The sequence below is a fragment of the Balneola sp. genome (assembly GCA_002694685.1).
Lineage (GTDB): Bacteria > Bacteroidota > Rhodothermia > Balneolales > Balneolaceae > Gracilimonas.
In genome coordinates this window covers 244444-359786 of record NZMW01000004.1, presented here as the reverse complement: position 1 = coordinate 359786, position 115343 = coordinate 244444, and the positions used below count along the sequence as shown (strand labels likewise).

Here is a 115343-nt window from a genome sequence, read left to right as displayed (position 1 = left end):
CTATTTCAAATCCCTGGTCCTTTAATTTCTTTTCCACATCTTTAAAAAGCTGCTCCTTATCGCTATTCGTCATTTCGAAAATATTTGATGTATTAGTCTTTTTTAGAAGTGTAAGAGGGGATCAAAACTGAAACCACCAAGCATAATAAAGCCAAAGATCCCATCCACTGATATTGGTTTTTATAGTCGGCATATTCCTGGCTGGCAAACTCTCCTTTTTCAAGATCATCCATTCGGGCTAAAAAACCATCGATCCCGTCATTTCCACGCTCTATAGAGTAATACTCTCCTTCAGCTTGATTGGCTATACTTCTAAGGGTTTGAGTCTGCAGCTTCGTGGTTACAACACGGCCTTCATTATCTCGCTTATATCCAATCAGTTCATCCGAACCTTCTTCGTATAGTGGTATTGTCGTTCCTTCAGTAGTACCAACACCCAGCGTATAAACTGAAATGCCCTCATTCACCAAATTGTTTAGTGCTTCCTCGTAAGACTGACCATGATCTTCTCCGTCAGATATAATCAAAAGAACCTTGGCTGCTTCCGTCGCATTTTCATCAAGTGCCTGAAAAGCTTCCAAACCAGTTTCCATAGCTGATTTAAAATCTGTCGCCGAGCTTGGCATCTGATCAGTATCTGCAATATCCAGGAATAATCTAAGGGCAGAATAGTCGAGCGTCATAGGACTTTGGAGATACGCTTCCCCGGTAAAAACAATTAAACCAACACGATCACCCTTTAGTCGCTCTATCAATCTATTGATCTCAAACTTAGCTTTCTCCAATCTGCTGGGGCGAACATCTTCAGCATTCATACTTGCTGAAAGATCCAAGGCAACCAGCATATCAATACCCTGTCGCTTTACTTCCCGAACTTCGGTTCCAATTTTTGGCCCGGCTAATGAAACAATCAGGAAGAACAAACCTGATAGTATAAATACAGTTTTTAAACTGTTCCCCAAAGACCAATATCCGTTCCTAAGAGCAGAAAAGAGTTCTTTCCCAAAATATTGCTCTTTTAAACTTCTGGCTCTATTTGATCTCCACCAAGCAAGTGCAATACCTGCAGGTATCAAAGCAAGAAACCACAAAAATAAAGACTGTTCCCAGATCATAGAATAAAGTATTTATGAAGCCTTAAGATAGAAATTTAAGATTCCTTCTTGCAGTAATAAATTTAAAAATAATTACCTTTTTAAAGCCTGTGTAATTACCTCAACTACTTTCTCCATCTCATTATCTCTTAGTTCCGGGAAAATTGGAATAGATAAAGCCTGCTTGCTGGCGCAGTGAGAAACAGGACAATCCTTAGGTTCATATCCCAAATAAGCAAAGCACTCCTGCTCATGCAGTGGAATTGGATAGTACACAGAGTGTCCGATATTATGATTGGAAAGTGCTTTTGCTACAGCCTCTCTTCTGCTTGTCCTAATAGTGTACTGATGATAGATATGCCTTCCGTCTGTACCTTCCGACCCTGTAGTTTCGCTGGGAAGGATAACTTTCGTGTCCTCCAAGTTACAATCATTGCCACCCATAGCTTGACAGGTTCCTGCGCAATTACCAAGATCACCAACCACACCCGCTTCCGTAAAAAGCCTCTTGTACTGACTTGCTATTTCTTTTCTCCGATCAGACCAATCATCTAGATACTTAAGCTTCACAGATAGCACAGCAGCCTGAATGGCATCTAAACGACTGTTTATGCCTACTAAACTATGATGATATTTGGGTTTTGCTCCATGTAATCGAAGAATGTCCAATTCTTTAGCTCGCTTCTCATCCTTTACAGTAACTAAGCCTGCATCACCGAATGCACCCAGATTTTTACTTGGAAAAAAACTAAAACATCCAAAATCACCAATGCTACCAGCCCGTTGTCCCTTATATTCAGCACCAATAGCCTGGGCAGCATCTTCGATCACTTTTAATCCATACTCTTTAGCGATAGCCATTATTGGATCCATATCAGCCATTTGTCCATACAAATGAACCGGTATTATGGCTTTTATTTTTTCAGGATCGGGATTCAACTTTTTGTAAACAGGATGCTCTCCCTCCATAAATCTTTTAATTTGAACCGGATCCAGATTAAAAGAGTCTTTTTCAATATCAAGAAAAACGGGAATTCCACCTAACCGAGAAATAGCTCCGGCCGTGGCAAAGAAGGTAAATGGACTGGTTAACACGTAATCTCCAGGCTGCAGGTCAATGGCCATCAAGGCTAACAAAAGGGCATCAGATCCGGATGCACATCCATATGTATAGTTTGCTTTACAGTAAGCCCCGACTTTCTCTTCAAAATCTTTAACCTGATCACCCATAATAAAATACTGGCTCTCAAGCACTTCATCTATCGCTTCTTTTATTTCAGGCTTAATAGACTCGTACTGCCGATTTAAATCAAGTAAGGGTATAGACATAATCTCTTTAACTATAAAAATTCACTTCAAAAAAGAATGATTGATTAAAATTACTTTGAAGCATTATAAATTTGTTCAATAATACTAACCACTTTCATCCCTTCAAAAGCATTTGCTGTTGCTTCGCTTTTACCATTCAGAGTTTCAAGTACATTCTCTATAACATAATGATGATTGGCAGCACTACCTTTAAAAGGACCATAGTCATTAGGGGGATTGGTTTCCTCTAAAACCGGCATTTCATAATCTTCAATGTGGCAGTACTCAACTTCATTCATATACTGTCCACCTACCTTAAAGCTTCCTTTCGTTCCAACAACGGTGATACTGCTCTCCATATTCTTATCCCAACACGAAGTAGAGTAATTCATGCTGCCGATCCCTCCTTCCACAAACTCGAATTGTGCAAAACCTGAATCATCAAAATCTTTAAGGTCGGGGTGTGTAAAGTTTTTTATGACGGACTTAGGCTTTTTGATATCACCAAAAACCCAATACATTAAATCTACAAAGTGACTGAACTGTGTATATAATGCCCCGCCGTCCATGTCTTTAGTACCTCTCCAGGTAGTATTACCGTAGTACCTTTCATCCCGGTTCCAGTAACAATTAACCTGAACCATCAGCACGTCGCCAATGAGCTTTTTATCTATAATTCCTTTCATCCATACAGAAGGTGGGCTATATCTGTTTTGTTTTACAACAAAAACCCTTTTCCCGGAAGCTTCCTGAGCTCCAATAACTTCAAGACAAGCCTCTTTAGTTATACCCATTGGTTTTTCGATAACAACATGATAACCGGCATTCAATAATTGAGTAGCATATTTAGTGTGAAGGCCGTTGGGAGTCGCTATACAGACAACATCACTGCTATGAGCATCATTTTCTAAAAAGTTCTCAATAGAAGAATGCTTCTTTGCAGTAATATCAAGATCTGCCGCCCCGTCTAGTTGCTGCTCATCTATATCAACTATAGATATCAAAGAACTATACTCATATTCATGGATAATTTTTGAATGGCGCTTTCCAATCCGTCCAAAACCAATAACCGAAAAATTTATGTTACGCATAAAATATTTGAGGAATTTGTGAGTTCAAAGGTACAGAAATTGATCTTTCTATTCTATTAAAGCAAGTACTGAATTTTGATCCTAAATTATCAAATTAGACCTTTACTTGTACTCTCAAAACAGATGGTGTTTACTTCCTATTTTTGTTCATAGTACTTGATTTTGCTTTTTTTATTGTTACTCTTTCGATGAAAACCCTTATTATTCAGACTTGTTAACTATTTTCTTTTTTTAAAAAAATATTCCATGATTAAGCGTCTAGCGAGTTTTATTCTGTTTGTTCTTATATCCGTATCGATACAGGCACAAGACTTCGGTATCGACTTTGAAAACATTCGTGTAAATGACTTAAGCGATCAGCAAATCTCTCAGCTTTATGAGCGAATGCAGGATCGTGGGCTCTCGATTTCTGAAGTCGAAACTCTTGCTCTGGCGCGAGGGATGAATCCGGCAGAAGTAAGTAAACTCAGATCCAGAATAAACCAAGTACGATCTTCTACATCTGAAAGCATTGGAACGGGTGCTTCAAGGCAAGGTCGTATGAGAGTTGAAAAGCCAGGTGACTCTTCATTAAGATCTTCAGGTTTCCAGCCTGATACTATGGACGTACTTCTTGATTCTGCAGAAAAAGATACTTCCAACATTTTTGGTTCAGACATTTTTTCAAATCCAAGAATTACTTTTGAACCCTCTCTAAACATCCCTACCCCAAAAAATTATACGCTAGGACCAGGGGATGAGCTTTTTATTGATATTTGGGGTGCAACAGAAACGACCTATCAACTAATGATTAGTCCGGAAGGTTCTATTCAAATAAGTAATATTGGACCAGTCTTTTTAAATGGACTTACAATAGAAGAAGCAAGGGAAAGACTTTTAGCTAAGCTTTCAAATATCTATTCCGGTTTATCAGGAAATAATAAAACTACCTTTATGCAAATTACTTTAGGAGATGTAAGAAGCATAAAAGTGAGTATAGTAGGTGAAGTAGCAGCCCCTGGCACTTATTCCTTAAGTTCTCTTTCTTCGGTTTTTAATGCCTTGTATGCTTCCGGAGGCCCTAATAATGATGGTACCTATAGGGCTATTAAAGTTCTTAGAGATGGGAAAGTATTTAGAACCGTAGATCTTTACGATTTTCTTATATCCGGTAATCTTGCGGATAATATTATTTTGAAAGATCAGGATATCATAAAGATAGATCCATATGTAAATAGAATTACCCTAAAAGGCGAAACGAAAAATATTGGCAAGTTTGAGACAATTGAAGGTGAGACTTTCAATGATTTGTTAGAGTATGCCGGAGGTTTCAATCAATTTGCTTACAAAAAAAGAATAAAACTTGAACGTAAAACAGATACCGAAAGAAAGATTGTTGATATTCCCTTTCCAGATAATGGGAATACTGTTTTACAATCAGGAGATATCATTACTGTTGGCCGGATTTTAGATCGCTTTGCAAATAAAGTGGAAATAAAAGGACCTGTTTTCAGACCCGGTGAATATCAGCTTGAAGAAAACCCCACCCTTTCTCAACTCATAGAAAATGCTGAAGGACTAATGGGTGATGCCTTCATGGAACGGGCGGTTATTTTCCGTACACAGAAAGATTACAGCATTGAAGCTATTCCGGTCAATTTAAATAAACTAATGGCAGACACTTCAGCAGCATCAGTTGAGCTTATCAAAGATGATGTCGTGCAGATTTCATCTATTTTTGATTTACGCGAATTCAGAACCATTAAGATCAGTGGGTCTGTACTTAATCCCGGAACGTATAAGTTTGTTGAAAATAGTTCACTTAAAGACCTGATTTATCAGGCTAATGGCTTTAAAGAAGAAGCAGCCCCTCACAATATCGAAATTGCCCGTCGGGTACCTGACACAAAGTCAAGGGAGATGAATAATAGAATTGCAGAAATAATTACTGTAAATATCGAAAATGGGCTTGAATATTCTGAAGAATTAGAAGAGATAGAGCTGCATCCATTTGATCAGGTTTTTGTTCGAAAATCTCCTTCTTATGAAGTTCAAAAAACCGTTCAGATTAAAGGTGAAGTCATGTACCCCGGTGAATACGCAATAAGTACACGCGACTTTAGGCTAAGCGACCTTGTAGAGAATAGTGGTGGCCCTACTGACTTTGCTTATATAGAAGGTGCTTCATTAACCAGAAACTACGAGGAAGATCTCGAAGACTTAGATATCAATCTTGAAGATTCGGTAACTACTCAGGAAACAAACTCACTGTCCCAAGTTGGAATTCAGCTTAAAGAAGCAATAAACGCGCCTAATTCGGAATATGACTTACTATTACAACCCGGGGATGTGATAAACATCCCCAAAAGGCTACAGACGGTACAAATTCGAGGTGAAGTACTCTACCCAATTAATGCCCGATATGAAGATCGTAAGTCTTTTCGTAAGTATGTAAGTGCAGCTGGTGGCTTTACGGAACAAGCTAATACAAAGAAAGGATATATAGTTTATGCTAATGGTGAAGTGGACAGAACCAAGAAGTTCCTTTTCTTTAAATCTTATCCTAAAGTGAAACCTGGCTCCGTTTTAATTATTCCTCCAAAAGAAGAGAAGCAAAAGCTAAGCACTGCAGAACGTATTACAGTATTATCGACTATTGTTTCTTTGGCTGCAATAGTAACAAATACCATCTTCCAAATTCGAAGGAATTAGTAGCCACCAAGTCATTCAGTACCAAGTGAATGCGAAGATGCGGGATCTCCTTATCCTATGTTAGAAGTTTTTTTAAAAAAAAAGGTCACTGATCGGCAGGGAGATAGCTAAAGACGATCTTTGACTGCGATAAAGGAGTTAAAGAAACTGACTTCTTCACCTTCTTTTTGAACCTTGATTTATAGGATTATTTGAATTTCTTGATTACTACCAATCAATCCTGTTAATCCTTTAATCAGTTAAATCATGGTTCAAAGTATCTTTGTTATACTTAGAGGCCTGGCGTCGAGATTGCCGCGTCGTTATTCATCCCAATCCTGCATTCAACAATACAGGCTCCTCGCAAAGACGGGCTTTTTGAAACATCCCTTTGCGAGGCACACCAAGCCTACCATCAAATTATCAACTTACCAGCCGACGTAATCTCACTAATTCACGCTCTCATTCCCAAAAGCCTTGTTCTTATACTTGATAGCCATGGCATCGAGATTGCCGCGTCGTTAGCAATTCCAACCCTACATTCAATAATACAGGCTCCTCGCAAAGGCGGGCTTTTGTGAAACATCCCTTTGCGAGGCACACCAGGCTTACCATCAAATAACCAACTTACCAGCCGACGCAATCTCACTAATACACTCTCTCATTCTCCAAAGTATCGTTGTTATTACTTGGTAGCCATGGCGTTGAGATTGCCATTTCGTCAGTAATCCAAACCTACTTTCAACAATACAGGCTCCTCGCAAAGGCGGGCTTTTGTGAAACATCCCTTTGCGAGGCAGGCCAATCCTACAATCAAATTACCAACTTACCAGCCGAAGCAATCTCACTAATTCACCCTCTCTTTCTCAAAAGCTTCGTTGTTATACTTGGTAGCCATGGTGTCGAGATTGCCACGTCGTTATTCATCCCAATCCTGCATTCGACAACTTACTCTCCTCGCAAATGTTGACTTTTTAAAACTCCTAAACCAAAAACTTCACCATTCAATGTTGAATGTTCAGGGTTCAACATTCATAATATTCATCAGTCTGTTCCAAACAAATCCCGAGTGTACACCTTGTCCTTAACATCCCGGATCTCTTCTACCATCCGGTTGGCAATAATTACTTCTGAAATCTCCTTAAACTCATCCAGATCTTTAATAACCCGAGAATGATAAAATTCTTCCTGTTCCAAGTAGGGTTCATAAACCACAACTTCAATTCCTTTCGCCTTTATACGCTTCATGATTCCCTGAATCGCACTTTGTCTGAAATTGTCAGACCCCTGTTTCATAACCAGTCTGTAAACCCCAACTATTTTAGGGTCATTCTTCCAAATTTGGCGGGCTATAAAATCCTTTCGGGTAGAGTTAGCATCCACTATAGCCCTAATTAAGTTATTAGGTACGTCATGAAAGTTTGCTAAAAGCTGCTTAGTATCTTTAGGTAAACAATAACCTCCATATCCGAAAGATGGATTATTGTAATGATCTCCTATTCTTGGGTCAAGCCCTACCCCTTCGATCACCTGCTTTGAACTCATATTGTGTGATTCGCAATAAGAATCAAGCTCATTGAAATAAGCAACCCTCATAGCCAGATAGGTATTTGAAAACAGCTTAATAGCCTCAGCCTCGGTGTTATCGGTAAAAAGAACAGGGATGTTATCAGCATTCTCCTTTGCACCCTCAATTAATAAATTGGCAAAAACCCTGGCTCTTTCTGACTGTTCTCCCACTACTATTCGGGATGGATATAAATTATCATGCAGAGCTTTCCCCTCTCTGAGAAATTCTGGCGAAAATATCAGGTTATCAATCCCAAATTTCTCTTTAATTTCTTTCACATAACCCACCGGAATAGTTGATTTGATAACCATAGTAGCATCAGGGTTGATCTTATTCACATCCCGAATAACTGCTTCTACAGATCTGGTATTGAATTCATTGGTTTCCGGATCATAGTCTGTGGGAGTGGCGATAATCACATACTCGGCACCTTTATAAGCCTCCTCTTTATCAAGTGTAGCTTTAAGTTGCAGACTCTCTTCCTTAAGAAATTTTTCAATATCCCGATCGGTAATAGGCGATATACCATTATTGATCAGATTAACTTTTTCTTCGAGTATATCAAGGGCTACCACTTCATGATTTTGTGATAACAATACAGCAAGTGAAAGGCCAACATATCCGGTTCCGGCAACAGCAATCTTCATGTTCAATATTTTTCTGATTTATAATAAGGCCACAAATATAGAAGTTTTATGACTTTCAAACTTATACTAAAGTTGATAATGTGAGTGGTACTTAAAACGGCCGATAATAAGTTTTTTGGGTTTTAATATCGTCACATTCTCTAATTTTGATTTTAACTTCTTTTATCTTTGAGATAGATATAGCTCAAAATACCAAATTGCTACATATTCTTGACACTACCTCTCACCCTATCTTGTCCCATTATCAGCTCTTGGAGTTATTCCACGTTCATTATCTTATAAAAGAAATAATCATTCAACCAACCTTGAGGGTTGAAAGGCTGAACCCCTTCTCTTGTTTACTGGAAGAAAGTCGTCTCTACTCAACTATTTGTCATCCCCGAGTGAATGCGAGATCCGGATGAACCGGTGTCGTTGTTTATATCAGTTGTCATAAAAGGGAGATTGCTTCGTCGTTGTTCATCCCCTACCAATATTCAGTAACGCAAACTCCTCGCAAAGGTATCCATCTGCGAGCAATACAATGAGTAAAACAAATACATTGCGTGGCAGTCTCGGGGTAACGAGACGTTGCTCAACATCCTAATTCAATTCAGGGAGGTTGCTGCGTCGTTGTTTATCCCGACCAATATTCAGCAATGCAGGCTTTTAGTAGAGTAGAAAAGGAATTTAACGGATATTTAAAGCGTAGAAAAACCCAAAACCTTACCACTAATACCTTACACCTTTTTCAAGCTAACATATCCTCGGCTTCTTCCTTCTTTCTATTAACCCCGTTTTTAAAGCCAGAATAGGTAGGCACGAAGTTATAGATGGCTTCTTTGATAAGCTCTTTGTTTCCGCTTTCTGCTACTTTCTTGAGCTGATTCAATCGTTGCTCCAGATTGTCTAAAACTCCATGCTTACGGGCCATAAAGATTTTCTCATGACGAGTCATATCTGTTCCTTCTTCAGCAGTAAGTAACTCTTCAAATAGTTTTTCCCCGGGGCGAATACCAGTATGCTTAATCTTAACATCCAAATCAGGTTCAAGACCGCTAAGTTTTATGAGGTCTCTAGCCATTTTTTCAATATTAACAGGGTCGCCCATATCCAACACATAGACTGCACCATTATTGTTAAGAGCGCCAGCCTGTAATACCAGCTGAGAGGCTTCAGGGATGGTCATGAAGTAACGCACCATATCCGGGTGAGTAACCGTCACAGGACCGCCTTTTTGGATTTGATCTTTAAAAATTGGAATCACACTACCACGACTACCCAATACATTACCAAAACGTACCGATACAAAAATCTCGCCGTTCTTAGCCTGACTTGAGCCCCATTCCACAATATGCTCTGCAATACGCTTGCTTGCGCCCATCACAGATGTTGGGTTCACAGCTTTATCCGTAGAAATGTTTACAAAATGAGATATATGGTGCTCAACGGAAAGATTAATCAAATTACGTGTTCCCATCACATTATTAAAAATAGCCTGGGATGGGTTTTCTTCCATCAGAGGAACATGTTTATGGGCTGCAGCGTGGAATACTACTTCAGGTTTCTCATTCTCGAAAATTTTGCTCAATGTCGTTAGGTCTCGCACATCACAAATACGGATGCAGTATTTTAGGTCCGGAATTTCATTATTAATCTCACGTACCAATTGATGAATACTGTTTTCCCCTCTCCCCAAAAGTATTACATGTTTGGGATTAAACCTTGAAATCTGACGTACAATTTCTGAGCCAATAGAACCACCCGCACCGGTAACCAAGACTCGTTTGTTTTGTATATATGAACGAATTTCCTGTGTTTCAAGCTGTATAGGCTTGCGACGAAGTAAATCCTCCACATCAACATTCCGTATCTGACTAATAGAGACTTTTCCGCTCAACAGGTCATACATTGCAGGAATAATACGATAGCTTGCATCCGTCTGTCTCGATTTCTCAACTATCCTCCGTATTACTTCTCCCGATTCAGAAGGCATCGAAATAATAATCTCGTCAATATTCATCCGGCGAACAATATTCGGAATATCAAAAATAGTTCCTTTGACCGGTATACCCATAAATTTTTGGTTCCGCTTTGAAAGGTCATCATCCACAAAAGCCACCGGCTGCATTTGGGCATCTTTATTTTTGAGCATTTCCTTCGCAACCATCGTACCACTTTCCCCCGCACCGGCAATTAGAATCCGGCGAGTATCACCGTTATTCTTAATCCGTGGGATTCGATACTTAATAAAAAAGCGGGTGCCGGCCCGGAGAGAAGTAAGGGCAAGAATAGATAAAAAGAACTCAATGATAGGTATAGATAATGGAACATTGATTACAGACCTTCCCAACAACACAATCATGGTATATGGAATCGTCAGAATGGATACCATAGCCACAATGTGAAAAATATCATTGAAACCGGTATTTCTCCATGACTGTCGGTAGCTGCCCATATAATAAATGAGCGCGGTTTTAACTATGAAAAGAATTCCGGTAGCTTGAAGTGCTGAAATAAAGAATCCATTTAGGTCTCCATCCAGGCGCAATAAAAAAGCCAGAAGTGTGATCCCGGTCCAAATGGCTAAATCTGCAACCCCTTTGAAAAAGCTCTTGTGCTCGAATATTTTATTTTTCATCATCCATTGTTGTATTCAACTCTTCTACCCTCAAGAGCCGTAATAATACAAATAATATTATAAAAAAGAATTAACGAGTTTTAACCCGTTGATTTTAAGAAGTTACAAGACTACTGAAGTCTATAATAATAGACTCCTATCTGTAATTAAAAAGTATTGATCTGACTAGTTTTCAATTCACCTAAACACTTCTCGGTATACGATACTTATAAAAAATAAAAGATTTTACCCCTACATATATAAGGCTTAAAATGAGTAAAACTGAAATGGCATAAATGACCCAATATTCAGAACTCAAACTGTATAGACCTAATATTATTGAAAATTGCAATAGACTATAGATGGCAGATACTACTAAATGAGGTACTCTTACTTCATTTGCTAAATACTGATATAAGTGTGTCCGGTGAGCTTCGAAAATATTCTCTTTCTTTATCAGTCTATGAAAAATAGTAAGTACTGAATCAATTCCATAGACACTGAAGAATAATATAAATTCCCACCGGCCTGTTGAAAGGATAAGGGTTGAAACAAGGTAAGCCATGATTAGCCCCATTGTTAAGCTTCCGACATCCCCTGCAAAGGCTAACGCATTCTTACGCACATTAAACCATCCAAAGATCAGCAGTGATAATCCTATTGTATATATCAGTGAAAGCTGAATCTCGGGAATGGAATCTTTGAATAGATATACTCCTATTAAAATAGCTACAGCATATAACACCGAAATTCCATTGATCCCATCCATAAAATTAAAGGTATTTAGCCATCCTGTGATCAAGATAAATGCAATACCGGCATAGAAAAGAGGCAGTGCTAACAATCCCATTTCCACCAGTACTAACAGCACTCCCAGGGATTGGATAATTAAACGGGGTAGTTGCGATAAAGAATAGCGGTCATCCAGAAATCCTATGATTCCCATTAACAGTACAGCTGATACAAAGTACCAATCCGTTTGTTCAAACAGGAATGCCCATAACAATACCGCAATTGGAAATATAATACCACCGCCCCTTACCGTAGGTTTTTTATGTGAACTTCGCTCGTTGGGTTTGTCAATAATCCCCATTTTTTTTGCGAGAATTATATATCCAACCATCACCCCGGAAAACATAATAAATAAATAGAGATAGCTCATCATGACTCAAAACTTTTAAGGGTTTTGATCATCCCTTCTTTCGCTGAAACGGGCATTCGTTCTATTCCAAGTTCCTTATTTAGCTTTTCATTAGAAACGAGGTAATTTTCGGTGAGCTTTTCTAAACGCTCATCATTTAAGGGAAGAGGAAGTACATTGCCGACTTTTGCAATCATTTGAATGAGAGGTTTGGGGACATTCCAAATTTGTGCTCTTTTATTGCTTACTTCTGCAATGATGGAAACCAATTCTGTGGTTGAAAGTGCCCCATCATCTGCAACGTTGTAAACACCGGAAGATACTTTCCCTTCCAGGATCTCTTTAATCACAAAACATAAATTCTCTATGGATAGAAAAGACCGGAAGTTATCATAAGAACCTAAGGGCCAGGGTATCCCCTTACTGATAATGCTATGAAGTAAATTTAGATTTCCTTTATTTCCCGGCCCATGAATCATGCAGGGCCTTAGAATAACTACTGTTCTATCATCCGGTAAGTTATCTAGTATATATTGTTCTGCTTTTAGCTTTGAACGACCATAGGCTGTAACAGGATCAGCACCATGATCTTCGGTCAGCTCTCCATGTACTTCATCTGCAACGGCTTTAACCGAGCTTATAAAGATAAAAGTTTGAGCTTTTTCATCATCAAGAAATCGATCATAAAGTTTTTTTGTAAGCTCATAATTCACTGTAAAGTATTCAGAGTCATCCGAAATATTTTTTAGATCGTGAGCTTTACCGGCTAAGTGAATGTAATGTTGTGCCTCAATTATTTTATCCCAGAAATCATCATAACTCAATGATTCGATCTTATGATCTGAAGTTAATGATTGTGCTCGGTCTAATCTAAGTACTGAATAATTCTCTGTTAATTCAGGTAGTAAGTTAGCACCGACAAATCCAGTTGACCCAGTAATCAGTATATCATTCATTAATCTTCCCGATAACTTTTCAGAATATATTCTGCCATTTCATTCATGATAGAGCTTCTGGCGAACTTATTTATAAAACCATTCCTGTCTACTGCATCTTTTGGCAATACATTACTTTTTAGAGCTTCGGCTAATTCATTCTCATTACAAGGCTCAAACAATAATAAGCCTTCAACATTTTCTCTTAGAAATTCTTTAGCATATCCACCAACTCCTGCAATCATTGGTTTTCCGGTAGCTGCATATTCAAAGATCTTCGATGGCAATACTTTTTTAAACGCATCATAATCATTCAGATGCAAAAATAGATAATCTGTTTCTTTGTAGTAGTTTAGCAGATTGTCTCTGTTAACAGGGTCGATTAATTCGACATTCGTAATTTTACGTACATTTAGCTCTTTTTCTAACAAATGACGAGTTCCACCATCACCAATAATCCTGAAAACATAATCAGTGTCTTTGAGAAGATTAGCAGTTTGCGGAATGATTTTATGCAACCCCTGTCCATCACCGATATTTCCAGCATAAGTGATAATACGTTTTCCTTTAGATTCTGTATTATTTGAAAAATCATTCATTAAGAATACTTCATCAATTCCATTCGGATAAAATGATATTTGGGAATCAAATTTGTCAAAGAAATCACGAAAACCCTCTGAGACAATGTTGATTCGGTCCGCTTTATTAAAGGTATATTTTTCAATAAAGCTTAGAAATATATCTAAAGGATAATTGATAAGCGGATTCTTAATAATTTCCTGCATGTTTTCACGAAAAAGATCCCTCATATCTAAAAAGAGAGGAGCCTTTTTATTCGAACTAACGCGTGCTCCTAAGAATGCAGTAAACAACCTTGAAGATGATGCAATAACCAAGTCATACTCTTTATCCTTAACTTGCTTTCGGGCACTAATGTAATATGCTTTAAAAGAATTGATCTGATCAAAAAAACCACTTTTATGTTCCGGCAATTCGCTTCTATATACATGAATATTCGAAGCGTATTTTTCAAACTCTGAAGCATCTGCCTGGTATGTAGAATACCTGTTGGGCATCGTAGTTACTACATCAAGGTGATCCTCTTTTTTAAGGTGTTTTGAAAATGCTTCAGCTAATGCCGTATTTCTAAATGAGCCGGCGCAAAGATCCGGTTCAAAATAAAATGTTAGTAATAATATTCTCATTCTTTAATTGTTGTTTTTAATACCCCTTTAAATTCTATTCTAATTTTATAAGCTATTACCTTTTTATTAAAACCTAAGCAAAAGGCATATTTTTCTTTTCTCACATATTTAAAATTATCAAAGCTTAAAATATGGTTATTTAGTCTGAAAATCCCTTCTTCTGTTTGTTCAGGTTCGATATCTGGATGAAGGTGTAAAAAAGCCAGTCCCTCTGCTTTATCTCCTTCAATTCGATCTATGATTTGAATCTTATTTTCCTGAACCTGCCATTCCCGAATATGTCCTATACCCATTCTATCATACCCAGTATGACTTGCCATCAACATTAATTCTGACTCTTCCAGGATAAAAGGCTTTGCCCTCCTCCCTACTCTGAATCCACCCCATACGTCGGTCTGCTCTTTACTGTTAATCATTACAGTATTATGTGAGGCAGTCCCCCTTTCATCTTCCCGAATTTGGTTTTTTTCATAGGTTGAAATTCCGCGATCTACTATGACAGGCTTCCCTTGATGATATAATACAAAAGACAGTGTATCTGAATGGGCATGTGCGGGCTGGTATGTTGGGCCTACTTGCCCAATATCTGCCACTACTTCAAAATTTCCGGCTACAAACTTTCGAAAACCGGATTCTTTAAGATGAACTTTTTCAGGTAAGAAACCCAACTGCTCTGCATAGTTTAAGATTACTTTGGGTTCAAGAGCTTGTCCTCCGGTGCTGTCATTGAGCATTGGAATGTCTCCATTGCTGAACATTATTGTATGAAGCCAATTAACCATTTCTTGTATCGCTTCCTTTAATTGCTCCTCTACAACCTGAAGCTCATGTTTATTGTTGATGAGTAGATTGTATCCATCCAGTGCCCGTTGTAACAATATCAGATGATACATTGGGGACAGTTCAAAATGAGCGCCGTCTTCCAGTACTTGTTCTTCCAGTTCGGATTTTAGAATTTTTCGAGTGAGTCGATTCAATTTTTCATCTTGAAAAAATATTGCTCCAAATAGCAACGAAAATCCATTTTCCAACAGGTGATTTCCCAGCAAATGATATTCCAGTTTTTTGGTCAATACCTGATATTGTGCATATAATGAATCAACAATTTCCTGTGGATATCGATCATGTTTGGAAAGGAACTTGATCCAGTTAATAGTTCTTAGTGAAACGGGATAGGGCTCCAATCCTTCCGGGCGGTTTTGCAGATCTTGGAGAAAGGATTCAATCAGTTCTTCCCCTGTTTCCCAATCCATTTCAGGTTGATGGAGATAGTCAAAATAGTTCAGATGGTATACCCAGAGTTTACCATGGCCTACATAATTCCAGTTTATTTCTTCTTTGAAGGTCTGATCTAAATTGAGGAACTGGAAATGATTATCTCCAAGATAGTGAGTGTATTGATCAGGGAATGGGGCGAGTTTTAGTTTTTGAAAGGTTGATGGCTTTACCTCTTCTGGATACTTTATAGGAAAGAACCTGTTCCGTAGTCTATACCACACCTGATACCGTATTTGTATCGGCTTGAGGTGCTTAAGGGTGTGATAGTATCGAGAGAGTTTTTTGAGCATAGTTGTGTTTAATGACGGCTCAATGATAAGGATTTTTTTTTTTTTCAACTTTCTCCCAATTTCTTCCCAACCCTTTTTTTGTCATTTCGACCGGAGTGAATACGGAGCGGAGAAATCTACGGAGTTTGATTATGCCTCCCAAACAGTGGCATACTCCTTAGATTTCTCGGCTCCGTTTGCCGCTCCCGTTTCACGGGATTGCAAAGCTACGCTCAAAATGACAAAAAAGGGGAAATGAGCTAACTCAACAACTCAATGATGTGCTTCACAATCCTGCCAGAAGTCTTTCCATCCCAAAGCTCCGGTATTGCCCCTTTTTTCCACTCACCGGCGAAGAGTTTTTCAAGGGCAGGCTGGATGGATTTAGGGTTTACGCCGAGTATTTCATTGGTGCCGATATCTACCGTTTCGGGGCGTTCGGTACTATTGCGAAGGGTCATACAGGGAATTCCCATTACCGTGGTTTCTTCGGTAATGCCGCCGGAGTCTGTAATAACCGCCTTTGATCGCTCTACCAAATAATTGAATTCCAAATAGCCCAATGGTTCGATCATATGCAATCGCTCATAGGAAATGCCCAGATTCTTCAAAATTTTAGCGGTTCTGGGGTGGACCGGAAATACCAAGGGTAGATCTTGCGTATTGGCAATGATCTCATCCATCAGGGATTTCAGAATTTCTTCCTCATCCACATTGGAGGGGCGATGTAAAGTCATTACGATGTAATTACCTTCTTTCAGCCCAACTTCGTCCCAAACAGGAGGTTTTTGAAATCTTGGGCGGTGTTTCAGCAATGTATCAATCATGGTATTTCCCACGAAGAAAATGCGCTCGTCCCCGACTCCACTTTTCTTCAGATTTGCATTGGCTACATCTGAAGTCGTAAAAAAATAATTCGTTACAGCATCAGTCGCCAAACGATTGATCTCCTCCGGCATTTTCCAGTCACCGGAACGAATTCCGCCCTCCACATGAGCAACAGGAATATGCATTTTTTGAGCGGTAATGGCACAAGCCATCGTTGAAGTTACATCTCCAACCACCAAACAAAGATCGGATGGCTTATCCATTAGCAATTTTTCATAGCCGGTCATAATGGCTGCCGTTTGCTCGGCTTGGGTTCCACCACCGGCTCCGAGATTTTCATCCGGGGCCGGTATGCCGAGTTGTTCAAAGAAGGACCCGCTCATGTTTTTGTCGTAATGCTGACCGGTGTGAACCAGCCTGAAGTCTATATCTGTACCCTGTTTTTGCTCTTTCTTGATGGCGTCAATGATGGGAGCAATTTTCATGAAATTTGGTCTTGCTCCGGCGATTAGGTCTATGTAGATAGCTTTTGGCATTAGCTTTTAACTTTTTGAATGAATTGGTTTAATTGTTTTTGGAGGGTGTGCAGTTTCTCAACTTCTCCTTCTAATCTATTATTTGAGATATAACCAATTTCATTAGCAATAATCAATTGTGTTTCTACCTCAAAAGCAGAGCCCATTACTATTTCTAAGTATCGAACAAACTCAATCTCAGAATTTCGGGACGAACCTTCAGCAATGTTTGATGCTACAGATACTGCAGCCCTTTGGATTTGATTACTAAGAGCAAACTTCTCCTTATCAGGAAATGATTCGGTTAATGTATAGATGTCCTTAGACAATTGAATTGCCCGTTTCCATACCTCGTATTTTCTGAAGTTTCTCATTTTTTTGGCTTTTAGCTGTTGGCCTTTTTGCTAAAAGCCAACAGCTAACAGTTACGCTCCCTAAATCCTCACCGGCTTACCTTGCTTCAAACTCTCAATAGCCGCAAAGGTTGCCTTCGTTGTATTCACAATTTCATCAAATGGAATTAGTGGCTCTCCGCCTTCTTTCCAGCGTTTGGTTAGGAGCTCGAATTGCTTGTGGTGGCCTTTGTCTTGTTTGGTTTTGAGGATCTTACTGGTAAAGCCGCCTCCGAAACCGTAGCCGTCCAGACGGCGAAAGTTGTCGAGGATGAGGTTGTTGCCCTGGTAGTACACTTCCACCCGTTCTTTGGAGTAAGATTTGTTGCCGTTGGCAAAGTAGTTGATCACGCCGAGCGACCCGTTTTCGTATTTCAGGTGGATGGAGGCGTTATCGGTGTTTTCTTTGGGATCGGTGCCCATGGCCTGCATGCTGACTTCCATCACTTTGGAGCCGGTCAGGTAGGTGATCAGATCTACATAGTGACAGGCTTCGCCGACAATGCGTCCCCCACCGGATTCCAAATCGTGAACCCATACATCCGGTGGAATATGTCCGGCATTCATGGTAGCGATGACATTCATGGGGCCCGGTCGTTCACCAATCAATGCTCTCATTTTCTCGGCATGGGGTGAGAAACGGCGGTTGAAACCAACCGTCACCGTACTTCCTGTTTCTTCCACTGAGGAAATGATCTCATCCAGCTCTTCCGGTTTCAGTGCCAGCGGTTTTTCTACAAACACCTGCTTTCCGGCTCTCAAGGATTGAATCGTCATTCCGGCGTGCAGGTTGTGTTGAGTAGTTATAACCACCCCATCCACTTCCTCATCACTTAACACTGCATCCAAATCCGTAGTGCTGTTTGGTATCTTATATTTTTTGGCAAGAGTGGTAGAAGAAAGACCACCAGAACTCACGACATATTTCATGGAAGCTCCAACCTTATCCAATGCTGGCAAAATCATCGCTTGCGTAAAGTTTCCAGCCCCCACGATCGCAATCGTGCCTTTTGAAGATTTATAACTCGGACTCGAAATCGAAATCGTTCGCCGTTGTATGTTGGATGTTCCTTGTTCGATGTTCGAACCCGGGTATTCTAAAATAGAAGCTATGCTATTCCCTCTCCCCATATCCCCATAGATCTCCAAATAATCTTCCAATTTCACCCTTTCGGTGATCAGGGATTGTACATCCAGGCTGCCGTTTCGTATGGCTTCCAGTATGGCTTCAAAATTTCGCTTTTCGGTCCAACGTACAAAAGGCAGTGGGTAATCATTTCCGCGCTGCTCGTACTCTTCATCATAGCGGCCGGGTCCATAGGAACAGCTTACCTGGAAACTCAGCTCTTTCTCATAAAAATCTGCCCGGTCGATGTCCAGGCCCACAACACCTACCAGCACAATTCGCCCGCGCTTGCGACTCATATTGGCGGACTGCTTGATCACATCATTGGATTTGGTACTAGCGGTAATGATCACCGCATCCGCTCCTACCTGACCGGTAAATTCTTCCATGAAGCGAACCGGGTCTTGCTTGCCGGAATTGACGGCGGTGATGCCATAACTTTCTGCCCGTTTCAGCTTATCTTCATCGAGATCAAACCCAACTACCTTGCAACCGTTAGCTTTGAGAAGCTGGGCTGTAATGAGTCCGATAAGTCCCAAGCCGATTACAGCTACCGTTTCACCCAACGTAGGCTGAACCAAGCGAATACCCTGTAAACCGATAGCGCCAACTACAGTAAAGGAGGCTTCTTCATACGAAACGCCTTCTGGGATCTTAGCCACCAGGTTTTTGGGGACCGCTACATACTCAGCATGATTGCCGTTGGATACCACCCGGTCTCCGGGACTGAATTCCGTTACGCCTTTTCCCACTTCAACCACCTCACCGGCCTGACTGTAGCCTAACGGCAAGGGCGTTCCCAACTTACGAAATACCGCCTCCAACGTGGGTTGGATACCATCGGTTTTCATTTTATCAATTACTTGTTTGACTTTCTCAGGCTGTGATCGTGCTTTATCTAACAGATTGGCCTGTCCAAAGCTGACCAGCATTTTTTCTGTTCCCAGGGAAACAAGGGTGCGGTGGGTTTTGATGAGCACTTTACCGGAACCGACTCGGGGTACAGGTACTTCTTCTAAAATAGTGTCGCCGGATTTGAGGTCTTGGATGATTTGTTTCATTTATCTTTTTGTGACCTGTTTTAATACGTCAAAAGTTCTTTTCATTACTTCTTTATTGCCTATAGTAATCCGAATCATGTTTTCTAACCCTTCCATATGGCTTCTATTTCTAACATAAATATTCTCTCTCTTTAGCTGCATAAGAACCTGCTCTGGATTTGTAACTTCCACCAAAACAAAATTCGCCTTGCTACCATGGGCTGTTATTCCATGCTTCTTTAGATTATGTAGAAACCATTTTTTTGATTCATTGACCTTTTCTACATACGCAGTCACATATTGAGAATTATCAATAAGCACTTTACCTGCTATTTGAGCAAACATAGAGATATTCTTCCCATTTCTAATTTTATTGATATGCAATAAATTTGCACGATTAGAGACAATATATCCCAATCTTAAACCTGCTAAACCGAAAGCTTTTGAAAATGAACGAGCAACAACTATGTTTTCATAGTTTTCAACTAAAGAAACCGTAGAATGTGATTTGCCTAAAAATTCAATATATGCTTCGTCAATAATAAAAAGGGAATCTTTAAATTTTATTAATAAAGACTCTATTTCATCTATAGAAATATGATATCCAATAGGATTATTTGGATTGTTTATATAAATAAGTTTTGGAGTAAAGTCTAAGCTTTGAAATTTCGTTGATAACCCATCAATGTCTTTATCCATAGGATTAAAATAAATATTATAGATTTCAGCACCCGTGGATTCAATATATACCCTAAAATTATCATAAGAAGGAACAACAGATACTACTTTGTCGCCTGGTCCACAATAAGTTCTAGCAACCGTTTCAAGTGCTACGTCTGATCCTCCAAATACAGATATATCTAGTCTTGAAACATTTAGATAGTCACTTAATGATTCCCTAAGATCCGCAGCCTCTACATCAGGATACCATTTTATGGCACCCTCATTATTCTCTATGAAATCTATTAGTGCCTTTTTTACTATTCTATGTGATTCAACAGATTCGTTCCAATCCAGTTTTAAACTTTTGGAATTATCTTGAACCCGCCATACTTCCTGTGAGGTCACATTATAGGCTTTCAAATCCTCAATAAATTTTACAGGCTCAATCATTTAACTGGGAATATTTAACTTTTGAATTTGTTTTATTTAAGTTCTTAAAATAAATTTTTGGGTAAGTAAAGAACTTTTTAATTGACTGTCTTAATTTGAAAGGCACAATTTTTTTCCCCCTTTTAATAAGTGTGCTATTTCTTAAACCAACAAAGTATTTTTTTTCATCGGACCTTTTCACAACAGTTTTACCTGTCTTAATTTTTAGCAGCTTTGGGTTTTCTTGAAGTATTAAACCCCTTATGTCTTTGTTGTCTTTTTGATTATAAGCATTAAGGTAATATCCTATTTGCCAAGGTTTGTGTGCATCACTCCCAGCAACTAATCTTAAATCATACTTCTTTGAAATTTTTTTTATTTCATTACCATATTTTTCTGAATCCCACCCACCATTGTACAATTCGATAAATGAAGAATTGAGTAATAATTTTTCAACAGAATCATTTTGCAGAGAATATACATCAAATACACCCGATTCCTGCTTAAATGGATGTGGGATATAAAGCAAGCCATTTTGTTTCTTCACATATTCTACTAATTCTTCAAGAGAAAGATTAATTTTACATTGATCTATGAACAGACCAATTATGTGGGCACCTTTATCTGTTGTAAATTCACAACCTGAAATAATTTTGATGTTATTTTTTTCAAAAAGTCTATAAACTTTTTGTGGTATTTTAATAACATCGTGGTCAGTAAATGCCACGGCATGTATGTTTTTTAATATACACTGCTTTAATATTTGGTTATAGCTATTATACCCATCAAAAGATTTATGAGTATGAAGATGAAAATCTATATTAATCATCTAATTCAATCGATTTATAATGGGGTTCTTCTTTCCCTCGCCTGAAAGGATAAAGTCACCGGATGTATCAATATTTATCTTCATGTCTTTACCAAATCTCTTAAGCATCTTGTTTCTAAGCGTATCTAATACCTCATCTGTAATATTGGTTCCTTCAATCTTAAGTATCACTTCTTGTTCTTTTTCTTGAACAAATTGAAATGAAACAATCCCATCAAATTTGTACATCATAGTATAAAGATTCACACTAGGTATTTCCCTTCCATCATCTCCAAATAAGAAGTCATCAGATCTACCTTTAATTGATTTAATTAAAGGTAATGTTCTTCCGCATGAACATTTATTTTGATCTTCAACTACAGCTACATCTCCTGTATCATATCTTATTAAAGGCATTGCATAATTATTCAAATTGGTGGCAACAATCTTATATTCGCCTTTATCAAGACTTGAATCTTCTATTAACTCACAATATCCGTATTCTGAGTTAATATGCATGCCTTCATGTGCTTCACATTCTGTAAATACAATGGTAGCTTCTGCTTGACCATACCAGTCAAATACTTTAGTTCCAAAAACAGATTCAATTTTTTCTCGGTAATGAGGTAAAAGTGTTTCTGAAGCTGTTAATATTCCTTTGAGTCCATCTAATTTAATTTCATATTTCTCAGCCATTTTAGCCAAAATATATAACGAGGATGGGTACCCTCTTAAGAATTTAGGTTTCCAATCCTTGATCTTATCTAAATAAATTTTAGAATTTTTAGCGTTTAAATGATATGCAGAGAAGAAGAGAAAATTCCGCATTCTTTCATATTTCCATAATCCTTCATCTTCGCCTTCAGGCACATATGACCTTATGATAGCCATTTTATCACGGAACTTATATCCAGCCCATTTCCAATGACGCCAAACTATTCCTTGCTCTACAATCCATTGATTCTCACTTACATATGAAACAAATTTATCCCCGGTTGTGCCACTGGTTCTGAATTCAAGAGAAGTATCAGAGTAATTAGGATTAATCAAGTTTGACTGATTCTCTCTTGCCGTCTCCTTGGTAAGGATGGGAATTTTTTCCAAGTCATCAAGAGAATTAAAATCCGAATTAGGATCGAATCCAATTGACTGAAATAAATCTCTGTAAAATTTTATTTCATTGAATGATTTTACAAGTAGTATCTTAATTTTCTCAAATTGCAGTTTCCTAATGCTTTCTTTATCGAGATACTGTGTCTTTTTTAAAGTATCATCATAAAACCTAATACCCTTGTAGGTCAATAAAAGATCTTTTAATAAATTCATAATTTAAAACTTCGTTCTTGTATTTCTTTTTAGTTATGGTGATCAATATTATTTTTAAAGTTCAATATTTGATCATCTATTCTTTTTTGTGACTCAAGTAGTAGGTTGAAACCATTTTCAGCTAATTTATTACGCTTATCACTGGATAATGAGCTCACTTTGTTTAAAGCTTTTTTTAATCCTGATAATGATTCTTTTGGAAATTTAATACAATGCACTTCGTCTTTAAACTGATCAAATAGTGGAATATCAGAGCAAATGATTGGCGTTTTGGAGTTTAGGTAAGTATTGTAATGTATGCTACTATTTGAGTATGAATGTCTATATGGCAAAACAACAAAAGAAGCCTCACTTATCAATTTCATGAATTCTTCGTCAGAAAGGTATTTATCAATTAATTTGATACCTGAATTTTCAATCTTTTTTACTCTACTTTTCGTTTCATCAGTTATCTGTCCAGAAATAATTAAATTATACTCTGTTTGCAGATCTTTATAAGCATCAATTAATAAGTCTAAGCCTTTTGATGGTCGGTCATGACCTATAAATAGAAAAGATTTCTCTTTTTCGAGATTATTACTTGGATAATGGTGAAACCATGGGAAGTTTATTAAAGAATACATGGTTTTGATATTGAGTCTTTCAACTAAAGTAATCTGAGAGTGCTCATTATGAAATATCAGATGATCTGAGTTAATGAAGACGTAATCTCGATACTGTTCTCTCCTATCATAATGACTGGTAGCATCATGCACCACAGAAGTGATATGAATTTTTGTAAGACTGCATAACTGTATAAAATATTTATCAAGTCTAAGATTAGTAACCGGATTATTGATTATATATCGAATACCTGATTTCTTTAAAATTAAGAAAGTGGTTAGGTAAAAGAATATAAGCTCAAAATATCTTATTGGTTTCCGTAAGAACGAGTCTTTTAAAATACTATCAGTAAAAGGATAGCCTAATTCGTGAACTTTAACTTCTTTCTCATGATCAAAATCGTATTGACTATGGACAAACACAGTTACATCAAAGTGTGGACTTAACTTATCTACAAATTGTTTGGTGTATGAGCCTGCATTACCCTGTGAACCAAGATAAATGAACCCTAATTTCTTGTTAGTAGCCATTAGTTTTTTCTATATCTACTATTATAAATAGTATAAAGTATTTTGTTAGGTATAAATGTCTTCAAAAGTGAGTTAATAGTTTGTTTTGCAATAATTAATATAGTTTTAAACGAGCTGCAATATTTATAACGCAAAAGATACTCCTCCTTCAATCTATTTGGCTTATAAATTCTATCATCTGATACTCCTCCCATCTGCATATCGGCAAGTACTTTATTTGTATATTTAATTTTAACACCATAGTGAAGAGCTCTCAATATAAATTCATAATCAGCCGTAATTTTTAAATCTAAATTATATACCCCAATTTTATCAAAAACCTTCATTGGTACAAATGTAGAAGTGTGATTAATAGGCATCGTATAAAACTTATTTTCTAAACTTTTTTGATTAAACCTGACGGTATATACTATTTCACCTTTATCATTAACTTTATTCATTGCACCGCTGTAAATAATATCGTTGCGGCTATTATTTTCATTATACAACTGAATAATATCTTCTACTGCATCTGAATGAAATGAATCACCCGAATTTAATAGCCCTATCAATGTACCATTTGAGACTTCTATAGCTTTATTCATTGCATCATAAATTCCATCATCTTTTTCCGATATGAAGATTGAAATCTCTTTTTCGTATTCCTTAATAATGTCAATTGTGCTGTCCGTTGATCCACCATCAACTATAATGTATTCAATGTTCTTATATGTTTGATTTAAAACACTCTCTATAGTCTTTCTTATACCAGTTTCATCATTATATACTACGGTATAAATTGATACCAATGGTTCAGTCATAAAATTTTCTTTTCTTAAGGTTCAGAAATGTCATTACAATAAGCAATGAATACCCCATCTCCATCAAATATGGTCTTTGCAGTAGTAGGAGCAGCAAGATTAAATACTTTTCGTTGCGATATTTTAAGGTGTAATAAAATAACAATAGCAGCAAAACATAGTAAGGCCAACTTATCAAAATACCATTGTAGTAAATCGGGGTAACAAAGCTGGAGGATACATCTACTTCATTTACCTTATTGACACTTTGACCAAACATGAAAATATTAGCATCAACTCTATTTAAAAAATTTTCAATTTGCTTAGACCGGTTGTCACCAGCCAATTCTCCATTTTCTATCTCGAATCTATTAATAATAAATTCAAAATCTTTTAGATTACTATAGTTTTGGATTAAAATAATACCCAATAATGCTACTGCAATAATTTTGTAAATCGATTTCTTATTTCTTATTGAAATTCCTCCATAGTAGACAACCAAGATTATTAAGTTCGCTACACTGAATGTCAATAAACTAAGAATATTGATTGTATTTATTAGTTTATGATTTTTTTTATAACTATTGGTCAAAACTACTAACCACTGCACGAATACCAATGCTCCGGGTTCATCATATATTCCTGCAACTCTAATTATATCCCCTATTCTACTATTCGTAATAGTGAATAAATATTTATAAATATGATTGTATTCTCGACCAACATTTCTTATCACTTCTGTATGATTATTTCCCCCAAAAGCATACAAGAAATCTATTGCAGATAGAACGTATATTATTAAAATTAGTATTAATGATTTACGGAAAAAGTTTTCCGAAACGTTCTTTTTAATATAATAAACAACAAAAACTGACAATGGGAACCATAGATTTCTATTGATAAGCTGTATTTCATTTTTACCAAATGCCACAATAACAATAGATGCCAAACAGATAAAAGATAAAATTAAATAACCTTTTTTGTTTTCACCATCTAAAACTGCATAGTACGTTATCAATAGAATAGTGATTGAAAAATATACTATTATACTATTTAAAAGAAATAGATTAACATAAGTGGACCATGATATTAGTACATAAAACAGAATGAATATCTCGAAATTTAAGGCCTTACTGTATTTCACAAATGATCTATTTGTTTGCTTTTTTAATTATGCTTTCGTAAAGCCTAATATATTTACTTGCAATAATGCTGACATCATAATTTTTCAATGCTTTATTCCGGGCAGATTTAGCTAGCAAAATATTATCAGCATCATTTAGAATCCATTCAATTCCCTTAGCTAAATCAGTCGGATTGTATGGTTCAGCTAAATAACCTGTTTTTTTATGGTCTATCATATACTTAGGACCTGTAGCATTAAACGCCACTACTGGTGTACCACATGCCATCGATTCTGCGATTGTTTTTCCAAATGCTTCCATTAAGCTAGGAGCAACAAACACATCAGCGGCAGAGTATAATAATCTGAGTGAAATTGAGTCATTCAAAAAACCAAAACTGCTATATTCAAAATTTAATTTTTCCACGATATTTTGGTTTAGGTTGCCAAAAAAAATTAAATGTACTTTATGAGGGTCAAGGCTTTTTAATGAATCAATAAATTTATTAAATCCTTTGTAATAGTCTCCTGGATTTTGAGCACCTACTAGTATTAATTTTTTATTTGTATCAATTTTCAACGCCTTTTTTGAAAAGTCTCTATCAACTGGGAAAAACTCATCACAATCAATATTATTAAAAATTGATTTTACAGCTTTGTTATTAAATAATTTACTTTCATTAAGCTTTTCACTTATCCAAGGGCTTATGCCTACGGCTGTAATATTTTCAGGAATGTATTTTGATTTTCTCTTCCACACATATTTTGACAGATCATTTTCATAGGAGCTTCCAAGCTGGGGACACTGACCACATCCTGTTGTATATCGATTACAACCCATACTGTAATGACAGCCCCCGGTAAATGGCCACATATCTCGAACCGTCCACACAATGGGTTTTTTTACATGATTAAGATGTTTCATATTTACAAAACCATCATTTATCCAATGCAGATGAATAATGTCAGCTTTTTGATATAACTCATGTTTTGTAAAATCATACCCAAAGATACCAGTACTGAATATTGTTTTTTCTTTATTTCTATATAACCTTGTTGGCAGGTTATCTATTTTCCCCCTGATAGCTACTTTGATCCAGTCAATTTTACTGTTATTAATTGTTACGATAGTTGGATCATTAAATGTAACTCTTGAGTTAGTTAATATTTTTGATTGAATACCTTGATTTAGATTTAACAAGCCCTTATGTAATATATATGCACCCTTGGCAGCCCCCCCATTTAAATTACCTGCAACAAGATGAGTTACATTAATCATGAATTAAATCTAATTACTATTAATATTACTAATTTTTGATGTTTTAAACTTGGCACGCATCTTATCTATTTTTTAAAATGCTATATATCATTTTCGAATCTTTTCGAAAGATTGTCCATCCTAATAAAGTTAATATTATTAACACTGAGATAGGCATTACAAATAGCCAAATTAGTTCGCTTTGATCATTTATAACACTTACAATTAAGTGCATTATTGCAAAGCATAAAACACTTGAAAATAGTATCCTTCTATTTTCACTGAATAGTTCAAATACCGTTCTGTTAACTAGCTTTACAGCATAATGTAATTGAGGAACCGCTGTCCCTATTATTGCTAAAACTACACCATAAGCTACTCCTTCTAAACCCCAAAAAGCTCCAGTTATAACACATCCTAAATAAATAGGAGTAGTGACTAAACTAATTTTTAATGCTAATTTTGTTTTGCCTGTAGCATTAAATAAGGCACCAATTGATTTAGCTGTCGGCAAGATTAAACCCACCAGCGCCATTATTTTTATTATTGGAATAGCTCTAGACCATTGTTCACCAAGTACATTCATTACAAAACTATCAGCGGCAAAATAAATTGATAATGACATAAAAACTGAAAGTATCAGTATTCCTTTTGTAGCATTAAGGTAAGCATGCCATAACTTATCAATATCATGGTTAACCTTCGAGAATGACGAAAACAGAACTTCACCCATTACCCCGGTAATTTGATTTCCAGGTAAAACCATAAGTTGATAACTTTTATTGTAAATCCCCAGGCTGGATGAACCCAAAACTTTTCCGACAATTATTGTATCGAGATTGTTTTTTGCATACCCCAAAATATTATTCCCTAATAATGGCAAAGAGTAATTCAATAAATCTTTCATCCTAACCCAATCAAACACTTTTTTAGGTTTCCATTCCGAAAACAACCAAAGTAATAACGAATATAGTGCTGTCATCAACAATAATTTTCCTATCAAACTCCAAACACCGTATCCATTATATGCCATCACAATGCCAATGATGCCAGATAGTATTAATGCTATGATTCTCGCTAAAAATAAACTTTTAAAATTCAGTTCTTTTTTAAAGAGTGCAATTTGGACGGGAGTAGTACTACTTATAATAAAATTAAAAGCAATAAAATAAGTAATTATGGTAAGAATCGGTTCACCATAAAAATTTGCTATGAGGGGTGCTGAAAGTACAAGTAAAACAGATAACAAAATACCGATTCCAATATTGGACCAAAACATTGAGCTTTTGTCTCCCTCTGTTATTTCTTTTGTGTAAATCAAGGCAGCCCCCAGCCCACTATCTATAAATAGATTTAAAAAACCGGTAAATACCGTTACCATTGCTACTAATCCAAAATCTGATGGCATTAGTAACCTCGCCAAAACTATTCCGAATATAAGATTAATGCCTTGGGCTAAACCCTGATCCAGTGATGTCCATTTAAAACTACTTAAAGTTTTCTGCTTTAAGCTCATAACCTGTAAATCAAATCTTTTTTAAACACACTTAAAGCTTTTTTCAAATGATCTTTAATACCTGGCTTATAAATTCTATCTAGTTCCCTACATTTTTCAAATATGTTTCTACTTATTTTTTTTCTTTCAGAAGAATAAATTGATTCGATTCGATTTAATATTTGACTAGAATTTTTACGCCAATCCAATCTTTTACACGCATCTCTTCTTGCAGTTTCTTTGTGTTTTTTCAAGGTTTCAGGATTATCTATATAAGATTGAATAGCCTCGATTAGCTTTTTTTTATTAATTAAGCTTTCAGCCCAATAATACCCATCATATCGACCCAGGTACTTTGCAACGTCAACTGTTTTTCCATTAAAATTATCTTTTACAAATTCATTCATAGGTGCATTATTTGTAGTTATAACAGCTAACCCGGAACTCAATGCTTCCGGCACTGTAAGTCCAATTCCATCTAATCTTGATGGATACAAATAAACATCTCCTTGATAGAACGGAAAGGGGTCAAATGTACCTGTTATAAATTTGACCCTATTGTCAGATTCAATCAGACTCTTGAACTCATTTGGAGTTTCTTCATATCCAGACTGACTATAAAATTGGAGTTCTGCATCACCCTCTGTTTGCAAAAAAGCTTCAAGCCCGATAATTGATCCCCTTCGATCTGCATTCTTAGTAAGTTGCCATCCAGCGCTTATGACAAACTTAACTAAACCTCTTTGCTCTGTATATTCGGGTTTAAACTTCTCAATATCAGTACCCCAAGGAATATAAAATGCATTTTCATGCCAATTAAACACTGAAAAATGTTTTTCAGTGTTACATATTAAAAAATCATAAATTTCAAAAGCTGGTACGGTCTTTTGAGTATAGTAATCTATATAAGCCCCAATACAATATCCGTGTTTTTTTGCTTCAATTACTGGCTTCCAATAGCGTTGCTCATTAAAAAAAACGACATGGATTGATTTTGAGTCTAGCCATTTCAAAAAATGTCGTACGATAATATCGCCGTTATGTAAAGGAGCCCAAGTCACAGAATCATCATCCCAGTTTTTATCGCCACTCATCGTTTTACCACCACGTGCATAAATAAAAACATTTGCCCCTTGCGCCTCTAATGAGTCACGATATGATTTTGAAACATAACCTGCACCTGCCGGAAACCAATTAGTAACTATTGCAATATTAACCATTTTTGGATTCTATTTTAATATGACTTTATATATAGCAGATTTATTTGGTTTAATAATTCTGCAATACTTTAATAATTTTATCAGTAGCAGTTCCATCCCCATATGGATTGGATGCTTTACACATTGACTGATATAATTCTTGATCAGTTAATAATTTAGTTACGTTGTTAATGATTTTTTCTGAATTAGCTCCAACTAACTTTACTGTACCTGCATCTACAGCTTCAGGCCTTTCAGTGGTATCACGCATTACCAAAACAGGCTTACTCAAACCTGGAGCCTCTTCTTGGATTCCTCCAGAATCGGTTAAGACTATGGTTGAAAGTTGTAGTAATTGAACAAATGGAAGGTATTCAAGTGGCTCAATGAAGTAGATATTTGATTTATCTTGTTCAAGAAAATTTTCTCCAAAATTTTCTTGAACTGAATTCCTAACATTTGGATTCAGATGAACTGGGTATACAAAGTCAACATTTGGAAATTGACTACTCAAATATTTTATAGCTGAACAAATATTATCGAAACCTTCTCCAAAATTTTCTCTTCTATGACCAGTTATCAATACAATTTTACGCTTTCCATCTCCCCACGATTTTAATAATGCTTTGCTTATACCATTATTCATAAAGACCTGCGAAATTTCTTTAAATAAAGTTTCATTATTTTTTATTTTATTGATAACCCATTGTAAAGAGTCGATCACAGTATTACCCGTAGTAAATATATTTTCTTTTGATACGTTTTCATGTATCAGGTTTTCTTTACTCTTTTCTGTTGGTACAAAGTGAATTGAAGCTATTCTACCTGTAATTTGTCTGTTTATTTCTTCTGGCCATGGACTATATTTATCATAAGTTCTCAGTCCAGCTTCAACATGTCCAACAGGAATTCTTTCGTAATAAGCTGCTAAAGCACCAACCATAGATGTCGTGGTATCACCGTGTACTAGAACTAAATCATAACTTTGAGTTTTTAATATTTCTCTTAGACCTAACAATACTTTTGATGTTACATCATATAAATCTTGTCCATGTTCCATAATGTCCATATCATAATCAGGTTCTAAATCGAACAAATTTAACACCTGATCTAACATCTCTCGATGTTGGCCTGTTACACATAAATCACAATCAAAGTTCTTGTTATTTTTTAATTTTTTGACCAAAAGTGCCATTTTAATGGCTTCTGGTCTAGTTCCAAAAATCACCAATATCTTTTTAGACATTTCTTTCTCTTTTGTACTTTCTTTTGTTATTCGGCTTGATTTAATACATTATATCCAGCCTCTTTCAAATCCAAATCCTTCTGAAACAGCTTCACATCACTTTGCACCATGTCTTCCAGCAATCCCTGCAGATCGAACTTCGGTTCCCATCCCAGTTTTTCTTTGGCTTTGGTTGGGTCGCCGATTAGTAGTTCTACTTCGGTAGGGCGGAAATAGCGAGGGTCGACTTCGATTAAGGTGTTGCCGGTTTCGAGTTGCGGGCTGCGGGTTGTTTGCCCTGTTGCCTTTTCGTACTTGGTTTCGTCTATTGAGTCAATAATACCTTTTTCTTCAACGCCTTCGCCTTCAAATCTCAATTTGATGCCTACTTCGTTAAAGGCCGCGGTTATGAAGTCGCGTACTTTGGTGGTTACACCGGTGGCAATAACGAAATCTTCGGGTTTATCTTGTTGTAGCATGAGCCACATGGCTTCTACATAATCTTTGGCGTGGCCCCAGTCGCGCTTGGCGTCCATGTTTCCAATAAACATTTTGTCTTGCAGACCCAAGGCAATCTTAGCAGCAGCCCGAGTAATTTTACGGGTAACAAAAGTCTCGCCCCGCAATGGAGATTCATGATTAAACAAAATGCCGTTGCAAGCATACATGTCGTAAGCCTCTCGATAATTAACTGTTATCCAATAACCATATAGCTTGGCCGCAGCATACGGTGAACGAGGATAAAAAGGAGTTGTTTCTGATTGAGGTACTTCCTGAACTAATCCATACAATTCAGAAGTAGAGGCCTGATAAATGCGGGTTTTCTCGGTCATACCTAGCAACCGCACCGCTTCTAAAATCCTAAGAACTCCCAAGGCATCTACATTTGCGGTGTACTCCGGAGTATCAAAGCTTACCTGTACATGACTCTGTGCTGCCAGGTTATAAATTTCATCCGGCTGGGATTCCTGTATAATACGTGTCAGATTCAGCGAGTCGGTCATATCACCATAGTGCAGTACGAGTCGCTGATCTTTTTCATGCGGATCCTGGTAGAGGTGATCGATCCGATCAGTATTAAACTGAGAAGCTCTTCGTTTTATACCGTGAACGATGTACCCTTTATCAAGCAAGAGTTCGGCGAGGTAGGCGCCGTCTTGCCCTGTTATTCCGGTTATCAGTGCTACTTTTCCTTTACTCATTGTATTCTTTATTCAGTTAATCTCTACTTCCTTGATCGATTCAATATTTTGTAAAAACCATTTATACGTGTCTTCTATACCAGTCTTTAATCCAATCTTCGACTCCCAGCCTAACTCAGACATACGGGAAACATCCATGAGTTTTCTTGGGGTGCCGTCCGGTTTTGAAGAATCCCAATTGATATCACCTTCATGTCCCACTACTTCTTGTACGGTTTCAGCAAGTTCTTTGATGGTAAGGTCTTTTCCAGTTCCGGCGTTAATCAGGTCGTATTCCAGTTTGCCTTCATATTCCATCACAAACCGAACCGATTCAGCCAAGTCATCCACATGCAAAAATTCACGCATTGGAGAGCCACTTCCCCATAAAGGAACTGTTGCATGATCGTTTTTCTTTGCTTCATGAAACTTACGGATCATTGCAGGAAGTACGTGGGACGTTTTCAGATCAAAATTATCTCTTGGCCCATATAAATTGGTGGGCATCATAGAAATATAGTTCCTTCCATACTGCTGATTCAGAGCTTGACACAATTTAATACCTGAGATCTTAGCCACCGCATACCACTGATTCGTAGGTTCAAGTGGGCCGGTCAGTAAATACTCTTCTTTCATCGGCTGTGGAGCCATCTTGGGGTAAATACAGGAACTTCCCAAAAAGATAAGATCCTGAACATCATTTTCATGTGCCACATTGATCAAATTAGCCTCAATCATCAAATTATCATACAAAAACTGCCAGGGATATTCGTTGTTGGCCAAAATTCCGCCCACTCTTGCTGCGGCAATTATAACAACATCAGGCTTATGCTCGGCTATAAAGTCATTGGTAGCCTGTTGATTACGCAAATCAAGTTCACTGCTGGTGGCAGTTACAAAATTGGAGTACCCATTCTCTTTGAGGTTCTCCATGATCGCGGAACCTACCATGCCTCGGTGTCCGGCTATGTATATTTTTGCTTGTTTATCCATTTTCCTTACAGGAATTCAAAGTGAGTAATTTAAAATTAAAAATGAGTGCCCTGTAGTCAATTTTTGTAGCTCCTTCGGGCGTACCCTTAGGATTACTGGTTTAGGCTTTAAAAATATGATTCCCATCTTTGGCCTCAATACCTGCCATTGCATTTCGTGTATCAATTATACAATCACTCCACACAGCTAGTTCAGCATAATCAATTGTCGAATGATTAGTAGAGATCAACACTGCATCAAAACCTGACACTGTTTCTTTGTTCCAGTCTACAGTTTGCATTCCTGTGTACTCTCCATGCTCACGGGTCGGCATCACTTCAGGAATAAACGGGTCGTAATAAGAAATCTCGGCTCCCATTTTCTTCAGCAGATCAAAGATCTTGAAGGTCGGGGATTCGCGCATATCATCCACATCCGGTTTGTAGGCAAGGCCGATCACGAGGATCATGCTGCCGTTCATGGCTTTCTTGTGGGTATTGAGGGCGTGCATGGTTCGGTCCACCACGTAGGTGGGCATATTCGTGTTTACCTCTCCGGCCAGCTCAATGAAGCGGGTGTGCTTCTCAAACTCGCGGGCTTTCCAGGTGAGGTAGAACGGGTCAATGGGAATACAGTGACCGCCCAGTCCGGGCCCGGGCGTAAATTTCATGAAGCCAAAGGGCTTGGTATCAGCGGCATCCAGCACTTCGTGTACATCAATATCCATGGCTTCGTACACCACCTTCAGCTCATTCACCAGGGCAATATTCACCGAGCGGAAGATGTTTTCGGTCAGCTTTACAGCTTCCGCGGTTTTACAATCGCTTACTGGTACCGTTTGTACGATAGCGGTATCGTACATAGCCAAAGCTAAATTTAGGGCCTCTTCTCCAAGTCCACCCACCACTTTGGGGATTTTAGCCGTATTGAAATTCGGGTTACCCGGATCTTCGCGCTCAGGGCTGTAGGCCACATAAAAATCTTTTCCTGCTTTCAGCCCGGAGTTCTTCTCAAGGATGGGCATCATCAGCTCCTCAGTTGTTCCCGGCCAGGTTGTTGATTCGAGGATCACGAGCTGCCCCTTGCGTAAATATTTCGAAACGGTTTCCGTGGTCTGCTCCACATAGCTCATATCCGGCTCGCGGTGGTGGTCTAAAGGAGTAGGCACGCAAAGTAGTATAGCATCGGCTTCATCCAACCGGGAAAAATCGGTGGTGGCATCGGCCTTGTCGGAGTTGGCGAGGGTTTCCATCATCTCGGTTCCGAGGTGCTTGATGTAGGGGATGCCGTTTTTGAGGTTTTCTACTTTTTTCTCGTCTATATCATAGCCGATGACGGGCATTCCGACCTGGTGGAAGGTCCACATTAGTGGTAAACCTACGTACCCTAATCCTACAATACCTATGGTGTAGGTTTTATCGGTGATTTTATTTAAAAGATTTTCTAATTGATTCATTTAATATACTATGTGCTATTCTTTACTTATCGTTAGTTTGGTTTTGATGCTCTAACTACCTCTTCCCCGAAGATCAATATTCATTTAGTAGCAACCTTTACTTTATTATTTTCAAACCATTCATTAAATACCATCAAACCTTTACTAATTGAATAATTTGAGTTGTAGTGTAAAATTTTCCCTGCCTTCCCCACATCAGCCCAAGTCTGCTTCACATCCCCAGGCTGTTCAGGCCCAAAGGCTTTCTTTGCTGTAATCCCGGAAGCCTCTTCAATTGCTTCCACCAACTCCAGAAGCTCCACCGTTTGGTTATTACCGAGGTTTATCACTTCATAAATAGAATCATTGTAATCTATGGCAGCCATTACACCGTCAACAATATCATCAATATAAGTGTAATCCCGGCGGTTGGAACCATCTCCATACAGGGTGATCTCCTTCCCATCGCTCATAAGCTTCAGGAATTTATGAATGGCCAGATCAGGCCGCTGTCGGGGACCATAAACGGTGAAAAATCGCAGGGCTAAAAAACGTATATCATACAAGTGGCTGTACACATGTCCCAACAACTCCCCGCTCACCTTGGTACTGGCATAAGGATTGATTGGCTGTAACACCACATCTTCTTCCTTCCAGGGTACATTCGGATTCTTGCCATACACCGAGCTGGAGGAAGCAAATACAAACTGTTTAATTTCTTTTTCACGAGCCACTTCCAACATATTTTGTGTTCCAGCGACATTAACTTCCTGATAACTGATTGGGTCTTCAATGGACTGCCGTGCTCCGGCTTTGGCGGCCAGGTGTACGATCACATCAGCTTCTTTTGGAATAGCTTTATCGAGGGTTTCTTTGTCTCTTATATCTACTTCATGAAGTGTATAAGTATCATATTCCAAATGACCTTTTATATTCTCCCGCTTTATACTTTCATCGTAGAATGGATCAAAGTTATCAATATTGGTTACAGAATGACCTTCTGCAAGCAACCGATCTACCAAATGGCTACCTATGAATCCCGCGCCGCCTGTAACAACAATATTCTTTTTACTGTCTTTCATAAAATTACTTATATCCCTTCCCCAAAAACCAACAATTTAGGCTCTTCTATTTCAATTTTATCGTTTGGTTCATAAACTAAAGTCCGTATTCTTCGATCAACGAGTTTTTCCGCTTTTTCTACCAACTTCGCCAGGTATTGGGTATCAATATCTTCCCCTATAATAATTACATCAACAATAGTAGTTTCCAAGCCCCGCGCCAAATCCCCGGTCAAATATACGGCATGTACTTCCCCTAAATTCTCCACAATCTGCTCTATGATCTGATCAATGCCAAAATGCTTAAAGGCAATTTTCTGGAGCTCGTCAAACATAGGGAACTTCCGGTTTACGCGGTACATTTTTTTATTCCCTTCCTTATGCCCTTCAATCAATCCGGATTCTTCAAATCGGTTTAATTCTACCCGCACCGAGTTAGTGCTTTCATCAAACTCCTGAGCCAGTCCGCGCAGATAGGCGCTGCTGTCCGGGTTCAGGAAGAAGCGGAGTAGGAGCTTTAGCCGGGTTTTGGATTGAATTAGGGTATCGAGCATGTTTTCCCGAAAGGAATTTTAAATTCTGAATGTTAAATTTTAAATGGGTTATGGGTGGTTCTGAGCATCAAAGTCGATTGAATACTATGTATCGGTAGTACGATAAATCAGGCACCCTTGCTATACCCCATTTAAAATTCAGCATTTAACATTACGCAACTTTGTTGCGGTTTAACGAGTAATAATTTTACTCAATGATACGGAGGATATTTTACGCGATCAATAGGCATTCGAAATTTTGGATTGGAAATTATGAATGTGAATGGGTTGCGGGGTTTAATTAGGGTATACTTCGTAAATCGGTCACTCGATCTATCGATCATTCGCAAATCCATTCTTTTGTAAGCACTGTTGAAGATCCTAAACTTATTCTTGGAGATTGCTTCGTCGTTATTCATCCCAACCCTGCATTCAACAACCCAACTTCCTCGCAAAGACGGCCTTTTTAAAACTATGAAGTATAAACCACCTATCAACTCCCCAAAGCGTTCCCTTACCCTGCGGCAGTAGTGAAGGTTTTATTGTTTTAACGATGTGCCGGAGGGCAAGGGACAGGGATTGGGTTCTGTTTGAAATGGCCAGATGGACGTTGTTCTGCTTAGTTACTATTCCAGGGAGATTGCTTCGTCGTTATCCATCCCAACCCTGCATTCTGCAATCCAACTTCCTCGCAAAGACGGCTTTTTAAAAACTATGAAGCATAAACCACCTATCAACTCACCAAAGCGTTCCCTTACCCTGCGGCGGTAGTGAAGGTTTTATTGTTTTATCGATGTGCCGGAGGGCAAGGGACAGAAATTGGGTTTTGTTTGGAATGACAGATGGACGTTGTTCTGCTTAGTTACTATTCCAGGGAGATTGCTTCGTCGTTATCCATCCTAATCCTGCATTCAACAACACGAGCTCCTCGCAAAGACGGGCTTTTAATTGGAAAGACTGCATAATTAAAAACCAACCACTTTCCAGTACACAAGCGAAGCCGTTAAGGGCTCCACTTTTCTTTTGCTATATACCCAAGCCTACACATATCACGCACAGGTGACATCAACTTGTCACAAATAAAACATAAGCTTTAATTGTGAATATTAGCTCAAATACACTAAAAAATGTTAATAGTAATATTTTTTTCATTATAAATTGAAAATAAAGTGTATATAAAAACAATTACTTACATCATTTTATTTTTCAGAAATGACAGATGTGGAAAAGCCTCAAATTTTGTGGAAAAGTAATTGTTTTTTTACTTGCAGAGAGACCCAGTATTCCTCATTATTTAATAGCATTAGTGTTAAGTATAAATATATACTAATGCTAAGCCGTACTTTGACATATTGACTATTCATATTTGGATGATTTCACTTCTTTTTTCCCGGTAAAAAAATTGACCTTCCTTTTCTGAACAATATTCTGAAAAGGCATAACATTTTACTGAAACGAATACTTATGTTGCTTGAAGATTATACTTCATGATAAAAGCTGCGGATTATAATATGGGAGCTCCATGAAATACCCGAAAAGCTTTAACGCTTGCTATCCCAGTTTTGAATGGCGCAACTGTTCGATTATTGAACAAAACAAAAGATGCAGGACTTATCAATTTTTTTGCAGGTTCAGGGGCTGTAGTCTTAGGCTCCGAGCCTTAAGGCCTAAAGCCTGCAATATAAGTCACAAGTCTATCTTTAACATAAAGAAAGATCTTAAATCGCCATGGTTCATAAAGAATATCCGGATACAACTCTGTTCGGAATAGAAAAACAGAGACCACATAAATAAACCATACATAGCCATGGCTAGACGTAAGAAAAAGCGGTCGCGTAGCTTAGAGACCGCTGAATTCCGACTCAATGCCCTGCAAAATATCGATGAAAATCTCGATTTTGGAGCAGGATTTTCAACCAACAGCTACCAAACCCTGGTACAAACCGCTCAGGAGCAGCTAAATCGTTATAACGCGATGCTTTCTGACGTGGATAATCAGCGTAGCGTAGTACGTAAGTTGGAAAAGCAACTGGATGACGCTAACGAACGGGTTTTTTCCGGTATCATTACGCTTTATGGAAGAGATTCCATAGAGTATGAAATGGTAGGCGGAACCCGAAAAAGCAACATCCGTAACCGCAATATTCGACCTGTTACCCACGATCCCGAAGCATTTTCGGAAGATCCGGTAACTGAAGAAGAAAACGGTGGTATATAAAAAGAGCTTGTAAATTTCTTTACAAGCCCTCAAGTCATGCCCGGTCGCCTCTCACGCGGTCGGGCTTTTTTTATGTTCTTAAACTTCAGAAGTAAAGGTATAATTATAATTTCATGACATAAACGAATGTAATAACAGACAACCGGTTTACAAAATTATTTGTTCATTAAAACTGATGCTAAATCATTAAATAGTACTCTTTTGGGGCACTAGGAATTGCCGCTCAGCAGCATTAGAGATATTAATTAGCTAACTATCATCCTGAACCTGCCTGTTTTGGCAGTAATCGCGCACGAAGAGAATACTAAGATGCGGGATCTCCTTAATCAGCTTAGGATATCGATAGGGAGATCGCGGGTCTGAGCACGCGATTGTAGATGTCATGTAATTCGAGGACAATTTTTTAGTTAACACATCTTAGTCATCCAGAATGATTACCTATTACTTTCTTAAGGAGCTCACGACCTCTTCTGTCTTTACTGAATCGAGTTCAGCACAGGCGTCCTTCAACAAGGAGAAGGACGCTTTGATAAACTGTCTATACTTTAATTCGGTATAAATACTATTAATAGGCTCCGACAAGTCTCTCCTTGAGAAGGAGAGATTTAGAGAGGTCGGAGTATTGGGCTTGGAATATTTACGTAGCTTTGCAATTAATATTAACTCAAAAAATGCAGATCTTTTACTAAGCATTTGTGGGTACCGAAACATCACAAAATGTTGTCTCCAAATTACATAATATCTACAGCGATTACGGGTTTTATGTTTTTGTGAGCTTTTTACAGGTAACTAAATTACTAAGGAGTCCTTTCCCCTTGTTGAAAGGGAAATACAGAAAGGGGTTTGTATAGCGGGAGAAGGTGCGTTGTTCAATATCCTAATTCGATTCATGGAGATTGCTTCGTCGTTATTCACCCCAACCCTGCATTCTGCAATCCAACTTCCTCGCAAAGACGGCCTTTTTAAAACTATGAAGTATAAACCACCTATCATCTCACCAAAGCGTTCCCTTACCCTGTGGCGGTAGTGAAGGTTTTATTGTTTTATCGATGGGCCGGAGGGCAAGGGACAGGGATTGGGATTGGGTTTTGTTTGGAATGGCCAGATGGACGTTGTTCTGCTTAGTTACTATTCCAGGGAGAATGCTTCGTCCTTATCGATCCCAACCCTGTATTCAACAACACGTCTCCTCGCAAAGACGGCCTTTTTCAAATTATGAAGTATAAACCACCCATCAACTCACCAAAGCGTTCCCTTACCCTGCGGCGGTAGTAATGGTTTTATTGTTTTATCGATGTGCCGGAGGGCAAGGGACAGGGATTGGGTTCTGTTTGGAATGGCCAGATGGACGTTATTCTGCTTAGTTGCTATTCCATGGAGATTGCTTCGTCGTTATCCATCCTAACCCTGCATTCAACAACAAGAGCTCCTCGCAAAGACGGGCTTTTAATTGGAAGACTGCATAATTAAAAACCAACAGTCTTCCAGTACACAAGCGAAGCCGTTCAGGGCTTCGCTTGTGTAATTTCGTGGACCGCAGAGGCCGCACTACTAATCTTTAGAAGAAAATGGATTTGATGCCAAAAACTGACGGATGAAAATCCACCCAATAGAGGCGATGCCACTCAGCATCACAAATACTATTAGGATCATGGCTCCGCTGGTTTCATCATTCACGGGTACTTGTACTGGCTGAAGCACTTTGAACACCGGAGTTTCTTCCTGTACTTTTAGTTTGGCTTCTTCATATTGCTGAGTCAGCCCGTTATATAGGTTAAAAGCTAAATCATACTCAGAATTTAATCGTTGCTCTTCAGTTCGAGCTTTTGCTGTTAAATTACCTTGATTACTGTCTCTGAATTCCGCCAGCGCAAGTTGAGCTTTTTGAAAGCGATCTTCTGCTTTAGCTAATTGTTCTTCTATAAATTCTAAATCTCTAAGGACTTTCTCTGTACGATATTCAGTCAAGTACACAGTTAGCTCCTCGATAGTATATTTTGCAACATTTGCAGCCAGCTTAGGATCACCCATCTGAGCCTTAACTGTTACAACCCCTGATTCTTCATCAAGGCTGGCCGTGATGCGGGAACGAAGACTTCCAATTACTGCCATCTCTGATTTACTCAACTCAACTATCTCTGTTTCGTTAGTGATGCCGGCACTCGGAGGAGCTGTCTCTTCAGTCTTAAAAGCTCCAATAATCGTACCTGGCAGTCCTATGGTAAACTTCTTAATGTACCCGAGGAACCCAGGAGTTTGAATTTCTAAATAATATTGATACATAGAGGTAGTAGTATCATAATCCGAAAAATAAAATTGCTCTCTAGCCAGTTTATCTTGAAAACTCAGACTTTGTACAATTTTGGGATATAAGTCTACCCTTATCGCATTACTGGCAGAGTTGTAGGTTCCTCCTCCGCTTAAACCTATCAACCCACCATATTGTTGTAAAAGACTTGAAGCTCCACCCTGACTTTCGGTACTGTATTCCGGCATAAGAGTAGCATCACTGACATATTCCTTAGGGCTGAGCAAGGCTACCGCCACACCAAGAATCACACCTACCGCAACAAATCGGTATATAATTTTTCGGTTATCCCAAATGGTTTTGGCCAGTTCAATCAGGTCAATTTCGTCTTCTTCATATCTTTCATAGCCCTGATCTGCAGGTACAAGCCGGTATTCCTGAATTGGAAAATTCTCCGAGCTTCTTTTACCCGATTTTTTATCCCCGTTTTCGTTATTTGACTTATTCTCTTCGCTCACTTTTTCAAAATTTTGTTAAGCAACTATAATACGAAGTTTGACCTTCTATATAAAGAGGTAATTGTTGGCTAGATGTGAGATAAGAGATTTTAGTTTTGAGACTCGAGTATAACGGTTAGTTAAGAAAGAGACCTTTCTTGGAGCCGTAGTTTATATACCGAAAGGCATTGCCGCTCTGTGGCATTAGGTATTAATAATTGCAACATGTCATCCCGAACGAAGTGAATACGGAGATGCGGGATCACCTTAATCAGCTTGGGATGTCCACAAGGCAGATCGCGGATAATATATTTCCGCGATGACTGGCTTTTAATTATGAGATTGTTCGTTGTTAACCACCCTACCCTTACTTGCCTACTCGCAAAGGTATCCATCTGCGAACAATGCAATGAGTGAAACGAATACATTGCGCGGCAGTCTCGGTATAATGGCACGAACCTTGTTCAATATCCCAAACCGATTCTTGGAGATTGCTTCGTCGTTATCCAACCCAATCCTGCGTTCAGTAGTGTACTCTCCTCGCAAAGACGGCGCTTTTATGGGCGCAGGTAATTAATCAAGGAGTCCTTTCCCCTTGTTGAAGGGGAAAGACAGAAAGGGGTCTGTGTTTCAGGGCAAGTTGGCGTTCTTAAATATCCCAAGTTGATTCATCGAGAATGCCGCGTCGTCAGCCATCCCAATCCTGTGTTCAGCAATGTACTCTCCTCGCAAAAGCGGATTTTTTAAAACTATGCAGTATTAATCAAACCTAACTCCTTACCCCTTAAACCTATCTCAAACCATCGCCTTCGGTGCCTCTTCCGGTTTCTACCCATCACCATAAGGCTTGGTCGGTGTTTCGTTATCATACTCACCGAGCGTGAATTCATCTACTTGAATAGCGTCGTTTCGAGCTTTTTTGGTTTTTTTGACTAACTCACCTTCTTCTTTGGTAAGTATACCTTTCTCGACTGCAAGATCTGCAATTTCTAAATAGGGTCCTTTGAGCAGCTCTTTTGCTTTAATAGCTTTATAGAGCTTTTTTTGTCTACGATATCCGCTTCATGCAGAGTAAATGTATCGTATTCGTTCAGTCTTTTACCTCTTAAAAGTGTAAAGACTGAAAAGGTTTATTCACAACTATGGTGACCTCATAATAAGATTTTAAAAGTGATTACTTAAGATCCTTAATGTTCCAGGTCACACCTATTATTAGACCTAGATTGTTTGTTACCTGACCCGTGTCTAATGCAAGACCGGTTTTAAAAGATACATTTTGCAGGGTTAATGGATCATAGTTCATCTCCAGTAAGAAATTCCATTGTTCCAGAGCCGGGTAAAAAGTATAATCTTTTCGGTTATTGGCCGGATCTTTACTCCCCCACTCCTGCCCGAAGTTTGCTCCAGAGTAATTACCATGATGGAGAGTGTAGGTGGCCAACAAACGGTAATTTAATTGTGAACTCACATATCCCTCAATACCCATATGATGAGCTGCGATGCGATTGTTTTCTACAAAGGGCTGATAAATTTCAGAATCAGGTAAGTAAACTGAGATCTGGTGGGTTGTTAGCATAAGTGGATTACCTAAAATATTTCCATTGTACGACCATCCACTCCGATATATGCTATTGTTATAGTAGTTATCCCTTCCTCCATATTTATAACCACAATTTTCCTCTGTGCAAAAGGAAACGTCCCCCGGCTTGTCGTGCAGTCCTGCCCCGGATTGGTTTATGGTACGTATATACTCTACCAGAACACCTGTTATAAACTGTTTTTTTTGGGTTAATACTCCAATACCAAATAAGCCATCCCCTATATTTTGGAACTCCATTCCGCTGCTATCCTCAAAATAATGCTGCCAATACAACTTAAAATTCCACTTTTCTACTTCGCCTTTTAAACCAAAGTCCCATATACCTAAATGGTTACCCAAAGCATTAATTGACTCGCCACGTGGAGATGAACTACCCCCTCCTCTTGCAAAAAAAATTCTGGTATAATCAGAAATAGAAGAAGGTAACTTTCCATATTGTGGTGAATTCCCCCCCCACTGCACTGCGTGTACCATTCCACCATATGCCTGCAAGGGCCAATGATCAAAACCAGCCTGCAAGTATAAACTTTTTTGATGCAGATATACATCCGTTACATAGCGCGAATCCTCCAGCCAACCGTGCAACAGGTTTCCCCTTAATTTCAATAAGCCATTGGTAAATGGAATGGTCTCATATTCGGGCATGGATATATTCACCATAGGGATAGGGGTGGTGTTGTTACTTATCAGTAGGGAACCTGAGGAAAGGCCTTTTAAATGTTCACCAAAGGTTTGCTCTATTCTTCCTGCATCAAGCCTAAACACCCCTCCTTTTAAACGAACATATCCCTGATGAATGTACAATTCCGACTGATCTGCTCCGCGGACCAAGACTTCGGCACCATAACTGTAATCGAAGGTTTTATTATTATCCAGCACCGATTCCAATGAAAAACTCCATGCACTATTATAACGGCTGAACGAATCAAATTTACCGTTTCGGTTGGCCGTTAGCCATATCGGCTGATATCCCTTTACTGAAACTAAATTCTGGGATGATATACTCAAATCAGGCTTTTTAATTTGACCAAAAGACTGTTGACTCATAAACACTACCACCAACAGCAGCACCCACTTTATAAATTCGTGTAAGCTTGGGTATTTATTCACCTATTCCTTAATTATATAGTTTGGATTATTTGAGTAGCTAAGATAAGAATGGTATCCGAAGATCAATAATAGTTAAAGCGGATTCATCACATCTTTTTACTGCAAAACTTTCAAACTATAAGGGATTAGAGATTAACAACTGCAACTTATAATCTTTATTGAATAGATTATCACAAAGTTAAATGCCATAATCTTCCTCAAATAGAAGCTAATATCTTAGAGCCATAATTAAAACGATGGCAGAAGCCAAAATCATATTTTGAAGCGTTTTGAATATGTCAAAGAATATTGACTTATTAGAAATCTCCAGAGCTAACTATTTACTGCAGCATGTCCAAAGTAGAAAAGAAGCTGTCAGCTTAATTAAAACAGCCCACAGCTTCTTAAATTATAGACAGGTTTAAAACTCAAACCATCGCCTGCGGAGCTTCTTCCGGTTTCTTGCCATCGCCATAAGGTTTGGTCGGTGTTTCGTTATCATACTCATCGAGCGTGAATTCATCTACTTGAATAGCGTCGTTTCGAGCTTTTTCGGTTTTTTTGACTAACTCGCCTTCTTCTTTGTTAAGTACTCCTTTCTCAACTGCAAGATCTGCGATTTCTAAATAGGGTTCTTTAGGCAGCTCTTTTGCCTTAATGGCTTTATAGAGCTTCTTGAATACCGGCCAGGCTTCTTCAACCAACTTCATGGTATGTTCGTATCGGCCGACAGCAGACTCTTTATCTTCCGGAAGGTAAATTCCATCTGTCATATGATCCCGGTCTTCTCCGCGAGTTTGCATAGCTTGAGCAACCTTATGACCGAGTTTATCTGAGGGATAGGTTCCAATTGGATTCAATCTCCCCCAAACTCCGGCTAATCTAAATACCCAGCTTAATCCGGGTACCTGAATTTCTCGCAGGATCCCTTCAAAGGCTTGCTGAATTTTCCAGAAGCTATATTCCATAGCCCATTCAAAATATGGACGGTCCGCTTCTCGTCTTCCTTCCGCTTCAAATCGTTTGAGTGTTCCAGAAGCTAAATACATATAGCTTAAAATATCGGCATAGCGACCGGCTATTTTCTCTTTCATTTTGAGAGCTCCACCATATGATCCCAATGCGATATCTGAGAAGAAAGCAAAGGATGCTGATGTCCAGGCTAGTTTTCTAAAATACTTAGCTGAAGGTCCGCTTACCGGTGATGAGGCTAATCGGCCTCTTGTTAAGCTTAATAAGAAAGCTCTTGATTTATTCTTGGCAACGTGACCAATATGCTTCCAGAAGTTATCATCGAACTGTTTCACATCTTTGTTCATCAGTGCATCTATTTCATTGTATGCGTAGGGATGGCAACGAATTGCACCCTGACCGAAGATCATGAGTGTTCTAGTCAGTATGTTAGCTCCCTCAACAGTAATGGCGATTGGCATCGCAGTATAGCTGCTTGCAAAGATATTTCGGGGACCTCGGGAAATTCCTGCACCGCCTACAATATCCATTGCATCGGTCACAATTTCACGACCTAACTCAGTGAAATTATATTTTGCGATAGCTGTTACAACGGCAGGTTTTTGCCCACTATCTAGTCCACCGGTAGTATATCTTCGAGCGGCTTCCATTAAGTACGTATACCCACCGATTCGAGCCATGGGTTCTTCGATACCTTCGAATTTCCCGATGTTCAATCCAAATTGTTTACGGATCGCTGTATAAGCACCGATTGCGCGAGTTGCCATTTTAGATCCACCCACACTTTGCGCCGGTAATGAGATTCCACGTCCTACTGCCAGTGACTCCATCAGCATTCTCCAGCCATTTCCGGCTCCTTCTTTGCCACCAATGATGGCGTCAATTGGTACAATCACATCTTTTCCATCAATTGGGCAGTTGTAGAACGGAATTCCAAGAGGATCATGGCGTCTTCCTAAAGTGACTCCATCTGTATCTGAAGGAATAAGTGCACAGGTTATACCACGATTTTCTTCATCCCCAATTAGGTGATCGGGATCTTTAAGGTTGAACGCTAAGCCAATTACCGTAGAAATAGCGGCCAGTGTGATATAGCGTTTTTCGAAATTCATTTTGAGGTATAACTCTCCATCATCCCCTTTAAAAACTACACCTTCAGATCTCATGCTTCCTGCATCTGATCCTGCATTTGCTTCAGTCAGGCCAAAGCACGGCATTTCTTCTCCGCTTGCAAGTCTTGGTAAGTAGTGATCTTTTTGATCTTCAGTTCCATAATGAAGTAACAATTCTGCAGGGCCTAACGAGTTAGGTACCATTACCGTGGTGGCTAATGGCCCACACCTTGAGGCCAGCTTTGCTACAATAGCACTATGAGCAGTGGCAGAGAATTCAAGTCCGCCATACTTCTTGGGAACAATCAGTCCAAAGAACTTCTCTTTGCGCATGAACTCCCATACTTCTTCCGTAAATCCTTTTCGAACCATCACATCCCAATCGGTGACCATGCCGCAAAGCGCTTCCACCGGTCCGTCAAGAAAAGCCTGTTCTTCTTTATCCAACTCAGGGTAATCCTGGTCCAAAATTTTCTTAAAATCTGGCTTTCCTGAAAACAGTTCTCCTTCAACCCAAACATTACCAGCTTCAATAGCTGTTTGTTCTGTCTGTGATATTTTGGGAAGGAAATTCAGTGCATCCAGCAATTTCATGATCGGACCACTCAACACAACTCTTCGAATCGGTTTTATATTGAAAACCAATACCAAAGCTGTATAAGTGATATAAGCCCAAGCAGGCGCATTCAATCCGGCTAAACCTACATAACCTGCTACAGCCCATAACCACAACGGAGCTCCTGTATATCCTAATATCAGCATCAATAAAAATGCTGACCCTATCGATGCCCAAAGTGGGACCTCACTAAAAAATCCAAATAATTCCATTATTGCTTCCATGACGTTTCCTCGTTTATGATACTGTTGTTCGAACCAAGAATCCCTGAACTACCAGTTCAATAGAATCCTCTATAAATTGATCACTGTTTATTCGGCTATCCAGCCTTTTATTTAGCACAACCGATACTACACCGTGCAATTGTGCCCATATTGAATAGGCCGCAACTACTGGTTTTTCCACTTCCATAAGTCCCTGAGTTACACTTTCTTCAATTGTTTTCACTAACAATTCGTAAGCGCGCCGGGCTTTCCGAAACTTCTCTTTTGGATACCTGGCCATTGAATCAGACCGGACTTTGTATATAATTTTATACTTCTCCGGATATTCCAGGGCAAATTGAACATAGCTTTCAGTTATCGCTTTAAAGCGTTCAATACTATCAGTTTTTGGGAGCGATCTTGTTTCAATAAATTGGCTCAGATCTTCCACAGACTCTTCAATGAGTGTATGTAACAAGTGATCTTTGTTTTCGAAGTACAAATAAATGCTTGTTGCAGTCACATCTGCCTGTTTGGCAATTTTCCGCATTGATAGCGCCTTATAACCTTCCTGATAAAGTAAATGTCGGCTGATGTCTAAAATCTGATCTCTTAGTGGAACTTCTTCGCTCATTTAATTCATTTGGTTAACGGTGTTAACTTCTACAATGTAACCATTCCAAAGCGAAAATCAAGACAGATGTTTTTGGCTTTATGGCAGGGCATCTCGCAAAGGCATCCACCATCGAGCAGTACAATGAGTGAAATGAATACACTGCGTGGCAATCTCAGGATTAGGGCGCTGGTGTTGTTCGGCTTGGTTTCCATATTTAACTAGATTGCTTCGTCGTTAGCTATCCCAAATCTACATTCAAGCAACCTAGTCTCCTCGCAAAAGTGTTGCTAAAAAATGCGCCGGATTAAGCTACATCCCATCTCACCATAGAGTCCTTTCCCCTTATTCAAGGGGAAAGACAGAGAGGGTCATTGGATTCGCTCCCTAATCAACCACCGCACAATCGGACGCTTGCGCTATTTTGAGATTCAGGGAGACTACGATGCGTTGACTAGCAATAGTTTCACCGAATTATAGAATACCTAAAATCCCCCCAGCCAGGATGCGACGATACGGGTAAAATGATTTCCTTTACACAAGCGAATGGGTTTCAACCCTGAGCGGACCGGTGATTGTACAAGGAACATTATAATTTTGATCCATCCCAGCCATCGGACGACTCTTTGTCGGTTTGATAACCTATCCCTTTATCCAGTCGTCAGATGGTCATTTTTATGGAACTCAAATTTCACAAAGGCGTCCCATTACCCTGGCGCATAGTGTAGCATTCAATAAGGACGTCTTACCTAAAGTTAAAAGACAGCTTCAAAAAACTGATAGCTGCTAGATCCTAAACTTCAAATATTTGATCGTTTTCCCTTTTTCGAGGTGCATGCTTTCATAATAAGTGATAATAGAAAGCTCAGGGTCATTTGGGCGATTTTTATGGACATTGGCTTCGTCATCTAACAGCTCTAAATTTTCTTGCTCGATGATCTCTTTCGTGTATTCATAGAGCACATCACTATCTGTTTTTAGATTTATGATTGCTCCAGGCTTCATTACCTTTCGATACACTTTTAAGAATTTAGGAGCAGTAAGCCTTTTCCTCTCTTTCTTTATATATGGATCTGAAAAAACGATCCATGCTTCATCGACTTCATTCTTTCCAAAAAACTGGTCTAAGTGGTCGATATAACAACGAAGGTATCGGACATTTTCCAGATTGTTATCCAGGGCTTCCTTTGCTCCTACCCATAATCGATTTCCTTTAATATCTAAGCCGACGTAGTTTTTCTCGGGGTGAAGTTGAGCAAGTCCAACCGAATATTCTCCTTTGCCACAGGCTAACTCCAAAACTATTTGGTTCTCGTTTTCAAAAATCTCGGAATTCCATTTTCCTTTTGGAGCGGGATTCCCTTCGTCGAAGTCTGTGTAGACCAGTGTATTATTAAGCTTGGGCAGCTCTTCCATACGTTCTTCTTTTACCTTGGGCATAAATTAAGGAGACAGTCTTTTAATGTTCCACTTATCAGCAACAAGCTCATATTTTATTCGATCATGGAGCCGACTTCTTCTTCCCTGCCAAAACTCTATAGCTTCCGGAGTCACCTTGTACCCACCCCAGCTTTCTGGTTTGGGAACATTTCCTTCTTCATATTTCTCCTCGAGTTCGGCAAACTTCTTTTCCAAAAAAGCTCTGTTGGGCACTTCTGCACTTTGATTAGATGCTAACGCTCCCAGTTGGCTTTTATAAGGGCGCTGACTAAAGTAAGCATCACTCTCTTCCTTAGATAGTTTCTCAACTTTCCCTTCTATTAGAACTTGGCGTTCAAGACCTAGCCATAAAAAGCATAAGGAAACATTTGGATTCTGCTCCATCTGTTCACCTTTATTGCTGGCATAATTCGTGTAAAAAATAAATCCACCGTCTTCCAGCCCCTTCAGTAACACTATACGGGAGTGAGGTTTATTATTGAAATCAACCGTAGACAACGTCATGGCGTTAGGCTCGGGAATTTCGGACTCCAGAGCCTCTGTCATCCACTGCTCAAATTGTTTAAAGGGATCTTGGTTTACATCAGATTCGTCTAACGAGTGCTTAGAGTAGTCTTCACGCAGTTTTTGAAGTTTTTCTTTATTCATTTATTCAGCCAAAATATTCGGGTTCATTGCCCGGCTTCCATTTTATGTTACAACCCATACTCGGTGTTTGCGAATCTTCCGGGATTGTTTCTCCGGCAAGCATAGTGTCGAGTGCTTTCCTTAAGTCATTACCTGTAACAGGCGCATCCTTGCTTGGTCTGCTATCATCAAATTGACCTCTGTAGACTAACTTCCGGTCTTCATCAAACACAAAAATATCTGGAGTGCAAGCAGCTTTGTAAGATTTAGCAACATCCTGACTTTCGTCATACAGGTACGGAAAAGGATACCCTTTTTCCGCCATTTTCTCTGGACTATCCTGCGGATATTTTTCAACGTCATTTGAACTAATTGCTATAAAGCCTACCCCTCTTGAGATATATTCCTCAGCTACATTTACGAGCTCATCCTCAATGTTCAAGACGTATGGACAATGGTTACAGATAAACATAATCACAAACCCTTTACTCTGATCCGCATAGGTAAGTGAAAGATTACCACCGTTTACACTCGGCAGTTTGAAGTCGGGAGCTTCTGTTCCTAATTCCAGCATTGTTGATGGAGTTGCAGACATAATGTTACTGACTTTTTATGATTATTGGTTTTAACTTAGGTGTATGGACACAAAGACAAAGATATTGAATGATCGTGACAAAATTTTATTTGAGAAAGCCCTAAAGCTCTATTTCTATTTACGTCAACAAGATGTACGAAAGCTTAATTCACAAATCCGAGAACGCTTTGCGTATGCAGGACAAGTAGCCTACTCTCTTATTATAACCTATATAAGTGAAGGAAATTTGAAGCTGGAATACATGGACTTCCTTAACGAAGAGCTAAAAACCATGCGTGGACTGGATGCTGAGTTCTTAGAGCCTCTGATGATTAAGCCTCATGAGATTGATGAAATCGAGTTTAACCAGGAAATCGCTCTCACTGTTTTTGATGAGGATAACGATACCAATATCCGAATTACCTATGCACCGGATGAAGGTATCGCTAAGCTAACGCCGATAGAGTAGTTAACTAATTAACCGACGCCTCATATTCCATTTTAGTTTTTCCGGCTTTCTATTCCAATCCTAAAACATCTACCCCTTGATTAAACGTGATATCAACAGGGATACTTTGTTCTGAAAGTCTATTCAATGAAGCCTTTAACTGATCGGTTTCAACGGCGTATTTTTGCACGAAAGCATCTACTGCTTCATAATCGCCATCACCTTGCAAGGTCAATATCTTTAAAGAAAGAGCGCTGACTGCTTCTCCCACTTTATCAAAGTTGATAGCATAAGTACCTGTTTATGGTTCAGAGACCTATGTCGTTGCAAAAACCCCTTTTATTATCATAACATAAATGGTCTTGTAAAAGACTTGACATTGTGCTCCTCTGAATGAAAGAATTAAGATTTATAATTTTCTTTACATGCTCAATAAAAAATAACTTTATACCACCTTTTAACCTTAAAATAAATTGGCTATTATTTACATAATCATAGGGTTATTAGTATAAAAAACGGCATTAATTATTTATGGATCCACTCAGACAGCTCAACAAACTCATATTCATATTAGAAAAAAAAGGTTGGATAACACAAACGCCTGCCTTTATTTACGATTATCAGAAAGATTACCCTCAATTTCAGGTTCTGGAAGATCACGCCGAAATCATTCAAAAAGAGTGTAAAGAACTACTAAACATAAAGGATAATATCCCAGATCTAGATGGATTGGCAGGTACAAAAACCAAGGGTGGAGTGCAGGCTATCAAATGGAAATCTTTTATGTTCAAATCTGGAGGATTCATAGAAGAGAATTGCAGACTTTGTCCGGAAACCGCGGATCTCTTACGCGGAGTACCACGGATAAAGCAAGCATTCTTTTCAATTCTGGATCCTGAACAATACATTAAACCTCATTACGGATATTATAAAGGCTTTCTTCGGTACCACCTTGGGGTTATTATTCCGAATAACAACGAAGATAAAAATTGCAGGATTCGTATTAACGCTGATTGCGAGACATTTAACTGCGAAGACAAGTCAGAAATTGAAAAGGGGGAATCCTATTACTGGAAAAATGGTAAGGGAATCATGTTTAATGATGTATATCTACACGATGCTGCAAATGAATCCAAAGAAATAAGGGTAGTTTTATTTATCGACGTCGTACGCAAATTTCACTGGTCTATTGATTGGTTCAATAAACTTTTTCTTTTTATCGCATACAAAACGAAATATGTCAAGCAAATTGCTGAAAACGCAAAAGTTAAAACAGCAAAATAATTACTCTTTAACACCAGTAAAGATAATCCAAATACCCGCTATTCTTTTTTCTAAGTAGATACTATTTGTGTGTTACATGAAGAATAGGATTACTATTAAAACGGGAGTTGTTTTAATGTTCTATTCATCATTCAATAATTAAGGATGTTAGGTATTAAAACTATTGCTTTGAAATTTCATTATGAAGCAGCTCATCTTTAATAATCCCCTGCTTCTTCAATTCCGTTAAAATCAGTTCTGTTACATCACTTTGGAAAGGGAACTCATATCGAATATCCAGCACATACGCCTTAACCTTCAGCTTAAGGATAAACCTGCGTTCGTGCATTTGGTTCTCCGTCATAATACTGATTGGCTTTTTCAGGAATACATATTTTGAAGCCACTACAGCTTTATATGCTACATCCTTAACAAGTTCGACAGGGCTTTCAGCCGGCAAATAGATATCGGTGACTACCAGGCAATCCAGCGCGCCGGTATTGGCATTGGAGACAGCAGTGCGTATCAACTCGCCATTGGGAATGGTGACTACAGAATCACCCGGTGTTACAATTCTGCTTGAGCGAAGACCGATTTGCTGTACTTCCCCATAGTGATCCTGAAATTGAATTTTATCGCCAACCTGAAACGGTCGATCCAGAATTAACATCACCCCGCCAAACAAATTTTTAAGCACATCCTGAGAAGCTAGTCCCACAGCAATACCGACCGATGCCATCACCGTAATAACCGTGGCATACGGAGGCTGAATAATTCCTGCAATGGCAACGTATATGGCGACTGTCCATAGCACAACTCTGAAGATGGGCACCGTCCGTTTTATGCGAAGGCGGTATTTTGAAATCCGCTCCGAAAAATTGTCCAGTATCGTACTTACAAAAACCGTGACATAGTATGTTGCAATAAAGAACAGGATAATTGTAATGACCTTCGGCCACGAGATAACCTGTTCCAGTTGTGCGAGAGCTTGCTCGGCATCTCCGCCAACGGCTGAAGAGTCTTCCTGGGAAATCCCTAGTCGTTCTTCTAAGTTTTTAGTAATGGAATCGAGGCGGTTCAGGCGGGCATTCAGCAATGAGTCCACTTTTTGAACGAACGCTGTATCGGTGTTGGAAACACTAATGCTGTCAGAAATCGACACTGTTTCTTGAGCTACAGCTTGAGTCGAATACAAGACAAAACTCATTACAAGAAGCAAAAGCAATCGCGATATGTGTGTTTGTATATGCATGTCTTTAGTGTATGTAATTTGCTTCTTTCAAAACCCGAACCACTTGCCTGTAGATTAGCTGATTTAGCATATATCCATGATCGGTTTTGTATAGTATGGACCGGGAGGTTAACCTTGAAACCATTAGCTTGCTATTTCTAAGTGGCTGATGCATGATTTCTGCAAGTTCTTCAGGCAAGAGAGAATCATGCAGAATGTAAGCAGCCAGCGCAAATAACTCAGCGCTATCCAATTCATCAATGCGGGTGATGGTATTAAAATCGAAGGGTTTTATATAGAAATGGGTGTCATCATATTCATTGATAGAACGTATCCAGAATATCATAGCGATTGAGGAATTACCTTCGGCAAGCTTAGCCATTTTTTCGAAGTAGCGTTCTTGTAAAAACTCCTGAGTTTTTTTCTCATCGCCCATTAGTTTTTTAAAGGTCCTGCTTTTCTTGGTGTTTTCATCCGCCAAGAAATGAAGCTGATACCCACTGGCACGATGTCTTTTCAGGATCACTTGCTCTATTTGTTCTCCAATCAAATTATCTGATTCCACGGTATGAGTGAAATAATCTGACACGCTTAAAACCCGATCTAAAAATAACCAACCGTATCTGGTGGCGGTTGTAATCCAGAGTATCTCTTTGTTGGTTTCAGAAATCAGCAGCATCATCTGCTCTATTGCTTCGAAACCAGAAATATTCCGGAGATAACAATTCTGTACATTTTCTAAAATTACTACAACTCGCTTTTTCTTGCGCTTAATTGCTGCAATAAGGTCTTCAATGGTTTCAGCATCATCAATCTTAAGGGCAGTGCTTATTTTTGAAACTAACTGCTTCGGTCTCCAGACGGTATCCTTAAAGTTTATTTCAATGACATCATTTTTGACAAGTACTTCCTGAATCAATATTCGTGTAAACAGACTTTTTCCACTTCCCTTTTCTCCAACAATCGCTAAGGTAGAAGGAAAGTTGTTTTGCCATAGCTCATATCCTTTTTTAAACCGTTCAAACTGCTCGGGCTTTCGAATGTAAAAACGGTCATCAACTTCCTTCTTAAAATCAAACAATCGGCGATAGATGAACGGAAGTTCTGCGATTTTCTCATCCGTTTCCGATAAAAAAGTGGCCAGATCTGTTTTATCGCCTTCCAGTTCTTCCTTCTCTGCAAATCCTAAAAACTTGCGGATGTTCTGAAAATAGAGCTTGGCTTTTTTCCAGATAAACCGTGCAACCAACTCCACCTTTTCCGATATAATGGCCCACCTAACCTGAAATTTTGTCTTCCAGTCGATAGCGGTCTCTTTGGCCATAAATTCAGCACCGGCCATTCGTACTTCTTTAACATCCTGCTTCTCCAGAAGCATCGCTAATTTCGTAAACGCTACTTCCCGCTGACCTGAAAGCCTTGTTGCCAGCCCCTCGCGTTTAGTGTGGATTTTCTGAATCAGCTCGTCCAGTTTTACCCTTGCCCGTTCTAACCCCTCACGGGCAACTTCAAAAGGTTCTTCCTCGTCAGACTTTTTTACTTCATCGGCGATCTCGAGGTTGGTGAACACAATCTGAGATATTTCCTGAAGCTCATTAAGCACATTTGCCAGAAATTCTTCTGGCTTCACTTGTTTTGGGATGAACTCCTTAGCAATCTGATTATTCATCACCCGCTGCACTAGTACCTGCCAATCAACACTTTCAAACTCAAAATCAGGAGGCAGTTTCGTCATATCCAACTTCTCAACCAGTATAACTTTCTCGGGCTGATCCTTGGTCCATTCTGGAATGGCTGCTGTAAATCGGTCTAGTTTTGTACTAAAAATGGCCTCCTCCATGAATTCCGTAAGAGGCTGTATCATCTTCACTTCGATATGCTCACTGATATCATTCAGATGTTTGGTACTAAAATCCCGAATCTCTTTGAGTGACCGATTTTCAGATTCGTTAAAAACGGCAATAGCTTTTTCAAGCTGCTCCATGAGTACTTCCGACGGTTCTTCCATCGTCACCTCAAATAACTCGTCAATTGAAGAACTGAAGCCTTCTACCCGCTCCTGTACATTTTCATGCAGATGCATAAAGTTCATTGACAGGCTTACACGATCCACCAACACAGCAAATAATTCAGCCCAAATAGCAGCATTCTTTTGGGTAATTGAAGCAATACTTTTTTCTTTTTGGCTGATTTTCTCTTGGCTATAATCTCCTTCCGAAAGCTCGAAAGTTCCTGCCTTAGCAATACATTCTTCTATTTTGCTGCCAATTTCATCTAAATCAGAGTCCAGCCTTTTCTTAAAACCCTCTTTTAAAGAGTTGAGCGCCCGAAGTGCCTCCTCAAAGAATGTGGCAATGTCAGCTTCTGTTGGGGTGCTTTCTGTCGGCTTGGTGTCAATTATATCTTCGCCCTCAGTCTCTTCACCTCCTTCTTCATCCTTTGCCTTTGCCTTGTTCTTTTCAAATGAAATGAGTCCGCTGGAATGAAGCATCCAAGCATCTGCTTCTAACAAAACTTCTGATTCCAGCTTTCGGAGTTCGTTGTTCCAACTGTATACCCAGTCAGACAGGTTAAGCAGATTAAATTCGACTATATTTTTTAACGGAACCGTATGGGACCAAACTGCGGGATTCTTTTTCTCAGCGCCAACTATCCCTCTAACGCTATTACCTGCTGAGGTACCAAAAGAAGAAGTGCTTCGGGTAACCCGCTTTACAAGCTTGCCGGCTTTGATGAATACGGAATCAGATTCTGAAGCATTAAATCGTTCTTCCTGTTGTGGCAATTCAATCTCTGAAGGAATTTCATCCGTCAGCTCATTAAACGCTTGAATCCAATCAATTTTAAGATCCAGGTTTTCATCGTCTTTTTTCTTTGGAAGCTTAGATTGCAGTTTTTCCGTCAGGGTTTTAAGTGCTTTTTCAGTTTCCCCGCTATCTATTCCATCCGACGTATCTTGCAGCAAATTAGCAAGATCCTGAGAATCTGAATTCAGTTTGCTAACTATAATGCTGCTTACCTCATCAAGCCATTCCTGATGAACTTGTGATACTATTTTTTCTCTGGAATAATCGGACTGCATGCGCATAAAATCGATTTTCTAATTACTGCCTTAAACTCGGCTTCTTCTACTAATATGATAAACACCCATTTTCATCGTTAAAGCACTACGTAATTAAAGGCGATACACTTTATCCTTTTTTCTGAACTCTTTCAATGGTTTACAGAATATCTTACATTATACGCATCATCTACTTAGGCAAATGACTTACCGAAATAATAACCCCGACTCGAATATGCGCATTCCGTTTTTTTCCAGAGCGCTACTATTGCTGTTTATTTTTCTGTTTTCGTGTGTATCCAGCTATGCACAAACGCAGTTGTACAGAGTATCTAATACGGCTCGAAGTGACGGCATGGGCTACGTTGTGCGTTTTCATCAAACGGCACCTGTAGATTCATTTGAAGTAATACAACCGGCTCCGGATCTCATTCAGATGGTTCTTTATGATGAAGAAATTGATACTACCGGTCTTCAACTTCCCGAGCAAAGTGAGAAACTGAAGGAAGTTCGGCTTTATAAATTAGAGTACGGGTATGGCATAGACATTTATCTTGCTGATGATGCTTACTATCAGTCCAGAGGATATTTAGACCAAAACGGCTCTGATGTGTTAGTTAGCCTGGAAGTTTCAACCGAACGTGAAGTCAACAGATTTTCACAACAGTTCTTAGCAAGAAATTGGTACGAAGAACTTGTTGATTTGGGCAGCACGCTACAACTTGAGAATCAAGAAGTAACAAACAGCAGCCCACCTACCGACGATTTCTACAACAACGTAAAAGACAAACTTCGATTTGATAAAATTGTCATTGATCCTGGGCATGGAGGATGGGATCCCGGTTCCATTGGATATAAGGGTGTCAAAGAAAAAGATATTACCCTGGCAGTAGCAAAACGTCTTGGTGAATACATTCAAAACAGCCCTGAAATGGAGGGTGTTGAAGTGGTATATACCCGGGAAGATGATACATATCTTGGGTTAGCAGAGCTTGGGCATTTCGCTAATATTGCCGAAGGCGATCTTTACATCTCAATTCATTGTAATGCTTTTGATGATCAGTATGTCCGGGGTGCTGAAGTTTACTTCCTCGGTTTACATAAAAGTGATGCTTCTTTTGAAGTAATGAAACGCGAGAACAGTGTTTTTAAAAATGAAGTTGATAAGGAACTTACAGAAGAAGACTTATTGGTGTATGAACTTGCTCACAGCGGCTTTATCGCCACTAGTGAGAAGATAGCCTACATGATAGAAGATCAGTTTAAGAATCGGGCACAACGTAAGTCTCGGGGTGTTAAACAAGCCGGGTTCCAGGTGCTTTTTGAAGCCTCTATGCCTGCGGTTTTGGTTGAGCTAGGTTTTATTTCAAACCCATCTGAACAAAGATTTTTGACCAGCGATTATGGCCAAACTATCATGGCGTCAGCCCTCTTTAGAGCAGTACGAAATTATAAAGTTGAATACGAAGAGAAGCAGGCCTACAGCGCCACTTCTAACTAGATAAAGCATGTCTAAGAATCCTTTGGTCATCGGAGTTGCTGGTGGTAGTGGCTCAGGTAAAACAACGGTTGTTAATTATATCTGTGATGAATTTGCAGCCGACAACATTCTCCGCATCGAGCATGATTCCTATTACAGGGAACTCCAGCATCTTCCTTTTGAAGAGCGTGTAAAACAAAATTTTGATCACCCTGCTTCTCTCGAAACTGAACTCATGATCCGTCACATCAAGGCTTTGATGGAAGGTTATACGGTTGAAGTTCCGGTGTATGATTTTGAACAGCACACCCGTAAGGAGGAAACCATTACAGCTACTCCTTCTGAGGTTATCCTTATTGACGGCATTCTGATTTTTTCAGAGCCGGATTTATTGGAACTCATGGATGTTAAAATATTTGTGGATACGGACGACGATGTCCGTTTACTTCGCCGACTAAAACGTGATATACAGGATAGAGGACGTTCAGTTGACGGTGTGCTTGCTCAGTACGAAAAGTTCGTTCGCCCTATGCATCTTGAATTCGTGGAGCCCAGCAAACGATATGCGGATGTAATTATCCCCCGCGGTGGCAAAAACAAAGTAGCTCTTGAAATGGTCTCTGCGCTTATTCGAGGACAGATGAGTTCCTGATTTGAACACTACAGATCCTGAAACAAGTTCAGGATGACAACGTTCTTTTTTAAATCTGGCTAATCAAAATCTTAACGTGAAATACCAGTCCTCAAGAGTTGGATTGTGTTTCCTGATCAGATTCCACTTCCATTTCTTATGCCAATTTTTTAACTGCTTCTCTCTTTCAATCGCATCACTGATAGTACCACATTCTTCAGCGTAAACAAGTATGGTCAGCTTATATCTTTTGGTAAACTCAGATCCTTGCCCTTGTTTATGTTGCCATATTCTTTGAGAAAGATTTTTGGTAACACCGATATAAAGCGTAGTTCTTTTATAATTGGTTAATATGTAAACATAAGCTCTACTCATATCCAGTAAGAGCGCCCTCAAAAGAATTCCTTACAATATTTGTCGTCATCCTGAACTTGTTTCAGGATCTTTAACTGAGCTTTGCTGTATTACAGATTCACACAACACAATCCAGCCAGTCCAAAGCCATATGGATAAGCAATCCCAAGCCTGCTAAGTGGATTAGTTGGTACCTTTTTTCATTACCATCATCTGGCTCCCAAGTCTTTATAAATATCGGAATCAAAAACATCAGCCCGTAAACAATAATAGCCGGAGTGGTGTGTAGGGGATGAAAATTAATCGAACATCTTAGCGGATCATAAATGGGATTGGCCAACAAGTGATCCACATCAACCAGCATGGTAGCTAAAAGAATGATAGTTGTCTTTAGCCAGTCTGACCCGTAGAAAAGCAAGGCAACAGCAACAGGAACAATTATGTGAAATGCAATATGTATCATGAACCGGCCAGCCGTTCTTCCAATCGTTTCATCCCGTCAAAAACCAGAAATGGCCGAAGCTTAGAATCTTGCCCTAATATAGACTCAACGATATTACCTTCTCCCCCGGTGATGAATAAGTCATAGTGACCAAACTCATCCTCATATTTTTTTAGAATTCCTTCTATAGCAATCTTATAAAATCCCGCCTGCCCCCATTGCAATGAGTTTTCAGTACTTTTGCCCGGCCATTTTTCAGGGATGTTCATTTCAACCTTAGGTAGAGCAGGTGCTTTTTCACGAAGAACATCTACAAAGCCGGATATCCCCGGAGCAATAATTCCGCCATGGTACACATCATTCTCGTCCATAAAATCAATAGTGAGCGCGGTGCCGGCATCAATTACAACTACTGAGTTTTTAGTTTGATTAGTAGCTCCAAAGCAGGCTAAAAACCGATCGATGCCTAATGTTTCCGTGCTTCTGTAATCAAGCAGATCACTCGGAATGTCACTAACAGACAATTCTACTACATCAACGTTCTTTAGTTCATGATGTAGTGCTGACTTCACATCATCCCGAACACTGGCAAGTACAATGTGCGAAAAAGTCTCTGGGTGCTCATCAATCCACTGAACTAATTCAGATGCCTTATAATTTTTTTTGGCATGAATAGCTTCCCAATTAAGTCCTTTTTTGTATGCTCCTTTAATGGAAGAATTCCCTACATCAAGGTAAAGTGGATTTTTTGGCTGAATGGAATCGATTTTGCTCATCTTTTTGTAGTACTTTTAACAAAGGAATTTAAAACAAAATACCACATTTATAATGAATCTTGATTCAAAAATCGCCATCGTAACCGGAGCCAGTAGTGGAATTGGAGCTGAATTCAGTAAAATGCTGATCGAAAACGGTGCTGAAGTATATGGTCTTGCGCGAAGTGAAGACAAGCTCAACAAGCTTCAAAAGTCTCTCGGTAACAAATTTCACCCCGTAAAAATGGATATCACCAATGCCGAGGATTTAGAAGAATGGGTGGATGATACTTTTAATTTAAATCACCAGCCGGATATTCTCATCAACAATGCCGGAGTTATGTATTCTGCGAATGTTGAAGATCTGTCTATGAGTGAATGGCATAATATGATCAATGTGAACCTGAATGGTATTTTTTACCTAACCCGGCTCATTGTTCCGCTCATGAAAGAGAATGAAAATACCACTCACATTATCAATATTTCCTCTATTGCCGGAATCATGGGCAATCCAACTATTTCCGGATATAACGCCAGTAAATTTGGAGTACGTGGTTTTAGTGAGGCTCTTTTTAAGGAATTGAGATATGACGCAATTAAGGTTACCTGCGTATTTCCGGGCTCTATCGATACCGAGCTGTTCGATAAAATTGATGGCATCGACAACCATCCAAACATGATGAAAACAACCGATATCTCAAGCACGGTTAAATTCCTCCTCGAAACGGATGACAATTTCCTGATTAATGAAATCACCATGCGCCCATTAAACCCTAAAGATCCTACAAACTAAGAGACCGATCTCGCCCACCATGCATGCATTGCAAAAACTCTTATTAACAATTGGAGTCTTATCGACTCTTCTATTTTTTAGCAATTGTATGGGTACGGAGAAATCTCCAAGACCTGATAATCTGATTGCTGAAGAAAACTATATCGACCTGTTGGTAGAGATGCAGCATATAACCACCTATCGAAATGCAATGCCTGATAGCGTTAATGCGGATTCTTTGAAAAGTCTGATTTATGATAAGTTTGGAATTACTGAGGAAGAATACCTCACCTCACACCAATACTATCAAAAACAGGTAGATCGACAACTGATAAGGGTTAATGAAGCCGTTCGGCGGCTGGAGGGTGAAGAGCAATACATCCAAACTCATATTGATTCGATGAAGGCAGCGGTAAGGGATACGGTTAAATAGGTTTTAGTAGGAAGGCGCAAGAAATAAGGTTCAAGTAAATAATATCCCTGGTGACGAACGCTCTGCGTCGTCACCAAATTCGCTACGACGCAGAGCGTTCATAGCGAGATTAGTTAGATATAGTTTGTAAGGAATCAGGTTTAAACAGCTCTACATTTCAATACCGAAACTCAGAAAATGCTCCACGCTCTGCTAAAAAAAACTAACACCTAAAACCTTGCTGCTATTACCTAAATCCCCTTATAAAATCCCGGCTTCTCCGGCACCGTAGTCACCTTATTCTCTCTTATCAAAAACTGAATCCCATGCTGTACTTTAGCTTTTGATTGACCTGTAGAGTCGCAGAGTTGAGCTAATGTTTTTTCTTGCGACTTAAGCTCTTCATAAATCACCTTCAATTCATCATTAGATGGCGTTTCATTAGCGGCTGACTTCGATTTCAGACAGTTATCACAATGCCCGCAAGGCTCCGCATCTGTATCTCCGAAGTAGTTTCTAAGATATACTTCCCGACAAGTATCCGTAAGGATGTATCCATGCATATGCTCCAGCTTTCGGAATAAGTTATTTCGATGGGATTCGACTTCCTTCTTCGTCAACGGCAACTTTCGGGAGCGGGCTTCCAGTACTTTAACCAGATTACGCTGCTTATGCATTTCAAAAACCAGAACCTGATCATTTTGCATCAGTACGTTTAACGCTTTCACCAATGAGTTCCTTTGAATGGACAACTTCTCGAGCACATATTCTTCATCCAGCTGCACCATTTCACGAAAAGCTAATCCGCCAAACATACGCTCCAGCTTGTCTGTGAATTCTGCCTTCTCATCGTTTTTACACTTCTCCCGAAAAGTCTTCATCGCATTTTGGCTGAGCGTAAACTGAATGCTCACCGCAGGCTTCACCTCTTCATGCATGGCTATAATATCAAACTGATCAAGAATACGCATGGCTGCTCTGGCCTTTCCATATTTCAGTTTACCGCGTTTTTTGATCTGCTCAATATCAAACGGCATAGACTCTTCCATCTCTGAACCCACTGCCAGATAAAAGCTGTCACACAAAATCTGATAGACGTGATCCAGTTCATCCAGAGTTGGATAGCTTTGGTCGATCCGGTCATCCGCTTTGTAGTAATCCGATTCCCGATACAATAAGATTGGAAAGCTCTCTTCCCCATCCCGTCCTGCACGGCCCGCTTCCTGATAATAAGCCTCCAGTGAATACGGCATTTCTTCGTGTATCACATATCTGCAATCCGGCTTATCAATGCCCATCCCGAAAGCATTGGTGGCCGCTACAAGGGGCGTTTCACCTGTAATCCATCGCTGTTGAATGGCTTTCCTCTTTTCAGACTCTACGCCGGCATGATATGCTTCCGTCTTAATTCCGAGCCTGCTAAACCGATCTGCAAGGTGTTCGCAGTTCTTGCGGGTTCCGCCATAAATAAGTCCATCTCCTTTTTGAGCACCTTTCTGAACCGATTCTTCCAGCTTCTGTTTTTTCTTTGGTGATTTCACCACCCACCACTTTAGGTTTGGACGTGAAAATCCCCTTGAAATAACATTGGGCGCTTCATAACCCAATGATTCAACAATATCCTTCTGAACTTCGGGCGTAGCCGTTGCCGTTAATGCAATCCAGCGGGTTTGGTCGGCTATACTTTCAAGTGAAGTTTTAATGTCCCGGTAGCTGGGCCGAAAATCGTGCCCCCACTCACTGATGCAATGTGCCTCATCGATGGCAACCAGGTCTATGTTCAACCTTGGCAATTCAGCTTCCCATAAACTCGTTTTGAGTCTTTCCGGCGCACAATAAAGCAGCTTATACATCCCATTTCTGGCATTCACCAATCTCTGCTCAACTTCATAAGATGGGATTGTACTGTTGATGAACGTTGCAGAAACGCCTTTGGATTTCAGTTGCTGAACCTGATCTTGCATGAGCGCAACAAGTGGGGAAATAACAAGTGTCATCCCCTCAAAAACTGTAGCCGGCACCTGATAGCAAAGTGACTTACCTCCCCCGGTTGGAAAGAGAACGAGTGTTTCCTTTCCATCAAAAACCGATTTAACAACTTCATCCTGACCCGGACGAAACCCATTAAATCCCCAAAATTTTTTTAAATTTAATTCTGCTTTGTGAAAATAATCCTGCAACTTTACCCTTATAGAGTTATCTCTGTTTTACTTCAAAATACAAACCAATGCGAACAAATTTCCTATTCCTTCTCTTAATAATTCTGACCTGGTTTTCTTGTGGCAATATATTTACTGATGGTGGAGATGATGTCGATTATCGAGAAGAAATGCGAACCTTTGTTGGTGAGATATCAGCTTACGCTAAAGAACAAAATCCTGACTTTGCAGTCATTCCCCAAAACGGACATCCGTTGATTCTCAGAAATGGAAATACAGCCACTTCATATTTGGATGCTGTTGACGGTTTAGCTCAGGAAAGTTTGTTTTTTGGTTATGGAGGAATGGATCAGCCAACTCCGGCAAGAGAAACTAATAACCTGTTGAGGCTGCTGAATATTGGTAAAGATGCTAACAAAGCTATTTTGGTAACCGATTATGTAACTACCTCTTTTAAAGTGAATAATTCTATAAACCAAAACACGGCTCTTGGTTTTATACCCTTCGCAGCACCAAAAAGAGAACTGACTGTAATCCCTGCAAGAACATTTCCTTTGACAGGTGAAAATGATAATGACATTACTCATTTATCGGAAGCCAAGAATTTCTTATACCTGTTGAATATGGAAGATTTTGACTCAAAAAATGACTTCATATCATCCGTTCAGAATACCAATTATGATGTTATTGTTATGGATGCCTTCTATGGCTCGAGAGTATTCACCCCCCAGGAAGTTGAACAGCTTCGACAAAAGGAAAATGGTGGCACACGGTTAGTAATCAGCTACATGAGTATTGGTGAGGCAGAAGATTATCGCTATTACTGGAATGATGAATGGCGACAAGGTAATCCCGAATGGTTGGTGCGCGAAAACCCAAACTGGAAGGGTAATTTTAAAGTGCAATACTGGAACCCGGATTGGAAAGCTATCATACTGGGGAATGAAGATTCCTACCTCCAGTTAATATTAGACGCCGGATTTGATGGTGTCTATTTGGACATCATTGACGGCTTTGAATTTTTTGAAAATCAGTAACTATGAAAACCTTCTATTTAATATTCCCTGTTTTATTAATGATTCTAAACGGGTGCAATGAAGCCCCATTAGCAACTGAAGAAGGATATACTATTACCTATGGGACTTCTTTTGGGATGTGTACCGGAGATTGCTATAAAGAAACTTCCATTACTGAGGATGAAGCCGTACTTACGGTTGCTAGCTATGGGAATCCACCTAACAACGGGTCTGAAGTCAGAGCAAGTAAAGAACTTTCAACTCAAGAATTTGAACGTATCAAGGACATGGTTGAAATGAGTGCTTTTATCATACTACCGGATAGAATTGGCTGCCCTGATTGCACAGATGGCGGAGCTGAGTTTATTGAAATCAGCACCGTAGATTTTCAGAAAAAAGTAACGTTTGAATATCTAGACGAACCTTCCCGAATTAGCGACTTAGTCGTAGAACTCAGAGAGTTTCAGGAAGAGCTGTATACTTCCTCACAAGAAGTGCCAGCCATTAATTAAATAACCGGCAACTTCCCTTCAAACATATTCTCAAAACGGACTCCCTCAATATTCTTATCAAGCAGCAGGCCAAGTGCGTCTCCTACTTTTGAACAGGAGATGAAATTCCTTGAATGTAAGTCCTGAGTAACAAGCCCCTTCTTAATCATGAAGGTAATGTTGGTATTGATCAGTTCAGCCTCTTCCTTCAAACCAAAGTGATTCAACATCATGGCTACTGACAAAATCATTGCGATGGGATTGGCGATATCCTTTCCAGCAGCCTGCGGATAGCTTCCATGAATAGGCTCAAACAGCGAAGCTTTCTCACCGATTGATGCCGAAGGTAATAACCCAATAGAACCTGTTATCACACTGCTCTCATCAGAAATTATATCTCCAAACATGTTCTCAGTCAAAATCACATCAAACTGATTAGGTCTTAGTATGATTTGCATAGCCGCGTTGTCTACAAAGAGATATTCCACTTCTACATCTGGATAGTTTTGTGCTATAACCTGTACAGTTTGTCGCCAGAGCCGTGACGTTTCCAGGACATTGGCTTTGTCGATCAGTGTTAGTTTTTTGCGCCGGTTTTGAGCTGCTTGAAAAGCCAGCTTAGCAATGCGTTCAATTTCAGCGACTGAATAGGTGCAGTGATCATACGCGGATTCTCCATCTTCACTTCGGCCTTTTTCGCCAAAATAAATACCTCCCGCCAATTCCCTATAGATCACCAGATCGGTACCCTTAATATTTTCTTCCTTTAATGGGGATCGCTGAATCAGAGAATCATAGGTTTTAACCGGCCGGATATTGGCATACAACCCAAGCTCTTTTCTGAGCCGTAATAATCCCTGCTCTGGACGTACTTTGGCATTTGGGTTATTATCATATTTTGGATCACCAATAGCACCAAACAGAATCGAGTCTGCATTCAAACAAGTCTCGAGGGTTTCTTTAGGAAGCGGATCACCGGTTGCTTCAATAGCTACAGCTCCTACCAATCCCTTTTCATATTCAAACTCATGGCCAAAGCGCTCAGCTATCACTTCCAAAACTTTGATGGCCTGCTTTGTTACTTCAGGCCCAATTCCGTCTCCGGGCAATACAGCTATTTTCTTTTTCATTTCCTAAAACTCCACATGTTGTTTTTCAAATTCTTTGATTTTGTCCATTTTACTGAGCAGGAAGTCAATATCGTCATATCCCTTCAGCAGACACATTTTTTTAAATGAGTTGATTTCGAATGTTTCACTGCTTCCATCTTCTAAAGAAATCTCCTGATCTTTAAGATCGATCTTTATTGGGGTTGATGGTTTTTTCTTAATATCTCCCAGCATCTTCTTTAGAAACTCTTCGCTCACCTGAATAGGTAAGAGTCCGTTGTTGAGTGCGTTTCCTTTAAAAATATCAGCAAAAAAGCTTGACACTACTGCTCTGAATCCATAATCATATAATGCCCAGGCAGCATGCTCGCGGCTTGACCCACAACCAAAATTCCGCCCTGCTACTAATACCTTTCCTGAATATTTTTCATTATTCAGCACAAAATCTTCTTTAGGGTTTCCGTCGGAATCATATCTCCAGTCCCGAAATAAGTTTTCTCCAAATCCTTCTCTGGAAGTTGCTTTGAGGAAACGAGCCGGTATAATCTGATCGGTGTCTACGTCTTCTTCAGGAAGCGGAACAGCCGGTGTTTTTAGTACTTTGAATTTCTCCATTTCTAAACCGCTACTTTTTCGAGTGTGAATTTTCGAGGATCAACCACTTTTCCTTCAATTGCGATGGCTGCTGCAGTAAGCGGACTTACCAGCATAGTTCTGGCTCCCGGCCCCTGCCTTCCTTCAAAATTTCGGTTTGAAGTTGAAACGCAGTAATCGCCTTTGGGGATTTTATCCTCATTCATTCCCAAACAAGCCGAGCAGCCCGACTGGCGAAGTTCAAATCCGGCTTCAGCAAGAATAGTATCAATTCCTTCCTTTTGAGCCTGCTCCTGAACTTGTCGAGAACCCGGGACAATCATTGCTTCTACATGATCAGCTTTCTTTTTGCCTTTCACATAGTTGGCCACGATCCTTAAATCTTCGATCCTGCTATTGGTACAGCTTCCTATAAATACATGATCTATTTTCTTCCCTTCTAAAGATTGACCGGCTTCCAATCCCATATATTCTAAAGACTTTTTCAGTCCGTCTGGGTTTTCTACTTCTTCAGGTTTAGGAACCGTTCCTGTGATTTTAATTCCTGCTCCCGGATTTGTCCCATATGTAATCATCGGCTCAATATCTTCAGCCCGGTAATTGTATTCGGTATCGAAAACAGCTTCATCATCTGAATAAAGTGTTTTCCAATATTTGACAGCTTTTTCAAATTTTGCTCCTTTTGGTGCAAACTCTTTTCCCTTTACATACTCAAAGGTAGTTTCATCAGGAGCAATCATGCCGCCACGAGCGCCCATCTCAATGCTCATATTGCAGATCGTCATCCGGGCTTCCATCGAAAGACCCCAAATAGCGGTTCCGGTGTATTCAACAAAATGTCCGGTTCCCCCGCCCGTTCCTAATTTTGAAATAATGTAGAGGATGATATCCTTGGCATAAATACCTTCTCCAAGCTCTCCATTAATCGTGATGCGCATGGTTTTTGGACGTTCAACCAACAGACATTGAGTGGCCATAACCTGCTCTACCTGTGATGTCCCGATTCCAAATGCGATTGCACCAAATGCCCCATGAGTAGAAGTATGACTATCACCACAAACTATGGTCATGCCCGGCTTAGTGATCCCCAATTCTGGTCCAATTACATGCACAATTCCTTGATAAGGATGCCCTAATCCGTAAAGCTCTATGCCAAAGTCTTCGCAGTTTTGCTGAAGGGCATCAACCTGTAGTTTGGATAAAGCGTCTTTAATAGGCAGATGTTGGTTTTTCGTGGGAACGTTGTGATCAGCCGTGGCTACAATTTTGTCGGTTCGGTGGATATCAACTCCCCGATTCCGAATACCGCTAAAAGCCTGTGGACTTGTAACCTCATGGATTAAATGACGATCGATATACAGGACTTCCAATCCTCCTTCAACCTCCTCCACAACATGCTGATCCCAAACTTTATCAAATAACGTTTTTGACATATACTGCTTTATGCTTCTTCAATATGGTTAGTAACTCCAATTTCTTTAATGTTCGCTACGACGCAGAGCGTCAAGAGCGAGTATTGAATTATCGAACGTAAAATTATGACTCAGAAGAGTGATCTAAAATCTGGTTACGCACGCTCCGCGTCGTAACTAATCACTTCAATATTAATCACCCGGTTGCGGATACTGAGAACAAACGAATCAAATCCTGATCCTGAATTATTTTCTGCTCATCCGCGAGATTTAGAAATTCTTGATAATGTCGGTCCAGTTCTTCCTTTCCAAACTCAAAACCCAGTTTCTGAGCTCTGTAATGTAAGGCAGCACGTCCGCTTCGTGCCGTAAGTACAATAGATGATTCCAGAGCACCGACTTCATCCGGATCAATGATCTCGTAAGTTTCCCGCGATTTTATAACTCCATCCTGATGAATTCCCGATGAGTGAGCAAATGCATTTGAGCCGACAATAGCTTTATTTGCCTGCACCGGCATATTCATTTTCGCTGATACTAAAGCACTAACTTCACACAAATGCTTTGTATTGATGTTAGTATCGAAGTTCAGGTCATGATGCTTGCGCAAAATCATCACCACTTCTTCCAGCGATGCATTTCCGGCCCGTTCTCCAATACCGTTAACGGTACATTCTATTTGTCGGGCGCCGTTTTGAACACCTGAAATAGAATTCGCCGTTGCCAACCCTAGATCATTGTGGCAGTGTGTTGAAATCGTCGCTTTATGAATTCCGTCCACATTCTCCATCAGGTACTTGATCTTCTCTCCATATTCGGAAGGAAGACAATAGCCTGTAGTATCAGGGATGTTTACGACGGTAGCCCCGGCTTTGATAACTTCTTCTATAACCTGCGCAAGAAATTCATTATCGGTACGACCGGCATCTTCTGCGTAAAACTCTACATCTTCCACATACTTCTTCGAGAGCTTCACCGCCTCCACTCCCCGCTCAATAACTTTTTCGCGGGTTGTCCGGAGTTTATTGAAAACGTGGCTGTCTGATGTTCCAATTCCGGTATGGATTCTTGGGTGCTTTGCTTTTTGAACAGCTTCAGCTGCTACTTCGATGTCGTTTTTAACGGCGCGAGTGAGGGCACAAACCGTTGAATTTTTGATAATTTCTGAAATTTGCTTCACCGACTCGAAATCGCCTGGACTTGAAATCGGAAATCCAACTTCCATCACGTCAACTCCAAGACGTTCCAATTCTTTGGCAATTTCAACTTTTTCCCCGGTATTTAATCTACAGCCGGGTACTTGTTCGCCATCGCGAAGTGTGGTATCAAAAATTTGAATCTGAGTGTTTGGCATTAGTCTGAGGATTTCTAACTTAACTGCCGAATCAATTACTTTCTCTGGTCAAAGTTCAAGTAATTGGGACGAATGTATTGGGAGCCAAGGTTTTTCTAAAACCATATTCTTAAGTAATTACGACACCCAAGCATTTGCCCTATATAATTATATACAATATTTTTAATTACTTAACTCGATTACACTCACTCATTTTGTACAATGGCCAATCAACCAAATGACTTTCTTTATCAGCTGATAAAATCGTTGACTAAGGCTGAGAAACGTGCTTTTAAGATTTACGCGACCCGAAACAGCACCCCGGACGCTAAATTCATCAAGCTCTTTGATGCCATAGATAAGGTGGATGAATACGATGAAGATGCCATCATCAAAAGCATCAAAGAAGTTAAAAAGCGACAATTTTCGAATTTAAAAGCCCACCTGTATAAACAGATTCTGACCAGCCTTCGGCTCACTAATATAAACCACAACGTAGATATTATGCTGAGGGAGCAAATTGATCATTCCCGCATTTTATATAACAAGGGTTTGTACAAACAAAGTCTACGCCTGCTGGATAAAGCCAAATCTTTGGCCCATCAAAACCACAGGCACTCCCTTGAATACGAGATTATTACTTTTGAACGAATTATTGAATCTCAATACATCACTAGGAGCCTAAAAAACAGGGCTGATGAACTGATAGAGCAATCTGAGCAGAAACTCGAAACCCTATCAAACTACACCCGCCTCTCTAACCTTTCGCTACGCTTGTATGGAATTTACATCAAGGCGGGACATGTTCGTGATGAAGCTGATTACGAGAATATCAGCCAGTATTTTAAGCAGGAGCTGAAAGACATCGATCAGACGAATCTTGGGTTTTTTGAACAGCTTTACCTGTATGTTTCTTATGCCTGGTACAGCTTAATTGTACAGGATTTCCTTCTTCAATATCGGTATGCGCAGAAGTGGGTAGATCTGTTTCATGATAACCCTGATATGCTGGAATTGGAACCTATTTGGTATCTAAAGGGTCAGCATGTTCTGCTCGAGGCCTTATTCATACTAGGCCATTACACAAAGCATGAGACCGTTCGGAATCAGTTAGAAGAGTTTGTTGAAAACCCTCCCTCCCGCTCCAACGAAAACCTGGAAACGTTGGGATTCATGAATTTATACACGTCCAAGATAAACGGTCACTTCATTGCGGGTACTTTTTCTGAAGGCGTAAAGATGGTACCCGAGCTAAATCAAAAGATCCAAAAGTACTCTCAGCAGGTTGATCCTCACCGAATTCTCGTTTTCTATTACAAAATTGCCTGCCTGTATTTTGGAGCCGGAAATAATGACAAGGCTATCGAATATCTAAACAAGATCATCAACTATCCGGACCAGAAACTGCGGGAAGATTTGCATTGTTTTGCCCGAATTCTAAACCTGATTGCGCATTACGAGCTTGGCAACCAAACCCATGTAGAATATCAGATGCGTTCAGTGTATCGGTTTCTAAGAAAAATGAATGATCTTAATCTGGTTCAACAAGAAATTCTGAAATTCCTTCAAGATTTAGGCAAAGCAAATGGGGCTAGCCTGAAGGAAAAATTCAAAGATCTCCGGGAACGACTCCTTGAAATCAATGACATGCCTTACCAAAAACGTCCATTTTTATATTTGGACATCATATCGTGGCTGGAGTCAAAAATTCATGGAAAACCTGTTCAGGACGTTATAAGCAGCAAATTCACGCCTCGGGATTAAACTAGCTGCCCCTTAGACATCCCATCAATCCAAAAGTTCAACTGCAACCTTTGTTGATATTAAAGAACCATCCGCTTTTCTTTGGAGCGATATAAACATTTAAATATGCTGTCAATCATTCTTTCTCTGGTCATTATTCAAATTATTGGTATTCCATACCGAACAGGGAAAGTTTTGTGACGACATCAGATTATGATTACACAAAGCCTTCCCTAGCCCGGAAGGCTTTTTTTTTGCACTAAGTTTTTTGGAACTGATTTTCACTCACTCATTACATGGCGGAATTAAATAAATACAGTAAACAAGTTACTCAGGATGACTCTCAACCGGCCGCCCAGGCTATGCTACATGCTATTGGTCTGGATGATGAAGACCTTCAAAAACCCCTCATCGGGATAGCTAGTACCGGTTATGAAGGCAATCCATGCAATATGCATCTCAATGATTTAGCCCTTCACGTTAAAAAGGGAATTGAGGCATCTGATTTAAATGGACTGATTTTCAACACCATCGGCATCAGTGATGGTATTTCTATGGGAACCCCGGGAATGAGGTATTCACTTCCCTCCCGCGACCTGATTGCAGATTCAATGGAATCCGTGATCAAAGGAATGTCTTATGATGGAATGGCAGCTATTGTGGGATGTGATAAGAATATGCCCGGAGCCTTAATGGCAATGATCAGGGTTAACCGACCTTCTATTCTTGTTTATGGAGGAACCATTGCCCCGGGGTTTCATAATGGAAAAAAGCTGGATGTAGTATCCGCCTTTGAAGCTTGGGGGCAAAAGGTAAGTGGCAATATGTCGGAAAGGGATTTTAAGGATGTGATCCAACATGCTTGTCCCGGTGCCGGTGCCTGCGGGGGAATGTACACCGCCAACACCATGTCATCGGCTATTGAAGCTTTAGGTATGAGTCTTCCTTATAACTCATCCAATCCTGCTACTAACAGTGCTAAAGTTTTGGAATGTGAAGACATCGGCAAACACCTCTACTACCTACTCGAAAATGACATTAAGCCTCTAGACATATTAACCAAAGCCTCTTTTGAGAATGCCATTCGCCTCATCATTGTCTTAGGCGGATCAACAAATGCGGTTCTGCACATGATTGCCATAGCTAAAACTGCCGGGATTGAAATAGGCCTGGAAGACTTTCAGCGACTCAGCAATACTACTCCATTTTTGGCTGATTTGAAGCCGAGCGGAAAATATGTAATGGAAGATTTACATGAAGTTGGCGGAGTTCCGGCCGTCATGAAATACATGCTAGAGCATGATTTACTTGATGGGACCTGCAAAACGGTTACCGGAAAAACGCTGGCTGAAAACCTCGAAGAAATTGATGCTCTGGGTGATAGCCAAGATGTTATTCACCCCTTGAATAACCCAATCAAGAAAAACGGGCATATACAAATTTTATATGGAAATCTTGCTGAAGAAGGTGCCGTGGCGAAAATCACTGGAAAAGAAGGCGAACTTTTTGAAGGAACGGCCCGGGTTTTTGAAAGTGAAGCGGAAGCCAATGAAGGTATTAAGAATGGAAAAGTTGAATCCGGAGACGTTGTTGTTATTCGATATGTAGGCCCCAAAGGCGGACCCGGAATGCCGGAAATGCTGAAACCCACGTCAGCGATTATGGGCGCAGGATTGGGTAAAGAAGTCGCGCTGATCACAGACGGAAGGTTTTCGGGCGGAACACACGGATTTGTTGTAGGTCATATCACTCCCGAAGCACAAACAGGCGGCGCAATAGGGCTGGTCAAGAATGGAGACACCATCAGAATTGACGCAACAAAGAATGAGATCAATGTGCTCATTTCTGATGAAGAGTTAGCCGCTCGAAAAAAACAATGGAAGGAGCCACTGCTGAAGGAGACTTCAGGAACCCTCTACAAATATGCACGAACCGTTTCCTCAGCTTCTCAAGGCTGCGTAACCGACGAGTTTTAAATATTCACTCTCACTCACTCACTATGGGAACAGTAGAAGCACCAGAAAAAACATCAAAACCCAAAACAAAAGCATCCAGGCGCATGACCGGTGCGGAAGCATTGGTACAGATTCTCCTGGAAGAAAAGGTCGATATGGCTTTTGGATATCCCGGCGGAGCTATTATGCCGGTTTACGATGCTCTATATGATCATCAGGAAACCGTTCATCACATACTTGCCCGACACGAACAAGGCGCCATTCACATGGCTCAGGGTTATGCGAGAGCTTCCGGAAAAGTAGGAGTCTGTCTCGCTACATCCGGACCTGGAGCTACTAATTTGGTTACCGGAATAGCCGATGCGCAAATCGATTCAACCCCCCTTGTTTGTATTACAGGTCAGGTAAATTCTTCTTTATTGGGAAGTGATGCCTTTCAGGAATGTGATGTTTTGGGGATCTCAATGCCCGTTACAAAATGGAATTATCAGATTACCAGTGCGGAAGAAATACCCGAGGCTTTGGCGAAAGCATTTTACCTGGCGAGATCAGGCCGACCGGGACCGGTAGTTATTGACATCACTAAAGATGCTCAATTTGAAGAGTTTGATTTTGAGTATGAAAAGTGCACTTCACTTCGAAGCTATGCTCCCAAACCAAAACTAAATCACACCAAAATTGAAGAAGCCGCTGAGCTTATCAATAATGCCGAACGACCTTATGTTTTGTTTGGGCAAGGTGTGATTCTGGGAAATGCCGAAAAGGAATTCAAACAATTTATTGAGAAAACAGGAATTCCATCGGCCTGGACTATTATGGGGCTTTCTGCTCTAGAAACTGATCACCCCCTAAATGTCGGAATGTTGGGCATGCACGGAAATTATGGCCCCAACCTGCTTACCAACGAATGTGATGTACTTATCGCGATTGGCATGCGGTTTGATGATCGGGTAACCGGGAACCTTTCCAAATATGCCAAACAGGCGAAAGTTATTCATCTTGAAATTGATCCCGCAGAGATTGATAAAAATGTACCGGCAGATGTACCGGTTCTCGGCGACGCCAAAGAATCCCTCACTGAACTTATTAAACTGGTGAAACCCAATAGCCATGAAGACTGGCTGCAACGTTTTCGTGACTGTGATAAAGAGGAATGGGATAAAGTCATTGAGGAAGAACTTCACCCCCCCTCTGATGTTTTAAGCATGGGGGAAGTCATCCGCATTATTAACGAAAAGACTAATGATGACCATATTCTGGTTACCGATGTTGGTCAACACCAGATGGTGGCTTGCCGATATACCAACTTCAGCCGTTCGAAAAGCAACATCACTTCGGGCGGACTTGGCACAATGGGTTTTGGACTTCCGGCTGGAATTGGAGCCGCTCTTGGTGCTCCCGACCGAACCGTTGTTGCCGTAGTCGGCGATGGTGGTTTACAAATGACTATTCAGGAGTTGGCAACCATCTATCAAACCAAAGCAAAAGTAAAAGTACTGTTGCTCAATAATGAATTTTTAGGGATGGTCCGCCAGTGGCAGCAGCTCTTTTTTGAAAAAAGATATTCATCTACCGAACTCATTAATCCGGATTTCCAGCAGCTGGCGAAAGGTTTCTACATCGAAACAGCTAAAGTAACAGAGCGGGAAAATCTGGATCAGGCAATTGAAGAATTCATCAACTACGATGGCGCATACTTCCTGGAAGTAAGAGTTGGAAAAGAAAATAATGTATTCCCGATGGTCCCAAGCGGCTCGGGAGTTGCAGAAATAAGATTGGAGTGATCTCATGGAATCAGAAGCACAAGAATTTACTATAACCGCTTATACCGAAAATCATGTGGGACTCCTGCACAGGCTCACCATCATTTTCACCAAGCGAAAGATTAACATCGAAAGCCTGACCACTTCAGAAAGTGAAACGGAGGGTATTTATCGATTTACCATTGCGGTTACCGAAACCGAAGAGCAGGTTATTAAAGTGATTAAACAGATTCAAAAACAGGTCGAAGTTTTCAAAGCCGACTATTACCGGAAGAAGGAAGTCGTTCAGCAAGAATTGGCCTTATATAAAATTTCAACCAAATCATTGACTAACGGACTCGAGGTGGAACGCATCGTTCGAGAGCACAATGCTCGCTTTCTCACTATAGAAAAGCATTTTGTAGTGATCGAAAAGTCCGGATATCGCAGAGAAACCATGGCCCTCTTTGATGAACTAAAACCTTATGGCATCACTGAATTTGTGCGATCGGGACGGATAGCTGTTTCCCGGGAACGTAATGGCATTGGCAAGGATGTTGAGAAAATGCTCGCAGAAGCGACTGTTTAAAGTTGACGAATGACCTTTGACGAACTTAATTCTCACATTTAATCCCTCGCTCCTGACGCTCTGCGTCGGAGCGCACACCGAATATAAATCACTTAAAAAAACAAACAACTAACATCATGGCACTTTTAAATTTTGGCGGCGTTGAAGAAGAAGTAGTAACACGGGAAGAGTTCCCTCTTGAGAAAGCTCAGGAAACAATGAAAAACGAAACCATTGCGGTTTTAGGCTATGGTGTTCAGGGACCCGGACAGGCTCTTAATCTCAAAGATAATGGCTTCAATGTTATTGTAGGTCAACGTAAAAATTCGAGCACCTGGGATAAAGCCGTTGAAGATGGCTGGGTTCCCGGCGAGACTCTTTTTGAAATTGAGGAAGCTGCACAGCGAGGAACCGTGGTTCAATATCTGCTCTCTGATGCCGGACAAATTTCTGTGTGGCCTACGGTGAAAGCTGCCTTAAATCCCGGTGATGCTCTTTACTTCTCACATGGTTTTGGGATCACTTATAAAGAACGAACCGGAATTATCCCACCAAATGATGTTGACGTAATTTTAGTAGCTCCAAAAGGTTCAGGAACCTCCCTCCGGCGTATGTTTTTGGAGGGACGGGGCCTGAACTCCAGCTACGCCATTTTTCAGGATGCAACAGGCAATGCTAAAGAACGTGTTACCGCTTTAGGTATTGGAGTTGGTTCCGGGTACCTATTCGAAACAACTTTTAAAGATGAAGTCTACAGCGATTTAACAGGTGAACGTGGCACACTAATGGGTGCTATTCAGGGAATTTTTGCAGCTCAGTATGAAGTGCTTCGCTCCAACGGCCACTCCCCTTCTGAAGCCTTTAATGAAACGGTGGAAGAACTCACCCAATCATTGATGCCTTTGGTTGCTGAGAACGGAATGGACTGGATGTACGCCAATTGCTCAACCACAGCTCAACGCGGTGCTTTGGATTGGTGGAAGAAGTTCCGGGATGCAACTAAACCTGTTTTTGAAAATTTATATGAAGAAGTAGCAGCAGGAAGGGAAGCACAGAAGTCCATAGACTCTAATTCTAAAGAAGACTACCGGGCCAAGCTGGAAGAAGAACTTAAAGAACTCCGCGAATCTGAAATGTGGAAAGCCGGAGCTACGGTTCGTCAGCTAAGACCCGAGAATAGTAAGGTTGAAGCAGAATTAGCTGAGGAATAAGTTATTTATCTGAATCCGCTCCGACGCAGAGCGTCAGGAGCGAGGTTAACGATTGATTCTTCACTCTATTATTAGATCTAGTAATAGATCTCGTTCCGACGCTCTGCGTCGGAACGAACCCTCTCTAACTACCAATTCATAATTCCAAGACCTCACATGCCAGAAGCAAAAACTTCGAATACCGTCTCGGTAGAAAACATACAGGAAGCTGCTCATGTTTTAAAAGACATCGCCATCCGCACTCCTTTGATGTATAATCATCAGCTTTCGGAGCAATCCGGTGCTAATGTCTGGCTGAAACGAGAAGACTTGCAGGTAGTTCGGTCTTATAAAATTCGTGGGGCTTATCATAAGATTCAAAGTCTAAATGACAAGGAACTAGAAAACGGTATTGTATGTGCAAGTGCGGGGAATCACGCTCAGGGCGTGGCCTTTGCCTGTGCTAAGAAGAAGATAAAAGGTGTCATATTTATGCCGGTTCCTACTCCCGAGCAGAAAGTAAAACAGGTTAAGATGTTTGGGAAGGAATTTGTAGAAGTCCGACTAGTGGGGGACACTTTCGACGATTCTTTTGACGAAGCCATGCAGTTTTCTAAGCAACAAAGCGCTGCTTTCATTCCTCCATTTGATGACCCCAAAATTATCGAGGGACAAGGAACAGTGGGTAAAGAAATTCTCGAAGATGCTGAAGAACCCATCGATTATTTAATTGTACCTATTGGCGGTGGCGGACTTTCATCCGGCATCGGTTCCTACTTCAGCGTGCTCTCTCCTTCCACTAAGATTATTGGGGTTGAACCGGAAGGAGCTCCGGCTATGAAAAAATCATTGGAACAGGGTGAACTTCTCACCTTAGAAAAAATCGACAAGTTTGTAGATGGGGCGGCGGTTAAGCGTGTGGGTGAACACAATTTTAAAATTTGTCAGGAAGTGTTGGAGAAAGTCATCACAGTTCACGAAGGCAAAGTATGCAGCACCATTCTTCAGTTGTATAATGAACAGGCTATTGTAGCTGAACCGGCCGGATCCTTATCAGTGGCAGCTCTGGACTTTCTCAAGGATGAAATCAAAGGAAAGAACGTTGTTTGTGTGGTAAGTGGGAGTAATAACGACATCACCCGAACTGCAGAGATTAAAGAGCGATCCATGTTGTACGAAGGACTGAAACACTATTTCATTGTGGACTTTCCTCAGCGCGCTGGTGCTTTACGTGAGTTTTTGGATAATGTCCTTGGACCTCAAGATGATATTGCCCATTTTGAGTACTCTAAGAAAACCAGCCGTGAACAAGGTCCTGCATTGATTGGTATCGAAATTAAAGCTAAAAACGATTTCGAGCCTTTAGTTGAGCGTATGGAAGCGGCGAATATTAACTACGAATACGTGAATAATCAGCCGCATTTGTTTAGATTTCTTATCTAAAAGAAGCGCTTAACAAAATATACTACTATGAAAACGATGACATGTAAACAATTAGGCGGTGCCTGTGATGTAGAATTCAAAGGTAAGACTTTCCAGGAAATTGCCGAGCAAAGCAAAAAGCATGGTACCGAAATGTTTCAGCAAAAAGATGAGGCTCATTTAGAAGCCATGCAGGAAATGTCGGAAATGATGAACGATCCTGAGGCTATGCAAAAATGGATGGAAAAGAAGCGAAAGGAATTTGAGAACCTTCCCGAAAACTGATCATATTCTAATTCATAAAAAAAGGCCGATATCTCTCGATATCAGCCTTGGTAACTTTAAACTAACTGTTTCTACCAGTCACTTCCTGAATCTTCTTCCATATCACTTTCGTTGGAAGCAAGTGCTTTCTGAATACTTGGAGGCAGAATTATAGCGTCAATAACGTGTACTACACCGTTAGAAGCTTCAATATCAGCCATAGCAACATTAGCGCCATCAACTTTAACTTTACCATAGTTGATAGAAATCTCAGCTTTACTTCCTTCAACGGTTGTTGCCATCATGCCATCTTTTAAGTCGCCGGACATTACTTTGCCGGACACTACATGGTAGGTCAATACGGCTGTAAGCTTATCCTTATTCTCCGGTTTCAATAGCATTTCAAGAACACCTTCTGGAAGTGCTTCAAATGCTGCGTTGGTTGGTGCAAAGACCGTGAATGGTCCGTCACTTTGTAGCGTCTCTACTAACCCTGCTGCTTTAACGGCAGTTACAAGGGTTGAAAGATCATCGGTTGCGACAGCTAATTCTACAATATCACTGTCTTGCGCTTGTACGTTTGTCGAAAGAAGCATTGCAAATGTAAGTGCAAATACTCCCAATACTGATTTTAGTCTTCTCATGATGTTTTGATTTATTTATGATTGAATAGTCTGTCCGCATAAACCAAAACCGCTAACTTTCATTCCATTTTGAAAATTAAACTTCTCTCTTTTTACATCCTTTTAACCAACATAGCTACACTTTTTCTACCCTCTTCTGTCTCTTGAACGGCTACTTCACTGAAGCCCAGCGACTTATGGAACCCCATCGATTTTGGATTGGGTGGTTTGAGGTTTACTTCACAAGTAACCATCTGCTTGTCTGAGTTTCTAATTAAATGATCATATAATGCCGTTCCCAGTTTTTGCCCTCTGAACTCTTCCTTGATTGCGATGCGGTCTACATAATTGAAGTCGTCATAATTATCACAGAAGAACTTATAGTTCAAGCTTTGATAATCCAGCCCTTTCTGAAGCACAATCATAAAACCAGCTACTTCTGCTTCCACTTCTACAACCAAAAAAGGATTTGCATCATCCAGAAACCGCTTCATATCTGAAAGCTCCACGCTGCTTACATGCGGAACAGAGGCTTCATTTATTTCTAAAATTTTAGGGAGATCTTCCTGCTGAGCTTTTCTAATATTCATCTAAAAATAATTTGGTAATTGATTGCTGAAATTTCGACGTTCTCTAACCTAAATCAAACTAACAGTAATAGCCATTTATGGATTGTAAAGAATCTGACTTTCAACTTGATAACTCCGTGACCTACCTGAACTGTGCGTATATGTCGCCACAGCTAAAAAACGTGGAGCAGGCCGGACTACTCGGTGTTCAACGAAAACGGAATCCTTTCACTATTTCACCGGAGGAGTTTTTTGGAGAGACCGATACCCTTCGTGAAGAGTATGCCAAGCTTATTAATGCCAACGATCCAAAACGTATTGTAGTGATTCCTTCAGTTTCCTACGGAATGGCTAATGTGGCAAATAATGTAACGTTGTCCGAAGGAGATAATATCGTTGTTGTAGGTGAGCAGTTTCCGAGCAATGTTTACCCATGGCGATCTGTTGTGAAGGAAAAGGGTGGCGAGATTATCACTATTACTCCTCCTAAAGACACTGAGAATAGAGGCAAAACCTGGAATGAAAACATTCTGGATGCCATCAACGAAAAGACTAAGCTCGTAGCGGTAGGAAATATTCATTGGGCCGACGGAACCCTGTTTGATTTGAAAGCGATCCGGGAACGAACTAATGAAGTAGGCGCCTGGCTCGCTATTGACGGAACTCAGTCGGTTGGGGCACTCCCATTTGATGTCTCGGAAATTCAGCCTGATGCCTTAATCTGCGCCGGCTACAAATGGCTGATGGGGCCCTACTCAATCGGCCTAGCCTATTATGGACCTGCTTTAGATGATGGAAATCCAGTAGAGGAAAACTGGATTAACCGCTATGAAAGCGAAAATTTCGCCAATCTTGTAAACTATAATGATGAGTACCAGCCTGGTGCTTTGCGGTATGAAGTAGGCGAACACAGTAATTTCATTTTAGTGCCCATGATGCTGAAAGCTGTTCAACAGCTGAATCAGTGGGGCGTTGAGAATATTCAGGGATACTGCAAAAACCTGATTGCTGATTCTGTTAAAAGACTCCGCGAAGCCGGCTTCCATATTGAAGACGAAAATTACCGTGCCTCCCATTTGTTTGGAATACGCTTGGGCAAAAATCATGATATTGACCGAATCAAAAAGACCTTTGAAGAGCATAATATCTTAGTCTCTTTTCGCGGTGATTCTATTCGGGTTTCTCCCAATGTGTATAACACGCCAAAAGATATCGCAACTTTGACCGATGCGTTGCTTGGTGAGCTTTAGATAATTAAACAGTTTTGGGGTTTTATCTTTTTGTATTCGAACAGAAAACTTGTCATCCCCCAGCCGGTATTTATTCCAAGCCCTATACTCCGACCTCTCTAAATCTCTCCTTCTCAAGGAGAGATTTGTCCTAGCCTATTCATAGTATTTATGCCTAGTTAACGTATAGAGACCCTATAAACACGTCCTTCTCCTTGCGAAGGAGAAGACAGAAGAGGTCGGGATGCTTGATAAGCCCTTAAGGATAAATATTTAATCTCTCAGGATAACTAAGATGCGTTAACTAACAATAGTGTCACTGAATTATCTAACTTCTATGAGGATGACAAGTCTAAAAATTGAATTTCACCCAAAACAAAAAAGGCCAACTCAAACGAGTCAGCCTTTAATTTCTAAATAGGGTAAAACGGAGAATTAGTTACCGCTTACCATTGCTTTCATGTAATCTCTTCTCATTTCAGCGATTGCTGAAATCGAAATTCCCACCGGACAAACGGCTTCACACTCTGCATAGTTGGAGCAGTCTCCAAAGCCTTCTTCCTGCATTTGGTCAACCATATTCACCACCCGATCTTGTCGTTCAACTTCGCCCTGCGGTAGTTTGTTAAGGTGAGCAATCTTGGCGCCGGTAAACAAGGATGCCGAAGCATTTGGACAAGCGGCAACACAAGCTCCACAACCAATACAGGTAGCGTAATCAAAAGCCGCATCCGATTTTTCTTTCTCTATAGGAATGGCGTTTGCCTCAATTGCCGATCCAGTTTTCACTGAAACATATCCACCAGCCTCAATAATGCGGTCGAAAGCACTTCGGTCAACAACCAAATCCTTAATCACAGGGAAGGCTGTAGCTCTGGGTGGCTCGATAGTTACACTGTCACCGTCGTTATAATTTCTCATGTGCAACTGACAAGCAGCAACTTTAGCTTTTGGTCCATGAGCTTGTCCATTGATCACCAAATTACAAGAGCCGCAAATACCCTCGCGGCAATCATAATCGAATTCAACAGGCTCTTTGCCGTCCAGCATAAGCTCTTCGTTAAGCACGTCCAGCATTTCAAGGAAAGACATATGCTCGTTCACATTGTCGAGCGTATATTCTTCGAAATAGCCCTGAGCCTGCGGCCCATCTTGTTTCCAGTATTTTAAATGAATAGTCATTTCTTTGCTCATAATGTCTTCCTTATTTGTAACTACGTTGTTTTAGCTCAACGAATTCAAATTCAAGATTTTCTTTGTGAAGGGTTTCTTCCAGCTTACCGTTAACACCTTTGTATTCCCAAGCTGCTACGTAGGAATAATCTTCATCATTCCTTAAGGCTTCTCCTTCTTCTGTTTGATACTCTTCTCTGAGGTGACAACCAGCAGATTCTTCACGGTCGAGGGCATCAACTGCCATCAACTCAGCAAGTTCGAAGAAATCGGCAACACGTCCCGCAAATTCGAGATACTTGTTATAATTATTTTTCTCACCCGGTACGTATACATTCTCCCAGAATTCTTCTCTGAGAGCACGAATATCCTCGATTGCTGATTTCAATCCTTCTTCGTTTCGTGCTATACCAATACGGTCCCAAACAATCTTGCCAAGTTCTCTGTGAAACTGAACAATAGTCTTGTTTCCATTCACATTCAGAAGCTTGTCAATTTGAGATTGAGCTTCATTCTCAACTTTGGCAAATTCTTCATGATCAGTTCCATAGCGTTTACCCGGCTCTTTATCAGCCAGATAATTTCCGATGGTGTATGGCAATACAAAGTAACCGTCAGAAAGACCTTGCATCAAAGCACTTGCTCCAAGCCGGTTTGCTCCATGATCAGAAAAGTTTGCTTCTCCGGCCGCAAAAAGTCCCGGAATAGATGTCTGGAGATTGTAATCAACCCAAAGACCGCCCATTGTATAATGAACAGCCGGAAATATCTTCATTGGTTGTTCGTAAGGATTCTCTCCGGCGATGTTCTCATACATCTCAAAGAGGTTTCCGTAGCGGGATTCAATAGATTCTTTTCCGTCACGCTTAATCGCATCCCGGAAATCGAGATAAACAGCTAAGCCTGTTTCTCCCACTCCAAGTCCGTCATCACAAACATTTTTAGCATTTCTGGATGCCACATCACGCGGTACCAGGTTACCAAAACTTGGGTAACGCTCCTCGAGATAATAATATCTTTCCTCTTCGGGAATATCATTCGGATGTCGGTCATCCCCTTTTTTCTTCGGAACCCACACACGACCATCATTTCTCAAACTTTCACTCATAAGTGTCAGCTTGGATTGATAGTCACCGGAAACCGGAATACAAGTTGGGTGAACCTGCACATAACAAGGATTTGCAAAAGCAGCTCCACGTTTGTGAGCTCGCCAGGCAGCCGTTACGTTTGAATTTTTAGCATTCGTGGAAAGATAAAATACGTTTCCATAACCGCCTGTTGCTAGAACTACGGCATCTGCCTCCCAGCGATTCAGCTCACCGGAAACTAAGTCACGAGTTATAATTCCTCGAGCTTCGCCGTCAATCACAACCACATCCAGCATCTCGTGGCGCGGATGGTATTTGATATTCCCATTGTGAACCTGTCGCATCATGGCTTGGTAAGCACCTAAAAGAAGCTGCTGACCTGTTTGTCCACGTGCATAAAAAGTTCTCGATACCTGAGCTCCACCAAAAGAACGATTGGCTAGCAATCCACTATACTCACGAGCAAAGGGCACACCCTGAGCTACAGCTTGGTCAATAATTTCGTTTGAGACTTGAGACAGTCGATATACATTCGCCTCTCTTGAGCGATAGTCACCGCCTTTGATCGTATCGTAGAAAAGGCGCCAAATACTATCTCCATCATTCGGATAGTTTTTAGCTGCGTTGATCCCACCCTGAGCTGCAATACTGTGCGCACGCCGGGCTGAATCCTGTATACAGAAGCTTCTTACATTATAACCAAGCTCTGCAAAACTGGCTGCAGCAGCTCCACCGGCTAGTCCGGTACCGACTACAATAACTTCGTATTTCCGCTTGTTATTTGGGGCCACCAATTTGATATCTTTGATGTGCTTATCCCACTTCTCTTCTAACGGTCCGCCTGGTACTTTTGAATCTAATTTCATAATCCTAAATCTATAGTCTTAAATCTTTAATCTCTTAGTATGCGATTAGTGAACCCTGTCCGCCGGTAAGGAAAATGTACAGCGGGATAAAAATGAAGCCCAACATCAACACGATTGCAAAGATGTAAGCTCCGATCTGAACTTTCTTAGAAGTATCATTATGCTTCATTCCCAAGGAAGTGAATGCACTCCATGCACCATGTGACAGATGCAATATGACCATTGCTAAAACCGCAATGTATCCAAATACGATTAACGGCTTTTGGAACTCAGCAATAATTAAAGCTCGTAAGTCTCTGCCTTCAACTCCGCCTGCTGATTCTAGAATAGTGGTGCCTTCATCAGGGCTGAAAAGTCCATATTTGAAGTGCATGATGTGAAATACTAAAAACACCAGGATTATAGTCCCCGTCCAGATCATACTTTTAGAAGCCAGGGACTGATGACTCGGCCCGCCTTTAGTTTGATATCTGTCATACCCTTCTTTTCGGGCTTTCTTACGCTGACGCCAAATTGAAATACCTAAAATAGCGTGATACAAAAAGAAGAAAACTAAACCAGCTTCAATTACATATAGAAGAGGTCCCAGACTTTCGAGAGTGTAAGTGTAAACATTGAAAGCTTCCGGGCCTCCAAAAATTGTCAGGTTACCACCCAGGTGACCGATTAAGAAAATCATAAGACCAATACCAGTGATACCGGTCATTATTTTTCGGCCTACCTGAGAATTCAGTGCTTTTTTAAGAGAAGGCATGTACTTACGTCTTAGATAATTTCAAATTGTGTTATCAAAAACAGCTTTCAAACCCTGTTAGTTTCAGATTATATTGAAAATCAGGATTGTTTCCACTGCGCCGTGAAAATCGCTTTTTCCGCTCTGAATAACAAGGCAGATTCCTTCTAAATAGCTTAGACCTTGCAACACAATTTCTCTAATACCAATTAGCGCATTCGTTTGGCTTGATGTGAAGTGGCCGGGAAGAATCTTTTTTAACAAATATGATTTTAGTCGCTACTCCTGCTACCTTTGTTTTCCTCTAAATAGGATTTCATGTTTACCATAAAAAAATCATACGAAAGCAGTTTTCGTGAGCGAGGATCGAAGTTTCTCGGCTATTTATTCCCGGCTGACTCAGAAGAAGCTTTTGCTGCCGAACTTGATAAGCTCAAATCGAAATACCCGGATGCTACCCACCATTGCTATGGCTGGCGAATCAACCCGGCTCAACCTAAAGAGTTCAGTTCAGATGATGGCGAGCCTTCCGGTTCAGCCGGACTCCCTATCCTAAATCAGCTTAAATCTTTTGAAGTGGTGAATGCCGGGGTTGTCGTCGTTCGCTATTACGGCGGAACCAAGCTCGGTAAATCGGGACTAATTGAAGCATATGGCTTGGGAGCTCAGTCATGTTTAGAAAAAGCATCTTTAGTTTCTATTAAACCGGTACAACTCTTTGAAATCAACTATCCCTATCCGGAAGAGAATACCATTCAAAAACTGAAAAATGACTACGATCTGGAGATTTTAGAATCAGAATATTTGGAAAGTATCACCTTAAAAGTGGCTTGCCCCAAGAAATCAGCCCTTTATTTTGAAAGAGAAGTGGAAGGATTGGAGCACTTAAATATTACGTTCAAAAAACTTGAAGAGCATTTTATAGCCGACTAAGAATCTTAGTTATCAAACCCCTATTTTCTAAAAAAAGGAAGTCATGAAAATTTATACCAAGAAAGGCGACAGCGGTAATACATCACTATTTGGCGGACAGCGGGTTTCAAAAAGCTCAAAACGGATTGACTCGTACGGAACCGTAGATGAATTGAATTCCATCCTTGGAATGGCAACATCATTTGGCATATCAAAAAAGGGAGCTGAACTGCTTGAAACTGTACAGCAGCAACTTTTTGTGCTTGGAGCTGATTTAGCCACTCCACAAACGAAAGAAGTACGCATTAATCGAATTGGGGAAAGTGAGGTGAAATTTCTTGAAACTGCCATCGATGACATGGAAGAAACACTGGAGCCGCTCAAGAATTTCATTTTACCGGGCGGAGCACAAGCCGGAGCAACTTTACATTTTGCCCGTACGGTTTGTCGCAGAGCTGAACGCATAACCGTTGAGTGCCGACATGAGGAGGAAATTTCTGAAGTAGCAATTATGTATATCAATCGCCTTTCTGATTTTCTATTTGTACTGGCCCGCTACGAAAACAGTCAGGCCGGCACGGAAGAGAAAACCTGGATTCCGGAAAAATAAGCATGTCTCTAAGTAATAAAGCCAAAGCTTACATAAAGAAGCATCACCAAAAGAAAAGTGCTGCCGAGATTGCGGATGACCTCAACCAGGATGTTGAAGAAGTTCAGACTTATATAAATGAATTAAGTGAGCCTTTACCTTTCAAGAAGAAGGCGGCTTTTTACGCGATCACCGTTTCCATTCCCATTCTGTTCTTCGTGATTTTAGAAGTCGTGCTTCGAAGCGTGAATTACATGGGCAATACTGAGTTATTTATCGATCCTGAAATTCCTACCGATGAATATTACATGCCCAATCCAAATTTTGCGGCTCGCTATTTCTTTTATACTAAAACCATTCCAAATCCTTCATCCGACGTTTTCCTGCAAACCAAACCTGAAAATGCGTACCGGGTCTTTGCTCTTGGAGGTTCCAGTGCTGCCGGTTACCCCTTCGGTTATAACGGTACTTTTTCACGTGTGGTTGATGACGTCCTAAGCGATGCAATGCCCTCCCGAAATGTGGAAATTGTTAATGTGGCGACCTCCGCCATTAGCAGCTATACTCTTTTTGATCAGGTAGATGAAATTCTTGAGCATCAGCCTGATGCCATTATGATTTATGCGGGCCACAACGAATTCTACGGAGCTCTTGGAGTCGGCTCGAATGAGAATCTGGGCGGATTTCCCGGATTCGTCCGCTTTTATTTAAAACTACAGCGGTTTAAGACCTTTATGTTTTTGCGTGAAATGATTGTGAGTTCAGGCCAATGGTTGTCCAGCTTGGGAAGTAGTGAAGCCCCGGTAACAGGCACTTTGATGGAGCGTATCATCAGTGATCAGGCTATTGAGCTGAATGGCCCAAAGTATGAATTAGCGATGATTCAGTTTCGCAGCAATATGGAAGCGATCATTAAAAAACTTGAAGCAGAGGGTATTCCTGTTTACATCTCTACCATTGCCAGTAATGTTAAAGACCAGCAGCCTTTTGTGTCTATCCAGGATGATGAGCTCCCGGCCGCCAATGAAATTTTTAGTCAGGCTCAGCAGGCCTATACTTCCGGCGACACTGCTTCTGCCAAAGAACAATTCGAATACGCCAAAGACCTCGATGGTTTGAAATTTCGAGCACCTGCAGGCATCAATGAAATTATAGAATCCTTACCCAAAGATTTCCCAAACGTTCAGCTTGTAGAAACACATCAAGCCTATGAAAGTGCTTCACCGGATGGAATCATTGGCAACAACCTGATGCTTGAACACCTTCACCCCAACCACTCCGGTTACTTTTTAATGGGGAAAGTTTTTGCTGAATCACTGCTTTCAGATTTAGAAGATGAAGCAGTTATAAACGCAGATGAAATCGATTACGATGATTATTTTGATGAGATGCATTTGAGTGATTTTGACTACCGCATCGTCCATCATAGGTTAAGAACCTTAAAGCAGGGCTTCCCTTTTGTTATTGAAAATCAGCCCAGACCTTACCAGTTTGACTATGATCCGGAAGGGATTGTCGACAGTCTTGCTTTTGGAGTGGTTCATAAAAAAGAACGCTGGGATGCTTCAAAGGTGAAGCTCGCCAGATATTACGAACAAACCGATCAGATTGAGAAGTCACTTCTTGAATATTATGGCTTGATCCGCAATCAGCCTTGGAATGACTCTCCTTATGTATTTGCAGCCCGGCTTTATCTCGATAGAAATCGTTTTGACGAAGCCGAACCCTTTTTAAGAAAAGCCTACGAACTGGCACCCAGAGAATCTTTCACGACTAAAATGTTAGGGTCAATAGAATTGCAAAAGGGGAATGCAGAATCTGCGATTAAACTTCTTGAGGAATCACGACAATTAAATCCTGATGACACTCAAATGTTGTATAACTTATCCGGTGCCTACGGAACAAATCAAGAATTTGAAAAGGCGCTGGAAATAGCAAATCAGGTTGCTGATAAAAGTCCTAATTATCCGGGTATACAACAATGGATACGGCAACTCAATGGAATTATAAATTCAAAAAGAAATTAGATAAATGGCTTTAATGATCTCAGTATCGGGCATCCGGGGCATTTTCGGAACCGACCTCACCCCACAAAATTTAACCCGCTTTACAGCTGCTTATGGAACCTGGCTAAAAGGAGGAACGGTAGTTTTAGGCCGTGATTCCCGAGTGACAGGCAAAATATGCGAAGACATTATTGCAGCAACATTAGCCAGTGTTGGCTGTGATGTGATTAAAGTCGGCATCGTGCCTACCCCAACGGTTGCTATGGGCGTTTTAAAACATAAAGCGGCCGGTGGAATTATAATCTCTGCCAGTCACAATCCCGCGCAATGGAATGCCCTGAAGCTCCTGAATAACAAAAGTGAGTTTTTGGATGCCGATCAGGGTAATGAGGTGATCCGAATTTCAGAAAGCGAAGCCTTTGAATATCAGCCTTATGATAAAATTGGAGTGATTCGTGAAGACGATCAACTGCTTGATCATCACATCGACAAGATTTTGGCGCTCCCTTATATTAACGCAGACGAAATAGCGGCTAAGAATTTCTCCGTTGCTGTAGATGCCGTTAACGGTGCCGGTTCCGAAGCTATTCCACAACTATTGGATCGGCTCGGAGTAAAATCTGTGCATAAAATTCACTGCACTCCCAATGGTTTGTTTCCGCATAACCCCGAGCCTCTCCCTGAGCATCTCACCGAAATATGTGATTTGGTGAAAGAGAGTAAAGTTGATTTAGGCGTGGTTACCGACCCCGATGCCGACCGTCTGGCATTAGTAGATGATACCGGCAAGCTTTTTGGTGAAGAATACACACAGGCCGCAGCATTTGATTTCATTCTTTCTAAACATCCCGGTGCTTGTGCTACGAACCTATCTTCCTCGCGAGTTTCAGATGATGTAGCAAGGGAATATGGCCAAACCTGTTATCGCTCTGCTGTTGGTGAGATCAATGTTGTGAAAGTGATGCAGGAACAAAATGCGGTGATTGGCGGAGAAGGAAATGGTGGCGTGATTTGCCCTGACCTTCATTATGGCCGTGATGCTTTAGCCGGTATTGCAATCATCCTGCAATTATTAGCCGAAAAAGGAATGAGTTCCTCAGAATACCGCGCTACCCTACCTGATTATTACATGAGCAAGAACAAAATTCAGCTGGATGAATTGGGCAAAGATGCTGATGAAGTGCTGGAAATGGTAAAAGAGCATTTCTCAAGTTTGAAGCCAAACACTATTGATGGCGTAAAGATTGATTTTGCGGAAGGTTGGGTTCACCTGCGGAAATCAAACACCGAACCGATCATTCGTATTTATTCAGAAGGGAAATCGCCCGAAGCAGCCAAAGCGTTTGCCGGCAAGATTTTTGATTTGTTGAAGTAAATAGAGTCTTCTAACTAGAAATTTTAATAGGCTTCCTAAAAAGGACTTTTAAAAAAAAATCAATTTGAATTACTCTTTGGTTTGTTGAGGTATGATTAATCATTTTCTAAGCCTCTACATGGAACGGAAATAAAGCTTCATAGCTTTTGATAAACAGATCAAAAATCACAAATAATAATCTAAAGCACAGAAATGCTTACCTGGAAAGATCTCAAAGAATTTGCAAAAAACGGTAATCCTGAACCACCACGTACCGTTTCAAAATCTAAAGATGAATGGAAAGAACAGCTGACTGAAGAGCAGTTTGCCATCACCCGATTAAAAGGTACCGAACGCCCTGGGTCCAGTGATATGTGCTACCGTTTTGATCCCGGCTTGTATGCGTGCACTTGCTGTGGCACTGAGCTTTTTGATGGGAATGAGAAGTTCGAAAGCAGTTCCGGCTGGCCTTCATTTACACAGCCTGTTAAGGAAAATGCCGTAAAGTATGAGATGGATACCTCTCATGGAATGGTACGCATTGAGGCACTTTGCAATGTTTGTGATGCCCACCTTGGTCATGTTTTTCCAGACGGCCCCGAACCCAGCGGATTACGCTATTGCATGAATGCAGTAAGCCTTGAATTGGTGGAAGAAGCCTAAATTCCTATCACTAATATTACCAAGGGTTTTCTAAGTCTTCTTTAGTATAGGTGTGCTCTCTGAAGTTAAACATGCTTCCCTTTTTGTCTTTAAGGAGCAAGGGGTCGTTTCCAAATAAACGAAACAGTAAGGCGATTGGAGTTACGATCAGGTAGTAAACAAGGGAAAGCAAAACCCTTGAGTTAAACCAGCCCAAAACCTCCGCCAGCTTATACCAAGCCCAAACTATTCGATTGCCAACAGCAGGGATAAAAGATCCCAACCCCACTAATAGCGATATATAAACAAGGGTATCGCTCTGGAAAAAAGCCGCAAATACCAATAACCCGGTTACAATCACCAACTGCGTTTTTGGTGTTGCCGGGTCATCTTCGATAAACTCCAGTGAGCGAGGTTCTAACATCTTAAAAGAGGGTATAAATAAATGGTGCGATGGATGAACCGCCTCCAATCACGATTAAGAAGCCTAACAATAGAAGTACAACGATTACCGGCGCTAACCAGAATTTCTTCCGTTGCTTCATGAAGTTCCATAAATCTTTCAGTGTTTCCATCTATCTCGTTTCATTATTTTTTCTTGCCACTATTCGCTCCGACGCAGAGCGTCACGAGCGAGGCGGGCCAATTAATATCAGGCTCTGGTTCCGCACGCTCCGCGTCGGAACCAATACTACCAGCACGTCAGTCTTTATCAAACGTAATTTTTTTCTTCCACTCAGGCTGACTTTCCTTGGCAAAAACATACTCACCAATAACCAGATAATCCATTTCTGTATTCATAAAACATTTGTAGGCGTCATCCGGACTACAAACAATGGGCTCACCACGTACATTAAAACTGGTATTAACGACCATCCCAACCCCGGTTTTTTCTTTGAAGGCATTCAAAAGCTTCCAATACCTGGGATTTGTTTCTTTGTGAACCGTTTGGATTCGTGCTGAAAAATCTATGTGGGTAATAGCCGGAAAGGTTGAACGCTCATAAGCCAGCTTTTCGCGAAGAGGCATCGAATGATAGTTCTCAGGCAATTCCTTAAGATGATCCTCTTTCACTTCCTGAACCAAAAGCATATACGGAGAATCTGATTTCATCTTAAAATACTGCTCCGCATCTTCTGCTAAAACGGATGGCGCAAAAGGCCGGAATGACTCCCGGTATTTAATTTTCAGGTTAAGCTTTTTCTGCATATCGGGATTTCGGGGATCACCCAAAATTGAACGACCACCTAAAGCTCTGGGGCCAAACTCCATCCGACCCTGAAACCAGCCAACTACATTCCCCTCATCCAGCCAGCCGGAAACTTTAGGATACAATTCGGATTCATCCAGCTTTTCATAAACCGGTTTATATTTTTTGAGCTGTTGCAGGATTTCAAACTCATGGAATTCAGGCCCAAGGTATGAACCTTGCATAGCATCCGGTTTCTCCGGCTTCCGGTCATTTCCAAAATAAATATGGTGAGCAGCAAGAGCAGCACCAACGGAACCACCAGCGTCACCTGCCGCGGGCTGAATATAAATTTCATCAAAAATACCCTCGTTCTGAATCACACCATTCGCCACACAATTTAAGGCAACACCACCGGCAAGACATAAATTTTTAGACCCGGTAAGTCTTTGAGCCTCTTTCGCCATTTTAAGTACCACTTCTTCCGTCACCTTCTGAATGGCCAATGCAAGGTCAGCTTCATGTTGCTGAAGTTCAGCTTCATCTTCCCTTCTAGAGAAACCGAATAACTGCTCCCACTTTTTGTCCTTCACCATCCTGAGGCCGGTCGCATAACTAAAGTAATCCTGATTCAGGTAAATCGAACCATCTTCATTTACTTCGATGAGCTCAGTTTTAATTTTGGAGATATAATCATCCAGATTCTTGGATTTTGGGTTACCGTACGGAGCCAATCCCATCAGTTTATACTCACCTGAATTCACTCGAAAACCTAAATAATAGGTGAAAGCAGAATACAGGAGACCCAGCGAATGCGGAAAACTCAGTTCCCGCTGAATCGTTATTTCTGTTCCTTTTGCCGAACAGATTGAAGCCGTTGCCCACTCTCCCACGCCATCGACAGTGAGAATTGCGGCTTCTTCGAAAGGTGAAGGATAAAATGCACTTGCTGCATGGCTAAGGTGGTGCTCCGGGAATAGCAGCTTTAATTTACTTTTGTCGTATTCCCCGATTTTAGCGAGCTCTTCGTGCATTACCCGCTTCATGAACATCTTCTCTTTCAGCCAAACAGGCATTGCAGCTATGAAAGACCTTACCCCCTTTGGAGCAAATGAGAGATAGGTTTCCAACAGGCGTTCAAACTTCAGCAGGGGCTTATCATAGAACGCGAGAGCATCCAATTCGTCGATCGTAACTCCTGCAAAGTCAAGACAGTACTTAACGGCATTGCTTGGAAAAGACTCGTCTTGCTTTTTACGGGTGAATCGCTCCTCTTGTGCAGCGGCTAGAACCTTGCCATCCCGAATGATACATGCGGCGGAGTCGTGATAAAAAGCTGAAATTCCGAGAATCGTCATATGCGTAATTGAATGGCTGTGAAGATAATAAAAGTCTTCTATCATTCATGAGTTTTATTAAAGTGATTCCTGACAGAATCCCAAAGTTTTTAAAGGGGATATACTTTTGTATTTTCTCGCTCAATTTTCATCATCAAGATTATCATGATTATATCAATGACCGGCTTTGGGCGTGGCGAAGCTTCTGAAAATGGCATCACGTCTACGGTTGAAATCAAATCACTTAATAGCCGCTATCTTGACCTTAGCATTCGACTTCCTCAACGTCTTCAGGACAAGGAACTGGAAGTGAAAGAGCTCGTCCAAAAAACGGTTAACCGTGGTAAGCTAAATATCACTGTTTATATTTCTGAATCTGAAACCGGTGAACCAGCAATGCGGATTGATGAAAAAAAGGTTAAAGGATATTCTAAAATCCTGAACAACCTCAGAGAAGCCGCCGGAATTTCTGATCCGATTACGATTAAAGATATCACTCAATTTAACGATGTCTTCATCAATGAAGAAGAGGATGAGGAAACCATAGAGCAAAAATGGAATGTTGCTGAAAAAGCATTGCAACAAGCCGTTGAGTCTCTGCTGAAAATGCGGACTCAGGAAGGATCACAGCTGAAAAATGATTTGGTTGACCGAATTGAATTTATTGAAGACAATCTAGAAATCATTACCAAAGAAACTGCCGGACGTGCCGAAGATGCTCGGGATAAACTACTCGAACGCATCAATAATCTGATTGAAGAAGATAAAATTGATCCCGAACGGTTAGAGCTTGAAGTTGCCGTTCTTGTGGATAAGATGGATGTCACGGAGGAAATTGTACGCCTTCGATCACACCTTAAGTTCTTTATTGAAGCGGTCGATCAACCCGAACCGGCCGGCCGCCGACTCAATTTCCTTACCCAGGAAATTAATCGCGAGTTAAATACCATCGGCTCCAAAGCAAATAATTCTGAAATTGCTCAATACGTAGTTAAATGCAAAGAAGCCCTGGAGCAAATCCGCGAACAAGTACAAAATGTCGAGTAAATAGATTTTAGTATTGAGTAGTGAGATTTGAGAGAACTTGAATCTCAAATCTCACTACTCACATCTCACTACTATTATGAAAAAAGGTAAAGTCATCATACTTGTGGCACCCAGCGGAAGTGGTAAAACTACCCTGGCGCGCAGACTTTTTAAGGATTTCGAAGACCTGAAGTTTTCTGTTTCAGCTACTACTCGTCCGCCGAGAGAAGGTGAAATTGACAAAAAGCACTATTACTTCCTCTCAAACGATGATTTTGAAAGAAAAGTCGCTGATGGAGCTTTTCTGGAATGGGAAGAATTCTATGGTGGAAAGAAATATGGCACCTTGCGTTCAGAAGTTGATAAAAAACTAAATTCAGGCTATTTTGTTCTGCTTGATATCGAAGTAAAAGGTGCTGTAAATATTAACAAGATTTATGGCGATGAATGCCTCAGCTTATTTATCAAGCCACCTTCCATCGAGGTTTTAAAGCAACGGCTTATTGACCGTGGCACAGAAGACGATGAAACCCTTGCACTCCGTTTAGAACGGGCAAGAAAAGAACTTACTTACGCTGATCGATTTGATCAGGTTATTATTAATGACGATTTGGATACAGCTTACGATGAAGTAAAAAAAGCTGTTCTCAAATTCATGAATCAAAATTGAACATATGTCAGTCCAAACATTAGACATTGAGAAGCTTAAATTCAAAACAGGTAACAAATATGAGTTGCTTGTAATCCTTTCTAAAAGAGCCCGACAGATTGCTGCTCAGGAAAAATTAGAGCTGGACGAAAAACTCCAGTATTTCGAAGGATTTGAAGAAGAAGATGAGTTCTCTTTCAACGAAGAGCAGGAGAATATCTCCAAAGCATTCGAAAAACTTCCACACGCTACACAGCGTTCTATTGTGGAGATGCAGGAAGATTTAATCTATTACCGACATCCTGAGAAAGAAGAGGATTAATTATGCTCTCCGGTAAGCGCATCATTCTTGGTGTTACCGGAGGAATTGCAGCTTATAAAGCTGCTTTTTTACTAAGAGAATTTCAAAAAGCGGGAGCTGAAGTCCGTGTCACCATGACACCCTCGGCCACCCGCTTTGTTGGTTTAGAAACTTTTGCTTCCCTTTCCGGTCATGAAGTAGCAGTAGATATCTTCCCAGAACAAGGCAAATCCGGCGATTGGACCCGACACATCAACTGGGGAGAATGGGCTGATCTTTTTGTAGTTGCTCCCTGTACCGCGAATACGCTCTCCAAGATTTCCAACGGCATTTCTGATAACATGCTTACAAGCACTGTTCTCGCAGCCAGGTGTCCCCTGCTGATTTGCCCGACTATGGATGGCGAGATGTATGAATCGCCGGGAGTTTCAGAAAACTTGGAGAAAGTCGGGAAGCACGGATACCATACTTTAGAACCAGAAAGCGGATATTTAGCCAGTGGGTTGGAAGGGAAAGGACGACTTCCTGAAATAGACCAAATTCTCAAGAAATCTTCGGAGATCATTGGTTCAGTCAAAGGTCCATTAGAAGGAAAAAAAGTTTTAGTTACCGCCGGACCAACACGTGAACACATTGATCCGGTTCGGTACATTTCCAATCCTAGCTCCGGGAAAATGGGAGTGGCAATGGCCCAGGCTGCTCAAAATTTGGGTGCGGATGTTACGCTTATCCATGGCCCCTTATCGGTTTCTAAGCCGGAAGGCATTCATACTGTGAGCATCACTAGTACTGCTGATCTGTTTGAAGCTGTGAAAAAATATAAGGAAAGTGACGTGATTATAATGGCAGCCGCTGTTTCCGACTTTACTCCTACCGAAGTTCACGATAACAAAGTAAAGAAATCTAAGGGCGAAAGTGAAATCAAGCTCAAGCAGACGCAAGATATTTTAGCCTGGTTGGGAGCTCACAAAAAAGAAGGCCAAACACTGATCGGCTTTGCCATGGAAACCGAGAACCTGATCGAAAACGCCACTTCAAAGCTCAATAAGAAGAATGCAGATTTCATCATCGCCAATTCCTTAAGCGAAGCAGGCTCAGGCTTTGAATCCGATACCAACACTGTTCATCTATTAGGAAAGGATTCAGACCAAAAATTTCAGGGCCCCAAAAAAGACATCGCTATAGAGATCCTGAATACCATTTTTCGAGTTGATTAATTGAGAGTTGATAGGGTGATGATTTCATAAAATCACTTTATCACCCTATCAACTTTCAACCTTTAATCCCCAACCATCCACTTATACACCCGGTAGGTCTTGCCAATTTTACAGCCCATTGCTTCCAGGCTTCTTCGCATAATCCAGTTCTTTTCGCTCACAAAGCCGCCTTCCAAAATCTTTAGGTTTGGATAGTGCTTTTTTGTCCAGCGGTGCCCTTCTGCAAAAATGAGCGCTTCCAATCCCTTTCCTCTGAATCTAGGATCTGTGCCAAAGGCTAGCGGTCGGAATTTATGAGCCCTTTTCTTGAAACCGAGCAAATGATAGAGCTGCCACCACTTTAAAGTACCCCCCGTTTTTGCTGAAATTTCATGTAGATCAGGAACGCTTACCAGGAAAGAAGCCGGCTCACCATTCACAAACGCAATGGGTGATGTTCCCGGCATCAGGACTGGCTTCAGCTTCTTAATCATATGGCGGATCGTCTCTCTGCTAATCCCGATAAATTCCTCTTCCCGTTCCTGTACTATTTGGTTACTGAATGCACGGTTATAAATCTGGCGTATTATTTCTCCGTCGCGCTCTAAATTCTTTTTATCAATTGGGCGGACTTCAATACGATCTCTGGCTTTCAAACGGTCAGTAATCTTCAACAATCGCTCCGGCAAACCCTGTTCCATCTCAAGTTGATACATGTACACATCATCAAATTTTTCGGGCTGAGTGGCTTCGATCTGCTTTTCATAATACTCCTGATGATAGAGCATGCCATATACGTTATGGTCTTCAAACCCATCGATCAAAATTCCCCAAAATGTATCGTTTTCTCCAAAGTTGATCGGCCCACGAAAGCCTGAATAACCTCTATCTTGATGCCATTCTTTTGCGAAATCGATTATCGCCTCACCTATCCCGGGCTTATTAGACATTTCAATGAACCCGATTCCGCCAAGCTTCGGGTCATATCGTTCGTCTTTTTCGGGATCAACAAATACCGCAAACCGTCCGACTACCTCTTCCCCATCAAGCACTAAAAAGCGCTCGCACTCCCCTCCTTTTTGAAACCGCTCATTTTTTTGGGGATCAAATACATTCTCAATTTCAAACCGGAAAGGTGGCCGGTACCAATGGTTGCCCTCATTCAACCTTGCAGGAAGTGCATGAAAAGCGTTTATATGTTCTTGTGTATCAATTTTTTGGATCTGAAAAGACATATCCTTTTTCGGCAGAAGTTTATAGATTCAGATGGAAGGTAAATCTCTGAAATAAAGAACCCAACTCCGGTTTATGTTCAAGAAGAATAACGGAAAGAAAATCATCACCGGCTTATTGGTATTATCATGTGCAGTGAGCGGAATCATTCTCTCGGCTTCATCTCCTTACAAAAATGAGCGGCTTCAAGATGGTCAACAGCTGGATTCCTTAATTCAGCTCCATATGCAGGAAGCTCGAATTCTTCCTGAACAGTTTCGCGTTCGAAGTGTAAGAATTGATACCATCTTTACCCGAAAAGAATATCGGATTGAAGTCCCCAGCCGTTTTTCGAAAACTCTTTTTCATCTGAATTTAGATAAATCACTGGATCGCTTTGAGATGGATACCCCCGCAAAGGTTCATTTTCCCTCCCGAGATATGGACATCTATGTATATAGTAATGGAACCGTGCTTCGGTCAATTCGCTTGACCACTGAACCAGAACTCGACAGTCTTTACACCGAAGAAAATTAATATGTCTGATAAGTCCACTTTAATGAAGCGTTTTGAGCTGCAGGAATTTCCGCAACCGGATATGGTTCAGCTTAAATACCCGGTTTTTATGTGTCATGGCTATGGAGCTTTAAGTTCGGTGATTAAATTGGGTCCACTTCATGATCCATGCATGCAAATGCGTGGACATGGCGTACCTTCGATAGCCCCTAATGTTGTACCCTATGCACGTATTGAAACCCGAGCCGAAAACTGGGTTCGTCTTATAGAAAATTTCTGTAAAGAGTATAAATGCGAGAAAGTAAATGTGGTTTCACATAGTATGGGCGGACTGGATATGCGTTGTGCATTATCAAAACTGGATATTGCAGATAAAGTGGAGAGCCTGACCACGATTGCTACTCCTCACCACGGATCTAGTCTTGCTGACCTAATATTGAAAGCGCCGGAGCTTATCACAGAAAAGCTGAGTGTAATGTTTGATTGGGTGGGTGATAACATGTACCCTAAAACCAAAAGCGATGCTCTGGGCTCTCTGGAGCAGCTCACCTGTGGATATGTGAAAGAGGTTTTCAATCCAGATCATCCCGATGCAGAAGGAGTAGCGTACTACTCATACAGCGCGGCAGTTGGCAAAGGCACTAATTTTTCTATCAATCCGGTTCTGAAATTTCAAAACAACCAGATTTTTGAAAAGGAAGGCCCCAACGATTCTTTTGTTTCTGCAGAAAGTGCCAAATGGGGCGAACACCTTGAAACCGTCCCGCTTTCCCACCTATCCCAGATGCACCTTCAGATGAACAAAGAGAGTGAGCAGATCTACGAGAAATTCTGGCTGAATATGTTGAAGCGATTAGCTAAAAATGGGCATTGATTGGTGCTTTTGTCATTAGTAAAAAGTATCCTCTCTATTCTCGACCTCTTCTGTCTTCTCCTTATCAAGGAGAAGGACGCTTTTTAGAAACCTATTCTTAGAATAAATATGAGATTAGTAGAAAAGCTTGACAGTCTCTCTCCTTGCGAAGGAGAGATTAAGAGAGGTCGGATTGTTTTAAAAGGGTAGTTTTGCTTGAAAGTAATTGCAATCATTTGTTAACGATGCTCAGCGTCGTTAACAAACTCTGCGTTCCGACGCGGAGCATCGGAACGAGTCTTAGTAAAAGAAATTAATCTCCGTTCAAACCCTCATCATCCGCGCCATTCAGTAAATCATAAGCGGTAAGATCATACTGAATTGGGGTCACTGAAGCCAGACCATTATTCAACACGTGGATATCGGAATCTTTTCCTTCGTCTAACAACTCAAATTTTCCGGTGAGCCAATAGTAAGCACGATCAAAAGGATCGATTCGGCTTTCGTACTCCTCAACATAACGGCTATCAGCCTGACGTGTCCATTTTATCCCAGTAAATTCACCCGCAGGTGCGTTCACGTTTAGTGTTACTCCTCGTGGTAAGCCATTCTCGAGCACGTGTCTTATAACGCGCCTCGCAGCTTCCTGACAACCTCTCAGGTTCGCATCTTCATTAAATTCTGTGCAGCTTACCGCAATAGACGGATATCCTAAAATGGTCCCTTCCGTCGCAGCACTCACCGTCCCGGAATACATAATATTGATTCCGGCATTACTCCCGTGATTGATTCCGCTTACCACTAAATCTGGCTTCCGATCCAATAGTTGTCCATGAGCAAGCTTCACACAGTCTGCCGGCGTGCCATTTACAGCCTGACCTTCATATTTATCTGCTACAGTAAATTTGCTCGCCCGTAGAGGCACCTGAATGGTGATAGAATGCCCAACAGCACTTTGTTCTTTATCTGGTGCAACGATATACACATCACCAAACTCAGCAGCTACTTCAGCGAGGGCTTTTATACCGGGTGAGAAAATTCCATCGTCATTACTTACTAAAATAAAAGGTCGCTCTTTTGAATCGCTCATCCGCCGTATTGTTCTTCTTCGTTTGGAAAATCTTTGCTTTTAACGTCTTTAATATAATTTTTAACCGCATCGGTCATAACGGAATTCAAATCTGCATATCTGCGCAAGAAGCGTGGGTTGAATTCTTTGTTGAGACCGAGCATATCATGAATCACCAACACCTGCCCATCACAGCCTCCACCGGCACCGATTCCTATCGTTGGGATGGAAAGCTCTTCAGTTACTCTTGCTGCAAGTTCAGCGGGAATTTTCTCCAGTACAATTGAAAAGCATCCGGCTTCTTCGAGGAGTTTAGCGTCCCGGATTAAATCATCCGCTTCCTGTTCTTCCGTAGCACGAACTTTATAGGTGCCAAATTTATAAATGCTTTGTGGTGTAAGACCAAGGTGCCCCATCACAGGAATTCCTGCTTCAACAATTTTCTTAATCGTACCGGCTATCGGTTTTCCACCTTCCATTTTAACGGCGTGCGCCCCGGCTTCCTTCATCATTCGGCCGGCACTAATCAGAGCTTCCTTCGTAGTAACCTGATAGCTCATAAAAGGAAGGTCAGCAATAACCAAAGCCCGATCTACGCCCCGAACCACACAAGAGGTATGATAGATCATATGATCTAAGGTAATGGGAACCGTGGTTTCGTGTCCGGCCATTACATTACTGGCAGAGTCACCAACCAGAATAATCTCTATTCCGGCCTGATCAATAATCTGAGCCATGGTGAAATCATAAGCCGTTAACATAGAGATTTTCTCTCCTTTGGCTTTCATATCCACCACCGTTTGGGTGGTGATTTTTGAGGGGCGATCTGAGGACTTTTGGGTACTCATGCTTTATCCTTTGGCACTAACGCAGCTGAGGCTTCCAGTTCACAAGCCACTTCACCATCAACAGTCGCTTTACCTTTCATAGTCACAAAGTTGCGGCGCATGGATCCAAGCTCTACTTCAAGAATCAACTGATCTCCGGGAACAACCTGCTTTCTGAATTTGCAGTTGTTTATTCCGGTGAATACCATCAGCATATCACCTGGATTCTCAGCTTTCTGCGTCATCAGCATGATGGCACCGGCCTGAGCAAGTGCTTCTACCTGAAGTACCCCCGGCATAATAGGCTGACCCGGAAAGTGTCCGTTAAAGAACTCTTCGTTAGCAGTTACATTTTTAAGGGCTTTGATCTTTTCTTCTTCAAGTTCTAAAACCCGGTCTACAAGTAAAAATGGATAACGGTGAGGCAGTACTTTCTTAATGTCTTCTATCTTCATAAAATTTGGTTGGTTTGATTTCTAAGCTCTTTTCTTATATCAGTCATTCCGCGGCGAATGCCCGGTATCCGGATAGTGTACAAGTTCCAATAATTGATTCAATAGCTACAACCAGATCCCCGCCTTCGCGGGGATGACTTTTAAGATTTTAGAGATTTCGTGGCAATTTTAAATTCAAGGTTGAAGAATATACAATTATTGAACCACTCCTACATAAACGTATGCGATACCGCCGGTTAACTTAATAGCTCTTCTTTCTTTAAAGGCTTCTGACTGATCCATCAGTGCTAAGAAATTATCTCCGGCTGGAAACTCGGCGCTTGTTCTGGGGAGATAGGTATAGGCTTCACGGTTTCCACTCAGCCATCCGCCAATAGCCGGCATAATATGCTGACTGTACATTTCATATGGAAACTTCATCAGTCCTTTGGGCTGACCAAACTCCAGCACTACCACTCTTCCACCCGGCTTTACCACACGCGCCATATCTTTGAGTGCTACCACCGGATCATCCACATTCCTTATTCCAAAGGCGATGCTGGCGATATCAAACTTATCATCTTCATAGGGAAGGTTCATGGCGTCAGCCACTTCAAAATCAATTTCTAACCCTTCCTTTTCAGCTTTACCGGGAGCAGGTTCTATCATTGGAGCACAGAAATCTGTACCCATCACATATCCGGATTCACCGACTGTTTTCTTAAACTCTATGGCCAAGTCACCGGTTCCGGTCGCACAATCCAATACATGATCACCTTCATGAGCTCCGCTTTCCAGTACGGCTTTTTTACGCCATGCGTGGTGTACTCCAAATGAAAGTACGCTGTTAATCCGATCATAATCATCGGCTATATCAGCAAACATTGTTCTTACTTTTTCACTCATAAATATCGATTGGTTTCACTTTTGGCTATAAAACCGAAAGCAGGCTGAAATGGTTCTTAACTTCAACTTAAAAGATAAGGAAATAATGGAACAGGGATTACACTGTTTCTATGGGTTGTGTCCTGTCCGCTTTTCTTTTGGAACATCAAACAAGCTCAACCAAATGCTCCGTTTTATTCAACTCCACTGCCTCAAATTTCCCTTCATGCCAGGTAAGGTGGTTGATGGCTCCGTTTTGATGCTCAATTTTGTGCATGTTTTTGAGTCCAAGTCCCAACCACTCTGAAAGTAAAATGCGGGTTAATCTCCCATGAATCATAAAAACTATATTTTCCTCTTTGGTTGATTCAAGCACTTCCATGACTTTGCCATTTGCCCGGTCAAAAGCTTGTTGTGGCGACTCACCCCCATGGGGACTGACATCCACCTTTCCAGAAACCCATTGATCATGCAGAGCCATGATTTCATTCTCAAAATCCATAAATACTTTGCCTTCAAATTCCCCGAAATCCAACTCATCGAGTTCTGAATATTTCTCTATTGATAAATTTCTTTCATTAGCCAAAGGTTGTACCGTTTCGTGCGTTCTAACCAAACTACTGGCAATGATTTTACCTACTTGAATGGGTTTTAGCGCATCCCGAATAGCTTCAGCTTGTAGCTTTCCGGTTTCGTTGATGGAAGCGTCCAGACCTCTCCCCTGCATAATACCCACTTTATTGTTGTCTGTCTCTCCGTGACGAATAGTGAAAATCTGTTTCATTTTGTTATAGAAAATTTACTTCTTTTTCTTCTTTTTGTGATAGTTGGCAATTCGGATCAGCTCTTTTTCCATTTCCTCTATCTTGCCTGTTAAAATACCATGCTTCATCCCATATCGTATTAAAAGCATGTTAAGAATTCGGTCTTGCTTTGGGATGGTGGGTTTCTTCAGGAATTTACTTTTCGCGAATTGGAGGGTTAACCCAAGCAGCCCAACTTTAAAGAGAAAGAACAGGGCTAATCCATACCATACAGCACTGAAATCGACTATGATACCCATTCCGGCAATCATGTCATTCAGAGTAATCCCAATTAGCAACACGGCTGAAACGGTGTAAATGAAGCCATCTTTGGAAATCAATTTTGCCATCGGGGTAGCCGCAACATTCACAAATACGCTCGCATTGAAGTACCAGATAAAATAAAAAATCAGAGATACTACAGAAGCAATGAGTGGGTTTACGGACATATAAACCAGAACAAAAAACAGCATCAGCGCGAGGCCATCGGAGCTTTTCATCCACGCATCGGCTTCCTCAATAATAAGTTCCAAAGGTTTCTCTTTTAGTAAACCGGGCACATATTCTTCAATCCCTTCACGGGTTATGTGATACCAATTCCCATTAGAAGTTGTAATACCATCAGGCAGCTCAAGCATCTGCCATTCAAAACGTCCTCTTTTGAAATTTTCCATAACCAAATATAGCCTTAATAATACACTGATTCATGCTTGTGCTACGGTTGCGATGATAATTTCCTTACTGCCGGCCTTTTTTAGGTTAGCGGCAAGCTCAAAAGTTGTAGCTCCGGTGGTAAATACATCATCGACAATAACACATACCGCATCTTCAATAGCTGAAATTGACACGACATCAAAAGCTCCTTCTATATTTTTCCGCCTTTTCTCTATCGAAAAGCCTGTCTGCGTGCTCGTATTCTTGTTTCTCAAAACAGCATCCTGCTTTATGATATGCAAACCCGTCACCTCCGACACACCTTTGGCAATATGAAATGCCTGGTTATAACCTCTCATTCTTCTTTTTTTAGCATGAAGAGGAACAGGAATTAATGTGACTTTTTCGCTTTTGATACGCTCAGTAAAGAGTGAATTCCTCAATAAGCTTTTACCGAGTTGCCGCCCAAGATCGACGCCAACTCCGGTCAGTCTATTATATTTAAGCTGATGTAATAACTCCTGAAGATGCCCGCCTTTATCGAAATTCCATAGTGCGTGCTGAATTGTAATCCCTTCCGGGAGAAGCACTCCACTGCTTGAAAAGCTTTTCCTTGACCATGCTTCTTCAAACTTTTCATTCAGGCATGAGGTGCAAACAGCATGTTCATGGTCAGATAATTTCAAACCACAAACACTACATATATCAGGAAATAGTACACCCAGAATCCCTTCTTTTAATTTCTTAACAAGCATATAATTCTATCTCCTGATTAAGCTAAAAGTTTGCTTTTCCTATCACATTTAATTACTTAGCTTCTTATAATTTTATACGCAGACCTAAATCAATTTCATATGTCGCTGGGAAAAGACCTCGCATCCATACGTAAAGGACAAAACCTCACTCTTGAGGATATACAAAATGCGGTTAAAATTCCTCTAGATACGCTCCAAAGTATCGAGGATGACAGTATTTTTGAAGACAGTTATAAAAATAAAACCTATGTCCGAAGTTTTGTACGAAGCTACGCTAAAGAACTTAAACTGAATGATGATGACGTTGTCCAGGCTTTAGATGAAGTTGAAGCTGGAACCTATGCCGGAAGTATCTTACGGGATTCCTCTGAATCAACTGAGCACTTTACTTCAAAAAAATCAGAGAAAGAAGATTCTGAGACTGATGAAGATAAAGCTGGCCCTCCAAAGTCGTTCACACCTCATACGACTAAAGATAAACCATTAGAATCCTCCGAGCCGTCTACCGAATCATTTGAGTGGGCTGATTTAGGAAACAAATTTAGCGCCGCAAGTAAGTCTTCCCGCATCTGGATAATCATTGTTGCTATAGTGTTGGTTCTTGGACTGCTGGGAGCCGGATATTATTTTTGGGATGATTTTGGAAGAAGCACGGAAACTGAACCTACGGCAGAACAGCTCCCAGAACTTCCCGATACGGATAATAATGAAGCTGTAACGCCACCTGCACTTGTAGATTCAACTTCTGCGGGACAGGAAGCGCCAGAACAAAATACTCCTCAGAATACTCAACAGGAATCTAATTCAACACAAATTTCTGAACTCGGTGATACTCTTACCGTTTCTGTTTATGCCGCTTATGGTCAGTTAGAGCCTATCAGAATTACGAGCGACTTAAACTGGAGAACAAATCCGTTTTGGATAGAGGAAGGTCAGGCTTACAATTTTGATTTCCGGGATACCCTGTTGGTACGCGGACAGTACAGCCGGTTACTTCTTTTGTTTAACGGGCATGTGGTCGAAAACCCCCGTCAAAATTATTTCAATACGGCCTTCAATTCAATCATGATTACTCGTGATATTATTGACCAGCCAGAGTTTCTTGCACCTGCTCCTTCTGAGTTTCCTCTTCAAGTTGGCGCTCCAGACTCCACTATTTTCCCAATCAGTTTTTAGCAGTACCCCTCCATGGAAAAAAATGAAGCACGGAAACGCGTAGACAAACTTCGTGACCTCCTTGATCAAGCCAATAAAGCATATTACCAGGATGCTCAGCCCTTCATGAGCGATAAAGAGTTCGATGAAACGCTCAAAGAACTCGAGAAACTGGAGCGTGAATTTGGCCTTCAAGATCCGGAATCGCCTACCCAGCGAGTTGGCGGCGAGGCTTCATCGGTTTTCGAAACTGTTCAGCACCCGGTCCCTCTTTTAAGTTTAGACAATACCTATAACGAAGAAGAACTCAATGATTTTGATGGACGAGTAAAGAAAATTCTCGGTCATGAGGATTATGAATATATGGTGGAGCTCAAATTTGACGGAGCCTCACTTCGACTCCGTTATGAAAATGGCAATCTTGCTTTAGGGGCCACCCGTGGTGACGGTCAGCAGGGTGATGACATCACCAACAATGTTAAAACTATCCGCGATATTCCTCTGCAATTACAGGGAGATGCTCCTGATGTAGTTGAAGTTCGAGGCGAAGCCTATATGGAGCGGGAAGCTTTTGCGCGAATGAACCAGCATCGTGAAGAAGAAGGTTTGAATGTGTTTGCAAATCCAAGGAATTCTACGGCTGGCTCACTCAAAATGCAGGATCCAAAAGCGGTGTCACAGCGCCCAATCCGCTTCTTTGCTTTTGATATGCTCCTTGATGAAGACGATTCTCTGACTCAATCCCAAAAAGCAGAATTGTTGTCTGAATTTGGATTACCTGTTTCTGAGCACTACAAAGTCTGTTCTAAAATTGATGAGGTTCACGAAGTGATAAGTGACTGGAAGGAACTTCGTCAAAAACTCCCTTACGAAACCGATGGTGTTGTTATTAAAGTGAACCAAAGTCACCTTCGGGATGAACTTGGAACAACTTCAAAATTCCCGCGCTGGGCCATTTCATATAAGTTTGAAGCCGAACAAGCGACGACAACTATCAATGATATAACATTACAGGTTGGCCGACTTGGAACCATCACGCCCGTAGCCGAGCTGGAAGCTGTAGAACTTGCTGGCACAACGGTAAAGCGAGCCTCTCTACACAACGAAGATGAAATTCAGCGTAAAGACATTCGTATCGGTGATACAGTTGTTGTTGAGAAAGCCGGGGAAATTATACCACAAGTTGTAAGCGTTGTTGATCCCGACCGAAAAGACCGAAATGCCCCATTCACTTTTCCAAAAACTTGTCCTGCTTGTGATTCTGAACTCATCAAGTATGAAGATGAAGTTGCCTGGAGGTGCGTAAATCCAACGTGTCCTCCTCAGGTGCGAATCAGAATTGAGCATTTTGCTTCCCGCGATGCCATGGACATTGAAGGGCTGGGTGAATCGGTGGTTGATCAATTAGTTTCCGCTGAACTCATAAAAACATACGGCGATCTTTACGATCTCGAGAAAGAGCAAATTCTTGAGCTCGAGCGCATGGCCGAAAAGAGTGCCCAGAATTTGATTGATTCCATTTCAAACAGTAAAGAGCAACCTTTCGAACGGGTTATTTATGCTTTAGGGATTCGGTTCGTCGGCAAAACGGTAGCTAAAGACTTAGCCAAAGCATTTAAAAGCATGGAAAAACTGCAGTCCGTTTCTGAAGAAGAACTCATAGCCGTAGATTCCATAGGCCCGCGAATAGCTGAATCGGTAGTGGATTTCTTTAGCAATGAAAAGAATCAAAACATTGTAGCCCATCTTGGAGAAAAAGGTCTTCAGTTTGAGCAAGAGGAGGAAGAACTCGCATCAAATATTTTTGAAGGAAAGAAATTTGTGTTAACAGGTTCACTCCCCACCTATACCCGTAAAGAAGCTGCCAACCTCATAGAAAAGCATGGCGGTAAAACAGCCTCATCAGTCAGTGGAAATACCGATTTTGTTCTCGCCGGAGAATCCGCAGGAAGCAAACTCGACAAAGCCCGCGATTTGGGAGTCACTGTTTTAAACGAAGAAGAATTTAAAAACATGATTGGTGAATAATAACGGGTGGAAAACACCTAAACACCTAAACACCTAAACACCTAAACACCTAAACACCTAAACACTTTACTATTTTACCACCTTACCACCCATCACTAAAATTTCCTATCTTCACAAAAACCACTTAATACCTGCGGGATATGGACATTAAACCACTGGATACAGAGCAAATCGGACTAAAGACGCTTGAGAAACATCTCATTCGGTCAAAAAGTGAGGTCTCCCTGAAAATCGGTTTGCCCAAAGAAATATCCAATGATGAACGTCGCGTAACACTTACTCCCGGCGGAGTGTCTATTCTAAAGGCTAATGGCCACGAGATTTTCATTGAAAAAGGAGCCGGCGAAAACGCCAATTTCTCTGATCGTGAATATGCTGATGCAGGTGCTGAAATTGCTTACTCACCGGATGATGTATTTAAAAAGTCCGATCTGATTTTAAAGATTGCTCCATTGGCACAGGAAGAATTCGAGTTACTGCAACCTGATCAGGCGTTGATTTCTGCATTACATATGGGAAGTCAAACCGAACAGTATTTGGAAGCCGTAACCGAAAAATCAATTACCGGCATTGGGTATGAATTTATTCGGGGTGATGACAAAGAATTCCCCATAGTCCGGATGATGCATGAAATCACCGGTTCCATGTCAGTTCAAATTGCGGCTCACTACCTGGAAAGCATGAGTGGTGGGCAGGGTATTATGCTGGGTGGAATTTCAGGCGTACCTCCTGCTACCGTAGTTATTTTGGGGGCAGGAATCACCGGCGAATATGCAGCACGAACAGCTCTGGGCTATGGAGCTCAGGTATTTGTTATGGATACTGATTTAGCCGCTCTTCGCAGACTCGAAAATGCGTTAGACCGCAGAATTATTACCGCTGTTGCCAATCATCAGTACTTAAATACCGCACTAAAATTTGCAGATATCATTATTGGAGCTGCTATGGCGGAGGGCGAACGATCGCCATGTTGGGTTACCGATGAAATGGTGGCCGGAATGAAGCCCGGAAGTGTAATTGTCGATACAGTCATTGATCAGGGAGGGTGTGTTGCCACTAGCCGACCTACTACTCATTCAGATCCGGTTTACACCAAGCATGATGTGATCCATCATTGTGTCCCCAATATACCCGCTAATGTACCCAGAACTGCCACCTACGCCCTTAACAATGTATTAGTGCCCTACATCCTTGCTATCGGTAATGCAGGCGGTGTAAAGGAATGCTTGTGGGAAAATGTGGCGCTAAGAAATGGAACTTATTCCTATAAAAAGCACATCACCAAGAAATCGCTGGCTAAAATGTTTGATATGCCATACCGCGAAATCGAAATGTTGATCGCTTCCCAGATTTAATTTTAAGTGATAAATGTTAAGTGTTAAATAGACTTTTTCCATTCAACACTTAACATTTAAAAATTCAACATTACCTTGTCCGAACTCAACGAATCCAACTATAAACGCATCGCGGTCATCAACTGGATGCTTACTGTGCCCATGATGGTTCTGTTCGCATGGCCATATTTTTTTGGGGCGGGATTTTTAGGTATCGATGTGATCCTTAAATATATCGGGGCCTTTATATTTGCCATCCCTTTTATGCTCACCATTCTCCACGGGCATGTAACGATGGCTTTGGGATCAGTTCACCGACATCATTATTACGACTGGATGACCGAACAAAAACCCCTCACTTTCGGTCTTTTCTTCCATCCAATGTTTGTGAAAACCCGGTTTCGGTTAATCTTGCTAATTATTAGCCTGATCCTTTTACCGGTTGGGTATTTGATCGGATTATAATTTATACCCGTAGGGACGTATCATGATACGTCCCTACTGAAATTAATACGCGGTTCCGTTCTTAATGTCTTCAACAACACTTGGGTCCAACAGCGTGGAAGTATCTCCCAGATTGTCCATATCCTCAGCGGCAATTTTTCTCAAAATTCGGCGCATGATTTTACCGGATCGGGTTTTTGGCAGTCCGGATACAATTTGAATTTTATCCGGCTTGGCAATGGGACTGATAATTTTCGAAACCAGATCATTCAGCTCTTTCTTAAAAGCTTCGGGATCCGTGATTTCTTTATCACAAATCATAAACGCAAACACGCCCTGTCCTTTGATATCGTGAGGGTAACCCACAACGGCCGTTTCTACCACTTTCTCATGCTCATCCAGTGCATTTTCAATTTCAGCAGTTCCTAAACGGTGACCGGAAACATTCAGCACATCATCTACTCGGCCGGTAATTCGATAATAGCCGTCTTCATCTCTGCGACAGCCATCACCCGTAAAATAATACCCTTCATAGGTACTTAGGTAAGTCTGCTTGTATCGTTCATGATCTCCATACACGGTGCGTGCAATAGAAGGCCAGGGATGTTTAATACAGAGATTTCCCTGCACATCATTGCCTTCAATCTCATTACCATCTTCATCCATTAATACAGGAAATACTCCTGGAAGTGGAAGGGTAGCAAATCCGGGTTTAGTTGGGGTGATTCCAGCCAGAGGCGAAATCATAATTCCGCCAGTCTCTGTCTGCCACCACGTGTCCACAATTGGGCAATTTCCGCCTCCAATATGATCATCATACCAGTGCCACGCTTCTTCGTTAATGGGTTCACCTACTGTTCCTAATACTTTTAGCGAACTGAGATCATACTTCTTCACATAGTCAATATCATACGACATCAATGCACGAATAGCTGTTGGAGCTGTATAAAAGTGAGTGACTTTATACTTCTCAACCACTTCCCAAAGTCGTCCGGCATCTGGGTATGTTGGAGTTCCTTCAAAAATAATTCCTGTGGCTCCATTGAAAAGCGGACCATAGATTATATAACTATGTCCTGTAATCCAGCCGGCATCAGCGGTACACCAATACACATCATCCGCTCCCACCTGAAATACCTGACGGAATGAATAGCTCGTGTACACCATATAACCGCCACAAGTGTGCACCACCCCTTTTGGCTTACCGGTTGACCCTGAGGTGTAAAGAATAAAAAGCGGGTCTTCTGCATCCATCTCAACCGCCTGATGCTTTTTGGAAGCATTCCGAATCAAATTGTGCCACCATTCGTCGCGGCCTTCTTTCCACTCGATGTCGCGGTTCGTACGCTGACAAACGATCACACTTTCTACACACGGGCTGTTCTCAAGTGCTTCATCTGAAATATCTTTAAGAGGAACATGCTTATCTCCGCGACGCAATCCGTCATTCGTAATCAGCATCTTGGCTTCACAGTCATTAATACGTTCTGAAAGTGATTGTGCTGAAAAGCCTGCAAATACAATAGAGTGAACTGCCCCAATTCGTGCACAAGCTAAGGCCGCAATTACCAGTTCAGGAGTCATAGCCATATAGATAACTACGCGATCTCCTTTCTTCACGCCTTTGCTCTCCAATACATTGGAGAACCTGCATACATCTTCATGCAGCTGTTTGTAAGTAATTGTTCGTCGAAAAGAATCCGGGTGATTCGGCTCAAAAATAAATGCAGTTTTATTGCCTATGGTATTCAGGTGACGATCCAGTGCATTTTCTGTGATGTTCAGCTTACCGCCTTCAAACCATTTTACATCGGCCCCTTCAAAACTTCCGGTTTGGGTTTTGTCCCAGCGCTTACGCCAATAGAACGTTCCCGCCTCATGATCCCAAAATTTTAAGCGGTCTTCCCTGCTTTCCTCAAAAGTCTCTGTGTATTCGTCGAACGATTTTAAATTAAGCCACATTTTTAATTCGGTTTGGTTAGTTAATTTTTGCTGATGTTGACGGTTTTTTAGCGGATAATCAAGTAGAAGTCGAAATTTGAGAAGATTTAACCATTTTTTTGAGAGTATTTAACGAATGAGTAAAGGCAAAAAGGTCATAAATGATTGGTTTGAATCCCAAGGATGGGAAACCTTCCCTTTCCAAGAAGAGGTTTGGAATGCTTTCCTGGATGACAAGAATGGACTGCTGAATGCACCCACCGGAAGCGGTAAAACTTTTGCCCTTTGGATGCCTAATCTCATCAAATGGATTAATGAACATCCTGAAACCTATCAGGAAAAAGAAAAGAACGGTCTTAAACTTCTATGGATCACCCCCCTTCGGGCGCTTGCTAAAGACATTCAAAAAGCGCTCCAGAATTCTGTGGATGAAATGGGAATTCCATGGGAAATTGGCAGAAGAACCGGAGATGTTTCTCAATCCATAAAACAGAAGCAAAACCGAAAAATGCCGGAGGTATTGATTACAACCCCGGAAAGTATTCATATCCTGTTAGCTCAAAAAAACTACGAGCGGCATTTCAAAAATCTGGATGCAGTCGTTGTAGATGAGTGGCATGAACTGCTGGGATCAAAGCGTGGTATTCAAACAGAACTTGGTCTTTCCCGTCTCCGCGGACTTCGTCCCAATATATCTGTATGGGGTATTTCTGCGACCATTGGAAATCTTGACGAAGCCATGGATGTATTGTTGGGACCTCAGCAAGATCAAAAACCGGTTATCATCAAAGCAAAGGTTCAGAAGAATATCGAAGCCATCTCAGTTCTTCCTGATGAAATGGAAAACTTTCCCTGGTACGGCCACCTGGGCTTGAAGCTCTTACCCAAAATTCTTCCGATTATAGACGATAGCCGCTCTACACTCATCTTCACAAACACCAGAGCACAATCCGAAATTTGGTTTCAAAACCTCTTAGAAGTTCGACCCGATTTAGCAGGAGCCATTGCGATTCATCACGGTTCTTTGGATCGAAAAGTTCGGGATTGGGTAGAAGAATCTTTACATGAAGGCATCCTTAAAGCTGTCGTTTGCACCTCAAGCTTAGATCTGGGAGTGGATTTCACCCCGGTAGAAACAGTTATTCAGATTGGAAGTCCTAAAGGGGTTGCCCGGTTTATGCAGCGTGCGGGACGGAGCGGACATCAACCCGGCTCAACCAGTAAAATCTATTTTGTACCAACACACGCTCTGGAACTGGTGGAAGCTGCCGCCCTAAAGTCTGCAATTAATTCTGAAGAAATGGAAAGCCGCGATCCAATTCTGAAGCCATATGACGTTTTGGTTCAGTATTTAGTCACGCTGGGAGTTTCGAATGGCTTTTTACCGAATGAACTATTTGAGGAAGTGAAAAAGACCTTTGCCTATCAAACCCTGTCCCGGAAAGAATGGAAAGATATCATGCAGTTCATCACGGTTGGGGGTAAGTCACTGAGCAGATATAACGAATACTCAAAAATCGAAATTGACGAGGATGGACTGTATAAAGTAACCAATCGAAGAATTGCCCGACGGCACCGAATGAGTATTGGTACCATTGCCAGCGATGCAATGCTTCGTGTTAAATATATGAGTGGAAGATCTTTGGGAGCTGTTGAAGAATGGTTTATTGCTCAGCTCAAAATTGGAGATACTTTTTGGTTTGCCGGAAGAAATCTGGAGCTGGTCAAAATGAAAGATATGACGGTGTATGTAAAGAGATCCAAAGGTAAATCGTCCAAAGTACCCAGCTATATGGGCGGTCGTATGTCACTTTCCTCTAACATGACAACCATCCTCCGGAAAAAGATGCGCGAAGCCGTTTCGGGAGATTACGATGATGTTGAACTTAAAAAACTAACCCCTCTTTTTGATATCCAGCGTGACTGGTCCATCCTGCCAGACGATAATCAGTTTCTAATTGAGAAATCAAATTCCAGAGAAGGGTGCCACGTCTTCTTTTTCCCATTTGAAGGGCGCTATGTACATGAAGGAATGTCTGCCTTGATTGCCCACCGGCTTTCCAAAATGACTCCTATTACCTTTTCAATTGCTATGAACGACTATGGCTTTGAATTGCTTTCTGATCAGGATATTCCCATTGAAGACGCTTTGGGAAAAGATCTATTTTCTCCGGATAATCTGGTTGAAGATATTATGGCAAGCATTAACAGTGCCGAATTGGCGAAGCGAAGATTCAGAGAAATCTGTCAGATAGCCGGACTTGTTTTTCAAGGATTTCCGGGACAGGCCAAAACCAATAAGCATCTCCAGATGTCTAGTAGCCTGTTCTTTGATGTGTTTATGGAGCATGAACCGGATCACCTGTTAATTCAACAAGCTTTTGACGAAGTTTTGACGATACAATTAGATGAAGTTCGTTTACGAAAGGCGTTGAAAAAAATATCAAACCAAGAAATTGTAATGAATCATACCGAGCGATTTACTCCCTATGCCTTCCCCATTATGGTTGATCGGCTACGTGAAAAACTAAGTTCAGAAAAACTTACTGATCGAATTAAGAAAATGCAGCTTCAATTGGAAAAGCACGTTAAATGAAATTTAAGAACAGCCAGAATTTTACTTTTAAGGATCAATCACTATTCCTCCTCCCACAAAAAGCACTGTATTGGGAAGAAAAAAAGATGCTGATTATATCTGACGTCCACTTTGGTAAATCAGGGCATTTCAGAAAACATGGCATTGCTGTTCCTGACTCGGTGAATAAATCAAATATCAGCCGTTTGGACGATGTAGTACAGAACTGCGAGCCAGAGAAAATCATCTTTTTAGGTGATTTGTTTCATAGTGAGTCCAATAAAGAAGTAGAACAGTTCAAAGAATGGAGGCAATCTTATGCTTCAACTGAAATGATCCTAACCATTGGAAATCACGACTTACTTACCGGCTTCGAATATGAGAAAATGGGTCTAAATTGTGTGAACCGGTTTGAAGCCACCCCTTTTACTTTTGTGCATGATGAGTCGAATCATAATCAATCCAGTTTTTACCCGATATCCGGACATATTCACCCCGCAATAAAACTCAAAGGAAAAGGACGTCAGCGAATATATATGCCCTGCTTTTATTTTGGGAAAGACGCCGCTCTATTGCCAGCTTTCGGAAGTTTTACCGGAAGTTACCGAATCAATCCCACTCAGAATGAATTTGTTTATGCCATTGTTGAAGGTGAAGTCGTTCGAATTCCAACCAATTATTAGCCTTACCTAAAAATGTGTTACAAAAAAAATCTACCTCTAAAAACCATTCTCTTTGGGTTAATTCTCTTGATAATTCCAGACTTGTTACACGCACAAAATGGTACATTTGATACCCAATTTTACGCACAAAAATCTTTCGAACTCCAAAAAAAGGGTATGATTTTTCTTGGAAGTTGGGCTACTCTCAACATTTTATCTGGAACATCCGGGTATTTTTTGAGCGAGAATAGCTCGAGATATTTTCACCAAATGAATGCCGGCTGGAATTTGGTGAATATTGGAATTGCAGGTTTTGCACTCTACAATATTTCAATGACTGATGTCAGTGCCTTAGGTTATACTCAATCCATAAGTGAGCTTCAAAATCTAGACAAGCTATTGCTCCTTAATGCCGGTCTTGATGTTGGATACATGGCTACCGGAGCCTGGCTTTGGGAGCGCGGTTTACGTAAGAATTCTAATCGTCTTGAAGGCTATGGGAAATCACTGGTCTTACAAGGAGCATTCCTCTTCGCATTCGATCTTGTGCTCTATATGATGCATTCACCCATTACAGGGGAACTGCTTAATCTTTCCGAGAACCTGACCTTAACCACTAACGGGTTTAGAATAGATTTCTAACTTACTGATTCGCTTTTCTTTTATAACAGTGATGCAGTCTGCTAAGAATACGGTGCTTTTTGGTCCTAACGTTAGCATTCGATAAATCAAACTCTTCTACGGCATCATCAGTGCTGGCATCCGGTTTATCCATGAAATACACGATAAATTCCCGAGATTTCTTCCTGAGCTCATTCAGACATTCTTCAAGAATTCGTTGCCTTTCTTTATCTAAGAGGTTTTTAAACTGCTGTTCTGGTTCATATACCTCGTTAAAAGCCTCATCATCGTAGTTAAACTTGTGTTGCCGTTTTACAAAACGAAGATATTCATGACGGCATGACTTAATCAGGTAACTAAAGATATACTTACTGTTTTTGATATTGTTCTTTCGAATCTGTTCAAAAACATCCAAAAAAGCTTGTTGAACGCATTCCTTAGCAGCGTTCGCCTCCGCGCTCATTACCACCTGTAGATAATCTTCCAGCCTTGGAATCAACTCAGACAAAAGCTCGCTGGCCTTTGCTTCGTCTCCTTTCTGAAGTGCTTCTACTAATTCCGAATAATCAACTCTGTGTTGTGCCAAACTAACCAACCGATAATTAAAATTTTCAACACTTACCTGCTTTCAACTGCAAGAACATTCTTTGTTTGCTTACTTCATTACAGTATCTGTTAAAATGTTTACAGCTTCAATAATAAGTCATTTTTTTTGAATTATTAGTGTTTTTTAATCTTTTTGTGGCGGCTACAAATATTAAAAATTACATTATATGTGTAACAAATAGATAGAAAATCACTCTTTTATTGGACTATAGAAATGTCTTTACTCTAAAAAGTAGATAGAAAATAAAATGTAACATTTAGTGCTTTAAGTACTCTTATGCTTAACCCTAAATATAATTTATAAAAATAATACTGNCTATGAAATCTCTTAAATCTCTTTTCGCCCTNATCGCTATCGTTTCTCTTTCTTTCGGATGTGCTTCGGTTACCGANGCTTCCCTTTCCGATGAACTCGCCAGCGAGCCAACCATCGAAACCACTTCTGACAACGGCGTATTCTCCGGNGGCAACGACGTGAAGCCTATTGTCGAAAAGCCTTGGTA

101 protein-coding genes and 1 pseudogene (2 of these 102 only partly in view) are annotated in these 115343 nt (G+C 40.7%); 37 read left to right on the top strand and 65 right to left on the bottom strand.

What is annotated here, in order from left to right; genetic code table 11:
* The 4 genes from CL667_07105 to CL667_07090 form a co-directional block, all read right to left on the bottom strand.
* Window positions 1-73: the 5' portion of a phosphoheptose isomerase gene (locus CL667_07105; GenBank protein ID MAL17462.1), read on the bottom strand. 431 nt of this gene lie to the left of the window's left edge; 73 of the gene's 504 nt are visible here — the first part of the coding sequence; the start codon lies at window positions 71-73; the stop codon falls past the left edge of the window.
* 19 nt (window positions 74-92) lie between these two features.
* Window positions 93-1115: a hypothetical protein gene (locus CL667_07100; GenBank protein MAL17461.1), complete on the bottom strand. Its 1023-nt coding sequence runs from the start codon at window positions 1113-1115 to the stop codon at window positions 93-95.
* Between the two features lie 72 nt (window positions 1116-1187).
* A complete protein-coding gene (locus CL667_07095) occupies window positions 1188-2423 on the bottom strand; it encodes a transcriptional regulator (protein ID MAL17460.1) in 1236 nt (411 codons plus the stop codon).
* A 50-nt stretch (window positions 2424-2473) separates the two neighbouring features.
* Complete coding sequence (locus CL667_07090; GenBank protein MAL17459.1) at window positions 2474-3493, bottom strand: oxidoreductase; 1020 nt, start codon at window positions 3491-3493, stop codon at window positions 2474-2476.
* A 246-nt stretch (window positions 3494-3739) separates the two neighbouring features.
* Here CL667_07090 and CL667_07085 point away from each other — a divergent pair, with 246 nt between their 5' ends.
* Window positions 3740-6184, top strand: a complete 2445-nt coding sequence (locus tag CL667_07085) for a hypothetical protein (protein ID MAL17458.1) — start codon at window positions 3740-3742, stop codon at window positions 6182-6184.
* A gap of 1023 nt (window positions 6185-7207) precedes the next feature.
* Here CL667_07085 and CL667_07080 read toward each other — a convergent pair.
* The 24 genes from CL667_07080 to CL667_06965 form a co-directional block, all read right to left on the bottom strand.
* Window positions 7208-8380, bottom strand: a complete 1173-nt coding sequence (locus tag CL667_07080) for a UDP-glucose 6-dehydrogenase (protein MAL17457.1) — start codon at window positions 8378-8380, stop codon at window positions 7208-7210.
* A 730-nt stretch (window positions 8381-9110) separates the two neighbouring features.
* The gene (locus CL667_07075) at window positions 9111-11003 is read right to left on the bottom strand and encodes a polysaccharide biosynthesis protein (protein MAL17456.1); all 1893 of its coding nucleotides are present in this window, start codon (window positions 11001-11003) and stop codon (window positions 9111-9113) included.
* 178 nt (window positions 11004-11181) lie between these two features.
* On the bottom strand, window positions 11182-12141 hold the full coding sequence (locus CL667_07070; protein ID MAL17455.1) for a UDP-GlcNAc--UDP-phosphate GlcNAc-1-phosphate transferase: 960 nt from the start codon (window positions 12139-12141) through the stop codon (window positions 11182-11184).
* Entirely contained in the window at window positions 12141-13076 is a 936-nt protein-coding gene (locus CL667_07065; GenBank protein ID MAL17454.1) for a nucleoside-diphosphate-sugar epimerase, read from the bottom strand. Before CL667_07065 ends, CL667_07070 begins: the two co-directional genes overlap by 1 nt.
* Complete coding sequence (locus CL667_07060) at window positions 13076-14260, bottom strand: glycosyltransferase WbuB (protein ID MAL17453.1); 1185 nt, start codon at window positions 14258-14260, stop codon at window positions 13076-13078. Before CL667_07060 ends, CL667_07065 begins: the two co-directional genes overlap by 1 nt.
* A complete protein-coding gene (locus CL667_07055) occupies window positions 14257-15876 on the bottom strand; it encodes a hypothetical protein (GenBank protein ID MAL17452.1) in 1620 nt (539 codons plus the stop codon). Before CL667_07055 ends, CL667_07060 begins: the two co-directional genes overlap by 4 nt.
* Window positions 15877-16067: 191 nt before the next feature.
* Complete coding sequence (locus tag CL667_07050; protein MAL17451.1) at window positions 16068-17171, bottom strand: UDP-N-acetylglucosamine 2-epimerase (non-hydrolyzing); 1104 nt, start codon at window positions 17169-17171, stop codon at window positions 16068-16070.
* Complete coding sequence (locus CL667_07045) at window positions 17171-17524, bottom strand: diversity-generating retroelement protein bAvd family protein (GenBank protein ID MAL17450.1); 354 nt, start codon at window positions 17522-17524, stop codon at window positions 17171-17173. The genes CL667_07050 and CL667_07045 overlap by 1 nt, the downstream gene beginning before the upstream one ends.
* 60 nt (window positions 17525-17584) lie before the next feature.
* Window positions 17585-19729, bottom strand: coding sequence for a dehydrogenase (locus CL667_07040; protein MAL17449.1), 2145 nt, complete (start codon window positions 19727-19729; stop codon window positions 17585-17587).
* Window positions 19730-20821, bottom strand: a complete 1092-nt coding sequence (locus CL667_07035; protein MAL17448.1) for a hypothetical protein — start codon at window positions 20819-20821, stop codon at window positions 19730-19732.
* Window positions 20814-21629 (bottom strand): hypothetical protein, encoded by an 816-nt coding sequence (locus tag CL667_07030; protein MAL17447.1) that lies wholly within the window; start codon window positions 21627-21629, stop codon window positions 20814-20816. The genes CL667_07035 and CL667_07030 overlap by 8 nt, the downstream gene beginning before the upstream one ends.
* The gene (locus CL667_07025) at window positions 21630-22934 is read right to left on the bottom strand and encodes a hypothetical protein (protein MAL17446.1); all 1305 of its coding nucleotides are present in this window, start codon (window positions 22932-22934) and stop codon (window positions 21630-21632) included. It abuts the gene before it with no gap.
* Window positions 22935-22963: 29 nt separating this feature from the next.
* The gene (locus tag CL667_07020) at window positions 22964-24067 is read right to left on the bottom strand and encodes a hypothetical protein (GenBank protein MAL17445.1); all 1104 of its coding nucleotides are present in this window, start codon (window positions 24065-24067) and stop codon (window positions 22964-22966) included.
* Entirely contained in the window at window positions 24067-24867 is an 801-nt protein-coding gene (locus tag CL667_07015; protein ID MAL17444.1) for a glycosyl transferase, read from the bottom strand. Before CL667_07015 ends, CL667_07020 begins: the two co-directional genes overlap by 1 nt.
* The gene (locus CL667_07010; protein MAL17443.1) at window positions 24860-25990 is read right to left on the bottom strand and encodes a hypothetical protein; all 1131 of its coding nucleotides are present in this window, start codon (window positions 25988-25990) and stop codon (window positions 24860-24862) included. The genes CL667_07015 and CL667_07010 overlap by 8 nt, the downstream gene beginning before the upstream one ends.
* A 7-nt stretch (window positions 25991-25997) precedes the next feature.
* Window positions 25998-27245, bottom strand: a complete 1248-nt coding sequence (locus CL667_07005) for a glucosyltransferase (GenBank protein ID MAL17442.1) — start codon at window positions 27243-27245, stop codon at window positions 25998-26000.
* A 64-nt stretch (window positions 27246-27309) separates the two neighbouring features.
* Entirely contained in the window at window positions 27310-28743 is a 1434-nt protein-coding gene (locus CL667_07000; protein ID MAL17441.1) for a hypothetical protein, read from the bottom strand.
* Complete coding sequence (locus CL667_06995) at window positions 28740-29942, bottom strand: hypothetical protein (GenBank protein ID MAL17440.1); 1203 nt, start codon at window positions 29940-29942, stop codon at window positions 28740-28742. The genes CL667_07000 and CL667_06995 overlap by 4 nt, the downstream gene beginning before the upstream one ends.
* Before the next feature lie 49 nt (window positions 29943-29991).
* Complete coding sequence (locus tag CL667_06990) at window positions 29992-31167, bottom strand: UDP-N-acetylglucosamine 2-epimerase (non-hydrolyzing) (protein ID MAL17439.1); 1176 nt, start codon at window positions 31165-31167, stop codon at window positions 29992-29994.
* A 26-nt stretch (window positions 31168-31193) separates the two neighbouring features.
* On the bottom strand, window positions 31194-32348 hold the full coding sequence (gmd, locus tag CL667_06985; GenBank protein MAL17438.1) for a GDP-mannose 4,6-dehydratase: 1155 nt from the start codon (window positions 32346-32348) through the stop codon (window positions 31194-31196).
* Window positions 32349-32360: 12 nt separating this feature from the next.
* A complete protein-coding gene (locus tag CL667_06980) occupies window positions 32361-33320 on the bottom strand; it encodes a GDP-fucose synthetase (protein ID MAL17437.1) in 960 nt (319 codons plus the stop codon).
* Window positions 33321-33420: 100 nt separating this feature from the next.
* Window positions 33421-34755: a UDP-N-acetyl-D-glucosamine dehydrogenase gene (locus CL667_06975; protein ID MAL17436.1), complete on the bottom strand. Its 1335-nt coding sequence runs from the start codon at window positions 34753-34755 to the stop codon at window positions 33421-33423.
* An 80-nt stretch (window positions 34756-34835) separates the two neighbouring features.
* Window positions 34836-35816: an epimerase gene (locus CL667_06970; GenBank protein MAL17435.1), complete on the bottom strand. Its 981-nt coding sequence runs from the start codon at window positions 35814-35816 to the stop codon at window positions 34836-34838.
* A gap of 8 nt (window positions 35817-35824) precedes the next feature.
* Window positions 35825-36349 (bottom strand): transcriptional regulator, encoded by a 525-nt coding sequence (locus CL667_06965; GenBank protein MAL17434.1) that lies wholly within the window; start codon window positions 36347-36349, stop codon window positions 35825-35827.
* A gap of 1786 nt (window positions 36350-38135) precedes the next feature.
* On the opposite strand from CL667_06965, the gene CL667_06960 reads away from it, so the two are divergent.
* Window positions 38136-38546, top strand: coding sequence for a hypothetical protein (locus CL667_06960; protein ID MAL17433.1), 411 nt, complete (start codon window positions 38136-38138; stop codon window positions 38544-38546).
* Window positions 38547-40097: 1551 nt separating this feature from the next.
* On the opposite strand, the gene CL667_06955 is transcribed toward CL667_06960, so the two are convergent.
* The 8 genes from CL667_06955 to CL667_06920 form a co-directional block, all read right to left on the bottom strand.
* Complete coding sequence (locus tag CL667_06955) at window positions 40098-41312, bottom strand: hypothetical protein (GenBank protein MAL17432.1); 1215 nt, start codon at window positions 41310-41312, stop codon at window positions 40098-40100.
* 807 nt (window positions 41313-42119) lie between these two features.
* A complete protein-coding gene (locus CL667_06950; GenBank protein MAL17431.1) occupies window positions 42120-42317 on the bottom strand; it encodes a hypothetical protein in 198 nt (65 codons plus the stop codon).
* A gap of 148 nt (window positions 42318-42465) precedes the next feature.
* Complete coding sequence (locus CL667_06945) at window positions 42466-44001, bottom strand: hypothetical protein (GenBank protein MAL17430.1); 1536 nt, start codon at window positions 43999-44001, stop codon at window positions 42466-42468.
* A gap of 407 nt (window positions 44002-44408) precedes the next feature.
* The gene (locus CL667_06940) at window positions 44409-46904 is read right to left on the bottom strand and encodes an acyl-CoA dehydrogenase (GenBank protein MAL17429.1); all 2496 of its coding nucleotides are present in this window, start codon (window positions 46902-46904) and stop codon (window positions 44409-44411) included.
* 13 nt (window positions 46905-46917) lie between these two features.
* Complete coding sequence (locus tag CL667_06935) at window positions 46918-47517, bottom strand: TetR family transcriptional regulator (GenBank protein MAL17428.1); 600 nt, start codon at window positions 47515-47517, stop codon at window positions 46918-46920.
* A gap of 765 nt (window positions 47518-48282) precedes the next feature.
* Window positions 48283-48936 carry a tRNA (guanosine(46)-N7)-methyltransferase TrmB gene (locus CL667_06930; protein ID MAL17427.1) on the bottom strand — a complete coding sequence of 218 codons (654 nt, stop codon included), beginning with the start codon at window positions 48934-48936 and terminating at the stop codon, window positions 48283-48285.
* 3 nt (window positions 48937-48939) lie between these two features.
* The gene (gene pdxH / locus CL667_06925) at window positions 48940-49584 is read right to left on the bottom strand and encodes a pyridoxamine 5'-phosphate oxidase (GenBank protein MAL17426.1); all 645 of its coding nucleotides are present in this window, start codon (window positions 49582-49584) and stop codon (window positions 48940-48942) included.
* 4 nt (window positions 49585-49588) lie between these two features.
* Window positions 49589-50158, bottom strand: coding sequence for a thioredoxin family protein (locus tag CL667_06920; GenBank protein MAL17425.1), 570 nt, complete (start codon window positions 50156-50158; stop codon window positions 49589-49591).
* A 43-nt stretch (window positions 50159-50201) separates the two neighbouring features.
* On the opposite strand from CL667_06920, the gene CL667_06915 reads away from it, so the two are divergent.
* Window positions 50202-50606, top strand: coding sequence for a hypothetical protein (locus CL667_06915; protein ID MAL17424.1), 405 nt, complete (start codon window positions 50202-50204; stop codon window positions 50604-50606).
* 49 nt (window positions 50607-50655) lie between these two features.
* Here CL667_06915 and CL667_06910 read toward each other — a convergent pair.
* Window positions 50656-50886: pseudogene (locus CL667_06910) on the bottom strand (Zn-dependent hydrolase).
* 230 nt (window positions 50887-51116) lie between these two features.
* Here CL667_06910 and CL667_06905 point away from each other — a divergent pair.
* The gene (locus CL667_06905; protein ID MAL17423.1) at window positions 51117-51869 is read left to right on the top strand and encodes a hypothetical protein; all 753 of its coding nucleotides are present in this window, start codon (window positions 51117-51119) and stop codon (window positions 51867-51869) included.
* Between the two features lie 160 nt (window positions 51870-52029).
* On the opposite strand, the gene CL667_06900 is transcribed toward CL667_06905, so the two are convergent.
* Both CL667_06900 and CL667_06895 read right to left on the bottom strand, forming a co-directional pair.
* A complete protein-coding gene (locus CL667_06900) occupies window positions 52030-53100 on the bottom strand; it encodes a mechanosensitive ion channel protein MscS (GenBank protein MAL17422.1) in 1071 nt (356 codons plus the stop codon).
* Between the two features lie 4 nt (window positions 53101-53104).
* Window positions 53105-56167, bottom strand: a complete 3063-nt coding sequence (locus CL667_06895; GenBank protein MAL17421.1) for a hypothetical protein — start codon at window positions 56165-56167, stop codon at window positions 53105-53107.
* 208 nt (window positions 56168-56375) lie between these two features.
* Here CL667_06895 and CL667_06890 point away from each other — a divergent pair, with 208 nt between their 5' ends.
* The gene (locus CL667_06890) at window positions 56376-57641 is read left to right on the top strand and encodes an N-acetylmuramoyl-L-alanine amidase (GenBank protein ID MAL17420.1); all 1266 of its coding nucleotides are present in this window, start codon (window positions 56376-56378) and stop codon (window positions 57639-57641) included.
* Window positions 57642-57648: 7 nt separating this feature from the next.
* On the top strand, window positions 57649-58272 hold the full coding sequence (locus CL667_06885; GenBank protein ID MAL17419.1) for a uridine kinase: 624 nt from the start codon (window positions 57649-57651) through the stop codon (window positions 58270-58272).
* Between the two features lie 63 nt (window positions 58273-58335).
* Here CL667_06885 and CL667_06880 read toward each other — a convergent pair whose 3' ends face one another.
* From CL667_06880 to CL667_06870, 3 genes are all read right to left on the bottom strand, one after another.
* Window positions 58336-58626 carry an endonuclease gene (locus tag CL667_06880; GenBank protein ID MAL17418.1) on the bottom strand — a complete coding sequence of 97 codons (291 nt, stop codon included), beginning with the start codon at window positions 58624-58626 and terminating at the stop codon, window positions 58336-58338.
* 97 nt (window positions 58627-58723) lie between these two features.
* Window positions 58724-59068 carry a hypothetical protein gene (locus CL667_06875; protein ID MAL17417.1) on the bottom strand — a complete coding sequence of 115 codons (345 nt, stop codon included), beginning with the start codon at window positions 59066-59068 and terminating at the stop codon, window positions 58724-58726.
* Window positions 59065-59823, bottom strand: a complete 759-nt coding sequence (locus CL667_06870) for a hypothetical protein (protein ID MAL17416.1) — start codon at window positions 59821-59823, stop codon at window positions 59065-59067. The genes CL667_06875 and CL667_06870 overlap by 4 nt, the downstream gene beginning before the upstream one ends.
* A gap of 52 nt (window positions 59824-59875) precedes the next feature.
* On the opposite strand from CL667_06870, the gene CL667_06865 reads away from it, so the two are divergent.
* Window positions 59876-60595, top strand: a complete 720-nt coding sequence (locus tag CL667_06865) for an NAD-binding protein (GenBank protein ID MAL17415.1) — start codon at window positions 59876-59878, stop codon at window positions 60593-60595.
* Window positions 60596-60614: 19 nt separating this feature from the next.
* A complete protein-coding gene (locus CL667_06860; GenBank protein MAL17414.1) occupies window positions 60615-61007 on the top strand; it encodes a hypothetical protein in 393 nt (130 codons plus the stop codon).
* A gap of 230 nt (window positions 61008-61237) precedes the next feature.
* Here the strand turns inward: CL667_06860 and CL667_06855 are convergent, their stop codons facing one another.
* A complete protein-coding gene (locus tag CL667_06855) occupies window positions 61238-63166 on the bottom strand; it encodes a RecQ family ATP-dependent DNA helicase (protein MAL17413.1) in 1929 nt (642 codons plus the stop codon).
* 47 nt (window positions 63167-63213) lie between these two features.
* Here CL667_06855 and CL667_06850 point away from each other — a divergent pair, with 47 nt between their 5' ends.
* Both CL667_06850 and CL667_06845 read left to right on the top strand, forming a co-directional pair.
* On the top strand, window positions 63214-64182 hold the full coding sequence (locus CL667_06850) for a hypothetical protein (GenBank protein ID MAL17412.1): 969 nt from the start codon (window positions 63214-63216) through the stop codon (window positions 64180-64182).
* A gap of 2 nt (window positions 64183-64184) precedes the next feature.
* On the top strand, window positions 64185-64673 hold the full coding sequence (locus CL667_06845; protein ID MAL17411.1) for a hypothetical protein: 489 nt from the start codon (window positions 64185-64187) through the stop codon (window positions 64671-64673).
* Here the strand turns inward: CL667_06845 and leuB are convergent.
* The 4 genes from leuB to CL667_06825 form a co-directional block, all read right to left on the bottom strand.
* On the bottom strand, window positions 64670-65782 hold the full coding sequence (gene leuB / locus CL667_06840; protein ID MAL17410.1) for a 3-isopropylmalate dehydrogenase: 1113 nt from the start codon (window positions 65780-65782) through the stop codon (window positions 64670-64672). The genes CL667_06845 and leuB overlap by 4 nt on opposite strands.
* A 3-nt stretch (window positions 65783-65785) precedes the next feature.
* Window positions 65786-66376: a 3-isopropylmalate dehydratase small subunit gene (gene leuD, locus CL667_06835; GenBank protein MAL17409.1), complete on the bottom strand. Its 591-nt coding sequence runs from the start codon at window positions 66374-66376 to the stop codon at window positions 65786-65788.
* A 2-nt stretch (window positions 66377-66378) separates the two neighbouring features.
* Entirely contained in the window at window positions 66379-67788 is a 1410-nt protein-coding gene (gene leuC / locus CL667_06830) for a 3-isopropylmalate dehydratase large subunit (GenBank protein MAL17408.1), read from the bottom strand.
* A 175-nt stretch (window positions 67789-67963) separates the two neighbouring features.
* Window positions 67964-69121: a 2-isopropylmalate synthase gene (locus tag CL667_06825; protein MAL17407.1), complete on the bottom strand. Its 1158-nt coding sequence runs from the start codon at window positions 69119-69121 to the stop codon at window positions 67964-67966.
* 246 nt (window positions 69122-69367) lie between these two features.
* Here CL667_06825 and CL667_06820 point away from each other — a divergent pair, with 246 nt between their 5' ends.
* The 7 genes from CL667_06820 (at window position 69368) to CL667_06790 (ending at window position 78005) form a co-directional block, all read left to right on the top strand.
* Window positions 69368-70864: a hypothetical protein gene (locus tag CL667_06820; protein ID MAL17406.1), complete on the top strand. Its 1497-nt coding sequence runs from the start codon at window positions 69368-69370 to the stop codon at window positions 70862-70864.
* Between the two features lie 275 nt (window positions 70865-71139).
* Entirely contained in the window at window positions 71140-72819 is a 1680-nt protein-coding gene (gene ilvD / locus CL667_06815) for a dihydroxy-acid dehydratase (GenBank protein ID MAL17405.1), read from the top strand.
* Window positions 72820-72842: 23 nt separating this feature from the next.
* Window positions 72843-74582 carry an acetolactate synthase, large subunit, biosynthetic type gene (gene ilvB / locus CL667_06810; GenBank protein MAL17404.1) on the top strand — a complete coding sequence of 580 codons (1740 nt, stop codon included), beginning with the start codon at window positions 72843-72845 and terminating at the stop codon, window positions 74580-74582.
* 4 nt (window positions 74583-74586) lie between these two features.
* Entirely contained in the window at window positions 74587-75129 is a 543-nt protein-coding gene (ilvN, locus tag CL667_06805; protein MAL17403.1) for an acetolactate synthase small subunit, read from the top strand.
* 116 nt (window positions 75130-75245) lie between these two features.
* The gene (gene ilvC, locus CL667_06800; protein ID MAL17402.1) at window positions 75246-76319 is read left to right on the top strand and encodes a ketol-acid reductoisomerase; all 1074 of its coding nucleotides are present in this window, start codon (window positions 75246-75248) and stop codon (window positions 76317-76319) included.
* Between the two features lie 156 nt (window positions 76320-76475).
* Window positions 76476-77741 carry a threonine dehydratase gene (locus CL667_06795; protein ID MAL17401.1) on the top strand — a complete coding sequence of 422 codons (1266 nt, stop codon included), beginning with the start codon at window positions 76476-76478 and terminating at the stop codon, window positions 77739-77741.
* A 27-nt stretch (window positions 77742-77768) separates the two neighbouring features.
* A complete protein-coding gene (locus CL667_06790; protein MAL17400.1) occupies window positions 77769-78005 on the top strand; it encodes a DUF1059 domain-containing protein in 237 nt (78 codons plus the stop codon).
* 71 nt (window positions 78006-78076) lie between these two features.
* On the opposite strand, the gene CL667_06785 is transcribed toward CL667_06790, so the two are convergent.
* Both CL667_06785 and CL667_06780 read right to left on the bottom strand, forming a co-directional pair.
* Window positions 78077-78628: a fasciclin gene (locus tag CL667_06785; GenBank protein MAL17399.1), complete on the bottom strand. Its 552-nt coding sequence runs from the start codon at window positions 78626-78628 to the stop codon at window positions 78077-78079.
* A gap of 92 nt (window positions 78629-78720) precedes the next feature.
* Window positions 78721-79197, bottom strand: a complete 477-nt coding sequence (locus CL667_06780; protein ID MAL17398.1) for a GNAT family N-acetyltransferase — start codon at window positions 79195-79197, stop codon at window positions 78721-78723.
* 77 nt (window positions 79198-79274) lie between these two features.
* On the opposite strand from CL667_06780, the gene CL667_06775 reads away from it, so the two are divergent.
* Window positions 79275-80426, top strand: coding sequence for an aminotransferase (locus CL667_06775; protein ID MAL17397.1), 1152 nt, complete (start codon window positions 79275-79277; stop codon window positions 80424-80426).
* Between the two features lie 414 nt (window positions 80427-80840).
* Here CL667_06775 and CL667_06770 read toward each other — a convergent pair whose 3' ends face one another.
* The 4 genes from CL667_06770 to CL667_06755 all read right to left on the bottom strand — a co-directional run bounded on the left by CL667_06770 (window position 80841) and on the right by CL667_06755 (window position 84529).
* Window positions 80841-81599: a succinate dehydrogenase gene (locus tag CL667_06770; protein ID MAL17396.1), complete on the bottom strand. Its 759-nt coding sequence runs from the start codon at window positions 81597-81599 to the stop codon at window positions 80841-80843.
* A gap of 10 nt (window positions 81600-81609) precedes the next feature.
* Window positions 81610-83532, bottom strand: a complete 1923-nt coding sequence (gene sdhA / locus CL667_06765; protein ID MAL17395.1) for a succinate dehydrogenase flavoprotein subunit — start codon at window positions 83530-83532, stop codon at window positions 81610-81612.
* A gap of 34 nt (window positions 83533-83566) precedes the next feature.
* Window positions 83567-84286, bottom strand: a complete 720-nt coding sequence (locus tag CL667_06760; protein ID MAL17394.1) for a hypothetical protein — start codon at window positions 84284-84286, stop codon at window positions 83567-83569.
* A 63-nt stretch (window positions 84287-84349) separates the two neighbouring features.
* Window positions 84350-84529 carry a hypothetical protein gene (locus CL667_06755; protein ID MAL17393.1) on the bottom strand — a complete coding sequence of 60 codons (180 nt, stop codon included), beginning with the start codon at window positions 84527-84529 and terminating at the stop codon, window positions 84350-84352.
* A 54-nt stretch (window positions 84530-84583) separates the two neighbouring features.
* On the opposite strand from CL667_06755, the gene CL667_06750 reads away from it, so the two are divergent.
* From CL667_06750 to msrB, 5 genes are all read left to right on the top strand, one after another.
* Window positions 84584-85198, top strand: a complete 615-nt coding sequence (locus CL667_06750; GenBank protein MAL17392.1) for a hypothetical protein — start codon at window positions 84584-84586, stop codon at window positions 85196-85198.
* 43 nt (window positions 85199-85241) lie between these two features.
* Window positions 85242-85787, top strand: a complete 546-nt coding sequence (locus CL667_06745) for an ATP:cob(I)alamin adenosyltransferase (GenBank protein ID MAL17391.1) — start codon at window positions 85242-85244, stop codon at window positions 85785-85787.
* 2 nt (window positions 85788-85789) lie between these two features.
* On the top strand, window positions 85790-87793 hold the full coding sequence (locus CL667_06740) for a hypothetical protein (GenBank protein ID MAL17390.1): 2004 nt from the start codon (window positions 85790-85792) through the stop codon (window positions 87791-87793).
* A 4-nt stretch (window positions 87794-87797) separates the two neighbouring features.
* The gene (gene glmM / locus CL667_06735; protein MAL17389.1) at window positions 87798-89147 is read left to right on the top strand and encodes a phosphoglucosamine mutase; all 1350 of its coding nucleotides are present in this window, start codon (window positions 87798-87800) and stop codon (window positions 89145-89147) included.
* Window positions 89148-89339: 192 nt separating this feature from the next.
* On the top strand, window positions 89340-89789 hold the full coding sequence (msrB, locus tag CL667_06730; GenBank protein ID MAL17388.1) for a peptide-methionine (R)-S-oxide reductase: 450 nt from the start codon (window positions 89340-89342) through the stop codon (window positions 89787-89789).
* A 16-nt stretch (window positions 89790-89805) separates the two neighbouring features.
* Here the strand turns inward: msrB and CL667_06725 are convergent, their stop codons facing one another.
* Both CL667_06725 and CL667_06720 read right to left on the bottom strand, forming a co-directional pair.
* Window positions 89806-90192, bottom strand: a complete 387-nt coding sequence (locus CL667_06725) for a hypothetical protein (GenBank protein MAL17387.1) — start codon at window positions 90190-90192, stop codon at window positions 89806-89808.
* A 278-nt stretch (window positions 90193-90470) separates the two neighbouring features.
* On the bottom strand, window positions 90471-92315 hold the full coding sequence (locus CL667_06720; GenBank protein MAL17386.1) for a hypothetical protein: 1845 nt from the start codon (window positions 92313-92315) through the stop codon (window positions 90471-90473).
* Window positions 92316-92471: 156 nt separating this feature from the next.
* Here CL667_06720 and CL667_06715 point away from each other — a divergent pair, with 156 nt between their 5' ends.
* From CL667_06715 to coaBC, 4 genes are all read left to right on the top strand, one after another.
* Window positions 92472-93341, top strand: coding sequence for a YicC family protein (locus CL667_06715; GenBank protein ID MAL17385.1), 870 nt, complete (start codon window positions 92472-92474; stop codon window positions 93339-93341).
* Window positions 93342-93417: 76 nt separating this feature from the next.
* The gene (locus CL667_06710; protein ID MAL17384.1) at window positions 93418-93990 is read left to right on the top strand and encodes a guanylate kinase; all 573 of its coding nucleotides are present in this window, start codon (window positions 93418-93420) and stop codon (window positions 93988-93990) included.
* A gap of 4 nt (window positions 93991-93994) precedes the next feature.
* Window positions 93995-94291, top strand: a complete 297-nt coding sequence (locus tag CL667_06705) for a DNA-directed RNA polymerase subunit omega (GenBank protein MAL17383.1) — start codon at window positions 93995-93997, stop codon at window positions 94289-94291.
* Between the two features lie 2 nt (window positions 94292-94293).
* Window positions 94294-95487 (top strand): bifunctional phosphopantothenoylcysteine decarboxylase/phosphopantothenate--cysteine ligase CoaBC, encoded by a 1194-nt coding sequence (coaBC, locus tag CL667_06700; protein ID MAL17382.1) that lies wholly within the window; start codon window positions 94294-94296, stop codon window positions 95485-95487.
* 62 nt (window positions 95488-95549) lie between these two features.
* On the opposite strand, the gene CL667_06695 is transcribed toward coaBC, so the two are convergent.
* Entirely contained in the window at window positions 95550-96701 is a 1152-nt protein-coding gene (locus CL667_06695) for a hypothetical protein (protein ID MAL17381.1), read from the bottom strand.
* 73 nt (window positions 96702-96774) lie between these two features.
* Here CL667_06695 and CL667_06690 point away from each other — a divergent pair, with 73 nt between their 5' ends.
* Window positions 96775-97215: a hypothetical protein gene (locus CL667_06690; protein MAL17380.1), complete on the top strand. Its 441-nt coding sequence runs from the start codon at window positions 96775-96777 to the stop codon at window positions 97213-97215.
* A 1-nt stretch (window position 97216) separates the two neighbouring features.
* Window positions 97217-98068, top strand: coding sequence for a hypothetical protein (locus CL667_06685; GenBank protein MAL17379.1), 852 nt, complete (start codon window positions 97217-97219; stop codon window positions 98066-98068).
* 292 nt (window positions 98069-98360) lie between these two features.
* On the opposite strand, the gene CL667_06680 is transcribed toward CL667_06685, so the two are convergent.
* The 7 genes from CL667_06680 to CL667_06650 form a co-directional block, all read right to left on the bottom strand.
* On the bottom strand, window positions 98361-99137 hold the full coding sequence (locus tag CL667_06680; GenBank protein ID MAL17378.1) for a 5'/3'-nucleotidase SurE: 777 nt from the start codon (window positions 99135-99137) through the stop codon (window positions 98361-98363).
* On the bottom strand, window positions 99134-99964 hold the full coding sequence (panB, locus tag CL667_06675; GenBank protein ID MAL17377.1) for a 3-methyl-2-oxobutanoate hydroxymethyltransferase: 831 nt from the start codon (window positions 99962-99964) through the stop codon (window positions 99134-99136). Before panB ends, CL667_06680 begins: the two co-directional genes overlap by 4 nt.
* Window positions 99961-100398, bottom strand: a complete 438-nt coding sequence (fabZ, locus tag CL667_06670) for a 3-hydroxyacyl-[acyl-carrier-protein] dehydratase FabZ (GenBank protein ID MAL17376.1) — start codon at window positions 100396-100398, stop codon at window positions 99961-99963. The genes panB and fabZ overlap by 4 nt, the downstream gene beginning before the upstream one ends.
* Window positions 100399-100593: 195 nt before the next feature.
* Window positions 100594-101283, bottom strand: a complete 690-nt coding sequence (locus tag CL667_06665; GenBank protein MAL17375.1) for a bifunctional demethylmenaquinone methyltransferase/2-methoxy-6-polyprenyl-1,4-benzoquinol methylase UbiE — start codon at window positions 101281-101283, stop codon at window positions 100594-100596.
* 145 nt (window positions 101284-101428) lie between these two features.
* On the bottom strand, window positions 101429-102046 hold the full coding sequence (locus CL667_06660; GenBank protein ID MAL17374.1) for a histidine phosphatase family protein: 618 nt from the start codon (window positions 102044-102046) through the stop codon (window positions 101429-101431).
* A 15-nt stretch (window positions 102047-102061) separates the two neighbouring features.
* The gene (locus CL667_06655; GenBank protein ID MAL17373.1) at window positions 102062-102739 is read right to left on the bottom strand and encodes a hypothetical protein; all 678 of its coding nucleotides are present in this window, start codon (window positions 102737-102739) and stop codon (window positions 102062-102064) included.
* A 30-nt stretch (window positions 102740-102769) separates the two neighbouring features.
* A complete protein-coding gene (locus tag CL667_06650; protein MAL17372.1) occupies window positions 102770-103405 on the bottom strand; it encodes a hypothetical protein in 636 nt (211 codons plus the stop codon).
* 168 nt (window positions 103406-103573) lie between these two features.
* Here CL667_06650 and CL667_06645 point away from each other — a divergent pair, with 168 nt between their 5' ends.
* The 4 genes from CL667_06645 (at window position 103574) to CL667_06630 (ending at window position 108456) form a co-directional block, all read left to right on the top strand.
* Entirely contained in the window at window positions 103574-104650 is a 1077-nt protein-coding gene (locus CL667_06645) for a hypothetical protein (protein ID MAL17371.1), read from the top strand.
* A 12-nt stretch (window positions 104651-104662) separates the two neighbouring features.
* Window positions 104663-106657 (top strand): DNA ligase (NAD(+)) LigA, encoded by a 1995-nt coding sequence (gene ligA, locus CL667_06640; protein MAL17370.1) that lies wholly within the window; start codon window positions 104663-104665, stop codon window positions 106655-106657.
* 140 nt (window positions 106658-106797) lie between these two features.
* Window positions 106798-108012 (top strand): alanine dehydrogenase, encoded by a 1215-nt coding sequence (locus tag CL667_06635; GenBank protein ID MAL17369.1) that lies wholly within the window; start codon window positions 106798-106800, stop codon window positions 108010-108012.
* A 75-nt stretch (window positions 108013-108087) separates the two neighbouring features.
* Window positions 108088-108456 (top strand): hypothetical protein, encoded by a 369-nt coding sequence (locus tag CL667_06630; GenBank protein ID MAL17368.1) that lies wholly within the window; start codon window positions 108088-108090, stop codon window positions 108454-108456.
* A gap of 42 nt (window positions 108457-108498) precedes the next feature.
* On the opposite strand, the gene acs is transcribed toward CL667_06630, so the two are convergent.
* Window positions 108499-110397 carry an acetate--CoA ligase gene (gene acs, locus CL667_06625; protein MAL17367.1) on the bottom strand — a complete coding sequence of 633 codons (1899 nt, stop codon included), beginning with the start codon at window positions 110395-110397 and terminating at the stop codon, window positions 108499-108501.
* 115 nt (window positions 110398-110512) lie between these two features.
* Here acs and CL667_06620 point away from each other — a divergent pair, with 115 nt between their 5' ends.
* The 3 genes from CL667_06620 to CL667_06610 are packed head-to-tail and all read left to right on the top strand — an operon-like array spanning window position 110513 to window position 114255.
* Window positions 110513-112972: a DNA ligase-associated DEXH box helicase gene (locus CL667_06620; protein ID MAL17366.1), complete on the top strand. Its 2460-nt coding sequence runs from the start codon at window positions 110513-110515 to the stop codon at window positions 112970-112972.
* Complete coding sequence (locus CL667_06615) at window positions 112969-113634, top strand: metallophosphoesterase (protein ID MAL17365.1); 666 nt, start codon at window positions 112969-112971, stop codon at window positions 113632-113634. The genes CL667_06620 and CL667_06615 overlap by 4 nt, the downstream gene beginning before the upstream one ends.
* Before the next feature lie 12 nt (window positions 113635-113646).
* Window positions 113647-114255, top strand: a complete 609-nt coding sequence (locus CL667_06610) for a hypothetical protein (GenBank protein MAL17364.1) — start codon at window positions 113647-113649, stop codon at window positions 114253-114255.
* Window position 114256: 1 nt separating this feature from the next.
* Here CL667_06610 and CL667_06605 read toward each other — a convergent pair whose 3' ends face one another.
* Complete coding sequence (locus CL667_06605; protein ID MAL17363.1) at window positions 114257-114820, bottom strand: hypothetical protein; 564 nt, start codon at window positions 114818-114820, stop codon at window positions 114257-114259.
* Window positions 114821-115158: 338 nt separating this feature from the next.
* Here CL667_06605 and CL667_06600 point away from each other — a divergent pair, with 338 nt between their 5' ends.
* On the top strand, window positions 115159-115343 hold the 5' portion of the coding sequence (locus CL667_06600) for a hypothetical protein (protein MAL17362.1). It continues 16 nt past the right edge of the window; only the first 185 of its 201 coding nucleotides appear in the window; its start codon is at window positions 115159-115161; the stop codon falls past the right edge of the window.

Coding starts and splice junctions, on each gene's coding strand:
- CL667_07070 (MAL17455.1), bottom strand. CDS start 12,141: ATGAGCTATCTCTATTTATTTATTATGTTTTCCGGGGTGATGGTTGGA.
- CL667_06725 (MAL17387.1), bottom strand. CDS start 90,192: ATGTTAGAACCTCGCTCACTGGAGTTTATCGAAGATGACCCGGCAACA.
- CL667_07060 (MAL17453.1), bottom strand. CDS start 14,260: ATGAGAATATTATTACTAACATTTTATTTTGAACCGGATCTTTGCGCC.
- CL667_06635 (MAL17369.1), top strand. CDS start 106,798: ATGGACATTAAACCACTGGATACAGAGCAAATCGGACTAAAGACGCTT.
- CL667_07100 (MAL17461.1), bottom strand. CDS start 1,115: ATGATCTGGGAACAGTCTTTATTTTTGTGGTTTCTTGCTTTGATACCT.
- CL667_06695 (MAL17381.1), bottom strand. CDS start 96,701: ATGTCTTTTCAGATCCAAAAAATTGATACACAAGAACATATAAACGCT.
- CL667_06870 (MAL17416.1), bottom strand. CDS start 59,823: ATGAGCAAAATCGATTCCATTCAGCCAAAAAATCCACTTTACCTTGAT.
- CL667_06715 (MAL17385.1), top strand. CDS start 92,472: ATGACCGGCTTTGGGCGTGGCGAAGCTTCTGAAAATGGCATCACGTCT.
- ilvN (MAL17403.1), top strand. CDS start 74,587: ATGGAATCAGAAGCACAAGAATTTACTATAACCGCTTATACCGAAAAT.
- CL667_07035 (MAL17448.1), bottom strand. CDS start 20,821: ATGATTGAGCCTGTAAAATTTATTGAGGATTTGAAAGCCTATAATGTG.
- CL667_06845 (MAL17411.1), top strand. CDS start 64,185: ATGAAAACCTTCTATTTAATATTCCCTGTTTTATTAATGATTCTAAAC.
- CL667_06860 (MAL17414.1), top strand. CDS start 60,615: ATGCATGCATTGCAAAAACTCTTATTAACAATTGGAGTCTTATCGACT.
- glmM (MAL17389.1), top strand. CDS start 87,798: ATGGCTTTAATGATCTCAGTATCGGGCATCCGGGGCATTTTCGGAACC.
- CL667_06775 (MAL17397.1), top strand. CDS start 79,275: ATGGATTGTAAAGAATCTGACTTTCAACTTGATAACTCCGTGACCTAC.
- fabZ (MAL17376.1), bottom strand. CDS start 100,398: ATGAAGATAGAAGACATTAAGAAAGTACTGCCTCACCGTTATCCATTT.
- CL667_07025 (MAL17446.1), bottom strand. CDS start 22,934: ATGAATTTATTAAAAGATCTTTTATTGACCTACAAGGGTATTAGGTTT.
- CL667_06960 (MAL17433.1), top strand. CDS start 38,136: ATGGCTAGACGTAAGAAAAAGCGGTCGCGTAGCTTAGAGACCGCTGAA.
- CL667_06895 (MAL17421.1), bottom strand. CDS start 56,167: ATGCGCATGCAGTCCGATTATTCCAGAGAAAAAATAGTATCACAAGTT.
- acs (MAL17367.1), bottom strand. CDS start 110,397: ATGTGGCTTAATTTAAAATCGTTCGACGAATACACAGAGACTTTTGAG.
- leuC (MAL17408.1), bottom strand. CDS start 67,788: ATGTCAAAAACGTTATTTGATAAAGTTTGGGATCAGCATGTTGTGGAG.
- CL667_06610 (MAL17364.1), top strand. CDS start 113,647: ATGTGTTACAAAAAAAATCTACCTCTAAAAACCATTCTCTTTGGGTTA.
- gmd (MAL17438.1), bottom strand. CDS start 32,348: ATGAGTAAAGGAAAAGTAGCACTGATAACCGGAATAACAGGGCAAGAC.
- ilvD (MAL17405.1), top strand. CDS start 71,140: ATGGCGGAATTAAATAAATACAGTAAACAAGTTACTCAGGATGACTCT.
- CL667_07075 (MAL17456.1), bottom strand. CDS start 11,003: ATGATGAAAAATAAAATATTCGAGCACAAGAGCTTTTTCAAAGGGGTT.
- CL667_06680 (MAL17378.1), bottom strand. CDS start 99,137: ATGAGCGATTCAAAAGAGCGACCTTTTATTTTAGTAAGTAATGACGAT.
- CL667_07050 (MAL17451.1), bottom strand. CDS start 17,171: ATGCCAAAAGCTATCTACATAGACCTAATCGCCGGAGCAAGACCAAAT.
- CL667_06785 (MAL17399.1), bottom strand. CDS start 78,628: ATGAGAAGACTAAAATCAGTATTGGGAGTATTTGCACTTACATTTGCA.
- CL667_07095 (MAL17460.1), bottom strand. CDS start 2,423: ATGTCTATACCCTTACTTGATTTAAATCGGCAGTACGAGTCTATTAAG.
- CL667_07085 (MAL17458.1), top strand. CDS start 3,740: ATGATTAAGCGTCTAGCGAGTTTTATTCTGTTTGTTCTTATATCCGTA.
- CL667_06880 (MAL17418.1), bottom strand. CDS start 58,626: ATGAGTAGAGCTTATGTTTACATATTAACCAATTATAAAAGAACTACG.
- CL667_06935 (MAL17428.1), bottom strand. CDS start 47,517: ATGAGCGAAGAAGTTCCACTAAGAGATCAGATTTTAGACATCAGCCGA.
- CL667_07065 (MAL17454.1), bottom strand. CDS start 13,076: ATGAATGATATACTGATTACTGGGTCAACTGGATTTGTCGGTGCTAAC.
- CL667_06685 (MAL17379.1), top strand. CDS start 97,217: ATGTCTGATAAGTCCACTTTAATGAAGCGTTTTGAGCTGCAGGAATTT.
- CL667_06940 (MAL17429.1), bottom strand. CDS start 46,904: ATGGAAGCAATAATGGAATTATTTGGATTTTTTAGTGAGGTCCCACTT.
- sdhA (MAL17395.1), bottom strand. CDS start 83,532: ATGAAATTAGATTCAAAAGTACCAGGCGGACCGTTAGAAGAGAAGTGG.
- CL667_06930 (MAL17427.1), bottom strand. CDS start 48,936: ATGCCCAAGGTAAAAGAAGAACGTATGGAAGAGCTGCCCAAGCTTAAT.
- CL667_07000 (MAL17441.1), bottom strand. CDS start 28,743: ATGAGCTTAAAGCAGAAAACTTTAAGTAGTTTTAAATGGACATCACTG.
- CL667_06980 (MAL17437.1), bottom strand. CDS start 33,320: ATGGATAAACAAGCAAAAATATACATAGCCGGACACCGAGGCATGGTA.
- CL667_06760 (MAL17394.1), bottom strand. CDS start 84,286: ATGCCTTCTCTTAAAAAAGCACTGAATTCTCAGGTAGGCCGAAAAATA.
- CL667_06740 (MAL17390.1), top strand. CDS start 85,790: ATGTCTCTAAGTAATAAAGCCAAAGCTTACATAAAGAAGCATCACCAA.
- CL667_06780 (MAL17398.1), bottom strand. CDS start 79,197: ATGAATATTAGAAAAGCTCAGCAGGAAGATCTCCCTAAAATTTTAGAA.
- pdxH (MAL17426.1), bottom strand. CDS start 49,584: ATGAATAAAGAAAAACTTCAAAAACTGCGTGAAGACTACTCTAAGCAC.
- CL667_06790 (MAL17400.1), top strand. CDS start 77,769: ATGAAAACGATGACATGTAAACAATTAGGCGGTGCCTGTGATGTAGAA.
- CL667_06970 (MAL17435.1), bottom strand. CDS start 35,816: ATGAAAGACAGTAAAAAGAATATTGTTGTTACAGGCGGCGCGGGATTC.
- CL667_06770 (MAL17396.1), bottom strand. CDS start 81,599: ATGAGCAAAGAAATGACTATTCATTTAAAATACTGGAAACAAGATGGG.
- CL667_07090 (MAL17459.1), bottom strand. CDS start 3,493: ATGCGTAACATAAATTTTTCGGTTATTGGTTTTGGACGGATTGGAAAG.
- CL667_07030 (MAL17447.1), bottom strand. CDS start 21,629: ATGATTAATATAGATTTTCATCTTCATACTCATAAATCTTTTGATGGG.
- CL667_06665 (MAL17375.1), bottom strand. CDS start 101,283: ATGAGTGAAAAAGTAAGAACAATGTTTGCTGATATAGCCGATGATTAT.
- CL667_07015 (MAL17444.1), bottom strand. CDS start 24,867: ATGACTGAACCATTGGTATCAATTTATACCGTAGTATATAATGATGAA.
- leuD (MAL17409.1), bottom strand. CDS start 66,376: ATGGAGAAATTCAAAGTACTAAAAACACCGGCTGTTCCGCTTCCTGAA.
- CL667_06920 (MAL17425.1), bottom strand. CDS start 50,158: ATGTCTGCAACTCCATCAACAATGCTGGAATTAGGAACAGAAGCTCCC.
- ilvB (MAL17404.1), top strand. CDS start 72,843: ATGGGAACAGTAGAAGCACCAGAAAAAACATCAAAACCCAAAACAAAA.
- CL667_06885 (MAL17419.1), top strand. CDS start 57,649: ATGTCTAAGAATCCTTTGGTCATCGGAGTTGCTGGTGGTAGTGGCTCA.
- panB (MAL17377.1), bottom strand. CDS start 99,964: ATGAGTACCCAAAAGTCCTCAGATCGCCCCTCAAAAATCACCACCCAA.
- CL667_07020 (MAL17445.1), bottom strand. CDS start 24,067: ATGGCTACTAACAAGAAATTAGGGTTCATTTATCTTGGTTCACAGGGT.
- CL667_06995 (MAL17440.1), bottom strand. CDS start 29,942: ATGGTTAATATTGCAATAGTTACTAATTGGTTTCCGGCAGGTGCAGGT.
- CL667_06705 (MAL17383.1), top strand. CDS start 93,995: ATGTCAGTCCAAACATTAGACATTGAGAAGCTTAAATTCAAAACAGGT.
- ilvC (MAL17402.1), top strand. CDS start 75,246: ATGGCACTTTTAAATTTTGGCGGCGTTGAAGAAGAAGTAGTAACACGG.
- CL667_06690 (MAL17380.1), top strand. CDS start 96,775: ATGTTCAAGAAGAATAACGGAAAGAAAATCATCACCGGCTTATTGGTA.
- CL667_06745 (MAL17391.1), top strand. CDS start 85,242: ATGAAAATTTATACCAAGAAAGGCGACAGCGGTAATACATCACTATTT.
- CL667_06850 (MAL17412.1), top strand. CDS start 63,214: ATGCGAACAAATTTCCTATTCCTTCTCTTAATAATTCTGACCTGGTTT.
- CL667_06660 (MAL17374.1), bottom strand. CDS start 102,046: ATGAAACAGATTTTCACTATTCGTCACGGAGAGACAGACAACAATAAA.
- CL667_06795 (MAL17401.1), top strand. CDS start 76,476: ATGCCAGAAGCAAAAACTTCGAATACCGTCTCGGTAGAAAACATACAG.
- CL667_06620 (MAL17366.1), top strand. CDS start 110,513: ATGAGTAAAGGCAAAAAGGTCATAAATGATTGGTTTGAATCCCAAGGA.
- CL667_06655 (MAL17373.1), bottom strand. CDS start 102,739: ATGGAAAATTTCAAAAGAGGACGTTTTGAATGGCAGATGCTTGAGCTG.
- CL667_06905 (MAL17423.1), top strand. CDS start 51,117: ATGGATCCACTCAGACAGCTCAACAAACTCATATTCATATTAGAAAAA.
- CL667_06865 (MAL17415.1), top strand. CDS start 59,876: ATGAATCTTGATTCAAAAATCGCCATCGTAACCGGAGCCAGTAGTGGA.
- CL667_06750 (MAL17392.1), top strand. CDS start 84,584: ATGTTTACCATAAAAAAATCATACGAAAGCAGTTTTCGTGAGCGAGGA.
- coaBC (MAL17382.1), top strand. CDS start 94,294: ATGCTCTCCGGTAAGCGCATCATTCTTGGTGTTACCGGAGGAATTGCA.
- CL667_06645 (MAL17371.1), top strand. CDS start 103,574: ATGTCGCTGGGAAAAGACCTCGCATCCATACGTAAAGGACAAAACCTC.
- CL667_06825 (MAL17407.1), bottom strand. CDS start 69,121: ATGCCAAACACTCAGATTCAAATTTTTGATACCACACTTCGCGATGGC.
- CL667_06890 (MAL17420.1), top strand. CDS start 56,376: ATGCGCATTCCGTTTTTTTCCAGAGCGCTACTATTGCTGTTTATTTTT.
- ligA (MAL17370.1), top strand. CDS start 104,663: ATGGAAAAAAATGAAGCACGGAAACGCGTAGACAAACTTCGTGACCTC.
- msrB (MAL17388.1), top strand. CDS start 89,340: ATGCTTACCTGGAAAGATCTCAAAGAATTTGCAAAAAACGGTAATCCT.
- CL667_06975 (MAL17436.1), bottom strand. CDS start 34,755: ATGAATCAATTAGAAAATCTTTTAAATAAAATCACCGATAAAACCTAC.
- CL667_06990 (MAL17439.1), bottom strand. CDS start 31,167: ATGTCTAAAAAGATATTGGTGATTTTTGGAACTAGACCAGAAGCCATT.
- CL667_06965 (MAL17434.1), bottom strand. CDS start 36,349: ATGCTCGATACCCTAATTCAATCCAAAACCCGGCTAAAGCTCCTACTC.
- CL667_07045 (MAL17450.1), bottom strand. CDS start 17,524: ATGAGAAACTTCAGAAAATACGAGGTATGGAAACGGGCAATTCAATTG.
- CL667_06915 (MAL17424.1), top strand. CDS start 50,202: ATGGACACAAAGACAAAGATATTGAATGATCGTGACAAAATTTTATTT.
- leuB (MAL17410.1), bottom strand. CDS start 65,782: ATGAAAAAGAAAATAGCTGTATTGCCCGGAGACGGAATTGGGCCTGAA.
- CL667_06720 (MAL17386.1), bottom strand. CDS start 92,315: ATGACGATTCTCGGAATTTCAGCTTTTTATCACGACTCCGCCGCATGT.
- CL667_07040 (MAL17449.1), bottom strand. CDS start 19,729: ATGAAACAAATCATCCAAGACCTCAAATCCGGCGACACTATTTTAGAA.
- CL667_06615 (MAL17365.1), top strand. CDS start 112,969: ATGAAATTTAAGAACAGCCAGAATTTTACTTTTAAGGATCAATCACTA.
- CL667_06900 (MAL17422.1), bottom strand. CDS start 53,100: ATGCATATACAAACACACATATCGCGATTGCTTTTGCTTCTTGTAATG.
- CL667_07080 (MAL17457.1), bottom strand. CDS start 8,380: ATGAAGATTGCTGTTGCCGGAACCGGATATGTTGGCCTTTCACTTGCT.
- CL667_06710 (MAL17384.1), top strand. CDS start 93,418: ATGAAAAAAGGTAAAGTCATCATACTTGTGGCACCCAGCGGAAGTGGT.
- CL667_06875 (MAL17417.1), bottom strand. CDS start 59,068: ATGATACATATTGCATTTCACATAATTGTTCCTGTTGCTGTTGCCTTG.